Here is an 88,067-nt window from a genome sequence, read left to right as displayed (position 1 = left end):
GAAGTAAAAATAAGGGACGAAGTACTTGAATTTGGAGGTGATTTTGTAAAGAAAGATAAGGTTTTAACCATAAAGAACTTTGATGTTGATGGAAATATGACCAATAAACTTGGAATAACGAAAATAAAGGAGATTATGAGTGACTTTGATAGACAGCAGGGAGTTACAAAGGTTATTACAGAAGGAGCCCCAAGAACAACGGGAGCAAACACCGGTAAAATCACAAAATTAACTTTCGATGTGCAATAAAATGACAACAGTTAAATTTACAGGGTGGGAACCAAGTGTTAGAAAAATAAGATTTACAAGCCTATTGCATGAACAGGGAGGAATGTCTTTAAGAGATGCAAAAGATGCAAAGGATAAAATTGTAGGGGGTGGTGAGGTTGTAGAAATAGACTTTAAAGACCCGAATACAGCCAAATTAATTTATGAGCAAGCATCTAAAATAGGTGTAGTATGTGAATTAATATGAAATAATTGGGACGCCTCTAGCTGGTTGAAATAAGAAAAAGGATCTTCTAGTTCAAGCTTTTAAATTCGTATGTGAGAATTTTTCGGGATATTTTTTTAAGCACCATAAGCGATTTTTGCTTTAGATTCCCTAAGATATGTGTCAAATAATGTTGAATAGTATGGATTCTCTATAGCCCCCCGTTAAAGAATCATAGGTGTTATCGGCTATATAAGTTTTGTGTTTAAGGCAATCTGATGAACAATAAGCAGCCTCATTCCTCCTGAATATATTTAAGCAGTTCGATCAGTTCTTTATCGGAGATATTTTCTTGCCCGGATTTGTCATAGATTGAAAGCAGGTAGACCAGATTTCCAGCTACTTGCAGGTGTGTAATGACCCTAGCACCGCCTGATTTACCTTTACCTTTGGAAGTGACAGCCAGCCGGATTTTATAGCAATCCTTTCCGATAGGTGTTCCCTGTTTGGGGTCCTTTTCCAGGGCAGTGATCAGCTTTTCCAGGTCGTTTTTGACCGATCGGTACTTTTTTGCCAGCTTTTTGAGCCTATGCTCAAAATTATCAGTATAGAGAACCTCAAAGCTCATCAAGCAACTGCCTGGCGGATTTAAGCTTGATCTTTCCCTGCTTGGCCAGGTTTACCTGTTCAACAGCTTCTTTGAGTCCTTCCAGTACTTCGGCTTTGTAAGGGGTAATGGGCTTTGTCTTGACAAACTTAAAATTGCTGAGCAGTTCCATAATGAAATCCGCTTTGTCATCTTTTATGTCCAGTATTAATTTCATGCTTCAATATATTTATCAGGCAAAGGCCTTTTTGGTTTTAAAATTCTGGATTACGTTATCGATCAAAAAGAACAGGTGCTTTTTGGTATCCGGATCCAGTCGCTCGATATCTTCGATCCTTTTAAGCACCTCTTTGTCATAACTTGAAAGCTTACCTTCACCGACCAGGAAATCCACGCTGACGTTAAAGACTTTGGCCAGTTTTAAGAGTACCTCAATAGAAGGGGTATTGGCATTTCTTTCATAGTTTCCGATGATCGTGCGTGAAGCGCCGATCTTATCAGCCAGCCCCTGCTGGGACAAGTTTTGCTGCTTGCGCAATTGAATAATACGTTCTCCAATGTTCAACATGATTACCTAAAGTCAAGTAATTTTCCTATATAGAAACAAATTTAGGCAAAAAAACTTGGCAAAAGAAATAATCATTTTTTATAAAAAAGGAAAAAGATATATACATTTGCAAAATAAGTTTTACATGAAAAAAATTATGGATAGAAAAAAGATAAAGCTTTAGGCTTGTAAAATGCACCTTTAGTGGGGAATCAGAAGGTTATTCCGGAGCTGCGGATCGCGGGCAACTGGCTGGCCGACCATGGCTTTAAGGCCGGCGCCCGGGTAGAAATTACCATCCGTCAAAACCAGCTCACCATCAAACCACTGCCCTGATGGACATCGCCTTGCTGAAACAGCACCTGGACATCATAGAAGTAGCTACCCGGCTGGGGATTGCAGTGGATAAACATAGCAAGGCACATTGCCCTTTCCATGATGATAAGACCCCGAGCCTTCAGTTCAGCCAGGAAAAGCAGATAGCGACCTGTTTTAGCAGTAACTGCACAGCCGGCACGATGGATGTGATTGCTTTGACAGAAAGAAAGCTACAGCTTACCACCCCCCAGGCCTTGAAATACCTCAGCGAAAAAGCGGGCCTGCCATCAACGCCAAAAGTGAAACAGCAAAAAGCCACCAATATAGTCTCCCCGGGCGTCACTCCTGATTACGGGCAGGATTTTGAGATGATGCAAAACAGTCTATTGAGCAGCCGCACGGCCAGGGATTACTTAAAGCTGCGGGGCCTGGAGAAGTTAATAAAAGGTGGCCCTTCAGTGGGCTACAATGCGTTTAAAAACAGCCGGTTCAGCTATTTGCGTGGCTGTATTGTTTTTGGCCTGAAAGATGAGGCCGGTAAAACCGTATCGCTGTATGGGCGGTCGGTGATCGCGGATAGCCAAAAGACCAGGCAAGGGCGGCAGCACAAACATTTTTATACACCCCGCCGGCGGGGGAGAAACTGGGCCTACGCCCGGACCTTTTAAGCGTAGAGTTGGGGACGCTGACCGACCACCTTGAAACTTACAGGGAACAAACCCTTGCCGGAGCGCAGCAAAAGATAGCCCCTCCGGCGGTCACCCTGAGCGGGGAAGAGCAGCAGAAAGCTATCGCCTTTTTAAGTGCGCCGGACCTGATGGGGCGGCTGAATACACTGATCGGTCAGGCCGGGGTAACGGGCGAGGAGCAGAGCCGGCTGTTTTTGTTTGGGATTGCAGCCAGCTATAAGATGGATGCGCCGCTTCATGCGCTGATCCAGGAGAGCAGCGGCAGTGGCAAGACGCATTTGCTGGTGAAAATATCGAGCTTCATCCCTGATGAAGACCGCAAACACTTCACGCGTGTGACCGAAGGGAGCTTTTACAACTATGGCAAATATGACCTTGCGCATAAACTGATCTGTTTAGAGGATTTGGACGGGATGAAAGAAGAAGCTTATCTGGCCTTCCGCGAGCTGCAGAGCCGTGGGATGATCGTGAGCAGCACCAGTGGTAAAGACGATCAGTGCAACATCCGGGCGATAGAGAAAACCGTGCAGGGGCAGTTAGACCAGCTGGGTCGCCAGGGAAGACAGAAAAAGTGCTTTCATGAAGCGTACAGGCAGATTTAAGGGGTTACAGGTGGCTGGCGACCCGTGACCCAGGGAAATACAAAGGGGCCTATGAAAAAAACAAGGATGATACAGCAGTTCAGGGAACATTTAACAAGGTTAGGGTACAGCAAAAGCAGCGTGCAGATGCTGCCTGCCTGTGTGGGGGAATTTTTACACTTCCAGGGCTATAAACCACCGGGTACGGTCACCCCCCAGGACATTATGCGTTATTATGCCTACCTGCAGGAGCGTCCCAACCGGCGTCGTAAAGGGGGCTTAAGCGAGCGTTTTATCGCTCACCACCTTTACAGCCTGAAGCTGTTTTTTGGCTGGCAGCTGCACACAGGCCAGATCAGCGGGGATCCCACCAGCAGCCTTGCGTTTCCCAAGCCGCATTCAAGGCCCTTGGAGGTGCTCACCACCGCAGAGGTGGAAACACTTTACGCAGCCTGTGGGACATTAAAAGAGCGGGCCCTACTTAGCTTGTTTTACGGGTGTGGGTTGAGAAAGTCAGAAGGCGAGCGCCTGAATATGGGAGATGTCCATTTTAGGAGCGGGGTGGTGTATGTCCGGGCAGGCAAAGGGGGCAAAAGGCGGGTAGTACCTTTGTCAGCCAGGGTGAACAAAGACCTGCAGGATTATGTATTGAATGAACGTTATAGCCAGCCAAATGAAAGCGCCTTTCTGTGTAACTGTCATGGGAGGCGTGCCAGGGGCAATAGCATGAACAGGCTGCTGAAAAAGGTGCTAAACCGGACAGGGATCACTAAACCGATCAGCTTGCATAACCTGAGACACTCGGTGGCGACCCATCTTTTAGCAAATGGGATGACAGTGGAGCAGGTGCGTGATTTTTTAGGGCACAAACACCTTGAGTCCACCCAGCTCTACACCCGCATCAACCCTAAACAACTGCATCAACTATGAGCCTGCAAGAATACCTACAGCAAAGACATGCCGGGGGCACGGTAAAACGTTACCTTCGGGAAATAAGGTTGTTTGTTGCCTGGGTAGAAAACCCTGAGCGGGCCAGCTATCAGCAGGTGATGGATTATATAGGCGAGTTAAGGCACAGTGGGCTGGATGCAAACCCGCCCCTTTGTGCGATTAAGCAATATTACAGCTACCTGGTAGCTGAGGGCATCCGGGGTGACCATCCTGCAAAGTCAATCCGGTTAAGGGACAAAAGAAAGAAGGACATCCAGTTACAGGACTTGTTTAAAGCCGAAGAACTGGCGCTGCTGCTGGACAGAAAAGAGCGCTACCCGATCCTTAAAAATCGCAATCAGATCATTATCAGTTTACTGATCTGGCAGGGGCTTACTAATGGAGAGGTCAAAAACCTGGAGGTGGGAGACATCCACCTGGAAGCAGGCACGGTCTACATCAAAGCACAGCGCAAGACTGGCGCCAGGACGTTGAAGCTACAGCCAAGACAGGTGTACTGGTTGATGCACTACATCGGGGAAGACCGCCCCCGGCTCCTGAAAGTCCAGACCCAAAAACTGATTATCAGCAAGGCAGGCAATCCCGAAAACGGGGAAGGGATCAGCTATTTAATCGAGTGTTGCCGGCATCTTTTTCCCGATAGAAAGCTGAATGCAAAAACGATAAGACAATCAGTGATTGCCAACCTGTTAAAATCGGGGAATGACCTGAGAGTAGTCCAGACTTTTGCGGGCCACAAATACCCGAGCGCTACGGAGCGCTACAAGCAAACACAAGTAGAACAATTAAAACAAGCGGTACTAAAACACCATCCGTTGCAGTGAAACGGAAAAGTCGGTAAAAAACGTTATTTTTGAGTAAAGCTAAATTATATGGACATACAATCAGAGAAATTAAATTTAATCCGGTGGTTAGCAGGCATTGAGGATATTAAGCTCATCCATCAATTAAAAGTATGGCAAAGGTCTACGGAGGTTAAGGAAACTACTACTTTAACAGAAGGGGAAAAATCGGCGATTGATCAAGGGCTAAAGTCCATTAAACAGGGGCGGGTTAAGTCAGATGATCAAGTGAAGCAATCGACCCAGGATAAGTACCCGGATCTTTTTAAATAGGTTTTATGGAAATTATCTGGTCCGGGGAAGCTGCAGAGGATTATCATCAAAACATCGAGTATTTATTAGAACATTGGTCGGAAAAATCGGCTACGAATTTTATCAATGAAGTAGGGTCTGTTCTTGAAATCATTAAAGAGCGGCCAGAGGTTTATCCGTTGAGTGGATACCGTTCAGTCAGGAAAGCGGTTATACGGAAGCAAATCACACTTTTTTATAAGGTAGAAGGGACCCGTATTTACCTTGTGAGATTTTGGAACAATTATCAAAATCAGGAATCTATGAAACTATAGCCGTTCCCCATTCCCACCGCTCGTGGCCGCCCCTTTACCCCCGGGCCGTCGCACAGGGCCCGCGCAAAGCCAGGATTAGCCGTTGTAGACCAGTCAGGAAGCTTGCTTGGAGCATCCCGGCTCAGGGTAAAAATCGATGGCGCTCAAGGTAAATAAAGATGTTCATCCGGATTTTTACCCCTCCCCGGAATGTTGACCTTTTTCTTTTTTCATTAGAATCTGCTGCCAGAAAAGAAAAAACTGTTAACTTAGGCCAGCGCCCTGAGTGGGTGTGAACATTCTTTAAAAAGTTGCGAGGAAGTAGCAAAATGAAAAGAAATTTAGTTTATGGCGTGATACTGCTTGCAGGTTTCATTTTTTTTGTATTCGGCTATGTTAGAGTAAGAGAAAAAAATGCAGTTGAAATTCTTAGCCAAAAAGCAGTAATCAATCAAACTAATTTATTTTTCAATCAGGCTATTACGGGAGAAATAATAGAGATTGATACTATGGAGAAGCGATTGGCAAAAGAATATATCGTAGAAAAATTCAATGATTTTCATTTGAAAGTATTCCCAAAGCGTTTTAGTGCAAATGATTTTTATGGATTTGAAATTAAGGTAGATTCGATATCAAGGAAAATTGCTTACATAGGAATTTACAAACCTTGAGTATTGTTTTACATCTTCGCTAACGCGTTGTTTGCCAAGAAGTAAAGCTCGGAATAAACTCTTTCACATGCTGTATATAAGATGGTGGCTGGCCCACTGGCGTTGTACAGGTAAAGCTTGCAAACCACTTCACTGTGTTGGAAGAGTAATCGTCCGGTACTGAGCGGTTGAAGAAAAAGTGTCGAGAAGGCATCAGGTAAGTATAAAAGAGACGAATGAAAATGAATCTCTGCTGAAGTATCGAAAAACCCATTGCAGTCAAAACTGAAATCTCATGCGATCCAAGAATAAGTATAGCGGTGACCTGTTTATTGGCTATGCGGCGGCTGTCATGAAGGAGACGTGACTTTTATACAGGCTTGTATATGAAACCCGGGAAGTCCTTTAGTGATGCCGGTTGTTGGTAAACCTTCTTCCTGTGGGGTGGGAAACAACAAAGAGGCATACCCCAATGCACTGAAGGAAGGCGGATAAACTCGTAGTTCGCGAAGGAACATCGATTCTTATTAAAGGTAAAAGAACATTTGATGAGCCTTGGGAGTTGGATGCTGTTTTTGACGGGTTCAATGCGTTTTTTAATGAAAAAACAGGTACTCGAAATACTAAAGTGACCAAGAATAATAGGTATGTATGAAAACCCAAACAGATGATAAAGTATTTAATTGTTGCATTAGGTTTGGTTTCATTAAAAGAATGTGAAAAGAAAAACAAAGAAAAAATTGGTTTTGAAAGAGAAGACTCGTCAATAAACGAGTATGAGAAAAAAGTTGTTTTGCTACAGGGAAAAGAAACTTGAAAATACAGGGCCATTACCGGCACAACAAGCAAGTCCCAGAACTGTGTTTAACAGGTGTGCGGATGGAGCAGTTGGGGTTCCACATCGGGGAGCGGGTAAGTGTCACCATGCGTGAGCGGCTGTTGATCATTGAACCGGCAGAAGAAAGGGATACCCATTACAAATTGGTGTTGCAGGATGTAAAGCTGACCCTTCAAAAATTACCCCGATGAACGTGGCAAATGCTCAGAGGTCAGTTGGATGTTATAGAAGTATCTCTCTTGGAGATTGCGGCGAACAAGGAGAGCAATTAAAAAAAGCAGTATTAAAACACCTTCCGCTAAAACAAAAAGGAACCAAAAGGTGTCGAAAAAAGGAACTAATTGGTTACTTTTTTCGCATAGTACTATGAGAATTATTGAAACATATAAAGACTACTTCTGGGAGTTTTATAACAAGCAAATAGGGGCAGTAAGGGAGAAAATAGATTATACATTGAATGTAGTAATGAATGTTCAGCATATCCCTGGGAGGTTTTTTAAACATGTGAATGACGGCATCTATGAAATAAGAATAAAGGTTGGCAGCGATATTTATAGAGTGTTTTGCTTTTCCGATGAAGGTAAACTTGCGATCTTATTGAACGGCTTCCGGAAGAAAAGCCAAAAAACACCGAGAAATGAAATAGAAAGGGCAAAACGAATAAGAAAGGAATATTATGAAGAAAAGTAATCCAAAAACAATTAATGAACATTTTAACCGGAAATATGGTGAATCAGGTACGAAGTCCAGGGCAGAATTTGAAGAAAAATCACAGGCATTTATGATCGCGGAACTGGTGAAAGAAGCCAGGGCAAAAGCTCATTTAACACAGGAAGAATTAGCTGATCGATTGAAGGTGAAGCGTAGCTACATATCAAAAATTGAACGTGCGGTAAGTGATATCAGGATTTCCACTTTAAGAAAGATAATAGAAGAAGGTTTGGGAGGGAAGCTTCATATAAGCGTGGAATTATAGTTTTAAGTTAAAATTGGATACATCAAACCTACCGCACATTGCCGTCCCTGGTCTCACGGCCGTCACACAGGGTCACCTGCACATCCACCCCGTAAGGTAAAGCAGGGTGCGGCATTAATTTTTTAAATGTAGATACTTTGGTATATAAAGTTGATAGAAAAATTGAAAAGAATGTGGTTATTGGGAAATGGTATTTAGAAAATCGCGGTTTTTGGCGTCCGGGTTTTGGATTTCCTGAATACGTTTAAGTGTTTTTTTATCAAATCAACGAAGGGCCTGGCATAGAGACAGGTAAGCGTGTGGAAGGAAATATTTACCTGCTTGATCTGCTACCGGCCTTGTGCGATCTGGCAGGAATAAAAATCCCCGATACTGTACAGGGAGTAAGTTTTAAACCTGTATTAGATGGAGAAAAGGAAACAGTTAGGGATGTGATGTATGGAGTATATAGTGGCGGTACAAAACCAGGGATGCGATGCGTAAAAAAAGAAGATCGGAAATTAATCAAATATGATCTCATGGATGGAACAATCCGGGAAACCCAGCGCTTCAACCTTACAGAAAACCCAAATGCATACATCGCCGAACACGGAAAATCCGGTGAAATGAAAACCAATTTGGCGGATAACCCAAAATTTGCGGATAAATTGGCAGAGATGGAAACATTATTACTGACACAGATGGAACTGCATGATGATCCTTACCGGCTGTGGAATCAGAATAAATAGTATCTCAGATTTATTCTGTGGTCTTGAGCCTGTTGAAATTGATGTACCCTAATACTCAACTTTAAAGCTTAAAAAGCAGGCTTCACAACCTAATTGTGGCATTATTTTGTCCAAATCCTTGATGAATCTCCAACCTATCTGTTGCTTTTCCTAAAAATAAAAAATCATGACAAGAGAAATTACCCGTCTTTTAGCCGTTGCCCATCTACCTGAAATGTTTAATTAGCTCTGCAAAGGGAATATACTTAGCGTGCTCCTGGTCGTTGTAAGCTTCAATAGCCACTTCATTCCCATCGGAAGATATTAACACATTGAGCTGGTTCAGGCGTATATTGTTTGCTACAGCAAAATCATGTAAATACAAACCGGCCTCGTCAACAGCTTTTCTCTCAATGCCAGGCATCTCTGAAAGCTCTTTTCCTGCAAAAATCTGTACTAACTCGCTTACCGGGACCTCCTTGAGTAGCTTACTATTGTGATGAAGATATACCCGAAGATCAACACCTTTCAGATTGATCCATGTTAATATTTGAGCTAATGGAACCCCTTCCTGTCTTGAAATGTTTTCTAAATAACGAACGACATTTTTTGTAACCTGTTTTTCATGGCCAAAGGGATCAATTGTTATCCTTTCCAGATAACTTTTAATTCGTTGTTTTATCCCTGGTTTTTTATTCTTGAGCCCAAGCCTTTGCTGATTATGTAGTATATCGGGGTGCTTAGTCAGACATAGATTGGCTGATATACTGAATGCTGAAGGGCTGCAGTATTTTTCACTGCCCTTTTTACCGTTTAAGCCAACTTCCTGACTTAACTGTTTAACTGCTAACCTTAGCTCCCGAACGACTCGGTGCAAGGCTTCATCAATTTCGATTCCCATTTTCATATCAAATGAAGATTAAGCTTTAGTGATTAAACTTGATACCGGTCTGTTCCGCATTGTCTTCCAAAAGTCTTCTTGCTTTTTGTTTTCGGGATTGGTCTTGAAGATTAACTTCCTGGAGCACTTCCAGGGCAGCGTCGTAAATTTTCAAAGCGTTGTTATTCCTGATTTTCTCCCTGTTAAAAAATTTGTAGATGGTGGTTCGGGACATATTCACTTTTTCAGCAATCAGGGTTATGTAGCTTGTCCCCAGTTGCATAAGTCTTTTTTGAAGCTCATCAATGTGCTTTTCTTCAATCATAATTATTACAGTTGTATGAAAAATTTGCAAAAGTTTTGTTCATTTTTTGTATTATTTGGTTATATTTGTTACCAATTGAAGTAACTTTTTACTTCAATATTTTTGAATTTTAAAACAATTATAAGAATAAGTTACCAAATACAGTAACAAAAGGACAAAAAAGTTACTGACATAAGTAACATTTGGATGAAAATTGCATCCTTTTTGGAGTTAAATGGAAAAAAGACCACAGGGAGCGAACAAAAAAAAGAAAAAATATGAACTGAAATTCTGGGATATAAAATTTCTGAAGGCCCTAAATCATATCATTAACGAAAACAAAAAAGCTGGTGTAGAGCCACAGGGAGTGAGGGAGATCAGTGAATTGATTTTTGGGAATTATAATACTATCAGTAAGATTCGAGGTTCAGGTGCAGGTATTAACATGGGTCAACTCATGAAATTTGCAACTATGTTTGGGCTCGACTACAATTACTTTTTCCGTGATGATAAAGAATTAACCTACGACCCTAATAGGAATAAAACTGCCCGCGCCAATGGTGGCAATCATATCCAAACCAGTGGGGGTGACATTCATGGTGACATTATAAAGGCAGATGTTTATAAGACCGGCGATGTATATAAATATATTCAAAGGGCTAAGAATATTGTAAATAACTATCCTGTTGAAATAAAGCAGCAGTTTTCTGAAGTAATTGAGGACCTTCAGCGTGAAACAAAAAAAATGGAAACCACCATTAAAGATGAGGCTGAGTATATAAAAAAAATTTCAGAAAGTTATGAAATCCAAATGCGCGATCTTCGCAATCAACTAAAAGAAAAGTCTGACTCCGAAAATGAAATAATGAAGAAATATATTACACTGTTGGAACAAATGACTAAAAAATAGTATTATTCATATGGCCTTTTCCTACTGACGACTCTTTGCAAGAGAGATTAAGAAGAGGCATTTTTACTATTATTTGTCAGGATTGACTTTTGTTCCTTTCATATCACTCAAGTCCTGTTATTTTCTGCGGATGGGAGCAACGCTGTTGGAAAACTACTATGTAACTTCATTTCTTAATCTGGCACAAGCGTCCCTTGGGTGTTGCACAACTCAAGCATATGCTTATATTTTCATTTTATAGCCGAAAACCTCTGTGTCTCTTTGTGCCTCCGTGGTTAACCATTTTTCACCACGGAGACACTAAGGAACAAAGAGACACCAAGAATTTTGTCGAAAACGTTGTGCTACATTTAGTCTGCATAGCTGCTAATGTATGGCATGTTTATGGTCGTTATATTCAATTTATAAACTGAACATACTGTCCTTCATTGCGATGTTAAGCTCTAAATCAAGGTAATCGAATGCTTGATTCAGTTCATCATCGACGTATACACGCACCCTGGATGGCATGTAAACACCACTCACTTTCTGGTAATCCTCATAAATCTTGTAACTAGCCGGGGTACGTGAATGTGCATACAGGTTATTAGAATGTTTTTCAAAGTAAAAAAAACTTGTGCCGTCATTATATTCCGAATGGTATTTGAATTTGAAACATTTTTTGCCATAAAACACATCCTCACCCAGAAATTCTAACCTTGAATCCCTGTATGCATCCATGATCAAATTTGCAACTTGAAAATTATAAAACTTTAAATTATGAATATGGCCATCTTTTTTGTCTTTCTCAATTTCTCGTTTAAGGCCATGTTTCTCACTATAATATATTTCGCGCCTCTCATTTGATAAAGCTATCATCGAAAGTGAATTATCTCTGTAATGTTCACTTCTTAAAACTTCACCACGGCTTGTTTTTTTATAAAACTTATGTACAATACTGTATCTAACGGGTTGTCCTGATAATATATTAGGGCGACTATCGAAACTGGTGGACTTATAGGTCAGTTTAAAAGATGATAAGGAAGATAGCTTCTCAGCATTTACCTTCCTTAGATAATTTATGATAATAGTATCCGAAGCAAGCTGGGCGCTGATATTTTGTATAAACAAAAGCATCAAGATACTTATGATTAGCACTTTTTTCATCTATACATAATTTGAATTATGATGTGGCCGCTTCAGACTGAGAGGCCCCCCTTTTTTTAATTTAACAAGTACTCTGACAATAACACTGACTATTACATGCATCGATTAGATTATTAAGGCATGTTATGAAACTACAATACTCACTATTCGGTCCACAGCTATTTTCGCAGCCTATCAAGGCACTTGCATGACAATCGCTGCACCTGGGATCTGTACTACCACTCCCGGAACCACCCCTGAAATTTACTAATTCTTCTTGATTAAGCATCTTCTCAATGGACAAATTCAATTTACCTAGCTTTTTCATTTTTGCAAAGTTTTGATTTTGCCTACTCTGGTCTGCGGCGAGCAGGCTTTTTGGTTTTCGGCTTCCCCAGATGCTTCCTTTTAGCGCGCATTTTGGAAACATCCGGGCTAATATAAATGCCGCCAGCATATTATTTTTATACTGAGATAATTTCACAGAATTTTTTTAAGCTTTTTTATTGATACTTATCAACGCTTTGTCATCCAAAAGCTTACTTTCATGGCCAGTTTTCAATTTGCACGGAAACAAATAATAATAGCTCCTCCAATTCCGGTCGTATTCTACAGGAGGATCCCGCTGGCACGCTTTACACAAGCGCGTCCCCGGAGTTTGGCCTTTGACTGAATAAATCTACACTTTTTGAGATTTTCAAGAAAAATTTTCATGCTAAACTTGACTTGTTTTTCTCTGAACTCATTTCAGCCATGCTCCCTTCAAAGATGCGGTATTACAAATGCGGGTACGAGCTGGGCCATAATTTATAATACACCTTAAAATAAGCACACTTTACAAAAGCGCGCCAGGTGGTGTAGGCTTCGAGAAACTCTGAGGGAGGATAAATGACTTTCAGTTAATTGTATACGGTAAGTTCAACCTGCTTCTCTTCCGCAGTCATAATTGAATTTTTTTTGTTACCTGATTGCTTCCGGCAAAAACACCCAGCCCATTTTCGATATTGGAATAGATGGGCCGGAAATCCTGAAAATTAGGAAACAGGCTTCCTTCATTATTAGCCGCCCAGTCACTGTAGTCCCGGTAAGTATCCAGGTAGTTATATAATGGTTCATCAATGTTTCTTAGCGTTATCAATAGTGTTGGGTTGTCTGCTATTTTGGCGCTGTAAACAATACCCGTGACACTATTATTTTCCTGCTGCCCGTCAGACGGGTATAGGGTATCATCTGTCAATTGGGCATCAATTTGTAAATACCGGGGAGCAAATTGAGGATCAAGTTCATCATAAGCGTCACTTTCATAAAAACCATTACCCAAAGCAAAGAAGGTATAAAACCTATGATTGGAACGATTTCTCCATTCCACCTCAAAGTAGTAGTCATCTCCCTGATACTCCCCGGATATTTTTGGAATTTCAGGACTTGGAGGTATTATACAACTTCCTTGAATAGTACTGCCTTCTTTAGTTTTTATTGAAAGGAAGTATTCCCCTGATGGTGCAATATTCAAATAATTTCTTTCCGCTTCGTAGCGTTTTGATAGGGCATTATACGATAAAGTGTCCCCGGCCTTCCCATCATGAATGATGACTTGCGCATCTTTGATTAATGCAGAATCCTCGAAGGCTATCTGGCCTAAAGGTTGCGCGCTGTACAAATAGGCAACAAGCAGCGTGTCCTGTGGGGAGATCACAGAAGTCACCGATACCAGGTTGTCAACAAGCAAATCTTCCATTTCTACCCCGCTATCACAGCCGGGCATGAAGATGATAAAAGCAACGATCAATAAATATTTTTCTTTCAAAACTTTAACATTATAAGTAATACTGGGCAGAATAGGCAAAAAAGACTTTTTCCTTAGTACCATTCTTTGGCTATTGGTCGAAAAGTCATTTTCCCTTTCCAGGTAATAATAAAATGGGTTTTTGCGGTTATAGGCATTGAACAGGCCAAACTCCCAAAACCTTTCGTATTTTTTCTTTTTTTTATGAAATTGTACAGCCATGTCCAGGCGGTGATAACTTTCAGCCTTAAAACTATTTGTAGAACCGGCATAAGGTACAAGATCGGTTCCCCTGGTGCGGATTTCGTAAGTAACGGTATCTCCCCATACACCTTTTATATCGGCTCCTGTAGCAAAGTTTCCGTGATAAAACCCCTGCGGAACATTGAGAGGGTTACCGGCATTAAAGGTCCAGTTTGCGGATACATTTACTTTTGGCGACAATTTATACGAACCTGCCATGGATATGGCATGTCGCCTGTCTGTGTTGGCATAGAACCGTTTTCCTTGGTTGATATCGGCAAACTGGTTGATAGCCCAGGATAAGGTATAACTTATAAGCCCTTGTAGCCTGCCTTCATTCTTAGAAACCAAAAACTCCGTGCCATAAGACCACCCTTTCCCTGAACTTACATTTTCTTCCCAATCAATGTTCTCAGCGTCATCAACAGACAAGAAGGTAGCCCCGTCTTTATAAGTGATAATGTTTCTTAAATATTTGCGATAAGTTTCCACACTGATAAGTATGGATTTATGGGGTATATTCCCGGTGACCCCCAGAGCATATTGATCGGCTTGCACCGCCGGAGTATGCTGTGTGACAGGTACCCACAGGTCCGTTGGAAGTCCCAACCCGGTATTTGAGAGTAAATGCATATATTGGTTGGTTCTGCTATAGGCACTGTGGATAGCTGTACTTTCTGATAACTGAAAGTCCAGACTTATCCTGGGCTCAATATTAAAGTAGCTATCGGTATTTGCATCCAATACCCCGCCAAAGCGCGTGCCGAAATTGGTTGAAAGCTTGTTTGTAATTTGAAAATCATCTTCCCAATAAAAGGCGAATTCCACATTTTTGAATTCCTGGCTGCTTTCTATGGCTTGGTTGGTAGCGTCTGAAGCCCTATATCCTTTAGGTTGGTAGTGATGATGTATGATGAGTGCTCCAAATTTCAGATGGTGATTGTTGGAAAGAAAGTAGTCAAAATCCGTTTTGAAGGCGTAATCTCTTATGCCGGAAGAATTTTCCGACCGTTTTTCCGTCATTTGCCCGTCAAAAACCTTTGAAAAGCTGTCAGATAAAAGGAATTTATAGTCGCTAAATGGAAATACGGTATTTAAGCATAGTTTTTTGTTGAAAACGTGGTTCCATTGAACCGCAGTAGTGGCATTCTTCCAGCCAAGCTCCGAGTCGGATATAGAATGGGCATTTGATCTTTCAATTTTTTCTGTAACCCTTACTTTATCACTGGCATGGAAAGCACTCAAGGTAAGGTTATTCTTTTGATCAATGTCGATGTTTGCTTTGGCCACCAGGTCTGTGAGCTGGTACAGTGTTTTTGACTCATCTGCCATGAAAGGAGAAAGAAAAAGATCGAGGTAGCTTCTTCTGGCTGAAAGCAAAAACGAAGATTTACCCTTTTTAAGGGGGCCGTCTAAAGTGAACCGGCTGGAGAGCAATCCAATGCCACCGGCAGCCTTCGGTTTTTGTTTATTGCCGTCAAGGAGTTGAATATCGATAAAAGAAGATACCCTCCCTCCGTAACGGGCGGGCATCCGGGATTTCCAGAAATTTACATGTTTAATGGCATCGGCATTAAATACGGAAAAAAAGCCAAACAAATGATTGATATTATAGACCGTAGCGCCGTCCAGCAGGATCAGGTTTTGTCCTGCTGTGCCGCCCCTTACATTTTTCCCGTACTTCCTTCTATGCCTGCCTGTACACCCGGCAACACCTGTAAGGACTTGATCAGATCCTTTTCGCCTAGCAGGGCCGGCATTTTTTTGACCAAATGTAATGAGATATTGTTTTTGGCAAACCGGTTAGCATAAGTAGCATTTCCTTTGACGATGACTTCATCCAGTTCCAATACTGGCAGGTAAAAATTGATTACATGATCTTGTGTTGAATTCACTTTCATCTCAGAAGGCGTGTGCCCTACCATTGAGCAGACGAGTATCCAATCCTGATTGGCCTGCACCTGTAAGGAGTAAAATCCATTGCTATTAGAAAAAGTGCCTTTATTAGTACCTTTAATGGCAATACTGGCAAAAGGCAATACTTCATCACTGCCTGTTTGTTTAACCCACCCGTTGATTGTAATGGTTTGAGAGTAAGCACTGTTGAAGACAATGACAGAAAAAAATAAAATCCTTGTCATAATAAAAAAATAAAAGCGTCTATTACAGTATAGTAATAAACGCCTTCAATAATAAAAAATTATAAAGCTTTACAGGTTGGTGAATTCAAAACTGTCATCCCAATAATCATCAACAGATCTTGCCCTGTAGGGCCCGTCAATCCAAGTCCATTCTCGAATTGATCAGCTTGAAAATGAAATGTCTATCGATCTCTATGCAGTATTTGCATTAGAGAAAAAATAGTCCCGGCATAGAAAGCCTTGAGCCTCTCATAGCAATTAATTTTTATTATTATGTTAGTTTGCCGATCACGGATGAACGTTAAAATGGTGGTTAACAAAAGATGAGAAATTCCAAAGCCTACAGAACAATTTCGTCAATTATATTGCTTTTTGTGATATCCTATGAAAAGGTTGTGATTATTGTTACTTCTCTTCACCGCGATTTTTTACCCGGTCATTGGGCTAACTTCGAACTTACATTCAACATTTTTTTAAGTTGGTTAGTTAAAATTGGCCTATTTGCATTGGCATTCTTCCTAACGGATGTTCTGGTCTCCAAGCGCAAAAAAGCTCGATGAATTGTGTCCATTATATGATAAATACATTCAATGCCTAATAGTTGTGTTAAGAAATAAAGCTTAAATAAGCATCATTAAACCCTCGATAAAAACTGGGCCATTAGACTGCGGAAATACGCACCTATGTTGTCTATAATTTCAAAAACATAAAAATCTGTCAGATTTAGGGTTACAATACAGTGCGAATATGTATGTAAATGTATATGCCATAAATATGGACTATTTCCCAATAATTTTAATAACCCTTATTTTACTTTTAGCCTTCACCAGGGTTATTACTGTAGCTATTCATGAAATGGGTCATGCACTGGCCGGGTTAATCCTTTTAAGAGGCAATATCTCCATTTATATAGGATCATACGGTGATCCCAAAAAAGGCATCCATTTCCGTATTGGCAGATTAAAAGTTCATTTCAAGTACAACCCATTATTATGGAATTATGGTTTATGTGTTTCAAACCCAACGCAAACAACGCTGTTACGCCATTACCTGATTACTTGAGCCGGACCTTTGGCATCACTGATTACAACTTTTATCTGCCTGTTTCTTCTGATCGATCCCCATCCCCATAGTGCAATCAAGATTATGGCAATATTCCTGTTTTTTTCATCTGTTTTAGATTTTTTACAAAACACCAGACCTGACGAAAATCCTATCGTTTTACATGATGGGTCCATAACCTACAACGATGGTCAGACATTAAAACTTCTAAAAAGCTACAAGGGGGTTTATAAAGAAATAATTACGCTAACCGAGTATTATTCAAATAACAAAATTAAAGAGGGGATTAAATGTTTTGAAGATATGTATTCAGAAAAGAAAGACATAAATCTTCTCCGGGTGGGCATAAACATGTACATGAAAGATGAAAATTATGAAAAAGCCCGTGAATTATTTAATCAACTTCAAACCATGGCTACACTTACAGATAATGATTATTGTATCTATGCATTAGCTTATTCTTATTCGGAAGAACATTCGAAGGCCTTAGCACTTTATGATACATCATTGAAAATCAATCCAAAGAATTTTTATTCATTAAATAATCGCGGATATACGCTTAATTTGATGGGACAGTATGAGCATGCCATAAAAGATTTTGATGAAGCTATTGAGCTCAATCCGAAATTTGCTTATGCCTATAACAATCGCGGATTATCAAAGATTAAAACAGGGAATGAAAAGGATGGCTTGGATGACATAAAAAAATCGATGCAATTAGATGATAAAAATTCCTACGCTTATAAAAATTTAGGAATATACCATAAGGAAAAAGGAGAATTGGCACGCGCTATGGAATTTTTTCACAAAGCCAGGGAGATCGATCCAAAAACGCATGGATTAAAAGATTTAATTACAGAGACTGAAAATCAAATGTAGGACACTAAACTAATTGACCTCTATTAAAAACGGACCGCTAGCGAGATTCTCTTCACTTTATAAAAGATCAGGGTTGGTTTTAAAAAAAATCACCACCATCCAATCTCTGAATGAGCATTTATGCTGCTAAACTCCAAAAGATACTGATTTCTTTTTTGTATTCGGTTATTCATTTCTCGCAGTTTTACTATAATCTGTTTTCTTCGTGCCACGATGTTGGATTTGAATTGATTATGGAATTAAATCATCTAAATCAAAACCACCTGGTGTATTGATTCGCAAAATATTGTCCTCATAGGTCTTGAAGTATCTGGCTAAATTTTTATATGTTCGATTTTGAGAATCAACCATTTCATCAATTGACAATTGTTGATTTTGAAGGCGATCAAATGGTTCCTTCTGCCTTATCAAAACACATCTTCCGGCAATTGGATCATTTGCTGAGGAAACGCCTGTAAACAACCCCATTAATACTTTAGGAAATTCACTTTTACCCACTTTGTAAACATGATGAAAGGATTTTTTGGACTTTTCGGATTTCATGGTACAAAAGAGACAGCCATCAACCAACCTCAACCCTCCCACATACTCCCAATTTGGACCTTTCAAGGTTAAAATAACCTGATTTTCCTTTTCCACCACCCTTACGGGTGATCGAAGCAAAGTTCCTTCTTTACTTCTCTTTCTAACATAGGAATAATAGGATCCTTCTAATGATTTAAGTATCGGATCCAAGGGCATTTTAATATGATCCAGGAAGGTGTTGAAATTTTGATATGCCAAGAACTGGGCCAACTCATCCATTTTGTTAGGTGAGAGCCTTATTTCATCATCACCGGATCCTGATTTAACTCTTCCATACAGGTTATCATAAAGGTATTTCTGACTGATGGAGCCACCCACCAGCTCACTTATTCGTCCAAACCCATGGTGATCTAGTGACTCATTTGTTTTATGGGACAAATGTTCCAATAAATGTTTTATATCACTTTTTCTATAATTAACAGGCATAATGGTTAGAAGTAAATCTTGTGTAATTAAAGGTAATCTTTCTGCAATTACAAGTATTCCATGGGTACAACAAATCAAATGACCCTTCCCAAATTTGTATTGTTGATTGATCATTCACACCGGAGTATTGTTCGCGAAGATACTTCACTTGAAAGTCTTTACTGATTGGACAGCTAAAGCTCAAATGTGAGAGTCGGTGGAAGTCGTCCGGAAAGTAAGACTCCTCTCACACGAACTGGTTGAGCGCGACTGAATAATTGTAACATGTCGATGCCTGGTTATTTGGAATCCTTTTGGTTTCCGGCACAGGAATCCTCTTGCCTTTTCAGCCTTGCCCCAGCCCATGTCAAACCTAAAAAGTTAAATAACATGAAAAGTGTAAAATATATTTCAATACTGACTTTAATTTTCGGAGCGTTCGCATTTTCATGCGATGAGGAAGAGATATACCGGAGTGGAGGTGGAGACGATGAAGACGAGGATCCGGTGGAAATTCCGCCGCCACCACCGCCACCACCAGGTGCAAATACTGTCGAGATTGATTCACTTGGTATCTAAGTAAAAGCGGACTGAGAGAAGTAAAAAAACCACTTTATTTAAGTGGTTTTTTCTTATTTAAATTTTAATTTAAAATAACGTTAGACTTTCTATTGATGCGCTGGCTCCCCCTTTTGCTATTAATAAATTTAGCCGTCTATGCACAGAGTTCGGACAGTACCATTAAGTTGCTTAAAGATTCACTCGAGACAGACCCACACAATCACGAACTATTATTTTATTATATTGCTCATGCATACAAGAAAAATGGCGATTTCGATAGTGCTTCCCATTATTATCATAAAGCCTTGCTGGGATATAAGAAAAAGAATCACCACGCCGGCGTAGCGGCGATGTACAACAATCTGGGAAATTTTTATTATCACAGGGGCTATATTGATAGCTGCATTGATTATTACAAAAAAGCTTTACCATTCTACGAAGGCCAACACGATACGTTAAGTAAGGCTTCCACGCAACTTAATCTGGGAATCGCCTATAAAGAGATAGGCGCTTATACAGCCGCACTGGAATATTTATTACTTGCCGTAAGAATTTTGGAAGGTAAAAAAGGAACCTCAACGCTAGGATCATGCTACAATGCCATTGCCAATATTTATTCCCGGCAAGGTGATTTTGAAGAGGCCATTGCTTATCACAAAAAAGCATTGGTAATTAGACGAAGCTTAGACTCAAGAAAAGAAATAGCTTCCTCCTTAAATAACTTAGGAATAATATACCGAAGACAAGGCAGCTATGATAGTGCATTGTTCTATTTGCGTAAATCTTTGATTATTAAACAAAAAGAACAGCGTCCTTCCCATATTGCCAGTACCTTAAATAACATTGGCCTGGTATTATTCAATCTGGGGCAATTACCGGAGGCAAAAGCGCAGTTTGAGAAAGCTTTTTCAATAAGAGGAAATAACAAAGACCTGGTAGGGCAGGCGATAACGCTAAATAATTTAGGAAAAGTACATAATGCTATGGGCCAGTACCGAAGGGCATCATGGTTTCTTGATTCGGCCTATTTTATGATTGAAGAAGAAGGTTTACTTGAAGAAATGGCTGATAATCTTGCGCTTCGCATTGAAACGCAAGAGGTGCTGGGCAATATGAAAGAAGCCCTGAAGATTTCAAAGCAACTTATGGAGGTAAAAGACAGCTTGCTGAATCAGGAAAAAGTTGAAAGCCTTATAGAGATGCAAACAAAATATAAAACGGAAAAAAAGGAGCAATTCATAGCGGTACTGGAGGCTCAAAAGGATCTTCAAGATACAGAAATTCAATTAAACAGACTTTGGATAACTATCCTTATGATTGGCGTGATGCTGGTCATAGTCATTGGACTTATGTTATTCAGCCGGTTCAAATCTGAAAAACGAAACAAAAGAAAAGTGGAAACTTTAATGCAAGAATTGCATCATCGCGTTAAAAATAATCTCCAATTACTTTCGAGCATTTTCAGCCTCCAGTCTCGGGCCATTACTGACAGTGGTGTATTAGAAGCGGTTAAGAGTGGTGAAAATAGAGTCAATGCAATGGCAATTATTCATCAAAAGCTTTATAGAAAAACTGAAGTGGGTCATATAGATGGCAGAGAATATTTTTATGATCTGCTTGGTCAATTAGCTGAGAGTTTTGGTTACGAGTTGAATAATGATAACATTATTGTTGAGATTGGTGACTTTAACATTGACCTTGACAAAGTGATCTCTTTAGGACTCATTGTCAACGAACTTGTAAGTAATTCCTTTAAATATACTTTTTCAAAAGTGTTAAATCCGAAACTGTGCATTCGAATAGAACGGGTTGATGATGATTTGAGGATAGAGATTAAGGACAATGGAAAAGGGTTTAACCGTGAAGAAGTCTCAAGCAACGCTATGGGGCTTAATATTATTGAGACATTAAGCAGACAATTAAGGGCTAAAGTAAAATGGGATACAAACACCGGAGTTACGTTTAATTTGCTAATGAAATTAAATTGAGTAAAATGGATAAGATCAGAGTACTTATTGTAGAAGATGAATTATTAGTTGCTCAGGATTTGAAATTTACACTTGAAGAGCACCGGTTTGATGTAATTGATGTTTTGGATACAGGTGAAGCCGTTTTGAGAAAAATCGATGATGATGCACCTGATCTTATACTGATGGATATTCATTTAGCGGGAGAACTGGATGGAATCGAAACGGCGAGAAAAATAGCTGAGAAAACAGAAATACCTATTATTTATTTGTCTGATTATACGGATCAGACCACCTTTAAAAGGGCTAAGAGTACCTTTCCCGCCACTTATCTTTCAAAACCATTTAAACCAGGGGATGTGCTTCGTTCACTTGAATTGGCATTTTTAAATGTATCGAAGGCTAAAAAGCCTTCTGCCTCAAAACTTTCGGACAAGGTATTTATCAGAATCGATAACAAGGAATCAAAAATGATTTTTTACAAGGAAATCCTTTATCTGGAGGCTGATAGAGCCTATTGCAACATTGTTACTAAAAACAAGAAATACACACTTTCCAATAATATGCGAAAGGTTTTTGATCAGTTTGACAATCCGGATTTTATAAAAATCCATCGCAGTTACATTGTCAATATTGATAACATTACAGGAGTTGAAGGCAATATCTTAAAAATGGGGGAGGGCCATTCCGTGCAAATGAGTCCTAAGAACCGGGAAATGGTTCTGAATAAACTGAACCTGATAAAATGACCTTTGGGAAAAGGATAGTTGGTTATGGGAAATTAGTTTTGGCGAGTTGCGGCTGACAGGCTAAATTAATACACTAAAAATAATCTATGGCTGATAATTACGAATACGATGTTTTCATCTCCTATGCGGTAGAGGATAAGATGTTCGTAACAGAATTGGTTAGCCATCTGGAGAATGCTAATGTGAAAGTGTGGTATTCGGGGCAAGAGTTAAGAGTAGGAAGTAGCATAGAAGAAATTATAAAAAAAGGCCTTAACAAATCGAGGTATGGGGTTACAATTTTAAGTCCTTATTATTTTACCAAAGGTTGGCCACAAAAGGAATTCCATGCACTTTGGGGCAGGAGCGACTCCTTTATCATTCCAGTGTGGCATAACGTCACTATGGAAGAGGTAAAATCATTCGACGCCTTTCTTGCGGATCGATGGGCGATAGAATCTCACCACGGACCTGATTTTGTTTCCAAAGAAATAGTAAATGCCATTAATCAAAAAAACAGCAGTAAGCAATTGACTGCTACTGCGGATAACAAAAGCATTGGACTAACGGCTATTTTAAGTGGGATCTTAGTCCTTCTGTTAGCAATAGGTGTCTGGTATTTCATGATTAGGGATTTGCCTTCTGATAAACTCATTACCGCTACAATTGAAGACCGTGTCAATACTTTCCAGGAAAAGATCAATACGAGTCACGCATCAGAAATGAAAGAACAGGAAGGGGATGCTGCTACCATTAATCAAATTAGTGCATATTATGATCGCTATAATAATTTGAAGGCACAGTATAGAAATGACTATTATTTTAATACAGGTTACCATGCGTATAAATTCAAAAAAAACGTAGAACCTGCACTGGGTAAAGAAATTGATTTGCTTACACCCACCAACCATTATGGCTTCAAATACCCAAATATTTACGTGATTGATTTTAAGCCTGGCCTACCTGCTATGAATGTGAAGTATGTCTTCATCAACACACAGCCTGTAAATTACCAGATACTGGATAAAGAAAAAGAAGATGATAGTACTTATGTCGTGGAAATCAGCTATCAAAATCATATTCGGTATCTCTCCGTTGACCTGACCTATGCTAAGCATCCAAATTGGATAAAACGTCGGCAAACCACTTTTCAGGGATTCTTACCTGCAGAGACCTACCATTTTAAAAAACAGCATGGTGACTGGATTTTTGTGGGTTTGGAATGATAAAACGTCCCTTTAGGAAAGCCTTTAATTAGCTTGGGAAACAAAAATTCTATAGGTCTGGTCAATTAATTACTTTTCTAAAAAGTAAAATCATGAAAAGAATAGAGATTAAATGCATCAAAAAAAATGACAGGAATAGTCCGGTTGAACGTATAAATATCTCTTAAGTCTCCCTGACCCTAATATGCAAAATTTAGTAAAACATTGTCTCCTATTATTCCTGCTGATATCCTGTACCCAAATTCAGACGGAGGCCCAAACCGTTTATGTTACTAAAAAAGGGAACAAATATCACAAAGAAACATGCCACTATCTAAAATATAGCAAATATCCATTAACTCTCTCCAAAGCAAAAGAAAGGGGGTACGAAGCTTGCAAGGTTTGTAAGCCAACTACGAAGACAACCAGCGGAAAAGCGGTTAGTGATAGTACCAAAATCATTGTCTCACCTACACCTAAAAAGGTTGTGAAGGCTGTTCAATGCACAGCCAAGACCAAGTCCACCGGAAACCGTTGCAAACGGATGACTAAAAATGCCAATGGTAAGTGTTGGCAGCATCAGTGATTCGGAAAGTGAATCAGGTCGTAGGGAAAATTTAGTTTAAGATCTGGTTTTGAGTGATTTTCTAAATCAATTACTTATTGACCTTTCATGCTTATTCGGAAACCAAATCTTTTCGTTCGGAAATCTAATTAGCCTGTCTCATCATTAAAAGCAAACTTGCCAAAGTATAATCAATTTTACTAATCATGGGTAAATACTGGGTAAACAACCACACGGATACTAACCCAAATAATGATCATAAAGTTTATAAAGAAGGATGTCCTGTAATGCCTGACAATAAAACATACCTTGATCTTCATAATAATTGCGATAGCGCTTTACGCAAGGCAAGGGCATACTATTCAAGCGTTGATGGATGTATTCAGTGTATTCCGGAATGTCATGATAGATAAACAATGATGAGGTTATCTTTTATAGTCACTTTCTTATTTATCATTCATTTTCTGTCCGGCCAGGAAGCTATCAGCATTTCAGAAGGTACGTTAAAGGTAGGCGGTGTCTCAGAGGAAGTACTATATTTTGGTCTTTCAGAGGGAGATAAACTGGTATTTAATTTTAAGGAGGTAAAAGGGAAAGCGCTCAAAGAAATTGAAATTATTGAACTGCCCGGGGCATCTAAGTTTTTTGCGTACAAAAGTAATTCGATTAAAGATAAATCCATTCAAATTCAAAACACGGGGATTTACAAGCTGTGCTTAAAAAATTCAGCGATAGGCGGCAGAATATGTCAATACAAATTAGCACGTATCCCTGTTGACCCAAATCAAAAATTTAATACCACAGTCTATTGGAAAGAAAAACGAGATACCACCTATTATACCGTACAAGAGGATTATTTAGTATCGAAAGACACTGCTATCGTGGATGTATTAGGTCACAAAATAGAAAGGGTACATTCACAAACGGCTACTAATGGTAGGCCTAATAAATCAATAGTGCAAGTAACTTTGCCTGAGCAAACGGTTTCCTGGTCTTATTATATCGGAGTTGGTGAGGATGCAGAAGCGGTATTTCAAGAAGCTGAGGAAAAGACCATTAAAAGAAAAGGACAATTGCAAGCTGGAGCTCAACTGGCAAGGGGCCTGGCTTCTGGTGATCCGACCGGTTCTCTGGTGTTAGCAAGCGTAGCATTAAGTGGTCTTGCGGAACTTGGTGTTCCTGATAAAGCCGATAATGTTCAATATTGGTTGGCTACCGACTATGACAACGCCCAATTATTTATGCTAGACCAATCATTTTATCAGTTTGAAAAGGGCAACGGCCCTTTATCCTACAAAAGAATGGAAAGCCAAAAGACCGGCACGTTTTACATATGCTTGCTCAATGATAATCTCATGGAGGGTATTGATGTCCATATTAGAATTTCAGCAGTTACAGTGAGAGAAAATTGGGGGAAGAGGCCGGTGAGAAAATTTAAAGTGAAAACCTGGGAGGAACCTTATTTGAGAAATTGATTGAATATAGGGCTTATAAATGTAATAAGAGAAATAAATACAGTTATTGTATTCCATTAAAGTGAATGGAATGGAAATAGACAAATTGATTACCTACGAAAAAGTCATTACTTCTTTGAAAAAGAAGAATAGAAAAAAGCACTTATTATTTGGTAATGGTTTTAGTATGGCCTATGATAATAACATTTTCTCATACAATGCTTTGAGCAAGTTTATTGAGGAGAGTGGAGACCCAATGGTTCGAAATTTATTTGAAAGATTAAATACAAAGAATTTTGAGCTAATAATGCAGCAACTTGACAATTTCTGTGAAATCGCTGATCTATTTAGTAAGGAGAAAGCTTTAGTTCCTAAAATTAAAGCAGTTAGTGAACAACTTAAGAATAGTTTAATTGAAGCGGTTAAAGAATTACATCCCGAACACGTATTTGAAATTCCGGAAGAAAAAAGCAAATCTTGTATCAGGTTTATACAAGAGTATCTATCAAATGATGGGCTGGTTTTTTCAACTAATTATGACCTTTTACTTTATTGGGTCCTAATGAGAAATGGTGCTCAAAATGCTATAGATGGATTTGGCAGAGACTTGGAGACTGATATAAATAATGGATCATACGTTGAACCAGAAGATTTAAAGTATTCTGAATTAAGGTGGGGGAAATATAAAAGAAAACAAAACGTATTTCATCTTCACGGAACGTTACCAATATTCGATACCGGAATTAATATTATCAAAGTTGAATACGACACAGAGCACTACATTCTTCAAAATGTAAAAGATAGAATTGACAAAAAAGAATATCCAATTTTTGTAACGGCAGGCAACGGCAAAGAGAAATTAACTCACATTATGCATAACAAGTATTTAACTTACTGTTATGAGCAGCTATGTGACATTCAGGGTTCTTTAGTGACTTTTGGCTTCAATTTCGGGGAATATGATAGTCATATCATAGATGGAATAAACATTGCTGCTAAAATGGGGAAAAAAATACCTAATAAACTCTGGAGTGTTTATGTAGGGGTTTACTCGGACGAAAACTTAGAATACATCAATGAGATTAAGGGAAAATTCAAATGCAAGGTAATACCGTACAATGCTCGCACTGCAAATATTTGGGACAATTAATGATATAAAACAACGGCTAAAAATCATTGACACCTCTTGGAATGGCAACACTTTTTAAGCGAGAAAAAAGCACACACTTGAGAAATAACCAAAGTTGAATTCTATGACAGCAATTTTAGGATTTTTATACCTCGGACTCTTCATCGTATTTATCGTAGGGCTTGTAAAACCTGCACTGGTACTTAGATGGTCAAATAAACCAACTCGACTTAAGGTTTTTGGATATTGGATACTTGCGGCTTTTCTGGTGGGTATGTTAGGAATTGCTACAGAAAATGATGAAGACAAAGCAAAGTCTAGAATCGAAAGAGCTCTAACTGCTATTGAAGAAGAAAATTACGAAAATGCTATTTCAAGTTTAGAAAAAATAGACGAAGAAAACCCATTTTTTCCGGAAGCTCAAGAACTACTGCATAGAGCCGATAGTTTAAATAGAATAAGTGAAGAAGAAAGGCAACTTGCAAAAGAAGCTGAAGCCAAAAGAGCAGTCGAAGAAGGAAGGCTAAAACAAAAGGAACAGCTTGAAAGAGAATTAGCTGCTATAGATAATGGCGTGAATTTTTCAGGATATCGTGGTACCATTGAATCCTTACAAATGGAACTCATTCTTTTTGGAACTTGGGCAGATATCATAACAAAAGGTGAAAATTCAGACGATCTCGAAATTCAGTCACTTGCTAAACGATTAAGGGTCAAGGTAATAAGGTTACAATTAAGAGAATTTCCAAAACTAAGAGACGAATACGCAAAAGTTGCAAACCAAAAAATGTGGGAAAATGATATTGATGTCTATGCTAGTGGAACAGGTAACAGATACATTAACTTCACAGGAGGAATATTTGCTGCAAACAAGAACAAAAAAGATTTTCAAGAACAAATTGACGAGGTTTTGACATTGTTTCGCTTTAAACAAGCCAGATACAGATGGTACAAAGAAGCTGATGAATACACTTACTGGACAATGTACAAAGGTAAAGACTCTGATCTTATAAGCTTCAATTAATTCTTAAAAAAGAAATGTATAAGTCCAATATTTGGACGGGTTACGAGTTTCAGGTTGCAGGTAACAGATTGTTATGATGTTTGATTTGGGGACAAGAGGATTGACTATAAAATAATTGTCAACTGTCCACTTTCAATTGTCAATTTCTCTCAGTTGATGAAAAAAATTGTACTCGTTTAATTGCATCAGTCTTAGAATACAGGTTACACCACAACTATTCCCATCAACACAAAAATAGACTAACATGAAACTTGAATTAATTCTTGACAAACTAAACTCATTCGAAAAGAACAGCTTTTTGAATATTATTGACGACATCAGGAAAAACCCAAAGAATGTCAGGAAAGTAGACAAAATACTTGATGCCGAAACCAACCCAGACCTTAAAAATGTTGACAGCATTAACGTTGCCAAAGTATTTAATCTGATACAGGATGAATTTGCTGAATATGTAAGAAAGGAATTTGTTAACACCACATCTCAACTTGATATTTTAACTGATATCATCATCAGGGACGGCAATTGTATAATGAAACAAGACTGGTTCTCCCGCCTTTATGATGCGGAACTCAAAAAGATTGAAAAAAAAGTGAAAGCCCTGGAAAAGTCATTTGAGAGCGATAAATCGGGTGTGGAAGAACAGAGAAAAAGAGATTACAAAATTTATAAAGAGTGCCTGCAAACAGCATATTTAAATGATGACGAAAAACAATTTGACAGAAAAATCACTCCAGACGAATTATCGATTTTATTGAGACTATCCAGTCAACTTGAGCTTTCTCAAGAAGAAATTAAGCTGATCAATTACATTATAGTACCTATTGAAAAACAGCCTATCGACAGTGTTATTAATGAACTGAAAAATGTTGGCGTCCTTTTCTACTCCAAGAAGCACAACACCATTTATATTGCAGATGAAGTCGTTAGGGTTCTGAGACAAGTAAGAGGTAAAGAAGTTGCTGACAAATTCTTCAGAAGAGTGCTTCGATTATTTCGGGAGCCACAAATCAATCTTATATGCAAAAAACACAACATTGATTGGCGACAAGCTTATGAGCAAAAAATCAAAGAAATTATCAATGAAGGTATTTCATTTTCGAGTGTTTTGAGCAATGACCTTTTCAAAGAAGGTATTAAAGTTACCGATAAAAAGAAAGCCATTAATGACCTTTGTGACAAAGGACTTGGCATTTCTCCGGCACTTAAAGGTGCTGCACTTGAAGACAAAATTGGCAACCTCATTAAATATTTTGAAGATGTGGAAAAAGACGAGAAAGTAGGAATCTCGATTGACGGCTATGAGAAATTACTTTTAGATATGTCCGGGACACTTTCGAAATTGAACGTACAAATCAAAGACGAATTCGAGCTGCAACCGGAATATGTTCTCAGCGGTGCTTTACTACTCGACTATAACATAAAACCAAGAGATGTCCTCGAAATTATCTCAACCAATGACCTTGAAAACTTCTGTAAGAAAAGAGAAATTAAAACAAGGGGCAATCTTATAGCTAACATCTTGGATGCCTATAAGGACAGTGAAAACCTTTACCTTGAAAACTATGAGAACATTGGCTTTAGGAATCTTACGGCTCTCAAAGAAAATGACATAAGATTAAAAGAAGGTGAATTGGGAATAAAGTTTGAAAATATGACCAAATCCATTTTCGGCAAACTAGGCTTCAATGTGGATGAGAATCTTCGCAAAAAACTCAATACCAAAAAGGATAAAATTGATATTCTTCTTAATCTTGGTAATAATGACTTAATATTAGTAGAGTGCAAAACCGTCAAGGAAAGCGGCTATAATAAATTTAGTTCAGTATCTCGCCAATTAAAAGCATATGCCAACCTGGCAGAATCTCATCAATTCAAAATCGTTAAGTCACTACTTGTTGCACCGGAATTCTCTGATGACTTTGTAAGTGACACTGAACTGGAAACGGAATTGAATTTGTCTCTTATCACAGCATCATCTCTTATTAATATCCTTAAAGGGTTTAAGAAGTCAAAACGTAAGGGTTTCCCACATGTTTTACTTATGAGAGATGTATTAATTCAAGAAGATAGAATTTTGAAAGCAATCAAAAAATAAAAGCATCACTTTGGTTATAATGGCTAAAAAAATGTGGGAAGCAACAGTTTAGAAAGTAAAATGCCCACCACAAGTGTGACCAGGGCAAAGTCTACGGTGCCCATTTTGCCTGGTCACACTTGTGGTGGGCATTGTCTTATCCCTTGGCAGGGTGGCTGGGTCAAAGCTTTGCTTTCGATAATTTTGGCATTGCAGGGGGAATTGCTTTAGTGTTCTTTGCCGTGTTATTAATGATTTATAAAATAAAAAGGTGAGATTTCAAACAAGATAACATAGAAGTAAAGTTCAGCCCGAATAGGTAATGAAGATTGACCCGGCCCCTGCAATAAATAAATTTTAGTCTTTGCCATTTGAAATCAATCGATACACACATGGTATAACAATCAAATTCAGTAACGTTGCAGAAAGCAACCCACCCAAAATGACCACTGCCATCGGGCTTTGAATTTCATTGCCCGGCTCACCACCTTTTAAAGCTAAAGGTATCAGGGCAAGTCCGGTTGTGAAAGCTGTCATAAGTATCGGGTTTAACCTGTCTGAGGCTCCCGTTTTGAGTAATTCAAAACCTTGCAAACCTTCTTTCTTTAAATCTTCATAGCGAGACACCAACAAAATCCCGTTTCGGGTGGCAATACCAAACAAACTGATGAAGCCAATAGTCACCGCTATGCTGATAATACCCGATGTGAAATACACAATCAAAATGCCACCTATGAGGGCCAAGGGAAGATTTATAAGCACGACGAAAGAAAGTTTCACATCCTTGAACTCAAAATACAGCAACAGAAAAATAACCAGAATAGCTACTATCGCAGTGATCAGGAGTAATTGAGAAGCCTTGGCTTCACTTTCAAACTGGCCACCATACGCTACACGGTAACCTTCGGGGATTGTAATGCCGGTAGCAACAGATTCCTGTATTTCATTCACCACACTTCGTAAATCACGCCCCTGCACATTGGCCGCTACCACAATTTTACGTTGCACATTTTCACGACTGATGGTATTGGGGCTACTTACTGACGCCACAGTTGCTAACTGTTCCAGTGGAATCTGACCATTATCGGGCAGACTAATCAAGGCCGTTTCGATATTTTCCATATGGTTACGTGAAGCCTGGCGAAAACGCACGATCAGGTCAAAATATTGCTGCCCTTCATAGATCTCGCCAGCCTTTTCACCTGCAAAAGCTATATCCACCTGTCTCATCAAATCGCCTACTGTTATCCCATAAGCTGCCAGCATTTGCCGCCTGGGAGTAATGCGTAATTGCGGTACTTCTATTTGTTGATCAACGGCTACATCAGCAATACCGTCAATGGATTTGATATTGGTTTCTATACTTTTGCCAATCTCAAACAAACGTTGCAAATCATCTCCAAAGATCTTAATGGCGATATTGGCCCGCGTGCCTGAAAGCATGTGGTCGATCCGGTGTGCAATGGGTTGGCCCAAAGTAATATTCACTCCCGGAACAATACTTAGTTTGGCTCTCACTTCCTTGAAAAATTCCTCTTTCGTTTTGCCATTGAGGGTAAAAGGCACATCAATTTCTGCGGCATTAACACCCTGGGCATGTTCATCCAGTTCGGCACGTCCCGTTCTTCGGCTCACCACGCCTACTTCAGGCATTTCCAGCAACAGCTTTTCAATCAATTGGCCGTGCTTGTTGCTTTCTTCCAGTGACATACCCGGCACACCCACTGCGCTAATGACTAAAGAACCTTCATTAAACTCAGGCAAGAAGCTCCTTCCTAATTGGGTAAGCAAAACCAGACTGGCTATAAAAGTAGCGATCGTTAAACCAATAATGGATTTAGGCACTCGCAAGGCCCGTTCCAGCACATAACCATATCGTTTTTGCAGCCATCGTTCCACCCAGGTACCCTTTGCCTGTTTAGACAACACTTTTTCACTTTTCAGCCAATAAGAACACAATACAGGGGTAACTGTAATTGCCACAATCAGGGAAGTCAACACAGAGGTAATGAAAGCAATACCTAAAGGTTGAAGTAAACGACCTTCCATACCGCTCAGGAAAAACAGCGGAACAAAAGATACAATGATGATCAGCGTGGCAATGATAATCGAACTCCTGATTTCAATTGAAGCGTCTTTTACAACTGTCAAAACAGGCAATCGCTCTTCCCGGGGTTTGCGAATATTTTCCCGCAAGCGCTTAAATACGTTTTCAACATCGATAATGGCATCATCTACCAATGCCCCAATGGCAATAGCCATACCGCCCAAACTCATGGTGTTGATGGTATAATCCAACAGCATCAGCACAATGACCGAAACCAATAAAGAAATTGGGATGGCCAAGAGAGAAATAGCTGTGGTGCGCCAATTCATCAGGAAGATGAACAACACGATGACTACAAAGAAAGCGCCTTCCAGCAAGGTCTCATTTAGATTCCTGACAGCAGCTTCAATGAAGTTGGCCTGACGGAAAATATGGCTTTTGATTTCCACACTTTCAGGAAGCGTATTGTTTAAATCCGCAATGGCCGCATCCAAACGCCCGGTCAGTTCCAGGGTGTTCACATCCGGCTGCTTGGAAATGGTCAATATTACCGCTGATGAGCCATTCAGCGAACCATCACCAATTTTGTCAGCCGCACCGACCCGGACAGAAGCAACATCTTTAATCTTGATAGTTTGTCCATTGACCTGCTTTAATACGGCTTCTTCCAGGTGCTCTATCGAGTAAGCACGTCCACTTCCTTTGATGATGTATTGATTACCGTATTCATTGAGAAAACCACCGGGAGCATTGGCGTTGCTTTCCCGAACCTTTTTGAGCAATTCACCTAAACTGACATTGTAGTATTTCAGCTTTTCAGGATGGGCAAATACCTGGTATTGCTTATAATCACCGCCAATTACAATCACATTGGCTATGCCGCTGATGGATTTGATTCTTGGGCGAATGGTCCAGTCAGACCATGTCCTGAGTTCCATGGGTGACAAACTGTCAGACGTCACGCCTAGTAACATTACCTCCCCCATAATGGAAGAAATAGGAGCCAAAGTGGGCGTCCCCACCCCGGTGGGCAGGTTTTCACGTACCATCGGGATGCGTTCGCTTACAATCTGTCGTGCCCTGTAAATATCCGTTCCCCATTCAAATTCCACCCAAACGATAGAAATTCCTGCCGCTGATGAGGAACGTATTCTTCGCACATTGGGTGAACCATTCATAGCAGTTTCCAACTGATAAGTCACCAGTTTTTCCACTTCCTCCGATTCCATGCCATGGGCTTCTGTCAATATGGTCACTGTTGGCGCCGTGAGATCAGGGAATACATCTACATTCATATTTCTGGCAATGTACAATCCGGTCAGACTCAGCAAAACAGCCCCCACAAGCACCATCAACCGGTTTTGCAGCGATATAGACAAAATCTTATTCAACATAATACGAACCGTTTAATGGGCATGACCATGAGCAGGGACCTGACCTGACATAGAAGCCATTTTCACCTGATAAGCCCCTTTGGTAACGACTACTTCTCCCGCAGCCAAACCTTGCCGAACTTCAACTTCGCTTCCGTTTCGTTTGCCAAGGATTACATTTCTTCTTTCGAAACTTTCACCGGAAAGCTGAACAATAACAGCGTAGCTTCCATAAGCTTCCAACAACGCTGACACAGGTATCACCGGTGCTTTCGACGGATTTCCCATGGCAAGCTGTACTTCGGTAAAACTTCCTTCGGGCATTTCAACGGCTTCATTCACATGGGCAAATACAGATAGAAGCGGCTTATGGGCTTCCACCTCTTTTCCGACTGAAAGAATGGAACCACCGTACTTATTCAGGCTCGACCAAACCCCTGATTCAGGCTGATACCAAATGTCCCGGATACTGCCTAATTGAGCGGCATAGGCCGGGCTTACCAGTGTTTCCAACAGACTGGATCGATGACTTGTGATGGTCACAAGGGCAGCTCCCTCCGCTACAAAACCACCATTTGCAACCGAGATAGATTTTATATACCCATCAAATGGCACAACCACCTGCTTTTCGCCTGCTGAATATCCGGTGTTTAAAGTTTCATAGCTGGTTTTGGCTATCCTGTATTTCTGCTCTATCCTTTCAAACGCTGCTTTTGAAACAATCTTAGATTGATACAACTCCTTCTTTCGCTCGTATTCTGATTTGGCCCGGTCAAATTCAGCTTTGGCTTTTTGAATTTCAGCGCTTAAGTTATTGGATGTTAACCCTGTGCTACTTATGGCCAGGAGTACTTGTCCTTTTTTGACTTTGCTGCCTTCGGTCAGATTTCCTTTCTTAAATGAAACACTACCATTGGCGGTTGCTACAAGCGTTTGGTAATCCGACGGGGCCACTTTCCAAATCCCCGATGTAGGAATAATCTCGAAAACCTCCTTCTCAACTACACGCGCGGTTTGAAATTCAATCTTCCATGCCTGCTCTTTCAAAAAGCTAATCGCATGGCCATCTTCTTCATCGGTTCCAAGGGTTTTTTCAGCCTCTTCCGGTGAAGCAAACACCAGAACATCTTTGATCTCGATCCTATCAGTAAATGAAGGTGTTTTAATGTCAAATACCAATTGATAAACACCAGCCTCTTTAGGTTGTAACGATGGTGTGAATATTCCGGGAGAGACCACAGCTTCCACCGTGTGCCGGATTCCTTTATCACCTTTAATCAGGCTTACGGTGACTGTTCCTTCCGGCACAGGCCGGTGTCCATCCAAAACTGTAAAATGAGCGGCAAAACGGCTTGTTTGTCCTACAGTCAACGCGGAAAACTCCACAAACAATTCTGTCTTTTCTGTCCAGATGGTAGTGTCTACAACAGGTATTCCATCTTCCGCATGAGAATGCCCTCCATTCGTATTATGCTCATGACCATGCTCTCCGGTTGATTGACAGGAAGCTACAGCCAAAGCGATTAGTATGATTAAACATCGCATCTGCTTTTAATTTAGTGATTGTGGTGTGTACTACCATCCTCATGGGTGTGCGTGGCGTCAGCATCTATCTTCGTGGAATCACCTGAAACAGTAAATTCTTCCTGTTCATGGTGGTCACTTTCATCGTGATCGTGCCCGTGACCTTCGGCACCCTCATCATGAACATGATCATGTTCCTCAGTCCCGTGTTCATGTCCATGATCACGCGCTGATTTTTTGTTCGAACATGCCACTGTGAATAGCATCGTTAATGCGATAAGGATATTTAAGATTTTCATAGTTTCTTTTCTTTAAATGTTTACAATCGATGTTTTAAGATTTCCGCTTTTAGTTGATTGAGTTGTTTTTCCATTTCGAGCATGGAATCATAAGCCTGCCGGTAAAACTGCAATTCAAGGTAGTACTCCATGTATGAGATTTCACCGAGTTCATATGCCCGGAGCAACAAAGCATCACTGTTCATGCCGCCGAGTGTAGCCTGGTATTCCTGAAATTTGTCCAGCAGGATTTGATAATTATTATACTGCTTTTCAAAACCGGCATAAGCAACCATCGTCCTGGCACCGCCATAGGTTTGTCGATACGCAAGATTTGTTTGAGCAGCTTTCACTTTGTTCCGGTTATGCCATAAGGGGATGGAAATACCGGCATATAATCCGGAAAAATTGGAGCCCGCAACACCCTGATAATTATATCCGGCAGTCAGATCAGGCAGGGATTTGTTTTTGGATAACCTGAGCTGTTTCATGGCAACTTTTTCCTGTTGCCTTAGTGCTTGCAGAGCAGGGTCACTGGCCAGCTTGTCTTGCCAAATGCTATCCCTGGTTGCCATACTTAAACCATTGAAGTACGCTGCCTGAGCAAATTCAATAGCTACCCCGCCATTGAGTGTTTGCAGCAAAAAGAGCAAATTTCGCTTATCGTTCTCAATCTGCTGTACTTTAAACTGTTCTTGCATCCAGGCTATTTTGGCCTTGTTCAACGCCAAAATGCCCACCTCTTTTTTTTCAAACAATTCCCCTGCCTGGTCGAATACTGTTTTAGCCTGCTGCATTCGCAGTTGCTCCACACGCAACCGCTTATTAAGAAATACCAGATCGTGACAGTATTTTTGGGCCTTCAGCAATATTTCCTGACGTTTGGTGGCATATTCGAGTGCCAATTGTCCATGCTGTGCCTCAATCAGATTACTCCGGGCCCTATACACCGTAGGAAATTCAAAGGACTGGCTCACCTGAAACTCAGAATAATCACCGGTGCTATGATCCCCGAAAGGCAGGTAAAAAGTCTCTACCTGCGGATCGGCTAAATTGTTTCCGGATTTCAGTTCAAATTGCCTGCTTTCCATCAGTGATGTAAAAGCCTTCAGTTCCTTATTGTTTTGTTCGATTTCCTGCAATACCCTTGCTACATCGGTCGTCTGAGCATTAAGCCCGATCAACAGCAGGCAAGTGCTGAAAACCAATCCTAATATTTTGTACATTTCAACTTATTTTAGGATGAATCGATAAAATCTTACGGAGCATTATCCGCAAGTAAGTGGCGATGGTGCACCTGATAAAAAATGATTATCCTAAAACAGGGGGACCCCGTAAAGAGTGAGTGAAAAGAAATGGATTGCTACAGAATAGCTCTTGAAATAAGGAAAATCTATGCAAACTTTGATTTACCGGGCAAAGAACTAATCGCTTAGTTCCCCGGACCCCTGCAATTGACAGGATTTTTACTTTAGATAATTGAGAATTATCCGTTGCAAGGTGAGCAAATTGATGTGTGTGAAAAGCGTGTGCATGAATCTTTAGTAGCAATGAAAATAAAAAATCTTCACCCTGTTCACCAGACTTGTTTTCAACCGGGTGATGATGACTGTGTTCATGACCATGATGGTGGTGTTCTGTCGAACCTGAAATCACTTCATGGCCTTCATGCAGATGATGGACATGCGGTACGGCATTATGAAGCATCATTACGCTAATGATGATCAATAAAAACATTGCCTTTATTTGTTTATGCACATCCATTGGTTGCAAAATTACTGAATTTGAATTGATTTTCATATAAAGGATTGATATTAACCAATTCATAGTAAAACATTTCGATAGCGTCTTCATCTCAACACTTTTCTTTCTCACGACGTAATTGAGCTGGTTAGAAAAATTTTAAATCTTAAGTTTCATAACGAGGTTTTCACAAAGTTCCGTCAATTCATCACTATCCAGGTTCATTTCTTTTTCAATCCAAAGTGAAACAATGGCCGTAATAACCGGATAATTATGTAAAAGTGGCCCCTTTCTTTATTTGTTTTCACCATTCATCGGTTTTAGCAAGTGTGATGCTAGTTCTTTTACCTCATTGGCGTATTCACCTTCAACTCTTAACTCTGTATCTCCGGTAGTGTAGGTCAATCCACAAACTAAACGATACATTGACCTTTTGTGTCAGCACGTGTTCCCTTATCAATTAGTCTTCCGGAAGACAGACATTTATAAATCTTCTTTCTGTTTCCCATATTATTCAATAGGCATAATTATTAATATTTTCATAACTTACAATTCGAAGAATTTTTTTCCAGGGATCATGTCAAGAATTGTTTTTGATGAAGCAAAATTAGTTGAACAGATTATCGATGGTGATGAAGAAGCTTTTAAAAAGCTTTACCTGAAGTATATAGATCAAATATATAACTTTGTCTTAAGTATATGCAAATCTCCTGAACTTTCGTCAGATGTGTGCCATGAAGTTTTTGTGAAAGTATGGAGTTTGAGAGAAAAATTGATTTCTGAGCATTCTTTTAAGTCATTTTTATTTACAATTGCTAAAAACCATGTGCTGAATGTTATTAAGAGAGCATCAAAACAACGTGAGATTTATTACCAAATCAAGCGTAATATGGATCATAGTCAGCAACGGTTTGTAGAAGAAGAATTCTTATACTCAGAGTTAAGCGACCTTGTCAATAGTGCGATTGATATCTTGCCTCCACAGCGGAGGAAAATCTATGAATTATCGAGGATTGAGGGATTAACACACCATGAAATTGCAGAAAAAATGGGTATTAGCAAAGGTACTGTTAACGTACATTTAGTTAAGGCCCTGAAAGCATTGAAAAACTATTTAGCAGCTAATGGCTATGTCTTGGAATTATCTGTGCTTATTTTTTTAACCTGCATTGAAACTTACTAATCTGTTAACCTAATCCTACCCATTTACAGGAGCATATAGTCCATTTATAATTTACCTGTCCGCTGTCAATGCATTTAAAATCACCAAAGTTCAGTGATTTTATAGCATCCAAAATATAGCATGGAAGCTATATGGTCAACTACGTAAGTCCTGCCGGGAAAGAAAATATTGATTTTTGGATCATTGATTTTGCCGTGAAGAAGATTTTTTTGATCGTACGGTATATATCTCTATTTGGTTAATTGTATTAATAGTGATTTAAACCAAAACAATGAAGTAATACAGTCATGAGGAAAGCTGAAATAAAAAAACTTTTGGAAAAATATATTGAAGGAAACCTGAATAAAGATGAATTTCAAAAAGTTAACCACTTTCTGAAGAATGGTTTACATAGTGAAATTTGGGAAGAAGTAATCAATGATCAATCATTGCCTGATCCCGGCGATAGACTGGATGATATTTCAAAATACAATTTATTAAATAGAATAATACATTCTAATAGAAAGTCTTTTCACAAGTGGGTTAGAGTACAGTCTGTGATCAATTATGCTGCGGTTTTAGTAATGATTGTAGGACTATCCTGGTCACTTTATCATCATTCGTCCCAACAGCAAAATGACCGCTCATTGGATGTAGCATATGTAGAAAAAATTAATGAGAAGGGCAGAAAAACAACATTTAACCTGCCTGATGGGACCATAGTAAAATTAAATTCCAGTTCGAAATTTAAGTTTCCGTTGTATTTCTCCGGAAACAAACGTGAGGTGATGTTGGAAGGAGAAGCATTTTTTGAAGTGGTCAGGGATGAATCTAACCCCTTTATTATTCGATCCGGAAATATCATAACAACAGTTCTGGGAACTTCCTTTAATATTAAAGCACATCAGGAATCTGACAACATCCAGGTAGCCGTGGTATCCGGAAAGGTTAAAGTTGAATCCATATCCGAAAATTCCGAAGCGGGAAATGAAAAAAGTGTGCTTTTAACACAAAATAAAAAGGCCGTCTATGAGAAAAACAAAGCGTCACTTACCACCTCAATTTTGGAGGAAGAAGACATTGCCTGGAAAGATGGTATAATTCTGTTTAAGAATGCCAATGAGGCTGATGTAGTGAGGAAATTAGAGGAGTGGTATAATGTACGGTTTTCGATACAAAATCAAGGTAACGAAAACTGGGATTTGACCGCCAAATTTAAAAATGAAACTCTTGAACATACATTGAGGGTCATAGGTCACCAAATAGGTTTTACATTCAGTATTGAGGAAAAAAACGTGTCTATTAAATATCAATAAAGCGAAACTAAATAAGCGCCTATGAGAATGGTTTAATCAAAAAAAACAGCAATGCTCAAGGAGCATTGCTGAACATGCCTTTCTCTCTATAGAAATACAAAGTTTGCAGCTATAACATTTCATGTAGAAGAGAATTTTTTAATGTAAGGTTTACATCAAAACAAAGTAAAGTTATGAAAAATAAAATTCTACTATGTAAGAAAATATTATTGTATTCATCTTTTGGCTTGATTTCGCAACTGATCTTTTGTAGCCTCCTTTTTGCCGCTGAGGCAACCATTGCTCAAAAAGTTGTTAGTGTCAAAGAGATTAAAATCAATCTGAAATTCAAAGCGAATAGTATAATTTCTGTTATGGAGGAAATTGAAAATGAAACAGATTATACTTTTGTGTATACAAAACGTCAACTTGACGATAATATCATCATCAATGGTGTTTATGAGGGCATCTCATTATATGAGGTGCTTATGGATATTTCGCACCAGTCAAATCTTGCTTTCCAACAATTCAATAATAACATAACTGTTAAAAACATCAAAAAGACCCATGTAAAACAATTGGCACCCAATGTTGAAATTCTTCAGGTAACAACAGTAACCGGTAAAGTAACTGATGAGAATAGTGAAGGCTTAGCAGGAGTAAATGTCATCGTGAAAGGAACTGGCCAGGGCACAGTTACTGATGTGGAAGGTAACTATTCGCTGGAAGTGCCAGGAGTGGAATCTGTGTTGGTATTTAGTTCTATAGGTTATATTAAGGAGGAGGTTACAGTGGGTACGCAATCAATTATTAATGTCAGTTTGGTTCCTGATGTTGCATCATTAGAAGAAATTGTGGTAGTCGGATATGGGACAACGAAAAAGGCTTCATCGACAGTGGCGGTTTCGGCAGTTGACGCCGAAGAATTCAGCGAAATACCTACTTCAAACCTGTCAAATGTACTGGCAGGCCGTCTTTCAGGCACTCAGTTTACTGCGGCTTCCGGTGTGCCCGGCATGTCTTCTGACCTGGTAGTCAGGGGGACAGCTTCTTGGAACGCAGGTAGTGTTGTCTATGTTATTGATGGTGTTGTAAGGGACAAAGTAAGTTTCGACGCATTGGACCCGAATGAAGTAGAAAATATTTCTGTTCTTAAAGATGCGGCAGCGGCAGCTATTTATGGTGCCCGCGCTACTAATGGGGTCATCTTAGTTACAACCAAAATGGGGAAAACGGGCAAATTATCAGTGAATTTTAATACTGTCCATGGCGTATCACGTATTGCAGAATTTCCTGCCTATATGGGTATGCAGGAAGCTATTGATCTTCAACAGGATGTATTCAATAGTATTGGAGATGATGAAGAAGCGTGGTTATTGGAAAATAATCCGGACGGGCGTAACTTATTTAATGCCGTATACGAAGATCCTGCCACCAGCAGGTATGCCTTGAACATAACCGGAGGTTCGGAGGCGTTGACTTATTTACTTTCCGGTTCTTACTATAAAGAAAGTGGTTTTGTTTCCTCCTTAGGATTCGACAAATACAATATCCGTGGTAAAATAAATGCAAATCTTACTGACAACTTATCGGTTGGCTTAAATCTCAGTTTAAATAATGGTGTGAGAGACAGTTACAATGCTACGTTCGATGACGTCAACACACGTTTCCTATCACTGGGCTCTTTGTTAAACTGGGATCCGTTTGTTCCTGCCTATATTGATGGAAAACCTGTCCATTCGGGCTGGGTAGCGAATCTCCCCGAGCTTTTAACAAACAGTGGCTATTCGGAAAACACCAACCAGCAAATTGATGCACTGTTGAATATTGAGTATAAAGTACCTATGGTTGAAGGCCTTGTATTAAAAAGCTTCTTTAGTAGAAACATCAACAATAATTATACAAAGTCTTTTGCTAAACAACACACGGTCTATACTTTCAGAAGAACAGGTACCAATGGCCTGATCTTTACCGATGAGGTCACAGGATCTTTGCAAAGTAGTGATCCTGCCAGGGAATATATTAGTAATGCATCTTCAAGAACCAATTCATATCAACTAAATGCGCAGATCTCTTATGACCGCACATTTGGTGACCATCATATCAGCGCCGATGCTGTATATGAGCAATACGATTTTTCTGCCGCTTCTTTTTCCGCTGTCAGGTATAATTTCCCGTTGTTCCCCAAAGACCAGTTCTTTGCGGCCAGTGGTGACAGTGAAGATTGGAGTACGGGAGGATCAGAAGCTGAAGACGCGAGATTGTCATATATTTTCAGGGCTTCATACGACTACGCCGGAAAATATTTTATTACGGCTTCCCTGCGTCGCGATGGTTCTATTAAATTCGCCCCTGACCAAAGATTTGGGAATTTCCCCTCAGTATCTGCAGCCTGGCTCATTTCAAATGAAGGTTTTTATAATAACTCGAAATTGGCTGAAACCATCGATTTCCTTAAACTCAGGTTTTCGTATGGCAGCACGGGCAACGATGCCATTGGTGGCTGGGCATGGATTGAACAATATAATGTAGGCGGTAATTATTTTATAGGTACTAATGGTACTTTGGCCCCACGGGTAAGCTACGGTGGCATCCCAAATCCGAATTTGACGTGGGAAAAATCAAATTCATACAATATAGGCCTGGATATGGAAATGTTCAGGGGCCGTGTAAATTTTACAGTTGAAGCATGGCATAGGCATACATTCGATATTTTGGGCGGACGGATTCTGGCAATCCCCGCTGGGTTTGGTGGTCCGCTACCTGCAGAAAACTATGGTGTTGTTAATTCGAAAGGATTAGAAATTGATCTGGGGTACAATGGTTCCATTGGTAAAGACTTTACCTTTCTTGTGAAAGGCAATTTCACTTATAACACGACTGAAGTCGAATTAAGGGATGTAGCTGCCAATACACAGGAAATCGATGATCCGAATGGAAAAACATTATCCAGATACATCGGGTATGAGTTTGAAAAAATATTAAGAACACAAGCCGATATCGATGCTTTGCCTGAGGGATTTATACATTTTGGAGCTCCTCCTGCCTTGGGTAGCGCTAAATTTGCCGATTTGAGCGGCCCCGAAGGTATTCCCGACGGAAGAGTAGACGTCTATGACAGGGTCGAGCTCAGCGATCATTTCGGGGTCAATGCCGCACCCATCGCATTTGGGCTAACGCTTAATATGAATTACAAAGGGTTTTTTCTTGAATCGTTGTTTGCAGGTATGGCCGGTTATGAAAAAAGTTTCAGCTCAGGTTGGGTAGATGGCAGGAATATCGCTCCGGGTATGTTAAGGCTATCTCCTTACTACAGGGATTATTGGTCTGCGGATAATCCTGACGGTTCGATGCCTGCTTTACATAATTGGGGGGCACCTCAGTCATACAGTTATGTGCAATCTTCATCCTTAAATGTATGGAGTGTAGGATTTGTCCGGTTGAGAAACCTAAGTATCGGGTATGATATTCCTTCGACGTTAGCAAATAAAATTGGTCTCAGAAGAGCAAGAATATTCGCTTTAGGTACAAATTTGTTAACACTCACCGGTTATGAAATGGGAGATCCGGAGTTGAGTAACGAAGCCGCTTATCCATTGATGTCGACTTATTCACTGGGGCTTACTATCGGATTATAAATCATTCAAAATTTACAATAAGATGAGAAAATCAGATAATACAATAATCTTAGTTATTTCTGCGCTGACAATTTTTCTTTCCGCCTGCAATGAAATTTTAGATAAAGAAAATCTTACGGGAATAAACCCTTCGGATATTTACAGTAATGAGGCGCTTTCGGGTGCGTATGTCAACGATTTGTATGCCAGGCTAATGCCTGGTAATCCCGGCGGTACCGGTAATAATACGGACGAAGGAGTGGCACATAATAGAGCTACGAATGAATGGCTGACAGGCACAGCTACCTTCGATTCTTATAACATATATAATTCTTCCTACGCAAACATTCGCTTAATAAACCAATTCTTAGACAATATCGATGATGCTACATTTGATCCCGCTATCATAGATGAATTGAAGGGGCAGGCATTATTCTGGAGGGCATGGGTTTATTACAATTTGGTTAAGAGTTATGGGGGAGTTCCGTTGATCCTGATTTCTCAGGTACCAACATCCGATCTGGAGGAATTATCTGTTGAGAGAAGTAAAACCTCAATATGTGTGGCACAGATCATTCAGGACTTAGACGATGCGATCAACCTATTACCTTCATCCTGGACAGGTGAAGATGTAGGACGTATTGATAAAGGCGTGGCAATGGCTTTTAAAGGAAGAGTACTGTTGTTTTTTGCCAGTCCTCTGTTTGATGGCCTGGGAGGTGTGGCATCGTGGCAAATAGCATATGAGGCGAATAGAGCGGCTAAAGACTTTTTAGTCGAACAGGGAAAAGGTTTATATAGTCCTTATAAGGATATTTGGGATGTTGAATTAAACATAGAACATGTGATGATAAGACGGTTTAACTTCCCACAATCGTATTATAGCCAGGCAGGTGTGATCCCGCTTACCTGGTCGAGTGGCAATGCCGGACAAGATAAACCTTCTCTGGAACTGGTGAATGCTTTCCCAATGAAAGATGGTTCGGCCTGGGATCCGGCAACAATGTCGCTCGACACTTTGTGGAGATACCGCGATGATCGGTTTTATGCAAACATTTACTACAACGGTTCACCCAATCAATATGTTCAGGGGATGAGAGATGACGAGTCATTTTTATGGACCTATTATGAAGAAATAGAGGATTTAAATGGTCCGACAGGCATAATAGGCACTTATAATCCGATAACAGATGAAGTCGGAAACCCTTCTGCTTCCTCTTTTCATAGAATTAAGGCTGTCGATAAACATAAGAACAGGAACGAAGTGGGGCAATGTGATGTTGACTGGCCGGAAATCAGGTTTACCGAAGTGCTGATGAACCTTGGCGAGTGTGCCAATGAGGTGGGAAATACAACTGAAGCGCTCGATATCTTAAAACAAGTTCGTGCAAGGGCAGGTATTCTTGAGGGTACCGGGGATTATGGAATTAAAGCCAATTCAAAAGATGGAATAAGAACGGCTTATATAAATGAAAGATTTGTAGAGTTTTGTTTTGAAGGTAAACGCTGGGATGATTTACGCAGACATAAGATGTTTGGTTACCTAAGAGATTTGAAACAAAGGCGTGGTATAGCCTTAGCGCTAAAAAACGGTGAAACGCATGTAGCTAAGATGGATGATATTGATCAGGTATATACGAAATTTGACTTATCTGTAGTTGAAACAGATGTTTCTGATTTTGCGATTAGTGATCAGTTTTATATTTATGGTATACCCACGTCTGTTTTAGATAGAAATACAAAATTGGTGCAGAACAATAATTGGGGAGGAGATTTTGATCCGCTGCAATAATAAAATAATCAAAAATTCAAATTCATAAAGTCCTTATTTAGTAGCCAACCCTTCTTAAAATAATTAAGAGCGTTGGCTACTTTGTGTTTAAGGTAAGCAGGATGGGCCTGCGGGTTGGAAAGATTTATACAACAAAACGAATTCCTGGTGTCCAAGTGCCTCGGAGGCGGTTTTGTTTCCTGCAGCGGTACTGAGAATAGCCGAAATTATTTCATTAGAGCTCTCTTTTAAATTCAATTCTCCGGAAATTACTTTTCCTGCGTTGATATCCATATCTTCCTCCATCCGTTCATAAGTATCCGGGTTCGAACATATCTTAATGACCGGTGCAATAGGAGACCCCACCACAGATCCCCGGCCAGTTACAAATAATATGATATGACTTCCGCAAGCCATTAACTCTGATATTTCAGCATTATCATTAATATTTGGAAAACCAAATCTTGGTTCACCGTCGGGTACCACATCCAATAAATAGAGCCCCGGTTGCGTTGGAATATCACCGGGCTTGAGCAACCCTGCTATCTCCGATTTTCCCCCCTTGCTGTAGGCGCCTAAGGATTTTTCTTCAATGGTACTCAATCCTCCGTCAGCATTTCCAGGTGCAAAGCTTGCATGCCCCATGATAGTATAATACCGGGCAGCCTTTTGGATTGATTTTCGCAATTCATCTCCTAACGCTTTGGTTTTTGCCCGCGATGCGATATGGTCTTCAAAACCTATCATTTCACCGGTTTCTTCAAAAATGGTTATCGCTTTGTCTTCTACCAGCCTGTCAAATGTCAATCCTACGGCAGGGTTTCCGCTAATTCCGCTGGTGGCATCAGATCCGCCGCATATAGTACCTATTACCAGATCTTTAACTCCCATTTTCACGCTGGGAGTATTTTGCAGTTGGCGTAGCGCTGACCGGACCCACTCGGTCCCCCTTGCAATTGCTTTTGAAGTACCGCCTTCTTCCTGGATCACCAGGGTTGAAACAGGCCGGCCTGTCTCTTCGATAGTTTTAGCAAGCTTAAAACGGTTGAAGCTTTCACATCCCAATGACACCAATAAAGCTCCTCCTACATTTGGATGCGTACAAAGTCGTCTCATTACCTTGTCAGCATGGCTGTTAGGGTAGCAACCTCCAAATCCGATCACCTGGACCTCACTTTTCTTAAATCCCGATGCAATTTCAGAACTTACATGGTGAGCGCACTCTACCAAATACACCACCAATAAAACATTTCTAATCCCCTTAGAGCCATCGTTTCGGGCATAACCCTTCCATTCAATGTCCTTCATAATCATTTTGATTTTGTATAGTATAAGTTGGTGAATAGTCACTCTTCATGTTGTGTACATGGACAACATCTCCTATTTCAATAGGCGCTGTGGCAGAACCGATCGGGGTTCGAAACTTAATTATTTTCTCTTCCGGTATAATGGCTTTGCCGGCTACTTTAAATCCAAGCTTTACATCTGTTTTCATGTCGATTTCTTTATTTTCAATAAGAATTCTCTCTCCTTTTTTTATATCGCATCTCGCAATAAGAACGTTGTCCATATCATCCAGGCGAATTAATTTATCTGAGCTTTTCAATTGTTTAGGGTTTAATTATTAGAATTATTATTTCAGTCTTACCAGAACAGGAAAATAATCCGAAGACGCCTTTATCAATTCGGCTTCCCGGGCAGGCCAACTGTTTTTGGAGTATGAACACAAAGACAATACATAGACTGATTGGTAATAAAATATGTTTATATCGCATCTATTTAGTCCTATTATTGGTTCATTCCCACATGAGGCCCATTAAATTTCGTCGGGCCAGGGAACCGGTCGACCAGTTTCTTTGATTATAGGCATCAAGGCTCCGGCTTCACGCAAAAAGCCGGACAAAATTTTGATCAATTCGGATAATTTCCCCGGTTCTTCCGTTGTCAGGTCGTGCTTTTCCGATATATCATTTTTGAGATTATACAACTCAAACACTCTCTCTGCATGCTTATATATTAGTTTCCAATTGCCTTGCCGTAATGAACTGTACGGGAAGTATTGGGCGCCCCCATAGGTATTAGGGTAGTGCCAAAAAACAGGTCGTTTTTGTTCACCCTGCTTTTTACCTTTAAGAAAGGGTAAAAAGCTTTTCCCATCTATTATACCCCCAACCTGGCTAAATTCTGTTACCCCGGCCATTTCCAAAAATGTAGGGAATATATCCTCTATGATGATATAGCTACTGCACTCGGTACCGGGTTTAGTTACCCCTGGCCAGTGGACAATGAGCGGTACTCGTATACCTCCTTCATAAGGCAGCAGCTTATGCCCTCTAAGTGGTAAATTCCTGTCTGTAGTGCTCGGTTGCCCATTATCCGACATAAACACAATAATGGTGTTGTCTTCTATGCCATGCTTTCGGATATTTTGCATAATATCCCCCAGTGATTTATCCATACTCTCGACCATTGAAGCATAGGTTGACTGAAAATCCGTAAGTCCTGTGTCCTTATATTTATCATAAAATCGCAGATCCTTCTCCCAAGGAACATGAATAGCATAATGTGACATATACAGATAAAAGGGTCTGTTATCATTAACGGCGCTATCGATTGCCTGGTTAGCTTCAATGGTTAAAACCTCGTTAAGGTAAATGTCTTTACCGTGGTATTTTTCCAATCCAGGAATATCCCATATCCTGTCTCCATTCCTAAAGGCTGCGCTGAAGTTGTTTTTTCCATAATAACTTCCAGGTCCTCCTGCTGCATGTCCGGCAATGTTTATGTCAAAACCCAGGTTCAAGGGGTCTTCTCCAGGCGTATCTTTTGCTCCAAAATGGGCTTTCCCGACATGTATGGTTCGATAGCCTGCATTTCGCAGGATCATTGGCAAGGTATTTACAAGTGTTGTTTTTTCTGTTCCCACTTTTGAGGTAATTCCATTGACATTCCAGTCTGGCTCCGTTACTATTGGATGGTCTCCGCCTGGTGATTTATCTTTCCTCAAAGTCCAACTGGTTACGCCGTGTCGGGCAGCATTTAACCCGGACATTAAACTAATCCTTGAAGGGGAACACAAAGCACTCGCATAAGCTTGTGTAAACTTCATCCCGCCCTCTGCCAACCGTTCCATATTCGGCGTATGGTAACGCTTATTCAGTTCGGTAACTTCCTTGTAAAACGGCACTGATGTTTCCTGCCAACCCATATCATCTACAAAAAAGAATATAATATTTGGTTTCGTTTGTCCGGCTTGCCCTAAACAGCTTAACCAAAAGAAACCAAGTAAAAATATGATTGCAAGTCTACCCATAGTATTTGAAACACATTTTAATTTACAAACAGCTCTATTTCGTTGATTACAGTCTTTTGACTGTTTTTTACCGTAGAAATTGACACCAGCTTTATATACTTTGCTTTTGGTACCTGGTTAAAGGTAATTCGCTGAGTAATTGGGTTGTTTTCTATATTGGAGAATTCGCCTTTGCTAATGGGTTCTCCCCAAAGCTTGCCATCTTTACTTACATAAAACTCATATTCGAAAATAGCTCCTTCTATTCCCTTCCCGGGAGGAGTGTATGCAAACCCCCTTACATCAGTTTGTTTGCCCAGGTCTATGGCAAGATAAGGTTTGCTACTGCCTGCCTTGCCGGTGGCTTCCCAAAATGAATGGATATCTGCGTCAATAGCGTTTGAGGGCTGGGTGTCATTTGTACTTCCTCCTTTGCTGTCATACACCTTCCATCCTTTTTTGGCCATCCCAAACTCTTGCAAAACCACATCTGATTTTTGATCACTCTCCAAGTCTTTCGTATAGGCATGTATTTTACCTCCATGGGGCAATTGAATGGGACTTGTATATTTTTTATAGCTTGATGCTGTAGGCTTATCACCTAATGCATAGTAAACAGAAAGATCACCTGTCTTCTGCAATATGATATTGCCTTCTATATCCACACTCATTTCAGGCTCAAGCAGCAAAGGAGGAGCATTGTATATGCCCAGGTTACTAAGGGTTAAGCATGGAGCCTTAGTTTCAAGCGTGACTCTTGCTTTTTTTGAAGTTACATCGTCAAAGCGAAGCACTCTTTTATACCCAATTGTAGTACCATTAGCCACTTTTTCCCAACCTTTACCAGTTTTTATTTCAAGCGTAAATTTATGAATACGTTGACCCAGGCGAATGTTTTCCTGGAGTAACAGGCGATTAAATGTTGTTTCTTTTTTAAAACCTATATAGAGGGTTGCCGTGTGTACGCTATCATTGGTAGCCCAGTAACTCTCTTTGTCCCCATCAACACAATTCATCGGCGAATATTCGTCCTGGCTTCCTCGGTGATCACTGGATTTGATTGTTGCATTTTTGACCAGGTTAACGGAAAATTCCCTGTCGACCTGCTTTTTAAATTTCAATAGCGCCTTTTTGTCTATATCCCGTATTTGTCCACTTGGGGCGATGGCTATTCCGAGGTTTAGGGGTGAGCCGCGTCCTATGGAAGTGTAGTACAGTTCCATAAGGTTTTGTAAGCTACGTGGCTGATGACCGGTATGATAATACCATGCCTTGGGCCACAGAAGTGTCGTGTTTACTTCTGCTGGAATCCAGCTTTCTCCGCCAGGTTCACCTGTCCCCAGTTTCTTATGAAATTCCGGGTCGGACTCACCTGGAAACATCCCATAGGTATTAATTGTGTTCCAATTGGTTTCATTTGCAATACCTGCTTCATTGCCGACCCATCGTACTCCCGGGCCTACATCACTAAATATCACAGCTCCCGGCTGGTGCTTTTTTACCATGGAAAAAATAGTATCGTATCCATAGTACGTTCTCCTGTCTATACTTCTCCTCTCATTAGCTCCACCATAATAACCCGTTCCGCCATTTGCTCCGTCTATCCAAAATTCGAATACATCCCCGTATTCTGTTAGTAATTCTTCAAGTTGGTCATAATAAAACTGAACATATTCCGGACGTCCATACTCCGCGTGATTTCGATCCCATGGAGATAAATAAACGCCTAATTTCAGGCCATATTTTTTGCATGATTTCGATAAGTCTCCCAGGACATCTCCGGTCCCATTCTTCCAGGGGGTGGCCTTCACAGAATAATCTGTGAATTTACTTGGCCAGAGACTAAAACCATCATGGTGTTTGGCAACCAATATCAAACCCTTCATACCTGCGTCACGGGCTGTTTTTGCCCATTGATCGGTATCTAAATCCGAAGGATCAAATAGCTTTGGATCTACATCTCCGTATGCCCATTCTTGTTCTGTATATGTATTCAGGCCGTAACAAATGAGGCTAAAATATTCCATTTCATGCCATGCTATCTGACTTTTGGTCGGCACAGGCCCATAGGGCAGGGGAGGTTTCACCTGGCTACCACATGCTCCAAACATCAGCAACGACGCAAGGAACAAGGACATTTTTGTTATTTTTTCCATCAAAGTATATATGTTTAAAATTTACCATACTTCAAGTATGCCTCCTGGGGGTCTACACCTTCCAGGATGGCTTTTCTAACTAAGCTCTCCGTCCGAAGGACCTCCTCGGTTTTTTCGATCACCTCTTCAGCAATTTTCCCAGGAATGATTACCACACCGTCTCTATCGGCCATTACATAATCCCCGGTATGAATTGCTACTCCCCCGATATTAATAGGTTTGCCAAATCCATCGGCCACCCACCTTCCAACAACATCTACAGGGGTAAAGTATTTGCAGAATACTTTAAAACCGATCTTGCTTATAAAACCTGAATCTCTACACCCACCGTCTACAATATATCCTCTGATGCCGCGAAGCTGTAATGTCTCGGATGATAATTCTCCCATGTGTGAAAGCGTATCGTCATTGGGTTGACAGATCACAACACTTCCTTTGGGTGCTTTTGACAGCAATCCTGTCCACTGAAGCAGGGTCTCATGCGGGTCCAAAGCGTCATCATAGTGCCCGCTTACCGAATATACCTGTCCGGCTAACTTCTTATCAATATCCAGTGGACGGATTTCTTTGGGAAGAGTCTGCTGCTCGTACCCTATTGCTCGTAGTACATCATACACTGCCCCGGAATAGCATTTCTCCAGGCGGTTCGACAATTCATTGCTATCTGGTATTTTTCTTTGCATCTTGTTATTTGTACTAATTGTTTATGATGGTCACAAAGGCATTTATGAAATATTGTCAGTGCCATTTCAGAATACCGTTATCATCCCGGACTATTCAAGCTTCATATTAATATGAGCTATCTGCCCCTCTTGTAAGTTTAACCTCCACCTGTTTTTGTTATGACTTTTTCCTTGGCGAATAAGGTTTCTCTCTTCAAATTGTATCGATTTCACCTTTATATGTTCTGGCAGCTTTAGCAAGACCTCCTGGGATCTATCAGACTTTAGAGACAATTCAATTTTCCCTGAATTCATATCCCAGGCCAGTTTTTTGACCTGTATCTGGTCTCTTAACAGGATATTTTGGATTGATCCGACTTTCCAGGATACAGGAAGTGCGGGTAAAAGATCCAACTTACCTTCCCAGCAAAAGGCCAACGAATTATTAACAACATCCGGAATTGTTCCAACCGGATCAAAACCATACCCGTTGTTTCCCGGCCAATAAGATATCATGAAGCTAGGGAAAACGTATTGCCTGGTGACCAATCTTGAAAGTACTTCATAAACCACATCTGCCCTGCCTAAGCGTGCAGCACATTGTGCCTGGTTCATCAAACCATGTGTAATATGATTACTATCTGGATCTTTCTCATTTAACAGGAATCCTCGTTCTTTAGCTTCGAATGCTTTGGCGGCAGCATTCCATAATTCAGGATCACGTTCCCGGTCAAACTCACAGAATTGGTACAGGGGCAACAAATGTGAATGATGGCGCTGGTTGTAATTTTCTTCTGTTCCCGGGTAAGCCCATTCCTGCAATTCTCCTTTTTCGTTGATCAGATAATCAGGCATTTTATCAAGCATTTTTTCCCATTTGGAAATATTCTCTTTTTCAATATTTAGCGTTTCGCATGACTTAATTAAATAGGTCAACACCGATTTGGCAACAGCAATATCGAAGGTAGAATTAGCGTAAAGCCGATGATCCTGCTCCGGGGAGTAGGAAATGAAAAAGGTATATTTGCCATCCTGGCCTTCTGTGTCACGAAGTAAGTCTTCATAAAAGAGTGCGCTTTCTTTTAATAATGGCACCACCCTCTCTCTAAGAAATTCCTCATCGCCTGTAAACTGATAGTAGTCGTAAAAAAAATGTAACAGCCATCCCATCGTGCCGATTGCCTGCTCTCCCGGCCAGTTACCCCAATGCAGGTATAAAGCTGTATTGGATGCCTTTGGGTTAGAAACAATGCCTCTGCAACCGTACAGTTTTCTTGCATTTAACCGGAAGTCGTTTAGCCAGGACGCTATGATTTGAAAATAACCTTCCATCAGTTCGGGCATATTGGCGCTCATGAGTGATTGGATACCCAACTGGATGTTTGAATCCAATGTATAATCGCCACTCCAATCAGGTTTCCAGGTGCCGGTCCATATCCCCTGGAGATTGGCAGGGTTCTTACCTGTACTGCATATAATTAAATATCTGCATGCATCGTACAATTTTTGCGCCAAAGCCTGCGGCATAGTGCCAGTAGCCGCCGCTTCTTCTAACATTGATTGAGATGAGACCTGTCTACTTACTTGCCCTCCTTCCAAATTTAATCTTACCCTTGAGAATAGTTCTCTATGTACTTTAGCATGTGTTGCAAATAGCTGATCATAGTCCTTAGACAATCTATTAAGATGGTCCTGGATTACCTTCACTTTATTTTTTGAATACCCATTAATGAAATCAGGATGCCTAGGCGAAAATGACCAGGCCTCACTTTGTGAGACAGGTAGTGGCGCCCTCCAGGTATCGACTCTTATCAAGATCGTAACCTTATCGGCCCCATTAACGGTGATGGTTTTACCATTATTCAATATTTCTCCTCCACCGGGAATAATCCTTGCCACATTATCATATCCACCTTTACCATTAACATAAGTAACATGAGATACAATCTCGCCATTTGCCACGCTCATAGTAACATCTATTAACTCATGGTCCATCTTCATTGAAAAGTCGGCATTCACTTTTCCTTTTGGTCCGCTAATTTCCATCACTACCACATCGTCAGGCCGGGATATAAACATCTTTCGTTCCCAATATCCATCCTCATTATCCCATGAAGCAACCAGTTCACCGGTAGTGAATTCTTCAGAAAGCTGATAATTCTGAATATTCCTGGATGGTTGTTTTGTATCGATATGAAAAGTAAAAGCAGGATGAAACGGGTCACTCCAGGATATTTTTTGCTGTGCCTTTTCTCTCATCATTTGATGAGCCAGTGCAGGTCCGTCTTTTCCGGCCTCCAACGCCGCTCTTTTAATTTCGGGCATTGACCCAGACAGGTCCTTTACAAATTCCTTGGTACCCAATGGAAGAAAAAGCTCACAATGATTGATTACAATGGTTTCATTATCGGGCTCACCATACATCATAGCGCCCATATTTCCATTTCCCGTCACCATAGCTTCTTCCCACCTGGAAGCGGGCTTATCTGTCATCGCTCCATTGAACTTTTCTGCCTGGCCGTAACATGAAAATAGCGGTATTGTTAAAAATAATGTTACACAAATAGAGATCATGCATTCAAATCCTGAAGTCTTCATATAATGATTTTTTATCGAATTTTCGTTTTTTTAATAACTACAAACCAGACTGTTAATTAAAACCCATTGCTAAACAGCTTCAAAAAATGATGTAGATCAGGGTCATTACCGCTAATAACATCACTGATAAAAACTTATAATTTCCGATACCCTTCCAGCCCTTTGCTTTGAAAGGTTCCAAAGGGCTTTCCCAAGTAAGTCGTTTACTTTCATTTGTATGTCTATGAGGCCTGATATAACTACACGCTATCATCACAATGCTGCAAACTATTGTCAGGTACACGCCATCCATCAAAGTCTTTGTTTCCCAAACAGGCCAGCCCAACATTTCGTCCAAACGTATGTAAAGAAAGAGCAATACACCAGCCAAAGTACCAAGCCATAGCGTCCATTTTGAAGCGAATGCCGATGCTTTTTCCCAAAAGACGCCAAACAAAAAAACAGTAGTTAACGGGGGTGAGATCAGTACAATGATTCCAACCATTTCATTAAATATACCTTCCTTTCCATCAATAAGAAAAGTCCATAACACCGAGGCGATCATAGCCAGGAATGCAGCCCACCTGCCAATAACTACCATCTTCTTATCGGAACTATCAGGTCTGAATCGTTTGTAAAGATCATAGGTGAACAGGGTGGATATGGAATTAAGGGCCCCGGAAACAGAACTCATAAGCGCAGCTAAGAGGGCGGCTGCCATTATCCCTCTTGCCCCCGTTGGCAACAGGTTTCTTATGAGGTATGATAGCGTATCTTTGCTTTCAACGATAGTATTGTCGAATTTGCCCATATTAACCAAGGCGACGGCAAAAAGTCCCGGAAGAACAAAAATGAACATGGGAAGCATCTTTAAAAATCCGGCGAACAGAGAACCCACCTGGGCATGATGAACATCTTTTGAACCCAATACCCGCTGTACAATGGTTTGATCCGTACACCAATACCAGATACCAATCACAGGATATCCAAGAAATACAGCATACCAGGGTAGATGGCTTTCATCGCCACTACGGAGCATATTCAGGTTTTGGACGTCTATATTCCCTGTAAACTGATCCCAGCTTCCAATTTGATCATAAGCGGCAATAGTTATTCCCAGGGCGCCCAGGATCAGAATTATCGCCTGCAGGGATTCCGTAATAACCACGGCTCTCAAACCTCCTACAATGGTGTATAGACCGGTAAGCAACACAATAATCAGGATACTAAAAGTCCTGTCAAAACCAAACATTCCTTCCATAACGATGGCTCCTGTTACAAGAGAAAACCCTATGTGTACGAGTATCGCTGTAGCGATTGATAGTCCCGCCACCCAATCTCTGGATGCCCTGCTGAATCGTAACTCCAAAAAATCCGGTAACGTAGCTACCTCACTCCGAAGAAAAAAAGGCGCAAAGAAAATTGAAAGGATGATCAGTACTAGGCCGGACATTATTTCATAATTACCATTCAGCAATCCATCTTCATAACCTGCCTGAGCTAGCGCTACCATGTGAATGGTCGATATATTGGTAGCAAAAAGCGCCAAGCCTATCACGGGCCATTTGAGGGTTCCTCCCGCAAGAAAATATTCCTTGCTGCTGGTAACCGTAGCTGTTCTGTTGAAATATGCTTTAATATAATGCCAACATCCAAGGCCTACAATGAATATCAAATAGCCCAGAATAATAAAAAGGTCAATAAGTTCAATTCTGACTTCCATGAAAAGCTTTTAAGTGAGCGCCTCTTTTTAATCAAGGAGCTTGTATGTTAATTTTCCTCCATCGGATTCAACCATTTCAGTTCAAAAATATAAAACGACAGTATGAATTCGTTTTCAATAATTATCGATAAATTGCACTAAATTATCATCCATTATAATTCCTATCCTAAAATAAAGATAGATTGGAATCAAAAATGAAACCTACGCTAATACAAGTACCAAGCTATGATAATTACTCTTTTAGAGTCTCCCCGGAAACGGTACCGTATCTTTACAACCCGTTTCACTACCATGCCGAGTTGGAGTTAACGTACATATTAAAAAGTGACGGCACCAGGTTTGTAGGAGACCATATCGAGAGGTTCAAATCAGGCGATCTGGTATTGGTAGGTTCGAATCTTCCCCACTGCTGGAAAAATGATAGCCAATACTTTCAGAGAAACTCCGGTTTGGAAGCGAAAATAATCGTTGTTCATTTCAAGGAAGATTTTGCCGGACCTGGCTTTTTTCAATTATCAGAATTAGCGCACATCGGTCAATTGATACGGGATGCCAAAATGGGCATCAAGTTTTATGGTAAAGACAAAAAAAAAATTTGTGAACAGCTCCGGAAATTGGTCGAAAGCCAGGGCGCCGAGCGGCTTACCACATTAATTCATATCCTCGACCTGATGGCAAAAGCTGAAAAAAAGGAAGCCTTATGTTCGTTTTACTCCCCCTCAAACCTAAGTTCTGAAAATATTGACAGGTTAAATAAAATATTCGAATATTCCCTGGAAAGGTTGAATGAAAACATTACGCTAAAAGAAGTCAGTAATCTGGTAAGTTTAACACCAACTTCCTTCTGCCGGTACTTCAAGCTCCATACCAGGAAAACCTATCGACAATTTTTAAATGAATTAAAGGTTGCACATATATGCAGGCTTTTACAACAAACTGATATGAGTATAGCTCATATAGCCTACGATAACGGTTACAACAACCTGTCTCATTTTGTCAGAACTTTTAAAAGAATGAAGGGCCTGAAACCATTGGAGTATAGGAGGAAAATTCAAGGATCTATGTTGGAAGAATGATTTGATCCCTTAAAGCTTTCCATTCAAATACAAACGCCTGTCACTTGCCGGCGCCCATTTTTTTAAAGGCTTCAGAAATAATTTTTCCATGCTCCACAAGTCCATGTGGGGTCAAATGTGTTGCATCTGCTTTGGGTAGTCCAATCCATCATTGAATATCCGCAGTTATACCTAAAATTTACATATTGTATCGTGAAATATATGAATATATCTGATGAACCTATTCATCACCTTTACCGCCCGTTTCGGGGATGAGAAAGCTCGTCTACAACATTTCAAGGAGCTAAGAGACAAACAAGTTTGATTTTGTAGGATAAAAACTCAACTGAAAAATTCCAATTAAAAAAGAATGACATATTTTTGCCTATCCATTTTTCTCCCTGAGGTCGCAGGGTTTTATTATAGAAGTCTGGATAGCAAATATTATGGACGTGATAGCATTCATGTAAAGCAAGAGGGGTATTCCAGGTGGGCTGAGATGATTAAAAGTAACCGGAAGTAGTGGTGTCATTGCCTTTCAGATTAAGAGCAGGAAAAAGCAAAACCAAAGATAATTAGTACATTGCAGCAAAGTAGGTAGATGTAGTTATTGCTTTAAAAATAAATTTATAATACTGATAAAAGTCTTTCTCATGAAAAAATTAGGATCCCTTTTAATTTTACTATACCTGACCAATGGATTGATCGCCCAGGAAAAGGTAGATTATTTAAACGAATCCGAAGATGATTTCGAGCATCGGATGAAATGGTTTGTAGATGCCAAGTATGGTATGCTTATCACTTTTGGGCTTTATAGCCAACTGGGAGGTGTTTGGAAAGGAAAAGAGATAGCTAATAAATATGCAGAATGGATACAAGCCTGGGCAGACATTGCACCGCAGGAATATGCCATGCTTACGCATACCTTCAACCCTAAAAACTTCGATGCTGATTTCATAGCTAAAACAGCAAAAGCAGCCGGTATGAAATATATTGTGATTACCACTAAGCACCATGAGGGTTTTTGCCTTTGGGATAGTAAATACACTAATTATGACGTAGCAAGTACTCCTTTTAAAAGGGATATTCTTGCAGAGTTAAGCGCTGCCTGTAGAAAATACGGCTTGAAATTCGGCACTTATTATAGCATCATCGATTGGCACCACCCTTCACAAGAGCGCAATAGCGATGGTGACGAAGGCTGGGGCTGGTGGGGTGAAGTACGCATGAAAACGAAGAGAAAAGGAGAATACGTTGCGTATATGAAGAATCAGATCAAAGAACTGATTGAAAATTATGATAGCGACATTCTTTGGTTTGATGGTGATTGGGTGCACTGGTGGGATATGGAAACCGGAACAGACTTATATCAATACAGCCGCGAGTTAAAACCGGAAATAATTGTTAATAACCGGGTTTCTAAGAGAGCTGACTTCAAAAAAGATTTTGGAACTCCGGAACAGCAACACCCGGGAGAAAGTTTGAAATACTATTGGGAAGCTTGCTATACCATGAACCATTCTTGGGGTTTCAAAGCAAACGATAACGAATGGAAAACTCCTCAAACAGTATTTGATAAACTGATGGATATTAACACAAAAGGAGGCAACCTGCTTTTGAATATAGGTCCGGACGGGAATGGAGAAGTTCCCAAAGAAAGTGTTAATATTTTATTGGAAGTAGGTGAAATGTTAAAAAAGAATAAATAGTCAAACAGATAGCTTTATCAGCTTTAGTCAGCGGAGCACTTTATTGCTCGCATTTTTTAAAGGCTTCAGAAATAATTTTTCCATGCTCCACAAGTCCATGTGGGGTCAAATGTGTTGCATCTGCTTTGGGTAGTCCAATCATACTTGTAAAGCTAATATTGGGATCAAGCGCCGCCATATTCTTTTGTGCTTCAACCACAATTGGTCTCTCAGATACCCAAGCGTGCTGCTCATCCACACCGAGGATTACTTTTAGCTCGTTGTTATTTGTCACCTCCTTAAGGTCAGCGATAATTCTGATCAAATTGTCTTCAAATTCATGGGCCATCTTATCATTTTCCGCATCACTTTCTCCCTGTATCCAAATAAATCCCCTGATATTTACGCTGACTCCCGCTTGTTCAAGAGTTGATACCGCTATCGCCAGGTCTTTGACCATGGAGTCATACATACCACCTTGCCCCGGCCGTTTCCAGTCGTTGTAAATACTAGTCGATCCTTTGGTATATTTGAAAATATAAGGATCATAACCCGCCCTCTTGATCTCTCTTGAGAAACTTACCTCTGGTCCGAAATGGCCGGGAGGAAACCGTCCTTCCTGTGGGCCCATTCGGATCCATTTTCCATTTGAACCGGTATTATCTATGAAAGTATAATTCAGCAAAATATGCTTATCTAAGCTGTCAGGGTCGGCCGGATAGAATTTGGCATCTCCCATCCACCCCTGTGCATTCGATTGCCCTGCCCAGATGAACAGATCAGCTTTTTTAGAATTAGCATGGTCTGAAATCCAAAACTTTGAATTTCTATTACATGCCGTAGTACCTAGGATTATTGAAAAGACCAGCAGGTATTTCACTATTATAGATTATAGTTTATTAGGATCAAACACTTTCTATTCTCAGGATTGATTGCACTGTTTTTATACGATCAAGTTTCGTTCTATGCGATCCTATTGAATTCGACTTAATGGATAACCGACAGTTTCTCCCATTTTTTTATCAGTTGGCATCTGAGCCTTTGTTTCTATCAAATGATCGGTTAAAAGCCTTGCTAATTCGCTTGTTTTCTGTTTTTCTACCTTCGACAGGTCATTTTGTTCACCTATATCGTTTTCGAGGTTGAATAATTCTATTTTTCTATCTACATGATGGTAGATCAACTTCCAATCTCCTTTTCTTATGGCACTGTAAGGGGGCTGGTCATAAGTATTCGGATAATGCCAATAGATAGGCCTGTCTACCGGATACTTTCCTTTCTCAGTTAATAATGGAATAAAGCTGATACCATCAGGACTATTGGCCGCTTCTTTTCTAAGTTTAGCGATTTCCAGAAACGTTGGGAAAATATCCTCTATTATCAGGTATTGCTTGTTAATTGTACCCGTTTTTGTAACGCCCGGCCATTTCACGATCATGGGCACTCTTATTCCTCCTTCGTAGGGTGTTAACTTATGTCCCCTGAGCGGAAGGTTTCTTGCCGCCTGTTTGGGAGCTCCATTGTCCGACATCAATACGATAATGGTATTTTGATCAACGCCAAGCCTTTTTAGATTAGCGCTAATATCCCCAAGGGATTTGTCCATTCCTTCCAACACAGACGCATATACGGCATCGGACTCACTAAGTCCTTTATCTGTATACTTCTGATAAAAACGATCATCTTTTTCCCACGGCACATGAATTGCATAATGCGACATATATAAGTAAAAAGGTTTCTTTTCCCTGACTGCCTGATTTACGGCCTCATTTGCCTCTAGTGTTAAAGCTTCTGTGAGATAGGTATCCGTACCATGATATTTTTCCAAACCAGGCACATCCCACACATGATTGCCTGGAGCTCGCCAGTTGGCACTGTAATTATATTTACCCAAATAGCTGCCAGGACCTCCTGCAGCGTGTCCCGCTATATTCACATCAAAGCCCAGGTTTTGTGGATCTTCCCCGGAAGTGTTTTTAGCGCCAAAATGAGCCTTACCTACATGTATGGTTTTATAACCTGCTTTTTTCAACAACTCAGGTAAGGTCTCTGCATAAACAGCCCCTTCCTGATCGGGAGCAGCACTTAAACCATTTACATTCCACCTGGCAGGTTGTATTACAGGATGATCGGAATCAGGGGATTCATCCTTGTTCAATGTCCAGTTGGTCACCATATGCCGGGCGGAATTCATCCCTGTCATCAAACTAATACGAGAGGGGGAACAAAGCGCCGTGGCATAAGCTTGTGTAAATTTGACACCTTCTTTGGCCAGCTTTTCCATATTTGGCGTATGATACTGTCGATTCAACTGGGTCTTCTGACTATGAAAAGGCACAGAAGTATCTTGCCAACCCATGTCATCGACAAAGAAGAAGACTATATTAGGAGGTTGCTTTTTTTCAGCAATACTATGGCAACGAGTAAAGCTTAAAGCAACCGAAACCAGTATCAAAATTGTTCTTATTTCTTTCATCTATTTTTGGTATTTTAATTTTTAACACATAACATACGGTCCTGTCTCCTCCGAAAAAATTCCATTTACCGGGTCCATATAAATATGCCGGCCTGTTATCTATCATCAGTACTTTAGGACATTCCAATTTAGGATCGTCTCCATATATTTTTACCACTTTATTAGGGTCATAGTCATCATAGTATGAAAAAAGGATGTCATACTCGATTTCAGCATCCCCGATTCGAAACGTTATTCCGTCTTTGGACTTCCAAAGTGTGCCTCCTCAAATCAATTAAGACAATTATTCATGTTAGAAAAATGCTATCTTTTGACCAATACTATTTGTGTGATCATTAATTCTTTATCTGAATCACCATATGCGTTCAGTACCAGTTCACCGTCGTTGCTGTCTTCTCTCATTACGTGCAGTTTGATCCATTTCCCATCTCCGGTATGCTTGTCCAGCTTTACTTTTCTGCCTTCGAACTCGACAATGCCGGATGCTCCCTGCTTTTTTAGATCTTTGAAATGAACCTGCAGTTCTCCAAGAATTCCGTCAGGGCATTTTAACTTCAGTTGAATCTGTTCCCCGATCCATGCAGTCCCGGCTTCATTTTTCAAAACTTCTTTGCATGTAACTTTGTAGTCTGTTCCTTTGGCCTGACTGAGTACCTGGTCTGTACTCTTATCCCATTTCACTCCTTTTTTCATGGTTTTCAGCTTGTTGCCGGCCTTCACATTTAGGATTGAACCGTCAAAACCATCGGATTTTACGCTCGGTTCCGTACTTTCTGCAGTGGCAAACATCTTATCCAGGCCTTCTAAATCCATCCTTTGATCCGGAGCAAAATCGGGGGATTGTAAATAGGTGACCAGACTCTGCTGAAGTTGGGTACTAATCGGCGAAGTTTTGTCCATTACGTCAAATCCGCATACCAGTAGTTTTCCTTCTCCTACTTTGAGTTCGAAAATGGCCCCTACCTTGTTATTACGGTGAAAATCATCTACCACCTGTGCTATGGGCTTGTATTCCCCGGGCATATTGTTCAGCAAAAAGGCTTTTGATTTCGGCATAAGAGGTTCCCACTGCCAGTCGCTGTGAAATGACGTTGGGAAACGATCGAATGCCGGGTGTTCATCCTTTAGCAACATGCCAATTGACGTTTTTCCCTGACCGGGAAAAAATGTCAAAGACCAGTAAAGTGGATAGAAGTTGAGTTTTACGCTATTTTCCTCATTACCGAGTTCATTGGCTATGAGCAGTACCTTTTTACCTTCATTTAGCGCATTTTTTGTGTTGTCGTTCCATTGGTCAGTGACGACCATGTCTTCCGGAATTTCCAGCTTGCCGGATTTGCCGGGGAAAACCCAAATATCCCATTTGTTTTGAAAGCTTGTGCCTTCCAGCACTAACCTGATAGTGAGTTTTTGGGCTTCTTTGATGTCTTCCAAAGGCATGGATAGTTGCCCAAGGTCAACCAGATCACCAACAGCAATCCGGCTAATGTTCCACTTTTCTTCAAGCAGCACTTTGCCGCTTTCGGTGATAATTGTACCGGATATCTGGGCATCGGCCATATCATTTTGTCCATGATGAGACAGTTGGGCTTTGGCTTCAAATACTTCGTTATTTGTCCACACGAACTTTGCCATCCTCAGCAATGGAACAGTTTCATCAAAATGTTGCCGGAATTTTTCTGGTGTTGTAATGCCTTTGCTTTCCCAGTGGGCATCCAGCCAACCGATCAATGCTTCTCCTTGTCCCTGGTAGTCCTGCATGCTAAGAAGCTGCACTCCTGCACAGCTTTTTGTTCGCAGGAAGGATTCGATTTCATATTTGTACATGATCTGGTTGAGGGCGCCCGAAGCTAATTTAAAGTCTTCATGCTGATCATCAATTCCATTTTTAGTAGCTATGGCTTTGAATTCTTCAAAGTTCCTGGCTTTCAATGTCCCGGTGTATTTGTCTATTTCAGTCCAGGAGGGGTAAACAGGCCATTGACCGATCTCGTGTGCGATTATCGGGATGTTCATTTGGGAATAAGTATCTTCAAAATCCCAATCTGTCCTGGGGCCGTTCAGGCCCCTGGTACGCCCTATATCCTGAATATAGTGTGTGGCAGAGTAGTCATCGGTTTCTGTAATTTTTCTGGCTGTTGAAACGGCATAGAGCCTGCGCGGATCTTTCTTCTTGAGGTCACTCACCCAGCTTTCAATGACATCAAAGTTGGCATTGCCCAATTCATTCCCAATGCAGAACATTGCAAAGGATGGGTGGTTACCATAGTGATCTACCACCCTGTTCATTTCATCGATCACAAACTTATCACGATCCGGATCATGGCCCAGTCCTTTCGGGTGTCCCTGTGTATCCATTTCAGGCCTGCCCCGGGCTACCATATCTGTGCTCATCCACCAATCTATCCAGACAGAGGCTTCTGCTTGGATGTAAATGCCCACCCTGTTGGCTGCTTTGAAGGCTGCTTCCGGTGGACACCATGAATGATAGCGAACATGGTTCAATCCGTAATCTTTGTAGGTTTTGAAGATCTTCTCCCAATCTTCAACATTTGCGGATGGGTACCCTGTCAACGGGAAATGTACACAATCGAGGTTTCCTCTCAGGAAGACGGGTTGGCCGTTGACCAGCACTTTGGTCCCATCATGGCTAAAGTTTACAAACCCGAACTCTGTGTCTTTTGTATGGGTATATTTTTTTGTTTCAACTTTGACTTTGAGTTGGTATACTTCCGGATCGAATTCATTCCATTTTTTAAGTTTGTTTTCGAGCGGTACAGGGACTTCTATGCCATTTTTACCTTTTGCTAATTTCTTTTGAACGGAAGTTTCAATGATACTGGCTTGGCCATCCAGGCCTGTTATTTGAACCGTTACCGTGGCGTTTTCATCTTCTTCAGCGGTTATCTCCAGCTCAACCTTCAATTGGTCTTCATCGACTTGTGAAAAAGTCCTTAGTTTCGAAATATAAGTAGGGTCATGGGCCTGAAGCTCCATCCTTCCCACTATGCCATTCCAAATTCCCTGGGTGTAGTCCCCATAGCCATGTCCTTTGTCACCGATATTGTGGATCATGGTGTTGTCCACCTTTACGACCAGTTCATGCCGGCCGGGCGTAAGGTTTCCTATTTTATGAATATGTGGGGTTCCCAGGGCATCCTGAACACTTAACTCTTTACCGTCGACAAATACCCTGGACTCCCATAGCACCCGTTCAAGAAAGACTACCAACTCTTTATTATCCCAATCCCGGGGGATTTCGATCTCCTTTCGGTACCAGGCTACTCCAATATACCTGTATTCGGGCGTCAAAATACCAAAATCAGACCCTACGGTTTTTTCCCCATAACCGGATTCAGCCAAAGAACCCGGAAGGTTGATCGGTTTACTTTTTTCTACTTCAAATCCCTTTTGTAATGAATCCAGTTGTACAACCCATTCTCCCCGGAGGTTTATTGTGTTTTGCTCCTGGGCACATGCAGTTATCAGTGAACTGATAACCAGCAAGATTAGCATAATCCTTTGCATATTTTCAAAACTTAAATGTTCAATAAATTCAAACCTGTATAAGCTCCCTGGTGATTGATGTCTAAACTGATGACGGCATCGAGTTCTTCGCGAGTCTGTGTGGAATTACCCAGACCGAGATAGCCTAAGCCCATCATATACCGGCAATGTATTTCGTTACGGATTTGTAAGTCTTCCTCCCAAATCAGCAAATCGGGCATAGAAACTGCGAAATAATCTATCTTTACTTCATCGGGCAAGTGCTTTTTCCCGAAATCCACAAGTTTCCCGAACCTGTTTTTCGCTTCATCACACGCTCCCAATTTCATCAATGCTAAGCCCTGATAGAAAATTTTGTCAGGCTGCTGGTCATTGTAAAACCAGGCCGCAGCAGGTTCGGATAAGCCCCGGGACGCCTGCTTCCAGCATTCACTGGCTTTGTCCTGTTCGCCCATTCCCTGGTAAGCGCACCCCAGCCAGTAATCAATATCATTTTCCTGTGCTCCGTGCAGTTTTCCTTCTCCCAGGTTATGAGGATAAACTTTTGATTTTTCCAGATAATCAATAGCAGTTTTGTAGTCAGCGTTTTGGATAGCCTTTTTGGCAATTTCTACGAGACTGTATATATATTGCCCTGTTACTTTTCCTTCTCCGCCTTCCCATGGGTGAAATATTCTGTTAGAGATGAGTTGGTAGGCTTTTTCGTATTGACCTGTCAAATTTTGCAGGGTGATGTATTCGAGCAAGGTGTCATCACGCTCTTCCATTTGAGCGCTGTGCTCTTCCAGGAAACTGATCCGATGGTCATGGTCTACATTCAATTTTTTGTACAACTGGTCAAGCTCCATCAATATCCTTGAATCTGTAACATCTAGTGCATAAGCTTTTTGGAGCAGTTCTTTTGCTTCTTCTTTTTTACCCAATTTATTGTAATATGCCAGGGCAAGGTTTCTGAGCGCTATTGGGAAAGTAGCATTGATCTCTATGGATCTCTCCCAGCATTCTACCGCGTTTTCTACCTGGCGAGAAGCATACCAAAAGTTTCCTAAATAGTAATGGGCTTTATCACTTTTCGGGTTCAATTGTATGGCACATTCGAGCGCCGGCACTGATTCCAGTTGATTGGGGAAGCAGTAATCCGGTGAGCATTTTTCCGCCTCTTCGAAGGCTTGTTTTGCCAGGTCGATTTGTCCTTCCCGGAAATGAATCCAGCCTTTATAGTAATAGGCAAGTGGATAAACTGACTTTTGGCACTCGATACCCCATTCAAGCATATTTATAGCCTTATCGTGCTGGCCAGCCCAGGCATAGTCCAAAGCGTATTCGATGTAATTGTGAATATTGCCTCTCAACAGGTACTTCATTTCATCTAATACCGCCTGGTCTGAAGTCAGCAGGAATTTTTCATACCTGATGCCAAAATTAAACTTGTCAAGCTCCAATGATTCGTCAATGAACTCTTCGGCCTGTATTTTCTTCCCTGTTAAATTGAGAATCATGGTTTTGATATGCCTGGCCTTGTGGTTGTGCCCGTTGCGGATAAGGGCTTTGTCTATATTTTCCAGTGCCAGCTCCAGGTCGTCATGGATACAATCCAGCAGCGCTATTTGGAAATAGCCGGCAGCCATCCAGGCGTCATTCCAAACGGATTTGTAGAAGGCAGCGTACGCTTCTTCGTCCTGCCCCAAAAACCGGCAGGCCTGCCCCAGGTTGAAATAAGCCTCTCCGTCATAAGGATTAGGGTTTCGTTCGGTCAAGGTATCAATGGCTTTTTGGAAATGTCCTTTCGCTTTCAAAAATTGTCCTTTTCTAAACAGCCAGAGTCCCATTGCATTGTTGTTCCTGGCATCTCCGGGATCACGTTTTAGTGCTTCCCGGTAGTACTTTGCAGGATCAAAGGTGGCATGTCGGTACTGCTCCAGGTGCAGGCCGGTAAGGTAAAGTTGTTCATTAGAATCCATTTCATGCGGCTCTTTTACTGCTTTGGCTGCTCCGGGAATTGGGCGATCCGCTTCCTGTTTAGCCTGCCAATCGACCAGTACGTGTCCTTTTTGATCCTTTAGTGTTAGCCTGACTTCATGTAACCCGATAGCCGGATCTATTTTTACCTGTTGATCGTAACTCGTTCCGGGATGAAAATCATAGTGTTCTTTGAACAGCAGGTCGTCATTCTTCTCTACTGTAATTGTCGAATTTGGATAAACTGCCGTGGTATATGCTTTGATGGTCAGCATACCGTCTGCCAAATCAACATTGAGCAATGCTTTTTTGGTAGCGTTTTTCACCACTCCTACATCGCGGTAGGGCATAAAGTATTGTGAAAAAGTTTTTTCTTCATAGGGCATCAACCAGGAAAAATCAGGCTGGTTATCCGTATAAACACCACACATTAGTTCGATGTATGGACCATCTTCATTCGTGAGATTTCTATCCCAGGCCTTTCCGAATTCTCCATTACCCCAGGTCCACTGTTTTTTTCCCGGAGATACGTGATGGTTGGCTACATGCAAAAGCCCTCCTTTACTGTCGTTTTCGTAGCCTCCTACAAAATCATAATCAGAATGGATGGCCATGTAAGAGGTGGGTACAGGTATGTTTTTATACCTGGAAATATCCGTACCCGGGGAATAGTCCACCTTGTAATATTCTCCTTTGGCTATGGGAAATTCAGAAACATCTCTTTTTCCATGATCGAAAACCGCGTTTACGTCAGGAGGGAAAACGGACTGGTAATGGTCGTTTACTTTTACGGCCGGATTGGCCCACCACAAAAAGGTCTGGGGTAGGGATGTCCGGTTGTACAGTTTAACCTTGATTTCCATATAGGCCTTATCCGGGTGCAGCGTGAAACCGGCCATGCCCTTTGTGCGGAACATACGTTCTACTTCACTGCACCATACGGTTTTACTTCCGTCTTCATTGTTTTCAATAATATAGTCTACAGGGTCATAAGTGCTGGGACGGTGATGTTGTGGCCAGTTGAACTCAATTCCCCCGGATATCCAGGGGCCCGTAAGCCCGACCAGTGCAGGTTTAATCACCTGGTTGTAATAGACGAAATGACGGCCTTTCATCTTATCATAGGCCATTTGCACACGTCCGCCCAGTTGGGGAAGGATCATTATTTTCAGGTACTCATTTTCGAGGTATACTGCCTGCCATTCTTTGTCTACTTTTTCATCAGCTATCTTTTCGATGACGGGATGTGGGTATACCGAACCGCTGCTTCCCTGGTATACTCTTTTTTCTAAGAAAATAGGATTTTTTTCCGGCTCTCCTATTTCATAGGTAGGGATGATTACTTTTTCTTCCCAGGCTTTTACTTCCATTCTCTTTTTACTTGTTTTAAAAAATACGTTCTGATTTTTGTATCGATTATCATTATCAAAGCTATTTGACCAATGCCTTTAATTCCGCTAAAGGGATATTGGATTTGGGATCGAATTGAGGCGAACTCATATAGGTCGTTAAACTTTGCACCAGTTGCCGGGCTTCCGGTCTTTCGTCTATTCCTGTCAAAAGATCAGCGCCACTTACAATAATTTTTCCGGAGGAGGTATTGGCTTCAAATACAAGTCCCAGGCTTCTGTTTTCAAACCAGTCGTCAATGATGCGAACGATTGGTTCTACTTGTGCTGAAAAATTATCCATTATGATGGCCTGACCGTGGTGCATGGCATCCCACCATTGCCAGTTGGAGTGGTATTCGGTGGGGAATGCCTTCAAAGCATCATGTTGAGGATCGCATAGAATCCCCAGGGTGTGTGGCGCCTGCCCCCGGGTCCAGGCGGTATTCCAGAAAATACTTGAAAAGCCTACCGCTATATCTCCACCGAACTCAGCGCTCAGATCTCCTTTTTTCAGGCTCCATAATACATTGCCTCCTTCATTCAGCACCCGGATGGCCTTTTTATCCAGGGAATTGGTAATGTATACCTTCTCGTTCGAAGTTGTGGACTTTTTTGGGTATACCCAAAAATCCCAATGGTTTGTGTATTGATTTACAGATACTTCCAGGCGCATTTGTGTTGGTTCTTTGATCTTTTCCAAATCAAAGTTAATACTCCCCAGGTGCTGACCATTGTCTACGATCAGTTTTTTCACATCAAAGCTCCCTGCTTTGATGTGATTTCCACTGTTATCTTTAATGCTCCAGTCAATACCGGGTGATTCCAGGGGGGCTGCCCCAAAATGTGCTACTTCTATTTCTGCGACAAACGCTTCGTCATTGGTAAATACACGCTTGCCCATCCTGGCCAGCGGCACAGTCTGATTACAGAATCGACTGAATTCTACGGGCGTGATGTATCCTTTTTCTTCCCAGAAAGCATCCAACACACCTACCAGGGCCGTGCCCTGCCCGGGGAAATCGTGCAAATCGAGTAGCTGAAACCCTGCAAAACCGGGCGTACGCAGGGCTGCTTCTACCTCTGCTTTATAGCACAGGGCTTGTAATTTGCCGGAAGCAAGCAAGAAGCTATCTGCTAAATGCCCTAGCTTATTCTCTTCCAGCGTTTCCTGAAATAATTCGAAATTCTTAGCTTCTAATACCCCTCCCGTATACTTTTTGATTTCTTTGAAATTGGGGTATACACACCATTGTCCTATTTCATGGCTCACGTAGGGTATTGTGGTTTGCTGTACTATTTCTTTAAAATCGTATGCCGTCTGAGGAGGTTCTTTATTGATGATACTATTAAGGCCTTGCCCCCAACCTTGAATTCTGGCATCAGGCAGATTATGAAAATCATTTTCATCGATAGCCGGCCAACCGGCCCCTCCGGTATATACCCTTCTATTGTCTTTATTTTTCATAGTAGTAACCCATTCTCCCAGATACTTTTGCTGATTACCACCCGCAGGCTCATTGCCATAGGCCATCAAACAAAATGAGGGATGGTTTCCATAAGCGTCCAAAATCCTGTCTGCTTCCTGGTACAACCATTCATCAATCGGTTTTCCATCGCCTATGGACGAGCCGCTGTTGGCCCAACTGCCACATTCCACCTGCAGGTAGATCCCCACCTGGTCGGCTGCCTCGAATGCAGCTTTAGGAGGACAATGCGAATGAAAACGTACATGATTGAGTCCGTGCGATTTGCAGGTATTAAAGATCCTGATCCATTCATCAACGTCTGTTGAAGGATAACCTGTTTTTGGGAATATAGAGCTCTCCAGCGTCCCCCGTAAAAATACGGATTTGTCATTTACCCGGAACCTGCTCCCATTGGCCTTGAATTCACGCATACCAAAGTTGACATGCTTCGTATGGGGCCCTTCTTTCGAATTTAAAGCGACTTCCAGCCGGTAAAGGTTAGGGGTAAATTCGTCCCATAGCAATACATCCTCTCCCATCTCGAGTTCGACACTCACTTTGGATATGCCTGTGGCTACCTCTCCGACAGTGATATGAGTACCTTCTTTATGGTTGGCTTTTGTATTGAGGCTAATGGCAGAAACGTCCAGTTTTACTGCTTCTGCCGGTAAAGTGGTTTGGTTATGAATAGAAACGTCTACTACTGCCTTTTTTTCTGACAGATCGGGGTATACTTTGACGTCTTTAATGTAGACGCGAGGGCTGTTTGCTAACTGAATGGTGCCGACAATCCCATTCCAATTGCTTTGGGTATGGTCTGTAATACTGTGTGCATTTATCCCCGGGTTGATCTCTTTGATCCTATTGTCAACCCTGATGGTCAGGGTATGTTTTCCGGGTGATAGCTGCGTAGACAATTCATACTGATGTGGCGTTGAAAGGCTGTTTTGCATACCGACTTTTTGGTCGTCTATCCAGACCTGTGTTTCCCAGTGGCACCTTTCAAGGAGTAGCGTGATGTTCCTGTCAGACCAGTCACCGGGTATGTCTATTTCTTTCTGGTACCAGGCGGCTCCTACATAATGTGTCCTGGGCTGTAACCAAAATGGTATTTTAAAATTTTCCGGTTCACGGTACCTGGCGTATTTTTCTTCGGTAAAAAATGATAAATCCACGATCTGCCCCGTCCACTTTGTTTCAAGTGACACCGGGTTCCCTTTTTCATTGGTGGTCATAGAGCCGGGTAAGGTTACCTGGTCGGTCAGTTCCCTGGTAAACCATCTGTCGCTGATTCCCTGATCCAGGGAATCTATTTGGAACTTCCATGTACCGGAAAGGTCGACAGTTTGTTGTTCCGTTGGCGATAACGAGCCGCACGAATATATTAGTGAGATGACAAATATCCAGATTGAGGCTTTCATTGTTCGATAGGTTTAAATGTTCTGTATGCTTAAAGATCGTGATTTGGTGATGGCAGATTCTATCTGTGCCAGGGATTTCCCTTTGGTTTCTACCAACTTACTTTTGATGTAAAAGAGGCCTGCCAGGCAAAGTCCTGCAAATAGCCAAAAACTACCCCGTCGTATCCGCAAAGGAAACCACCCAGTGCCGGGATTAGGGAAATAACTACAAGATAAAACGTATGTGATTTGTGTTTTTCCATTGTAAAAGTTGTTTGTGTTTTTTACAATCTTAGCAGGGATCGTTGGCCAATTTATTAAATGACCAAAAAGAGATTGCTACAAACCAATTATCCATTTTCAAATCTAACTACACCGCATAGATTTGAAAATGGACAATTATTTTAACTACATAGACTATTCTCTTATTTTTGCGGCGTGTACATCTGTTAGGCAGGTCACAAATCAATAATTAATTCATCAATGATCAATTCAGGGGCTCCTTTATTGCCATGCTTGTATAAAAATATAGAATAATCTTCTTCTTAATATTAAAATTCATCATAAGAATAACACGGCCATAGAGCACTAAATGAACGTAGCTCTTCTAAACATTTTTATACATCCTTCCTTTATTCGTTTCTAACTCACTCTGTTATTTCACCCGGGTTGTGAATTGTAAGATTATGCGCTGGGGGATTCCCATCGACCCATAGTTGTAGCTCATTTGGGTATTCCCTCAATACATTTTTTAGGTTTTCAATATTCTTGATTTCCCTTCCGTTTGCCTTCAAAATAACATCACCCGACCGGGCCCCATCGTTAAAAAGACTACTCCCTGAAGGAACTATGACGAGAATTACACCCTTGATATCGTCAATGCCCGCCACGGATTTTTCCCCCTCTGTCGTCATTGACTTTATGGTTGCCCCCATCCATTTGAACTGTTTTCCTTCATTAATTTTAGCCATCCTTAGTTTTAAAGGCGGTACGAAATGGCTATATGCAGCTTTTGCTTCTTTATTGAATGCAGGTTTAGTCACACCAAAATTGTCAAGGGCAAACTCTTTAAAGCCGAGCTTAAAAGCAGGAGATTTCTTGTTCAACTTAAAATTACCTGACACTAAGTCCATAAAAAGCGGGTCGGCAATTATTGAAGACCTATCGTGTCCTTTTTGCTGCCATTCGCCAATTGTCATCTTTGGTAAGTAGCCTTTCTCAACCTGCCCGTTAAGAGCAAAAATTCCTGACTCTTCTGATATTGGATAATATAGGTTTGAGTCAATTTTCTTTATCTGGGACGGTTTAGCATGTATTCCCATAAACAGCTCGTTGCCACTTGTATTTACGAATATGTTGCGGATCATTACGTCCTCTGTATTGTCGAAACATACGTGTTTACCTGGCGGGTATTTCCCGATAAAAATATTATTCTCTACTGTCCTGTAAAACCCTTCCCTGAGTTTAATACTGCAACCAATGGTCAGGTTATTATAAATATGGTAATTTGATGACCCATCATCGAGATCTATTCCCCAGGAATGAGATGGTATTGTATGGGTAAAACGATTGTGCCTGATAATATTTGTTTTATATGTATCGAGCTTGCTTCTATCATGTGCATTTTCGTCACCTTTCTTTATTACGCCATGCATTGCCATTGTCCAATGCCTGTCCCTTCCCCATGAGTTAAAAGGACCATGGTCGGCCGTGGATAAGACTGTATGAAAAACATCATTGTTTTCAATTACATTTCCGCCCCAACATCCATCGTTTATGCATATACCAGCACGAGGCAGGTCATATATAGTATTATGGTTTATTGTATTTTCGGCACACATGGACAGTAACACCCCGGCTGCCTGCTTTTCAAGCTCCCCTGCACGAGTAATAAGGTTACCTTCGATAAGACAATGTCGTGGATAGTTCCCGGTTTTGGGCCCGGGAATGGTATCTGTGCTGGGTTTCCTGTCCCTTAAAGGTTCTTCCCATTCTTTATAGGTCAGCTTATATCCCCAATTTGAGGTTAAATCTTTTGTGAGGCTGTTATCCAACACATTACACCAGGGAGAGTCCCTCATTGCATCCCTGCTCCCTACCAAGACAATACCGTTGGCCTGGATGTTTTCGAACCGGCTCCCTGATATAGTTGAGTTTCTATTGTAGTTACTCAACATTATCGCATTGCCGCCAATATCCATGAAGCTGCAATCTGAGATTTCACATTTTTCTGTACCCTCCATAAAAACTGTACCACCCCTGTGTATGACGTAATCACCAACAGGAAGGTGTTCATCGGTTAAATACCAGGTAGAACGTGTTTTTTCAAAGTTGATATTATTGAATTTTACATGCCGTACCGGATTTTGCATGTCTCCTTTAAATTGTACCAGACTGGCAAGTCTCGGTACTTCGAATGATGAATAGTTTAGGTCTATCCCTTTTGGTGGATAGAAGTACAGTAGTTTTGTTTTTTTGTCCCAAAACCATTCTCCGGGGGCATCTAGCTCTTCGAATACATTTTCAACATATCTGTCTGTCTTGTGCAATTGAGCCTTGTTGTACATCGTTGAGGTATTGATAGAAACCAATTCTAAGTGCGGAAAGCCATTTTCTGTCATACCAGTTATTTTGTAATGGATACTCCCCCATTTGCCATGTTGCAGGCCATGCACATATGCTCCGGCAGGTGATTTCCATTTGGCAATACGCGCTCGACTCAAACAGTCCATAGCAACTCCTCCAAAGGGTCTTTCGCCTGGAACCAGGTCAGGGTATCTTGCCAGAGGGTAAGGGGCCCCATTTACATATAAGGTCCGGGGAGAAAAACCCTGATCTATTATTAATTCTACCCTTGCAACAACAATATTATTGTTGTATGTCTCCCATTTGGGGGAAAGCTGTTGACTCCCGCTAAATACCACTTTTTCATTTTTATATGCAGTATAAACCACCGGGATTCCATTTTCTCCGGAATCACCTGAAGTGATCACCAAAGGTTTCGAAAAGCGGTATACTCCTTCCCTGAAAAAAACAGTAATGGCTAAAGGTTTTTCCTTTAGCAGCTTCCGTACCTCATCACGGGCGCGTACTGCTGTTGCAAATGGAGTCTCAATTGTACCGGTATTATTATCATTGCCTGAAGGAGAAACAAAAATTTCCACTTTTTCCTGTTGCCTTTGAGAACAGGAAGTAAGAATAATCACTAACATTAAATATGCTACTTTCATTTTAGTTGAATTTCTAAATTGATTTGATTAACGAAATCTGGTCATTCTAAACAGGTGCATTTACAATTTGTTTAGGGGGCAAGGGCCATAGTTTTGTGTGGTGCGGCATTATGTTTTTGGGCCACATCTGAAAGTTTAAACTCCCATTATTTACTCCGCACTTCCTTTATCAGAATCCCATATTGCATTGAGATGGAGGATAATTTCATTTAGCAGGTCACAAATCAATCAATTATTAATTCATCAATTACCAATTCAGAATCTCCTTGCTTGCCGTACTTGTATAAAAAAATAGCATAATCTTGTTTATCAGCCGTAGTAAAAGAACGTTTAAAATTTCCTGATTTATTTAAAAATTCATCAATAACCCCGGGTTCATCCCCTCCTTTAATACTTTTAATCACTATGCGGTATTTTTCAGGCTGATCCACCTGATATTCAAAGCTAATGGTATACTTTTTATTTGATTGGAACCTTAAATTACAAGGCAAAGTCTGTACCATCAACCCATTGGGATTACTCGATGAGATTTTTAATGAAAAATTACCGGACAACACATCGGTGGTATACCCTTCATTTTTTTCGGAAAGATGGGCCCTTATCGATGGGTTACCTTGAATGAACGGATAAATGCCTTCATCAATATTTTCAAAATTTTCATAAAAGTGGTGTTCGGTAGTTGTAATACCGGAAAAAGGGATTACCCTTACATCATCAAAATGGACGAAACTCTTTTCACTTCCGGAAGACGCTTTTAGGTACAATGTGGCCTCTGTCTTATCTTTTGGCATGGTAAAAAGCACTCGCATCCGCTGATAATTTCCATTTTTCTGAGATGAGATGGTGTTCTTGATGCCTTCTGTTAGTAGATAATTGCTGACTTCCGGGCCTCCGTAACCTGCTACACCAATAATCGCTTTTCTACCGGCTGCCACTTCTGCCCAAACGGAAGCGGCATACGTTTTTCCTTCCTCCAGCCCAGTGATTTTTTGGGTTACGTAGACTTCATTGCCACTTTTTCCTTCTACGTTCAAATAGGCATTTCCGCTGCCCGATGTTTTAATGGTAATGGTATTGCGCTTTTTGGATTTTTTGTCTTTTTCCCAATGGGCAAACCCTTTGCTGTCAAAGCCCATATCCTTTACCAGGCTTCCTTCTCCCCATTCTACTTTGTATACAGGCGCTGATCTCTGTTTGTATAAAACATAGGGGGTCTTGTTTTTCAGATCGAGCGTAACTTTTCCGGTATTTACTTCGACCATTTTCACAAATTTTCTCCCCAGGTCGGTCAGCTCATAAACTGCAACGCTGGTTTGGGCATCCCAACTTCCGGGGAGCTCCCAGGTGTTGTTGCTGCCACTGGTATTGTAGTAATATATTTTGGTTTCCTCTGCCGGGTTCCAGGGGATAAAAATGTCCCTGTCGCGTAGAATTACCTTGTTGTCTTTTGTAACGACGGTTTTGCCATCGACTACCATCGACTTGACATTGTCGGTAAAGAGCGCTTCCTTTTCCGTCCATTGCATTACCGGAAAATGCATCAAATACCTGTATGGCAATTGATGGGTCATAAAACTGTACATCAGTTTTGTGATATCGGATACCCTGTAATTTCTGCTTTCATAGCCACCGAGTAACAAGGGATCTGTTTTGTAGCCATCTTTATGCTGATGATGTACAAAGCGGGAAATTTTGCTTTCCCCTCCGGGGGCGTAATGGACCCAACTGGCAAAACGATCCCAGGTATCACTATCTTCAGTATAAATGGCCCAGCCCATCTCATGAAGCAATTTCGCGGTATAATCGGCAATCCATCGTTCCTCACGGTAGGTATCCATATAGACAATATTCAGTTCCGGAAGGGTATCGCGCAGTTGCCGGAGCCGTTTTTTAAAAGTACCATTCAGGATATCCGGCTCGCGTTTGATGAAGTAGGATTGGTCCCACCACTCCCATGCCGGGATATCGGAAACAATTTCCGGGTCAAAGCTTTTGGCTTCAGGGTATGATTCCGAATGGTTGATATGCAGGCAAATATCTGCATTGTAGCGTTGCGCCCCGCGGAACAGGGTCCTTAAATCATCGAGCCCCCCGGCACGTCGGTTAAAATTATTGCCGTAATCAGGGTGTGCACTGTCATGTCCCTCGGACTGGTATCCCTTGATCTGAAATATCTGCCCGAAACCATCGGTATAGAGATTGACCTTTTTAAGGAGGTCCAGCCATCGTAGAAAGGTATAGTTGGTCCTGCTCCCCGAGGTCATATCCAGGTGAAAAAAGCTGTTGCGCAGTTTTTCGGCTCCGTCCAATTCGGAAATGTTCTCCCGCAAAGCAATGGCGCCATCCTGCCAGTTCACCCGGTTATCGGCATTCATATCCGGGGCAACCCAAATCTTTGCCCATGGAAGTTCCGTTATTTTGTTGTCCAATCCCCTGTAAATCCAGTCGCTATTCCATATACCGGTGATAATTTCTTCACCCAACTTCCGGCTCCGGTATCGAAACTGTTGCAGGTTCTGTGTTACGTTGTTGTCAATGGTGACGGCCAATTCATCAGTATTCAAAATTACGATACCCCCGGTATGATATAATTGGTCTATGCCTTTATCCTTAAGTTCATAAAAAAAGTCTTTGTAGTGATTGTTAACCCTGAATATATCTTTGACCGTAAGGTCAAGAACAAGCTTTGACACACTTAGGCTACTGCCTGATTGGGAATGTTTCACGGAAGCCATGTTGTTAGCGGGAAAGCCTATGGTTTTTACCTTTGTATCGCCTTTTTCCTCTATTTGGGTCATTTGCATGGCCAATGAGTTGCCTTGTACGGTAAATTTCAGGTATATAGTTACCTCCAGTGCGGGAATTTTTAATTGGTAATTAATCGTATTGTCCGAAGTTCCTACGACTTCTACCTCAGGTCGATAGTCATACCCATTGATCGTGATATAATTGCAGGCTTCACGTTGCCCGTATAGTTTCGCAGTATTTTTACGCCATGTATATTCAAGAATCCTTGGGAATGAACTATCTAAAATTACATCCATCTCCCGGGATGCTATTTTGATATTTTCAATGGGAAGTTTAGTGGCTTCCAGGGGGTAGCAAGGACTATAATGTATATTTTCAATCTTCATCGCACCTCCGTTCCAAGCTCTGAACCCTACTTTTCCGGGATTGTCATAAGACGCCGATTTTGGTAAGGCTTTGCAGACAACTTCTTCTCCTTCTACCCAAAGGGTAATAATACCTTTTAAATATTTTATTTTGATCCTGCGTGTTAAGTTCGCAAAGGGCTTGTTGATATCTTTTGCAAAAGCTGTTGTTCCTTTGGGAGTGGTGATATACCATACGGCTCTGCCAAACAGATCCGCGCTGATGTCACATCCCAAATAGATCCATGATTCAGGAGACTGGTAACGAATCAGCGCCCCTATATGACCTCGAGCGTTAAGCGGGGTCATATCGAACTCAAAGATGCCATCTGCCAATAATGGCGCCTCCTTTAATACATGCATTATTTCTGTTGAATCGGATCTAATGGTAAGTGCTTCGCTTTGCCGGGCCAAATTCCTGTGTTGACTATTCGTATGAGGGCTCCAAAACAGGGCAAATCCCAATAAAATAATTATTAATCGTTTCATATATATTCTTTAATTTTTAATGGTCACATGGAATCTTACATTAAAAAATCATCCTCGGTTGGAGTAAAATCGAGTCCGAATTTTTAATGTCGATTTCATATACTTAAAAGCTTTATATCTCACCGATTTTCAAATAACAGTAATGCTTAGCAGCCTGCGGCGTCAAAAGCTACATTTGTTTTAAATCACCATTTAGCATGATCTTGTCTCCCTTTGAAAGGTTAAGGTTTACAGTTTGATCCTTATATTTAAGGGTTGCCTGTTGCCCAAAAACAGCGGTCAGCTCAACCTGCCCCAGCTTTCCATCCTTCCATACCATATCTATTTCAAATCCACCGCGAGCCCTGAGCCCTTTTACGGTTCCATCGTTCCATTCTTTGGGTAAAGCAGGAAGCAGGCGGATGATACCTGCATGACTTTGGAGTAACATCTCTGCAATACCTGCTGTTGCACCAAAATTTGCATCCATCTGAAATGGCGGATGCAAGCCAAACAGGTTGGGTGAAGTGCTTTTGGATAATACAATATTTAAACTTTCTTTAGCCTTTTTTGCTTCATAAAGCCGGGCATACTGGCTGACCAGCCAGGCAGCGCTCCAACCCGTATGGCCACCGCCATTGGCAATCCGGTAGTCGAGTGATTTTTTAGCTGCCAGGGCTAATTCCGGGGTTTGCTCAAGGGTAATCTGAGATCCGGGATGCAAAGCAAAAAGATGCGATATATGCCGATGCCCGGGCTCTTGCTCCGGAAATTCATGCGCCCATTCCATAAGACGCCCATCCGATCCTATTTTTGGCCCTTTGAGCTTATCTTTGGCTTCTTTTACCTGTAAAGTAAAATTATCGTTTAAGTTCAGCTCGTTTGAAGCATAAAGAAAATCTGTGAAAAGCTGCCAGATAACTTGTTGATCATGCGCAGGCCCCATGCTAATTTGGCTTTGGCTACCATCAGGGGCCAAGAAAGTATTTTCAGGTGAAACGGCTGGTCCTGAAACTAACTCGCCTGTAACGGGGTCTGCAACCAACCAATCCATATAGAATTGCACCGACCCTTTTAATACGGGAAACATTCTCTTCAGAAACTCCCTGTCACCTGTAAACGCATAGTGTTCTCTAATATGAGAGCATATCCACGCTCCTGCCCCCGTATGCATCCCCCAACTAGCCGCTTCTCCCGGTGAAGTGTACCCCCATACATTAGTGATCGGATGGATCACCCAGCCTTTATTACGATACTGAATTTCAGCGGTTTTCTTCCCTGGCTCCACGAATGACTCAATCAAATCGAACAGGGGCAAATGCATTTCAGAAAGATTAGTTGTCTCTGCCAACCAATAATTCATTTCGACATTTACATCTGTATGATAGTCTCCATTCCAGGGAGTTTGTATTTTATTGGCCCATATTCCTTGCAGGTTTGCGGGGAGTGTTTGCGGCCTGGATGAGGCTATGAGCAAATAACGTCCATACTGAAAGATTAATTCTACTAAATGAGGGTCGGACTTTGTTTTTTTAAAGTTTTCAACCCGAACATCTGTGGGTATCTCCGCAGCGTCAACCTGGGTAAGGTCAAGGTCTACACGGTTGAAAAATTGCCCATATTCATTTTTATGGTCCTTCAATATCTTGTCAAAACCCTTTTTAACTGCTTGTTCAATCCTTTGATTTGTCAGCAATTCATAGTCACGGCCGGTGTAATCAGGGTAGCTAAGGCGATAATCAGTAGAGGCCGAGAGAAACAGGATTACTTCATCGGCATTTTCTACGGTCAATTCAGAGCCGTCATAATTAACTTTTCCATTTTTGCTAACTGCCTTTAATCTTGTCATGTATTTAAGTCCATCGCCACCTTTTCCATTTGAAAGCGCTCCGGACATAATTAACTGATTATTTTCCGTATAGGTACGATACCGCTCAGGACGGGTCATAGAACAAGTGAACGATATTTGACCAGGTTTATCAGCTGTAAAGCGGGCTGCCATTATCTGGTCAGGGCTGCTTGTGAAAATTTCCCTTTGGTAATTCACACCGTCCTGGGAATAGTTAACCCGTACTATGGCATCTTCGAGATCCAACTCCCTGCGATAGTTTTGGTAATCCGGTTTTTTGCCTGTATCGATCCAAAGGTCGCCCAGTGTTTGAAAACATCCGAATGGTACTTCGGCACCATTACCAAAGCCCGACCCGGCGCCTTTGCATACCTGGGTGCTGTTGGTTAATTCGGTCGCCTCCTTGTATTTTCCTTCGAAAAGTAACTGTCTGATTTGATCCTGCGCTTTATACGCATTTGGATTATCATTATCATCAGGACTGCCCGACCACATGCTTTCTTCATTGAGTTGGATGCGTTCACGATTGACATCACCAAAAACCATCAGGCCCAGTGAACCATTACCCAACGGTAAAGCTCTTAGCCATTCAGGATCATCTTTCCACCCGTTTGGATCATCGCTGATCGAGGCGTCAGCGGGTTTGTCATACCAAAGCTTTAATTTTTGGGCATGAACATTATTGTATAAACTAAATAAAACCCAGATCGGGAGTATGGTTACAAGTGAAGAGCGTAATCTTTGTATTTCCATTGTTTTATATTGGTTTTTAAAGTCGTACTTCTTGGAAAGCGTATAAGATCCGGGAATATTTTCTTATTCAGATTTCTTATGTTCATTTATATGATATGGCTTTATGTTTCATTTCTTGTCCCATTGCAGGATTAGTGTATAGACAAAATTATTTGATCCATTAAGGTCAAACAATGGAATAATTATTTTGTATCTGGATTATTCTCTTATTTTTGCAATACAAACTGATTGCCAACTTTATTTCTTCCACTTTTCTTACTTCCCCTCTGATGATCAATCCGCTTTCGTAAGGCATTTGGGCTTTAAACGCTCCTTTGCCGTTACCGGTCATGAACAATCCACATTTTTGTATTTCATTGATAAACGTACCCTCATGGTTCTAAAAATGGTGACGGGCATCCTTTTACCTGTTCATAGGTTATATTGATAAATTTCACATGATCCGTTGAGCTTTCATTCCTGAACAAAAAAGATTTACCAGACATTAGGCAGCTTCTGAGCGATATGATTGTTCAAGTATTATATGACATCAGAAATAAAATAGAAAAATCCCTATGTTATGATAAATATTTAACCCGTCCCAAACCGGATCTTTAGTTTTAATTATGATTCACATTTAGTTCTATCAAGGTAACAAAATCAGCGACCTGTTGCCCTGCAATATATCTTTTGAAAAACCTGTGTATTAGTGTGGTTTACCGGATGGATACATTACAACTAAAAAGCCGAACTCTAAAACCTTATTTCTTTGAACACTATGGCTGAAATTAGTGTACTGAAGTCCAAGAAGCCAGCACAGGAATCAACTCCTTTATTTTCCGGGTCATTGGTGAATTTCACATTTTTCAATTCTGATTTAATCAAGAATATGGTAAGCTCAACCTTATGAGGAAGATTAATTAACTGTGGGGATTCAGATATTTCAATTTTCATAGCTTTGTGATATTTATTTTGATCCTTTTAACTAAATTTTCATAATCAGGTACATAAGTTTTTTTGCTGGTATAGAAGCCTCTTATGCAATTCCAAGTCCTCCAACAACTCGTAAACCGACTTTAAATTAAACATCAATTCCAGGCTGCAATCATGAATTTCGATCTTGTTAAGCACCCGCAGGATGCCATTTTTGTAGTCGCATAATTCCTGAGTTCCCGATATCGGGATTTTAATCTTTAATTGATTTTCTTTTTGATTATATGCTATCATGACCTATAAAATTGGTTAAAACGATGATAGTTGTATTTTACAATCATTTAGATTGTGTCACACTAATTTCTGTAATTAAACAATCAAAGGAGGTGAGATAATATGTGGTTTCCTACCACGAATTGATGTAACTTACCACATGGCAGGGTATTAAACATGATTTGCGGCTTGCATATACAGATATGCGAGACTTTGCAAGCAAAGTGGAAATTAATATATTTGGTTTATGGAACATAAAATTAAACAACCATCAAAACACACGGGAAGAAATATCGGCCGGATGCGTGAAATGTTAGGTATTAAACAAGATGTGGTTGCCGATAAACTGGGCCTCAGCCAGCAAAAAATATCCAAAATCGAGCAGAGTGAAACCGTTGATGATGATACCCTGGAAAAGGTGGCCGAAGCGTTAGGAGTAAGCAGTGAGGCAATTAAGAATTTTAACGAGGAAGCTATATTTAATATAGTTGCTAATACAATTACCAATAATGATCAAAGTGCTGTTGTCAATTACTACCCGTCGTTTAACCCTATTGACAAATGGTTAGAAGCCATTGATAAAATTGAAAAATTGTACAAGGAATTGCTAAAAAGCGAAAAGGAAAAAGTGGCGATCTTGCAGAAGATTTTGGATGAAATGAAATAGGGTTACTATTTAACATGATGGCGAGCTATGGCTAGGAACAAGAAGATTACCATAGAAGGCACGGAGATAGCCATTCTTTCTCAAGATACTGACGATTACATTTCGCTCACTGATATGGCTAAAAGCCAACTTCAGAAGGTTGTAATCATCAAATGGCTTAGTTTGAAAAATACCATTGGGCACCTTGGTGAATGGGAGTCGCTGTATAATCCGGGGGCATATATCACTTCAAAATGTGCCACTCGTATCACTCAACTTGGTTCTTCGTCAATTTTGGTAAAACATATTAAATAATTACACTTTCGGGTTATCACCAACCAATCCGTGACTTTTTTCAAACCTAATACTAATTTATAGATTTGGGCTTTTTGATAAGAAATCCCATATTCTTGTTTTATTCATTTGGATAGTAGTGGGCCAGTCCATTTTCCGGAATTAAAACCATGGCTCAGGGGTGATTCATTTAAGTTCAAGTTCCTGACCTTATTCCGTTTTTCGTCGAACGGTAAAGCTTTTCTGCCACGTCCTTTTTTGTCTTTTAATCCTTTCAACCCCTCTTTTTCAAACCGATGGATCCAATTAGTAATCTGTTTGAAACTTACATGGTGCATTTTGGCCAGTTTCCGGCTGGATAGCCCTAAAGCTACTTGGCACACAATATATAATCTCAAACCGACAACATAGGATTGGTTGCCCGTTAGTAGCTTTTTAATCTCTTCGGCGGTATATCCCTTTACTTTAAGTACAGGTTTTCCCATGTCAATTTCTTTTTAATAACCGAATATATAAATTGTATGTGTAATTATATAATAGCCCACACGATCACTAATCGCTACCATAAGGAAATAACACAATTATCGATCCCTGGTTTCAGTCTGCGACTGAAATCTAAAATGGGTGAAGTTTGCAACTTCAGTAAGCAAACGCAAGTTAAAAACTTGCACCATTTTTAAGCTTAAGTTAAACACTTAAGCCAGTTCTAACAAATGATTTTATGAGATTTAATATATTGATTATCATATAGTTAAACGAAGTTATATGAAAGCCCCCATGATCCCTGATCGCTACCATAAGGAAATAACAGAAAATATAAAACCTGTGATGGCGCGAGCGTCTCGCTCGTGCCCCAACGGCGTGGAGAGCACAAGCGAGACGCTTGCGCTAGTTGTTTTATTAAACATAATGTGCTGATTATCATAACTTTAATGCTTGCTATATGAAAGATAATATATGATCATACCTCAATTTATATTGCCTGGCAATGTCCGGCTAAAAGCTGACTCAATTGTTTTATAACATACAGCCGTTTCCTTATCAATGCCTTTGCAAGTCAGCCGGGGTCATGTTGCCCTCTTTGCAGTAAAATTAGCATTAGAATACACAGCAAATATCTCCGAGAGTTATCTGATCTTCCTATATCCGGGTATTCAGTCTGCATTAAATTGATTTCCAGAAAGTATTTCTGTGATAACAGCTTGTGTCCGAGAAGGATTTTTACCGAATGCTTTACCTATTAAATAAATACTTACAGCAGAAGGCTTGTGCGCTCTAATGCTTGACTTTGCAAGAGGGAATGAGGTTTGGAGGCAAACCCCTAGGCCAAATTTTTCCTTTGGTATAATAAGAATAAATATTTACAAAACCCTCTTTACCTTTTAGCGCCGGAAATTTCCCATTAAATTCCGGGAATCCCTAATGGTTGTAAGGTATGCTATCATTGTCCATCTTAATGATAACAGCCGCATTACGCTCTTTCGCAAACAGGTATCCAATGATTTTCTGGCAATAATGATTTTGGGGAGTAATTTTGCTATTTTGGTCTTTAATTGTTGTTGAAGGGAAATGAAGGTACAGTCGTGATAGGTCCAATGCCCCGCCGTTTTTAGATCACCAATGACAACGATAGGATGCCCTTTCAACCTGGCCGGTTCCCTCACCGTTTTCGCAGGAGGATTAATGGTGGTTAAAACAATATAGGGTTTGTAGGTCGGTGTGGTACATGACTAGCTGTTGAAAGGATCGTTGGTTTGTATCATGCTGCCGATAATTTTCTTCCACTTGCATTTTACTTCATCGTTTTGTCTTTTGCTGAATTCACATAGTTTCGCGTTCATTTCAAAAAAATCTGCTTGGTGAAGTTTTACGGCTAATTCTTCCAGGCTATCAAAGGTTTCAACGGGCCATTGATACCATTCACATAATTCCATCCAGTATTTCACAGAGGCAAAATCGAAGTCGTTGTTCGGATCAGGCATTTCAACTGCTGCCGGGGTAACGTCAGAGCGAAGTGTTGGGTAACGAACATTCTTGCGCTCTACCAGATTGTAATATTCTATATGCCACCTGGCCATTAATGCCGCACTTGGAAAGAACAACGGAATCCCCATACTTAAATATTCTACAATGGCTCCGCTGTAAACAGCATACGGAATGACGATGATAGCCTTTCATTCGCATAGATCCTTGTATTGATAAAAGGCGCCCGCATGTTCGGCAATTGTTTTAATGGAATATTTAGATTGTTTTTCAAAATGGTACTTAATCTGTTCTATGATCCTGTAACCTCCCGAATAATGCCTGGAAGGTCCTATTAGGACCGTGTTGTTAACAGGCCGATAGCGGTGTGTCAGGTAGTTACCGCATAAAGGAATGGTATCAACGTCTTCTCCCGTAAAATATTTAAAGTACTGGCTGTCATAGGCATTGGAAGAAACAACAGTTAATTTTCCGCGGTCTTTTAATGACATTAGCTCATCCCTTAAATGGATTTTCTCTTTCATACCGGTAGGAATATTTCCTTCATATCTGAAGCTCATTTGCAGGATAATCGGTTTATCACATTTTGATACGGTATGTACCAGGGCTGTTGAAAAACTGCACCAAAAAAAATCGACGTTTCCCTGTACCCAATCATAATATTCGGATTTAAATCTTTTTGACAAGTTTTCAAAATGATGGTAATTGTAAGGAATTTCTATGTTTTGGCGGGTAATAACTTTAATACCAGCAGAAGGATCCTGGCTATAAAATAATGGCCAGGATACTGATAGGCAGAAATCATGAAAGCCGACACCCATAGGATCTAACTGCTGTTTAATGCTTTGAGTTGTAAAGACATGGGTATCAGATGCCCAAGCCCTGATCAATTCTTTTTCAACGGCATTTTTGTGAATACTATTACTTTTTCTAACCGGGACCTTTTGATTTGGTAAGGGGTCGCTTTCTGCCATAATCTGCGCTTCGTTTAGCGATTGTGCGTCCCGGTTGTTGACAAGGATCTGGCCCAGCCTGCCACTGTCATGCCAATTTCCCCATTGTGAGGGGTCCCTGTGGAGCTTGTGGCCGTCTCTGGCTGCTAATAATGATAAAACCGATTGATCATGCCTGTGTTTCCTGAATGATGGAAGTTCACTTCCAAGGGTACCCGCAGCATTAGTCAGGATATGATAATTTGTGCAGTATTTAAGATACTCTTTTACAAACGATATGCTTTTACTGTTCTTCTGATACAATTGATAACCTGCGGAACATTGCAAAGTATGATAGTACTTTCCCTGATCAAGGTTCATCAAGGCAAAACAGTCGCTTTTTGTCCAAATACCATTGCGGTGTCTTTGATTATCAAATAGTAATATCCCTCCCTTTTTAGTGCAAAACTTAAATAAGTGTTCAGGAGATCTGATAAAGCGACTTGAAGAATCAACATAGAAACAGTAATCGCCCTCATTTATTTCATTTAAGGTTTTCAGAATTAAATACGGTTTCCACAGCCAATAGCCAAACCCTTGCTTTTCGGTGAAGATCGCAATATTTTCTTTGAAGAAATCCGGTTCAATGTCTGTCTCGTTATAGCTAATTACTTGGTCAAAATAAAGCAGGGCACTGTCCTCAAGCCTTTTTTGTGCCCTGCGAAACGGCTCGTTCCCGAATGATATCAGCATCTTCCTGTGCCTGTCTTTGTTAATGAAAAAATTTGCTGCAGGATGTTTTTTATTGAGTCTTCCGAATTCTGATTGAGACTCCTTGCAAAGTCTTAAGATATCCTCTTTACTGTAAGTAAAGTACGCCTTCAAAAGTTGAAGATTTTTTTGGTAATTTGGCTGTAAGTACCCCTCATTTTCAGGCCGCTCATGCCATAAATGAAAGGCGTTCGCCTCGGCCACATATGCTTTTTCCAACAATGGTATTTTAAATCCGGACATGGCATCATCTTCTCCTCCCCAGCCAACAAAGCGTTCATCGAAACCCCCGATTTGTTGATAAGCGCCTCTGTTAAAAACGGTAAGTGCGGAACAAAAAGAGATACTCTTCCTTGTCTTTCGTTTCATGGAGGTGATCTGGTTTAAAGACAGTGTACCTTTCAAGATCATGGTAGATTCTTCCTGTGTCAGGTCAATTAGCTTATTAAATGGTTTAATGGCATCATAGTTGTATTCTTCCAGGCAAAGTGTAAAGCTGTCCATTAATATTTCCGGATCGATGATCACGTCATTGTCGGCAAATGCTACTGCTTTTCCTGAAGCATATCGAAATCCGACATTGAGTCCCCAGGCCCTGTTGAACAAGCCTTCATTATGGGCGAATATATGTTTGCAGTTGGTGGGCAAAGCATCTTTATTTATTTTTTGTGTATTATCCTGTTCTACCAAAATGATTTCAATGTCCTCTTCTATTGATGAAATCCATTTCAAAATAAAATTGAGGTTGTTTTTTCTTGAAAGCGTACTCTCTCGATGTGTAATCACATAAGAACATTCCATGGTCATTGATTTAGGTAATAATTGTCGATCGCATCACAAAGCCGCTTGAACGGATGGATTTTTTGTTCATTAAGCAGTCTTGTAAAGGGAGGATTGAATGGTTTATTTTTCCATTCAAAATATTCCAGGTAGCTCTCGTCATCCCTGTCCAATTCCCGAATATAGTTGGCAAGGCTTTTGGCGCCGTCAAAGTCAAGAACGTTGATAAAACTCTTAGCTCCGGGGGCAAATGCTTCCACATTGGGCGCTCCCAAATATATAGGCACCGATCCTGCCGCAAGTGGCTGAAAGAATTTTTCAGTTACATAATCCCGGGAAATGGAATTCTCGAAGGCAATAGTGAATTTATAGCCGGTTATTAGCGACTCTTTTATCGAACAGCTATTGTCGTCTCCCGGCAGGTGGGAATTATTGAAAACCCTTCCATAGGAATCAATGTCCACGTAATCCATTAATTCCTTCAGATATTCCAGTCTTTTACTCTGGTTAAAATAGCTGGATATGAAGGCATTGATCATTTTGGTTTTTGCAGCCGGAGGATTCCTGAAAGACCTTTGATATCGTTGGTATAAGTAAGTATAAGGCACATCGGAATCTAAGCGGTAGGTCATTTTTAAGTCGAAATATTGCATAATTTCATCGTCCTTCAAAAAAGGATAGTTCACATCACTTTCGATACACCAGGCCACCCATATTTGATCATTTGGCTTATATGCATACGGGATTTGATACAGATCCGGAAGATGAAATACAATGATGTCAGCGGAACCATCCACGGACTTGTCAGTAGTAATTCGGTAATGTTTGCTGATGGTCTTCGGGACATCCAGTGGAGCGCCGTACATGGTATTATAAAAAAGTATCGTCCTGATAGTCATTAAAATTTGGGTTGATAGTATCACAGCCTCAACTTTGCAAGTTCGCATGCTCTTTCACCGCCAGGAGGCTATTACCGGAATAATTTCTTTGAATTTTTTTAATTTTTTGGGGGGATTCAATGATTTTTATATGACCAGATACCTTATTTCAGGGTTACTTTCAATTTGCAGGGAGGCCAGTAATTGAATAATGATATCAACTTCAGTGCGCTAACTATTAATTAATGTTCGCAGCGGATTGATAAACCTGTATATCAAGCGCGTTTCCTCGGTAATGATATCGGCTGTGCCGTCCATTTGTTGTATGAATTTCAGGGTTTCTTTATAGGTGGACTTCATGCCTTCCTCAAGTTCAATCTCTGCCAAATAACCTTCCTGCTCAGGCACCAATGATATAGTATTTACCCGGCCGGTCAGGATCCCATATTCCATATAAGGAAATCCGGAAAGTTTGATATTCACCTTTTGTCCGGTCTCCACCTTTCCAAGACCTGAAGAAGGAACAAAGGCCCTGGCGATGATAATGGTCTCTTCATCAGGAACAATAGTAGCCAGCCTCTCGCCTGCGTTAATGACCTGATTTTCGCTCCAATAGTTGGTCAGGGTAATTTTACCTTCTATAGGAGAGGTCAGCACATAATTTTCAAACCAATCATTGATTTGTGACTGGAGTGTTACTAACATCTCATCCAATTCACTTTGATACCTCTTTAAATCATTCACCCGTGTTAGTCTCAATTCTAAAAGACTTTCTTTTAGCTGTAACAATGACACCTCCACATTGCTGACAGATGCCTCAAAAGACAACATCGAAGATTTTTGCCCAAGGAACGTTTGCAGAGATCGTTCATATTCCATCTTAATGATTCCGTATCCTCCCTTGAAAAAAGCCATGGAATCCTCAGAAAAGATCCTTTGAGCCACCTCAAACTCCCGATGTTTCAACACCCATTGTTTTTGGATCAGGTCATATTGTTTTTCCTGGTTTAAGATCCTGGCCTCCAAAAGGGTTGTCTTTTTCCCGATCAGATCCTGTTCCAGATAATGGTTTAGATGATCGAAGCGCTTCTGAAAATTTACAAACGCATTTTGTAGTTTCCCTAATCTCAGTTGATCAGGAAAGCTGACGGCCTTAACTTCTTCAGTCCAATTTCCAGTGAAGCTTCCGAGCAAATTATTAAGGAGTTGCATGTGCGTATAATCAGCATCGCTTTCAAGCAGGGCCACTACGGTTCCGGGGTGTACATGCTCG

Annotated in this window: 72 protein-coding genes; 34 read left to right on the top strand and 38 right to left on the bottom strand. The window is 40.8% G+C overall.

Translation table 11 applies throughout. The features are described from left to right. Both AC04NP_RS23490 and AC04NP_RS23485 read left to right on the top strand, forming a co-directional pair. Nucleotides 1-249, top strand: a 249-nt coding sequence (locus tag AC04NP_RS23490; protein ID WP_482862424.1) for a hypothetical protein, incomplete at its 5' end; no start/stop codon positions are given. 1 nt (nucleotide 250) lies between these two features. Further along, nucleotides 251-475 (top strand): hypothetical protein, encoded by a 225-nt coding sequence (locus AC04NP_RS23485; protein WP_482862423.1) that lies wholly within the window; start codon nucleotides 251-253, stop codon nucleotides 473-475. A gap of 253 nt (nucleotides 476-728) precedes the next feature. On the opposite strand, the gene AC04NP_RS23480 is transcribed toward AC04NP_RS23485, so the two are convergent. Genes AC04NP_RS23480 through AC04NP_RS23470 form a run of 3 tightly spaced genes read right to left on the bottom strand, consistent with a single transcriptional unit; the run spans nucleotide 729 to nucleotide 1,608 of the window. Continuing rightward, nucleotides 729-1,061 (bottom strand): type II toxin-antitoxin system RelE/ParE family toxin, encoded by a 333-nt coding sequence (locus AC04NP_RS23480; RefSeq protein WP_482862422.1) that lies wholly within the window; start codon nucleotides 1,059-1,061, stop codon nucleotides 729-731. Further along, entirely contained in the window at nucleotides 1,051-1,257 is a 207-nt protein-coding gene (locus tag AC04NP_RS23475) for a hypothetical protein (RefSeq protein ID WP_482862421.1), read from the bottom strand. The genes AC04NP_RS23480 and AC04NP_RS23475 overlap by 11 nt, the downstream gene beginning before the upstream one ends. A 15-nt stretch (nucleotides 1,258-1,272) precedes the next feature. Further along, on the bottom strand, nucleotides 1,273-1,608 hold the full coding sequence (locus tag AC04NP_RS23470; RefSeq protein WP_482862420.1) for a helix-turn-helix domain-containing protein: 336 nt from the start codon (nucleotides 1,606-1,608) through the stop codon (nucleotides 1,273-1,275). Nucleotides 1,609-1,791: 183 nt separating this feature from the next. Between AC04NP_RS23470 and AC04NP_RS23465 the strand changes: the two genes are divergently transcribed. The 13 genes from AC04NP_RS23465 to AC04NP_RS23405 all read left to right on the top strand — a co-directional run bounded on the left by AC04NP_RS23465 (nucleotide 1,792) and on the right by AC04NP_RS23405 (nucleotide 8,705). Then, on the top strand, nucleotides 1,792-1,923 hold the full coding sequence (locus AC04NP_RS23465; protein ID WP_482862419.1) for a SymE family type I addiction module toxin: 132 nt from the start codon (nucleotides 1,792-1,794) through the stop codon (nucleotides 1,921-1,923). After that, complete coding sequence (locus AC04NP_RS23460) at nucleotides 1,923-2,573, top strand: CHC2 zinc finger domain-containing protein (RefSeq protein ID WP_482862418.1); 651 nt, start codon at nucleotides 1,923-1,925, stop codon at nucleotides 2,571-2,573. The genes AC04NP_RS23465 and AC04NP_RS23460 overlap by 1 nt, the downstream gene beginning before the upstream one ends. Before the next feature lie 8 nt (nucleotides 2,574-2,581). Next, the gene (locus AC04NP_RS23455) at nucleotides 2,582-3,196 is read left to right on the top strand and encodes a hypothetical protein (protein WP_482862416.1); all 615 of its coding nucleotides are present in this window, start codon (nucleotides 2,582-2,584) and stop codon (nucleotides 3,194-3,196) included. A gap of 51 nt (nucleotides 3,197-3,247) precedes the next feature. Beyond that, nucleotides 3,248-4,105: a tyrosine-type recombinase/integrase gene (locus tag AC04NP_RS23450; protein WP_482862415.1), complete on the top strand. Its 858-nt coding sequence runs from the start codon at nucleotides 3,248-3,250 to the stop codon at nucleotides 4,103-4,105. After that, nucleotides 4,102-4,950 carry a tyrosine-type recombinase/integrase gene (locus AC04NP_RS23445; RefSeq protein ID WP_482862414.1) on the top strand — a complete coding sequence of 283 codons (849 nt, stop codon included), beginning with the start codon at nucleotides 4,102-4,104 and terminating at the stop codon, nucleotides 4,948-4,950. Before AC04NP_RS23450 ends, AC04NP_RS23445 begins: the two co-directional genes overlap by 4 nt. A gap of 48 nt (nucleotides 4,951-4,998) precedes the next feature. Continuing rightward, nucleotides 4,999-5,241, top strand: a complete 243-nt coding sequence (locus AC04NP_RS23440; protein ID WP_482862413.1) for a hypothetical protein — start codon at nucleotides 4,999-5,001, stop codon at nucleotides 5,239-5,241. 5 nt (nucleotides 5,242-5,246) lie between these two features. Beyond that, on the top strand, nucleotides 5,247-5,534 hold the full coding sequence (locus AC04NP_RS23435) for a type II toxin-antitoxin system RelE/ParE family toxin (protein ID WP_482862412.1): 288 nt from the start codon (nucleotides 5,247-5,249) through the stop codon (nucleotides 5,532-5,534). Nucleotides 5,535-5,842: 308 nt separating this feature from the next. Beyond that, complete coding sequence (locus AC04NP_RS23430) at nucleotides 5,843-6,184, top strand: hypothetical protein (RefSeq protein ID WP_482862411.1); 342 nt, start codon at nucleotides 5,843-5,845, stop codon at nucleotides 6,182-6,184. A 646-nt stretch (nucleotides 6,185-6,830) separates the two neighbouring features. Next, complete coding sequence (locus AC04NP_RS23425) at nucleotides 6,831-6,980, top strand: hypothetical protein (RefSeq protein ID WP_482862410.1); 150 nt, start codon at nucleotides 6,831-6,833, stop codon at nucleotides 6,978-6,980. Beyond that, on the top strand, nucleotides 6,977-7,192 hold the full coding sequence (locus AC04NP_RS23420) for a SymE family type I addiction module toxin (RefSeq protein ID WP_482862409.1): 216 nt from the start codon (nucleotides 6,977-6,979) through the stop codon (nucleotides 7,190-7,192). The genes AC04NP_RS23425 and AC04NP_RS23420 overlap by 4 nt, the downstream gene beginning before the upstream one ends. Nucleotides 7,193-7,367: 175 nt before the next feature. Further along, nucleotides 7,368-7,691 (top strand): type II toxin-antitoxin system RelE/ParE family toxin, encoded by a 324-nt coding sequence (locus AC04NP_RS23415; protein ID WP_482862408.1) that lies wholly within the window; start codon nucleotides 7,368-7,370, stop codon nucleotides 7,689-7,691. Then, a complete protein-coding gene (locus AC04NP_RS23410) occupies nucleotides 7,678-7,977 on the top strand; it encodes a helix-turn-helix domain-containing protein (protein ID WP_482862407.1) in 300 nt (99 codons plus the stop codon). Before AC04NP_RS23415 ends, AC04NP_RS23410 begins: the two co-directional genes overlap by 14 nt. A 248-nt stretch (nucleotides 7,978-8,225) precedes the next feature. Beyond that, nucleotides 8,226-8,705: a sulfatase/phosphatase domain-containing protein gene (locus AC04NP_RS23405; protein ID WP_482862406.1), complete on the top strand. Its 480-nt coding sequence runs from the start codon at nucleotides 8,226-8,228 to the stop codon at nucleotides 8,703-8,705. 205 nt (nucleotides 8,706-8,910) lie between these two features. On the opposite strand, the gene AC04NP_RS23400 is transcribed toward AC04NP_RS23405, so the two are convergent. Together AC04NP_RS23400 and AC04NP_RS23395 are read right to left on the bottom strand one after the other, a co-directional pair. Next, entirely contained in the window at nucleotides 8,911-9,591 is a 681-nt protein-coding gene (locus tag AC04NP_RS23400) for a hypothetical protein (protein ID WP_482862404.1), read from the bottom strand. A gap of 19 nt (nucleotides 9,592-9,610) precedes the next feature. After that, on the bottom strand, nucleotides 9,611-9,889 hold the full coding sequence (locus tag AC04NP_RS23395) for a hypothetical protein (RefSeq protein ID WP_482862402.1): 279 nt from the start codon (nucleotides 9,887-9,889) through the stop codon (nucleotides 9,611-9,613). A gap of 214 nt (nucleotides 9,890-10,103) precedes the next feature. Here AC04NP_RS23395 and AC04NP_RS23390 point away from each other — a divergent pair, with 214 nt between their 5' ends. Continuing rightward, nucleotides 10,104-10,778: a hypothetical protein gene (locus AC04NP_RS23390; RefSeq protein ID WP_482862401.1), complete on the top strand. Its 675-nt coding sequence runs from the start codon at nucleotides 10,104-10,106 to the stop codon at nucleotides 10,776-10,778. A 402-nt stretch (nucleotides 10,779-11,180) separates the two neighbouring features. Here AC04NP_RS23390 and AC04NP_RS23385 read toward each other — a convergent pair whose 3' ends face one another. The 3 genes from AC04NP_RS23385 to AC04NP_RS23375 all read right to left on the bottom strand — a co-directional run bounded on the left by AC04NP_RS23385 (nucleotide 11,181) and on the right by AC04NP_RS23375 (nucleotide 16,073). Continuing rightward, nucleotides 11,181-11,924 (bottom strand): hypothetical protein, encoded by a 744-nt coding sequence (locus tag AC04NP_RS23385; RefSeq protein WP_482862400.1) that lies wholly within the window; start codon nucleotides 11,922-11,924, stop codon nucleotides 11,181-11,183. A 919-nt stretch (nucleotides 11,925-12,843) separates the two neighbouring features. Further along, complete coding sequence (locus tag AC04NP_RS23380; RefSeq protein ID WP_482862398.1) at nucleotides 12,844-15,531, bottom strand: DUF4249 family protein; 2,688 nt, start codon at nucleotides 15,529-15,531, stop codon at nucleotides 12,844-12,846. 65 nt (nucleotides 15,532-15,596) lie between these two features. Next, nucleotides 15,597-16,073 (bottom strand): carboxypeptidase-like regulatory domain-containing protein, encoded by a 477-nt coding sequence (locus tag AC04NP_RS23375; protein WP_482862396.1) that lies wholly within the window; start codon nucleotides 16,071-16,073, stop codon nucleotides 15,597-15,599. 1,146 nt (nucleotides 16,074-17,219) lie between these two features. Here AC04NP_RS23375 and AC04NP_RS23370 point away from each other — a divergent pair. Continuing rightward, the gene (locus AC04NP_RS23370) at nucleotides 17,220-18,014 is read left to right on the top strand and encodes a tetratricopeptide repeat protein (RefSeq protein ID WP_482862395.1); all 795 of its coding nucleotides are present in this window, start codon (nucleotides 17,220-17,222) and stop codon (nucleotides 18,012-18,014) included. 231 nt (nucleotides 18,015-18,245) lie between these two features. On the opposite strand, the gene AC04NP_RS23365 is transcribed toward AC04NP_RS23370, so the two are convergent. Beyond that, a complete protein-coding gene (locus AC04NP_RS23365) occupies nucleotides 18,246-18,977 on the bottom strand; it encodes a hypothetical protein (protein WP_482862394.1) in 732 nt (243 codons plus the stop codon). A 318-nt stretch (nucleotides 18,978-19,295) separates the two neighbouring features. Here AC04NP_RS23365 and AC04NP_RS23360 point away from each other — a divergent pair, with 318 nt between their 5' ends. From AC04NP_RS23360 to AC04NP_RS23325, 8 genes are all read left to right on the top strand, one after another. Then, nucleotides 19,296-19,583 carry a hypothetical protein gene (locus AC04NP_RS23360; protein WP_482862392.1) on the top strand — a complete coding sequence of 96 codons (288 nt, stop codon included), beginning with the start codon at nucleotides 19,296-19,298 and terminating at the stop codon, nucleotides 19,581-19,583. A gap of 95 nt (nucleotides 19,584-19,678) precedes the next feature. After that, nucleotides 19,679-21,553: a tetratricopeptide repeat protein gene (locus tag AC04NP_RS23355; protein ID WP_482862391.1), complete on the top strand. Its 1,875-nt coding sequence runs from the start codon at nucleotides 19,679-19,681 to the stop codon at nucleotides 21,551-21,553. Between the two features lie 5 nt (nucleotides 21,554-21,558). Next, the gene (locus tag AC04NP_RS23350) at nucleotides 21,559-22,281 is read left to right on the top strand and encodes a response regulator (RefSeq protein WP_482862389.1); all 723 of its coding nucleotides are present in this window, start codon (nucleotides 21,559-21,561) and stop codon (nucleotides 22,279-22,281) included. An 86-nt stretch (nucleotides 22,282-22,367) separates the two neighbouring features. Further along, complete coding sequence (locus tag AC04NP_RS23345) at nucleotides 22,368-23,486, top strand: toll/interleukin-1 receptor domain-containing protein (protein WP_482862388.1); 1,119 nt, start codon at nucleotides 22,368-22,370, stop codon at nucleotides 23,484-23,486. Nucleotides 23,487-24,446: 960 nt separating this feature from the next. Further along, nucleotides 24,447-25,505 carry a hypothetical protein gene (locus AC04NP_RS23340; RefSeq protein WP_482862387.1) on the top strand — a complete coding sequence of 353 codons (1,059 nt, stop codon included), beginning with the start codon at nucleotides 24,447-24,449 and terminating at the stop codon, nucleotides 25,503-25,505. Nucleotides 25,506-25,575: 70 nt separating this feature from the next. Further along, nucleotides 25,576-26,634 carry a DUF4917 family protein gene (locus AC04NP_RS23335; RefSeq protein ID WP_482862386.1) on the top strand — a complete coding sequence of 353 codons (1,059 nt, stop codon included), beginning with the start codon at nucleotides 25,576-25,578 and terminating at the stop codon, nucleotides 26,632-26,634. Between the two features lie 103 nt (nucleotides 26,635-26,737). Further along, the gene (locus AC04NP_RS23330; RefSeq protein WP_482862385.1) at nucleotides 26,738-27,637 is read left to right on the top strand and encodes a hypothetical protein; all 900 of its coding nucleotides are present in this window, start codon (nucleotides 26,738-26,740) and stop codon (nucleotides 27,635-27,637) included. A 244-nt stretch (nucleotides 27,638-27,881) separates the two neighbouring features. Continuing rightward, nucleotides 27,882-29,732, top strand: coding sequence for a hypothetical protein (locus AC04NP_RS23325; RefSeq protein WP_482862384.1), 1,851 nt, complete (start codon nucleotides 27,882-27,884; stop codon nucleotides 29,730-29,732). 336 nt (nucleotides 29,733-30,068) lie between these two features. Here the strand turns inward: AC04NP_RS23325 and AC04NP_RS23320 are convergent, their stop codons facing one another. The 5 genes from AC04NP_RS23320 to AC04NP_RS23300 all read right to left on the bottom strand — a co-directional run bounded on the left by AC04NP_RS23320 (nucleotide 30,069) and on the right by AC04NP_RS23300 (nucleotide 36,733). Further along, nucleotides 30,069-33,152, bottom strand: a complete 3,084-nt coding sequence (locus tag AC04NP_RS23320) for an efflux RND transporter permease subunit (protein WP_482862383.1) — start codon at nucleotides 33,150-33,152, stop codon at nucleotides 30,069-30,071. 12 nt (nucleotides 33,153-33,164) lie between these two features. Next, on the bottom strand, nucleotides 33,165-34,676 hold the full coding sequence (locus AC04NP_RS23315; RefSeq protein WP_482862382.1) for an efflux RND transporter periplasmic adaptor subunit: 1,512 nt from the start codon (nucleotides 34,674-34,676) through the stop codon (nucleotides 33,165-33,167). A gap of 11 nt (nucleotides 34,677-34,687) precedes the next feature. Continuing rightward, complete coding sequence (locus AC04NP_RS23310) at nucleotides 34,688-34,921, bottom strand: hypothetical protein (RefSeq protein ID WP_482862381.1); 234 nt, start codon at nucleotides 34,919-34,921, stop codon at nucleotides 34,688-34,690. Between the two features lie 53 nt (nucleotides 34,922-34,974). Beyond that, nucleotides 34,975-36,159 carry a TolC family protein gene (locus AC04NP_RS23305; RefSeq protein WP_482862379.1) on the bottom strand — a complete coding sequence of 395 codons (1,185 nt, stop codon included), beginning with the start codon at nucleotides 36,157-36,159 and terminating at the stop codon, nucleotides 34,975-34,977. A gap of 85 nt (nucleotides 36,160-36,244) precedes the next feature. Further along, nucleotides 36,245-36,733 carry a hypothetical protein gene (locus AC04NP_RS23300; RefSeq protein WP_482862378.1) on the bottom strand — a complete coding sequence of 163 codons (489 nt, stop codon included), beginning with the start codon at nucleotides 36,731-36,733 and terminating at the stop codon, nucleotides 36,245-36,247. 520 nt (nucleotides 36,734-37,253) lie between these two features. On the opposite strand from AC04NP_RS23300, the gene AC04NP_RS23295 reads away from it, so the two are divergent. From AC04NP_RS23295 to AC04NP_RS23280, 4 genes are all read left to right on the top strand, one after another. Beyond that, nucleotides 37,254-37,859 carry an RNA polymerase sigma factor gene (locus AC04NP_RS23295; protein WP_482862377.1) on the top strand — a complete coding sequence of 202 codons (606 nt, stop codon included), beginning with the start codon at nucleotides 37,254-37,256 and terminating at the stop codon, nucleotides 37,857-37,859. Between the two features lie 287 nt (nucleotides 37,860-38,146). Beyond that, complete coding sequence (locus AC04NP_RS23290) at nucleotides 38,147-39,154, top strand: FecR family protein (protein WP_482862376.1); 1,008 nt, start codon at nucleotides 38,147-38,149, stop codon at nucleotides 39,152-39,154. A 173-nt stretch (nucleotides 39,155-39,327) separates the two neighbouring features. Next, nucleotides 39,328-42,771 (top strand): SusC/RagA family TonB-linked outer membrane protein, encoded by a 3,444-nt coding sequence (locus tag AC04NP_RS23285; RefSeq protein ID WP_482862375.1) that lies wholly within the window; start codon nucleotides 39,328-39,330, stop codon nucleotides 42,769-42,771. A 22-nt stretch (nucleotides 42,772-42,793) separates the two neighbouring features. After that, on the top strand, nucleotides 42,794-44,542 hold the full coding sequence (locus AC04NP_RS23280; protein ID WP_482862373.1) for a RagB/SusD family nutrient uptake outer membrane protein: 1,749 nt from the start codon (nucleotides 42,794-42,796) through the stop codon (nucleotides 44,540-44,542). Nucleotides 44,543-44,629: 87 nt separating this feature from the next. Here the strand turns inward: AC04NP_RS23280 and AC04NP_RS23275 are convergent, their stop codons facing one another. From AC04NP_RS23275 to AC04NP_RS23245, 7 genes are all read right to left on the bottom strand, one after another. Continuing rightward, nucleotides 44,630-45,829 (bottom strand): UxaA family hydrolase, encoded by a 1,200-nt coding sequence (locus AC04NP_RS23275; protein WP_482862371.1) that lies wholly within the window; start codon nucleotides 45,827-45,829, stop codon nucleotides 44,630-44,632. Further along, the gene (locus AC04NP_RS23270) at nucleotides 45,816-46,127 is read right to left on the bottom strand and encodes a UxaA family hydrolase (RefSeq protein ID WP_482862370.1); all 312 of its coding nucleotides are present in this window, start codon (nucleotides 46,125-46,127) and stop codon (nucleotides 45,816-45,818) included. Before AC04NP_RS23270 ends, AC04NP_RS23275 begins: the two co-directional genes overlap by 14 nt. Before the next feature lie 210 nt (nucleotides 46,128-46,337). Next, on the bottom strand, nucleotides 46,338-47,834 hold the full coding sequence (locus AC04NP_RS23265; protein WP_482862369.1) for a sulfatase: 1,497 nt from the start codon (nucleotides 47,832-47,834) through the stop codon (nucleotides 46,338-46,340). A gap of 17 nt (nucleotides 47,835-47,851) precedes the next feature. Beyond that, nucleotides 47,852-49,969, bottom strand: a complete 2,118-nt coding sequence (locus AC04NP_RS23260) for an alpha-L-fucosidase (RefSeq protein ID WP_482862368.1) — start codon at nucleotides 49,967-49,969, stop codon at nucleotides 47,852-47,854. 14 nt (nucleotides 49,970-49,983) lie between these two features. Continuing rightward, nucleotides 49,984-50,622 (bottom strand): RraA family protein, encoded by a 639-nt coding sequence (locus AC04NP_RS23255; protein WP_482862367.1) that lies wholly within the window; start codon nucleotides 50,620-50,622, stop codon nucleotides 49,984-49,986. Between the two features lie 120 nt (nucleotides 50,623-50,742). Continuing rightward, nucleotides 50,743-53,229 (bottom strand): glycosyl hydrolase family 95 catalytic domain-containing protein, encoded by a 2,487-nt coding sequence (locus AC04NP_RS23250; protein ID WP_482862366.1) that lies wholly within the window; start codon nucleotides 53,227-53,229, stop codon nucleotides 50,743-50,745. Between the two features lie 79 nt (nucleotides 53,230-53,308). Further along, nucleotides 53,309-54,931 (bottom strand): sodium:solute symporter family transporter, encoded by a 1,623-nt coding sequence (locus AC04NP_RS23245; RefSeq protein WP_482862365.1) that lies wholly within the window; start codon nucleotides 54,929-54,931, stop codon nucleotides 53,309-53,311. 194 nt (nucleotides 54,932-55,125) lie between these two features. Between AC04NP_RS23245 and AC04NP_RS23240 the strand changes: the two genes are divergently transcribed. Continuing rightward, on the top strand, nucleotides 55,126-56,007 hold the full coding sequence (locus AC04NP_RS23240) for an AraC family transcriptional regulator (protein WP_482862364.1): 882 nt from the start codon (nucleotides 55,126-55,128) through the stop codon (nucleotides 56,005-56,007). Between the two features lie 632 nt (nucleotides 56,008-56,639). Beyond that, the gene (locus AC04NP_RS23235) at nucleotides 56,640-57,695 is read left to right on the top strand and encodes an alpha-L-fucosidase (protein ID WP_482862363.1); all 1,056 of its coding nucleotides are present in this window, start codon (nucleotides 56,640-56,642) and stop codon (nucleotides 57,693-57,695) included. Nucleotides 57,696-57,735: 40 nt separating this feature from the next. Here AC04NP_RS23235 and AC04NP_RS23230 read toward each other — a convergent pair whose 3' ends face one another. From AC04NP_RS23230 to AC04NP_RS23175, 12 genes are all read right to left on the bottom strand, one after another. Further along, complete coding sequence (locus AC04NP_RS23230; RefSeq protein ID WP_482862362.1) at nucleotides 57,736-58,554, bottom strand: sialate O-acetylesterase; 819 nt, start codon at nucleotides 58,552-58,554, stop codon at nucleotides 57,736-57,738. A gap of 93 nt (nucleotides 58,555-58,647) precedes the next feature. Next, the gene (locus AC04NP_RS23225; protein WP_482862361.1) at nucleotides 58,648-60,150 is read right to left on the bottom strand and encodes a sulfatase; all 1,503 of its coding nucleotides are present in this window, start codon (nucleotides 60,148-60,150) and stop codon (nucleotides 58,648-58,650) included. Between the two features lie 303 nt (nucleotides 60,151-60,453). Continuing rightward, entirely contained in the window at nucleotides 60,454-63,678 is a 3,225-nt protein-coding gene (locus AC04NP_RS23220) for a glycoside hydrolase family 2 TIM barrel-domain containing protein (RefSeq protein ID WP_482862360.1), read from the bottom strand. A gap of 11 nt (nucleotides 63,679-63,689) precedes the next feature. Further along, complete coding sequence (locus tag AC04NP_RS23215) at nucleotides 63,690-66,986, bottom strand: DUF5107 domain-containing protein (protein WP_482862359.1); 3,297 nt, start codon at nucleotides 66,984-66,986, stop codon at nucleotides 63,690-63,692. Nucleotides 66,987-67,047: 61 nt separating this feature from the next. Next, nucleotides 67,048-69,894, bottom strand: coding sequence for a sugar-binding domain-containing protein (locus AC04NP_RS23210; RefSeq protein WP_482862358.1), 2,847 nt, complete (start codon nucleotides 69,892-69,894; stop codon nucleotides 67,048-67,050). Nucleotides 69,895-69,983: 89 nt separating this feature from the next. Beyond that, nucleotides 69,984-70,136 (bottom strand): hypothetical protein, encoded by a 153-nt coding sequence (locus AC04NP_RS23205; protein WP_482862357.1) that lies wholly within the window; start codon nucleotides 70,134-70,136, stop codon nucleotides 69,984-69,986. Between the two features lie 384 nt (nucleotides 70,137-70,520). Continuing rightward, nucleotides 70,521-73,103, bottom strand: coding sequence for a NosD domain-containing protein (locus tag AC04NP_RS23200; protein ID WP_482862356.1), 2,583 nt, complete (start codon nucleotides 73,101-73,103; stop codon nucleotides 70,521-70,523). 224 nt (nucleotides 73,104-73,327) lie between these two features. Further along, a complete protein-coding gene (locus tag AC04NP_RS23195; RefSeq protein WP_482862355.1) occupies nucleotides 73,328-76,744 on the bottom strand; it encodes an endo-alpha-N-acetylgalactosaminidase family protein in 3,417 nt (1,138 codons plus the stop codon). A 169-nt stretch (nucleotides 76,745-76,913) separates the two neighbouring features. Beyond that, nucleotides 76,914-79,325, bottom strand: coding sequence for a glycoside hydrolase family 95 protein (locus tag AC04NP_RS23190; RefSeq protein WP_482862353.1), 2,412 nt, complete (start codon nucleotides 79,323-79,325; stop codon nucleotides 76,914-76,916). Nucleotides 79,326-79,491: 166 nt separating this feature from the next. Further along, on the bottom strand, nucleotides 79,492-79,656 hold the full coding sequence (locus AC04NP_RS23185) for a hypothetical protein (protein ID WP_482862352.1): 165 nt from the start codon (nucleotides 79,654-79,656) through the stop codon (nucleotides 79,492-79,494). Between the two features lie 401 nt (nucleotides 79,657-80,057). After that, entirely contained in the window at nucleotides 80,058-80,258 is a 201-nt protein-coding gene (locus tag AC04NP_RS23180) for a hypothetical protein (RefSeq protein WP_482862351.1), read from the bottom strand. Between the two features lie 45 nt (nucleotides 80,259-80,303). Beyond that, the gene (locus tag AC04NP_RS23175) at nucleotides 80,304-80,531 is read right to left on the bottom strand and encodes a hypothetical protein (protein WP_482862349.1); all 228 of its coding nucleotides are present in this window, start codon (nucleotides 80,529-80,531) and stop codon (nucleotides 80,304-80,306) included. A 226-nt stretch (nucleotides 80,532-80,757) separates the two neighbouring features. Here AC04NP_RS23175 and AC04NP_RS23170 point away from each other — a divergent pair, with 226 nt between their 5' ends. Together AC04NP_RS23170 and AC04NP_RS23165 are read left to right on the top strand one after the other, a co-directional pair. After that, nucleotides 80,758-81,177 (top strand): helix-turn-helix domain-containing protein, encoded by a 420-nt coding sequence (locus tag AC04NP_RS23170; RefSeq protein WP_482862348.1) that lies wholly within the window; start codon nucleotides 80,758-80,760, stop codon nucleotides 81,175-81,177. Nucleotides 81,178-81,204: 27 nt separating this feature from the next. Continuing rightward, a complete protein-coding gene (locus AC04NP_RS23165) occupies nucleotides 81,205-81,471 on the top strand; it encodes a KilA-N domain-containing protein (RefSeq protein ID WP_482862347.1) in 267 nt (88 codons plus the stop codon). 104 nt (nucleotides 81,472-81,575) lie between these two features. Here AC04NP_RS23165 and AC04NP_RS23160 read toward each other — a convergent pair whose 3' ends face one another. Then, entirely contained in the window at nucleotides 81,576-81,935 is a 360-nt protein-coding gene (locus AC04NP_RS23160; RefSeq protein ID WP_482862346.1) for a helix-turn-helix domain-containing protein, read from the bottom strand. Nucleotides 81,936-82,469: 534 nt separating this feature from the next. Between AC04NP_RS23160 and AC04NP_RS23155 the strand changes: the two genes are divergently transcribed. Further along, the gene (locus AC04NP_RS23155) at nucleotides 82,470-82,694 is read left to right on the top strand and encodes a transposase family protein (protein WP_482862425.1); all 225 of its coding nucleotides are present in this window, start codon (nucleotides 82,470-82,472) and stop codon (nucleotides 82,692-82,694) included. Nucleotides 82,695-83,180: 486 nt separating this feature from the next. On the opposite strand, the gene AC04NP_RS23150 is transcribed toward AC04NP_RS23155, so the two are convergent. The 4 genes from AC04NP_RS23150 to AC04NP_RS23135 all read right to left on the bottom strand — a co-directional run. Further along, nucleotides 83,181-83,564: a hypothetical protein gene (locus tag AC04NP_RS23150; protein WP_482862345.1), complete on the bottom strand. Its 384-nt coding sequence runs from the start codon at nucleotides 83,562-83,564 to the stop codon at nucleotides 83,181-83,183. A 60-nt stretch (nucleotides 83,565-83,624) separates the two neighbouring features. Beyond that, nucleotides 83,625-85,937 carry a galactosyltransferase-related protein gene (locus AC04NP_RS23145; RefSeq protein ID WP_482862344.1) on the bottom strand — a complete coding sequence of 771 codons (2,313 nt, stop codon included), beginning with the start codon at nucleotides 85,935-85,937 and terminating at the stop codon, nucleotides 83,625-83,627. Between the two features lie 2 nt (nucleotides 85,938-85,939). Next, nucleotides 85,940-86,815 (bottom strand): glycosyltransferase family 10 domain-containing protein, encoded by an 876-nt coding sequence (locus tag AC04NP_RS23140; protein WP_482862343.1) that lies wholly within the window; start codon nucleotides 86,813-86,815, stop codon nucleotides 85,940-85,942. Nucleotides 86,816-87,025: 210 nt separating this feature from the next. Continuing rightward, nucleotides 87,026-88,067 (bottom strand): beta-barrel domain-containing protein (locus AC04NP_RS23135; protein ID WP_482862342.1); only part of this gene is annotated, 1,042 nt, incomplete at its 5' end.

Source organism: Agaribacillus sp. DX54, assembly GCF_056858335.1.
The sequence above is the reverse complement of the archived record's forward strand: the minus strand, read 5'-3'. Positions and strand labels throughout refer to the sequence as shown.

Bases quoted from the DNA above. Each gene is read 5' to 3' on its own strand.
- AC04NP_RS23485 (WP_482862423.1), top strand. From the start codon at position 251: ATGACAACAGTTAAATTTACAGGGTGGGAACCAAGTGTTAGAAAAATA.
- AC04NP_RS23480 (WP_482862422.1), bottom strand. From the start codon at position 1,061: ATGAGCTTTGAGGTTCTCTATACTGATAATTTTGAGCATAGGCTCAAA.
- AC04NP_RS23475 (WP_482862421.1), bottom strand. From the start codon at position 1,257: ATGAAATTAATACTGGACATAAAAGATGACAAAGCGGATTTCATTATG.
- AC04NP_RS23470 (WP_482862420.1), bottom strand. From the start codon at position 1,608: ATGTTGAACATTGGAGAACGTATTATTCAATTGCGCAAGCAGCAAAAC.
- AC04NP_RS23460 (WP_482862418.1), top strand. From the start codon at position 1,923: ATGGACATCGCCTTGCTGAAACAGCACCTGGACATCATAGAAGTAGCT.
- AC04NP_RS23450 (WP_482862415.1), top strand. From the start codon at position 3,248: ATGAAAAAAACAAGGATGATACAGCAGTTCAGGGAACATTTAACAAGG.
- AC04NP_RS23445 (WP_482862414.1), top strand. From the start codon at position 4,102: ATGAGCCTGCAAGAATACCTACAGCAAAGACATGCCGGGGGCACGGTA.
- AC04NP_RS23440 (WP_482862413.1), top strand. From the start codon at position 4,999: ATGGACATACAATCAGAGAAATTAAATTTAATCCGGTGGTTAGCAGGC.
- AC04NP_RS23435 (WP_482862412.1), top strand. From the start codon at position 5,247: ATGGAAATTATCTGGTCCGGGGAAGCTGCAGAGGATTATCATCAAAAC.
- AC04NP_RS23430 (WP_482862411.1), top strand. From the start codon at position 5,843: ATGAAAAGAAATTTAGTTTATGGCGTGATACTGCTTGCAGGTTTCATT.
- AC04NP_RS23425 (WP_482862410.1), top strand. From the start codon at position 6,831: ATGATAAAGTATTTAATTGTTGCATTAGGTTTGGTTTCATTAAAAGAA.
- AC04NP_RS23415 (WP_482862408.1), top strand. From the start codon at position 7,368: ATGAGAATTATTGAAACATATAAAGACTACTTCTGGGAGTTTTATAAC.
- AC04NP_RS23410 (WP_482862407.1), top strand. From the start codon at position 7,678: ATGAAGAAAAGTAATCCAAAAACAATTAATGAACATTTTAACCGGAAA.
- AC04NP_RS23400 (WP_482862404.1), bottom strand. From the start codon at position 9,591: ATGAAAATGGGAATCGAAATTGATGAAGCCTTGCACCGAGTCGTTCGG.
- AC04NP_RS23395 (WP_482862402.1), bottom strand. From the start codon at position 9,889: ATGATTGAAGAAAAGCACATTGATGAGCTTCAAAAAAGACTTATGCAA.
- AC04NP_RS23390 (WP_482862401.1), top strand. From the start codon at position 10,104: ATGGAAAAAAGACCACAGGGAGCGAACAAAAAAAAGAAAAAATATGAA.
- AC04NP_RS23385 (WP_482862400.1), bottom strand. From the start codon at position 11,924: ATGAAAAAAGTGCTAATCATAAGTATCTTGATGCTTTTGTTTATACAA.
- AC04NP_RS23375 (WP_482862396.1), bottom strand. From the start codon at position 16,073: ATGACAAGGATTTTATTTTTTTCTGTCATTGTCTTCAACAGTGCTTAC.
- AC04NP_RS23370 (WP_482862395.1), top strand. From the start codon at position 17,220: ATGGCAATATTCCTGTTTTTTTCATCTGTTTTAGATTTTTTACAAAAC.
- AC04NP_RS23360 (WP_482862392.1), top strand. From the start codon at position 19,296: ATGCCTGGTTATTTGGAATCCTTTTGGTTTCCGGCACAGGAATCCTCT.
- AC04NP_RS23355 (WP_482862391.1), top strand. From the start codon at position 19,679: ATGCGCTGGCTCCCCCTTTTGCTATTAATAAATTTAGCCGTCTATGCA.
- AC04NP_RS23350 (WP_482862389.1), top strand. From the start codon at position 21,559: ATGGATAAGATCAGAGTACTTATTGTAGAAGATGAATTATTAGTTGCT.
- AC04NP_RS23345 (WP_482862388.1), top strand. From the start codon at position 22,368: ATGGCTGATAATTACGAATACGATGTTTTCATCTCCTATGCGGTAGAG.
- AC04NP_RS23340 (WP_482862387.1), top strand. From the start codon at position 24,447: ATGATGAGGTTATCTTTTATAGTCACTTTCTTATTTATCATTCATTTT.
- AC04NP_RS23335 (WP_482862386.1), top strand. From the start codon at position 25,576: ATGGAAATAGACAAATTGATTACCTACGAAAAAGTCATTACTTCTTTG.
- AC04NP_RS23330 (WP_482862385.1), top strand. From the start codon at position 26,738: ATGACAGCAATTTTAGGATTTTTATACCTCGGACTCTTCATCGTATTT.
- AC04NP_RS23325 (WP_482862384.1), top strand. From the start codon at position 27,882: ATGAAACTTGAATTAATTCTTGACAAACTAAACTCATTCGAAAAGAAC.
- AC04NP_RS23320 (WP_482862383.1), bottom strand. From the start codon at position 33,152: ATGTTGAATAAGATTTTGTCTATATCGCTGCAAAACCGGTTGATGGTG.
- AC04NP_RS23315 (WP_482862382.1), bottom strand. From the start codon at position 34,676: ATGCGATGTTTAATCATACTAATCGCTTTGGCTGTAGCTTCCTGTCAA.
- AC04NP_RS23310 (WP_482862381.1), bottom strand. From the start codon at position 34,921: ATGCTATTCACAGTGGCATGTTCGAACAAAAAATCAGCGCGTGATCAT.
- AC04NP_RS23305 (WP_482862379.1), bottom strand. From the start codon at position 36,159: ATGTACAAAATATTAGGATTGGTTTTCAGCACTTGCCTGCTGTTGATC.
- AC04NP_RS23300 (WP_482862378.1), bottom strand. From the start codon at position 36,733: ATGAAAATCAATTCAAATTCAGTAATTTTGCAACCAATGGATGTGCAT.
- AC04NP_RS23295 (WP_482862377.1), top strand. From the start codon at position 37,254: ATGTCAAGAATTGTTTTTGATGAAGCAAAATTAGTTGAACAGATTATC.
- AC04NP_RS23290 (WP_482862376.1), top strand. From the start codon at position 38,147: ATGAGGAAAGCTGAAATAAAAAAACTTTTGGAAAAATATATTGAAGGA.
- AC04NP_RS23285 (WP_482862375.1), top strand. From the start codon at position 39,328: ATGAAAAATAAAATTCTACTATGTAAGAAAATATTATTGTATTCATCT.
- AC04NP_RS23280 (WP_482862373.1), top strand. From the start codon at position 42,794: ATGAGAAAATCAGATAATACAATAATCTTAGTTATTTCTGCGCTGACA.
- AC04NP_RS23275 (WP_482862371.1), bottom strand. From the start codon at position 45,829: ATGAAGGACATTGAATGGAAGGGTTATGCCCGAAACGATGGCTCTAAG.
- AC04NP_RS23265 (WP_482862369.1), bottom strand. From the start codon at position 47,834: ATGGGTAGACTTGCAATCATATTTTTACTTGGTTTCTTTTGGTTAAGC.
- AC04NP_RS23260 (WP_482862368.1), bottom strand. From the start codon at position 49,969: ATGGAAAAAATAACAAAAATGTCCTTGTTCCTTGCGTCGTTGCTGATG.
- AC04NP_RS23250 (WP_482862366.1), bottom strand. From the start codon at position 53,229: ATGAAGACTTCAGGATTTGAATGCATGATCTCTATTTGTGTAACATTA.
- AC04NP_RS23245 (WP_482862365.1), bottom strand. From the start codon at position 54,931: ATGGAAGTCAGAATTGAACTTATTGACCTTTTTATTATTCTGGGCTAT.
- AC04NP_RS23240 (WP_482862364.1), top strand. From the start codon at position 55,126: ATGAAACCTACGCTAATACAAGTACCAAGCTATGATAATTACTCTTTT.
- AC04NP_RS23235 (WP_482862363.1), top strand. From the start codon at position 56,640: ATGAAAAAATTAGGATCCCTTTTAATTTTACTATACCTGACCAATGGA.
- AC04NP_RS23225 (WP_482862361.1), bottom strand. From the start codon at position 60,150: ATGAAAGAAATAAGAACAATTTTGATACTGGTTTCGGTTGCTTTAAGC.
- AC04NP_RS23220 (WP_482862360.1), bottom strand. From the start codon at position 63,678: ATGCAAAGGATTATGCTAATCTTGCTGGTTATCAGTTCACTGATAACT.
- AC04NP_RS23215 (WP_482862359.1), bottom strand. From the start codon at position 66,986: ATGGAAGTAAAAGCCTGGGAAGAAAAAGTAATCATCCCTACCTATGAA.
- AC04NP_RS23210 (WP_482862358.1), bottom strand. From the start codon at position 69,894: ATGAAAGCCTCAATCTGGATATTTGTCATCTCACTAATATATTCGTGC.
- AC04NP_RS23205 (WP_482862357.1), bottom strand. From the start codon at position 70,136: ATGGAAAAACACAAATCACATACGTTTTATCTTGTAGTTATTTCCCTA.
- AC04NP_RS23200 (WP_482862356.1), bottom strand. From the start codon at position 73,103: ATGAAAGTAGCATATTTAATGTTAGTGATTATTCTTACTTCCTGTTCT.
- AC04NP_RS23195 (WP_482862355.1), bottom strand. From the start codon at position 76,744: ATGAAACGATTAATAATTATTTTATTGGGATTTGCCCTGTTTTGGAGC.
- AC04NP_RS23190 (WP_482862353.1), bottom strand. From the start codon at position 79,325: ATGGAAATACAAAGATTACGCTCTTCACTTGTAACCATACTCCCGATC.
- AC04NP_RS23185 (WP_482862352.1), bottom strand. From the start codon at position 79,656: ATGACCGGTAACGGCAAAGGAGCGTTTAAAGCCCAAATGCCTTACGAA.
- AC04NP_RS23180 (WP_482862351.1), bottom strand. From the start codon at position 80,258: ATGAAAATTGAAATATCTGAATCCCCACAGTTAATTAATCTTCCTCAT.
- AC04NP_RS23175 (WP_482862349.1), bottom strand. From the start codon at position 80,531: ATGATAGCATATAATCAAAAAGAAAATCAATTAAAGATTAAAATCCCG.
- AC04NP_RS23170 (WP_482862348.1), top strand. From the start codon at position 80,758: ATGGAACATAAAATTAAACAACCATCAAAACACACGGGAAGAAATATC.
- AC04NP_RS23165 (WP_482862347.1), top strand. From the start codon at position 81,205: ATGGCTAGGAACAAGAAGATTACCATAGAAGGCACGGAGATAGCCATT.
- AC04NP_RS23160 (WP_482862346.1), bottom strand. From the start codon at position 81,935: ATGGGAAAACCTGTACTTAAAGTAAAGGGATATACCGCCGAAGAGATT.
- AC04NP_RS23150 (WP_482862345.1), bottom strand. From the start codon at position 83,564: ATGGGGATTCCGTTGTTCTTTCCAAGTGCGGCATTAATGGCCAGGTGG.
- AC04NP_RS23145 (WP_482862344.1), bottom strand. From the start codon at position 85,937: ATGGAATGTTCTTATGTGATTACACATCGAGAGAGTACGCTTTCAAGA.
- AC04NP_RS23140 (WP_482862343.1), bottom strand. From the start codon at position 86,815: ATGACTATCAGGACGATACTTTTTTATAATACCATGTACGGCGCTCCA.